General features: G+C 72.2%; 113 protein-coding genes, 1 tRNA gene and 1 riboswitch (1 of these 115 only partly in view). Of the genes, 44 read left to right on the top strand and 70 right to left on the bottom strand.

The annotated features are described in order from the left end of the window. The 6 genes in view from AB0C87_RS26840 to AB0C87_RS26815 are tightly spaced (each overlapping or abutting the next) and all read right to left on the bottom strand, a layout consistent with a single transcriptional unit that may run on beyond the window. On the bottom strand, positions 1-708 hold the 5' portion of the coding sequence (locus tag AB0C87_RS26840; protein WP_345182760.1) for an MCE family protein. It extends 378 nt beyond the left edge of the window; only the first 708 of its 1,086 coding nucleotides appear in the window; the start codon lies at positions 706-708; its stop codon lies beyond the left edge, outside the window. Next, positions 708-1,730, bottom strand: a complete 1,023-nt coding sequence (locus tag AB0C87_RS26835; RefSeq protein ID WP_345182761.1) for an MCE family protein — start codon at positions 1,728-1,730, stop codon at positions 708-710. Before AB0C87_RS26835 ends, AB0C87_RS26840 begins: the two co-directional genes overlap by 1 nt. Next, positions 1,730-2,809, bottom strand: a complete 1,080-nt coding sequence (locus tag AB0C87_RS26830; protein WP_360580095.1) for an MlaD family protein — start codon at positions 2,807-2,809, stop codon at positions 1,730-1,732. The genes AB0C87_RS26835 and AB0C87_RS26830 overlap by 1 nt, the downstream gene beginning before the upstream one ends. Further along, positions 2,806-3,909 (bottom strand): MCE family protein, encoded by a 1,104-nt coding sequence (locus AB0C87_RS26825; protein ID WP_345182764.1) that lies wholly within the window; start codon positions 3,907-3,909, stop codon positions 2,806-2,808. The genes AB0C87_RS26830 and AB0C87_RS26825 overlap by 4 nt, the downstream gene beginning before the upstream one ends. Continuing rightward, the gene (locus AB0C87_RS26820; RefSeq protein ID WP_179846536.1) at positions 3,906-4,760 is read right to left on the bottom strand and encodes an ABC transporter permease; all 855 of its coding nucleotides are present in this window, start codon (positions 4,758-4,760) and stop codon (positions 3,906-3,908) included. The genes AB0C87_RS26825 and AB0C87_RS26820 overlap by 4 nt, the downstream gene beginning before the upstream one ends. Then, a complete protein-coding gene (locus AB0C87_RS26815) occupies positions 4,760-5,563 on the bottom strand; it encodes an ABC transporter permease (protein ID WP_173392013.1) in 804 nt (267 codons plus the stop codon). The genes AB0C87_RS26820 and AB0C87_RS26815 overlap by 1 nt, the downstream gene beginning before the upstream one ends. Positions 5,564-5,885: 322 nt before the next feature. Here AB0C87_RS26815 and AB0C87_RS26810 point away from each other — a divergent pair, with 322 nt between their 5' ends. The 3 genes from AB0C87_RS26810 (at position 5,886) to AB0C87_RS26800 (ending at position 8,108) form a co-directional block, all read left to right on the top strand. Continuing rightward, entirely contained in the window at positions 5,886-6,428 is a 543-nt protein-coding gene (locus tag AB0C87_RS26810; RefSeq protein WP_353831675.1) for a MarR family transcriptional regulator, read from the top strand. A gap of 333 nt (positions 6,429-6,761) precedes the next feature. Then, entirely contained in the window at positions 6,762-7,400 is a 639-nt protein-coding gene (locus AB0C87_RS26805) for a lytic transglycosylase domain-containing protein (RefSeq protein WP_345182766.1), read from the top strand. Between the two features lie 36 nt (positions 7,401-7,436). Further along, on the top strand, positions 7,437-8,108 hold the full coding sequence (locus tag AB0C87_RS26800) for a helix-turn-helix domain-containing protein (RefSeq protein ID WP_345182767.1): 672 nt from the start codon (positions 7,437-7,439) through the stop codon (positions 8,106-8,108). A gap of 85 nt (positions 8,109-8,193) precedes the next feature. On the opposite strand, the gene AB0C87_RS26795 is transcribed toward AB0C87_RS26800, so the two are convergent. The 19 genes from AB0C87_RS26795 to AB0C87_RS26705 form a co-directional block, all read right to left on the bottom strand. Next, positions 8,194-9,357: a hypothetical protein gene (locus AB0C87_RS26795; protein WP_360580093.1), complete on the bottom strand. Its 1,164-nt coding sequence runs from the start codon at positions 9,355-9,357 to the stop codon at positions 8,194-8,196. 105 nt (positions 9,358-9,462) lie between these two features. Next, entirely contained in the window at positions 9,463-10,755 is a 1,293-nt protein-coding gene (locus AB0C87_RS26790) for a helix-turn-helix domain-containing protein (protein WP_360580091.1), read from the bottom strand. A 251-nt stretch (positions 10,756-11,006) separates the two neighbouring features. Next, a complete protein-coding gene (locus tag AB0C87_RS26785) occupies positions 11,007-12,203 on the bottom strand; it encodes a helix-turn-helix domain-containing protein (protein WP_353831678.1) in 1,197 nt (398 codons plus the stop codon). Between the two features lie 347 nt (positions 12,204-12,550). Further along, positions 12,551-13,351, bottom strand: coding sequence for a hypothetical protein (locus AB0C87_RS26780; RefSeq protein ID WP_345182772.1), 801 nt, complete (start codon positions 13,349-13,351; stop codon positions 12,551-12,553). A gap of 489 nt (positions 13,352-13,840) precedes the next feature. Continuing rightward, positions 13,841-15,952, bottom strand: coding sequence for a hypothetical protein (locus AB0C87_RS26775; RefSeq protein ID WP_360580089.1), 2,112 nt, complete (start codon positions 15,950-15,952; stop codon positions 13,841-13,843). Between the two features lie 80 nt (positions 15,953-16,032). Continuing rightward, positions 16,033-16,716: a hypothetical protein gene (locus tag AB0C87_RS26770; protein ID WP_345182774.1), complete on the bottom strand. Its 684-nt coding sequence runs from the start codon at positions 16,714-16,716 to the stop codon at positions 16,033-16,035. A gap of 327 nt (positions 16,717-17,043) precedes the next feature. After that, entirely contained in the window at positions 17,044-17,595 is a 552-nt protein-coding gene (locus tag AB0C87_RS26765) for a hypothetical protein (RefSeq protein ID WP_345182775.1), read from the bottom strand. Between the two features lie 19 nt (positions 17,596-17,614). Continuing rightward, a complete protein-coding gene (locus AB0C87_RS26760; RefSeq protein ID WP_360580087.1) occupies positions 17,615-18,406 on the bottom strand; it encodes a hypothetical protein in 792 nt (263 codons plus the stop codon). Between the two features lie 19 nt (positions 18,407-18,425). Next, the gene (locus AB0C87_RS26755; protein ID WP_345182777.1) at positions 18,426-19,016 is read right to left on the bottom strand and encodes a hypothetical protein; all 591 of its coding nucleotides are present in this window, start codon (positions 19,014-19,016) and stop codon (positions 18,426-18,428) included. Beyond that, positions 19,013-19,570: a hypothetical protein gene (locus AB0C87_RS26750; RefSeq protein WP_353831681.1), complete on the bottom strand. Its 558-nt coding sequence runs from the start codon at positions 19,568-19,570 to the stop codon at positions 19,013-19,015. Before AB0C87_RS26750 ends, AB0C87_RS26755 begins: the two co-directional genes overlap by 4 nt. Further along, a complete protein-coding gene (locus tag AB0C87_RS26745; protein WP_345182779.1) occupies positions 19,567-20,817 on the bottom strand; it encodes an MlaD family protein in 1,251 nt (416 codons plus the stop codon). Before AB0C87_RS26745 ends, AB0C87_RS26750 begins: the two co-directional genes overlap by 4 nt. Position 20,818: 1 nt before the next feature. Further along, entirely contained in the window at positions 20,819-22,102 is a 1,284-nt protein-coding gene (locus AB0C87_RS26740; RefSeq protein ID WP_353831682.1) for an MCE family protein, read from the bottom strand. Next, complete coding sequence (locus AB0C87_RS26735; protein WP_353831683.1) at positions 22,102-23,340, bottom strand: MCE family protein; 1,239 nt, start codon at positions 23,338-23,340, stop codon at positions 22,102-22,104. The genes AB0C87_RS26740 and AB0C87_RS26735 overlap by 1 nt, the downstream gene beginning before the upstream one ends. Before the next feature lies 1 nt (position 23,341). Continuing rightward, entirely contained in the window at positions 23,342-24,502 is a 1,161-nt protein-coding gene (locus tag AB0C87_RS26730; protein WP_360580084.1) for an MCE family protein, read from the bottom strand. Beyond that, positions 24,499-25,557 carry an MCE family protein gene (locus AB0C87_RS26725; RefSeq protein WP_345187406.1) on the bottom strand — a complete coding sequence of 353 codons (1,059 nt, stop codon included), beginning with the start codon at positions 25,555-25,557 and terminating at the stop codon, positions 24,499-24,501. Before AB0C87_RS26725 ends, AB0C87_RS26730 begins: the two co-directional genes overlap by 4 nt. Continuing rightward, positions 25,554-26,831 (bottom strand): MCE family protein, encoded by a 1,278-nt coding sequence (locus AB0C87_RS26720; RefSeq protein WP_345187409.1) that lies wholly within the window; start codon positions 26,829-26,831, stop codon positions 25,554-25,556. Before AB0C87_RS26720 ends, AB0C87_RS26725 begins: the two co-directional genes overlap by 4 nt. A 47-nt stretch (positions 26,832-26,878) precedes the next feature. Continuing rightward, positions 26,879-27,715: an ABC transporter permease gene (locus AB0C87_RS26715; protein ID WP_345187411.1), complete on the bottom strand. Its 837-nt coding sequence runs from the start codon at positions 27,713-27,715 to the stop codon at positions 26,879-26,881. A 1-nt stretch (position 27,716) separates the two neighbouring features. Continuing rightward, positions 27,717-28,505: an ABC transporter permease gene (locus AB0C87_RS26710; RefSeq protein ID WP_179846517.1), complete on the bottom strand. Its 789-nt coding sequence runs from the start codon at positions 28,503-28,505 to the stop codon at positions 27,717-27,719. Between the two features lie 68 nt (positions 28,506-28,573). Continuing rightward, positions 28,574-29,563, bottom strand: a complete 990-nt coding sequence (locus tag AB0C87_RS26705; RefSeq protein ID WP_345187415.1) for an ATP-binding cassette domain-containing protein — start codon at positions 29,561-29,563, stop codon at positions 28,574-28,576. Between the two features lie 474 nt (positions 29,564-30,037). Between AB0C87_RS26705 and AB0C87_RS26700 the strand changes: the two genes are divergently transcribed. The 3 genes from AB0C87_RS26700 to AB0C87_RS26690 all read left to right on the top strand — a co-directional run bounded on the left by AB0C87_RS26700 (position 30,038) and on the right by AB0C87_RS26690 (position 32,914). Then, positions 30,038-31,246 (top strand): helix-turn-helix domain-containing protein, encoded by a 1,209-nt coding sequence (locus AB0C87_RS26700; RefSeq protein WP_353831685.1) that lies wholly within the window; start codon positions 30,038-30,040, stop codon positions 31,244-31,246. 106 nt (positions 31,247-31,352) lie between these two features. Continuing rightward, on the top strand, positions 31,353-32,000 hold the full coding sequence (locus AB0C87_RS26695; RefSeq protein WP_345187420.1) for a TetR/AcrR family transcriptional regulator: 648 nt from the start codon (positions 31,353-31,355) through the stop codon (positions 31,998-32,000). A gap of 125 nt (positions 32,001-32,125) precedes the next feature. Next, positions 32,126-32,914, top strand: a complete 789-nt coding sequence (locus AB0C87_RS26690; protein ID WP_345187422.1) for an NAD(P)-dependent oxidoreductase — start codon at positions 32,126-32,128, stop codon at positions 32,912-32,914. Positions 32,915-32,994: 80 nt separating this feature from the next. Here AB0C87_RS26690 and AB0C87_RS26685 read toward each other — a convergent pair whose 3' ends face one another. Continuing rightward, positions 32,995-33,375 (bottom strand): nitroreductase family deazaflavin-dependent oxidoreductase, encoded by a 381-nt coding sequence (locus AB0C87_RS26685; protein ID WP_345187426.1) that lies wholly within the window; start codon positions 33,373-33,375, stop codon positions 32,995-32,997. 38 nt (positions 33,376-33,413) lie between these two features. Further along, positions 33,414-34,877 carry an NAD(P)/FAD-dependent oxidoreductase gene (locus tag AB0C87_RS26680; protein ID WP_360580080.1) on the bottom strand — a complete coding sequence of 488 codons (1,464 nt, stop codon included), beginning with the start codon at positions 34,875-34,877 and terminating at the stop codon, positions 33,414-33,416. An 82-nt stretch (positions 34,878-34,959) separates the two neighbouring features. On the opposite strand from AB0C87_RS26680, the gene AB0C87_RS26675 reads away from it, so the two are divergent. Beyond that, positions 34,960-35,598, top strand: coding sequence for a TetR family transcriptional regulator (locus AB0C87_RS26675; protein WP_353831688.1), 639 nt, complete (start codon positions 34,960-34,962; stop codon positions 35,596-35,598). On the opposite strand, the gene AB0C87_RS26670 is transcribed toward AB0C87_RS26675, so the two are convergent. Next, positions 35,549-36,223, bottom strand: a complete 675-nt coding sequence (locus AB0C87_RS26670) for a TetR/AcrR family transcriptional regulator C-terminal domain-containing protein (RefSeq protein WP_345187432.1) — start codon at positions 36,221-36,223, stop codon at positions 35,549-35,551. The two genes, AB0C87_RS26675 and AB0C87_RS26670, sit on opposite strands and share 50 nt — an antisense overlap. Before the next feature lie 106 nt (positions 36,224-36,329). Between AB0C87_RS26670 and AB0C87_RS26665 the strand changes: the two genes are divergently transcribed. Genes AB0C87_RS26665 through AB0C87_RS26655 form a run of 3 tightly spaced genes read left to right on the top strand, consistent with a single transcriptional unit; the run spans position 36,330 to position 39,373 of the window. Next, positions 36,330-37,439: a ferritin-like domain-containing protein gene (locus tag AB0C87_RS26665; RefSeq protein WP_345187434.1), complete on the top strand. Its 1,110-nt coding sequence runs from the start codon at positions 36,330-36,332 to the stop codon at positions 37,437-37,439. A 45-nt stretch (positions 37,440-37,484) separates the two neighbouring features. Continuing rightward, the gene (locus AB0C87_RS26660; RefSeq protein ID WP_360580077.1) at positions 37,485-38,345 is read left to right on the top strand and encodes an SDR family NAD(P)-dependent oxidoreductase; all 861 of its coding nucleotides are present in this window, start codon (positions 37,485-37,487) and stop codon (positions 38,343-38,345) included. Positions 38,346-38,401: 56 nt separating this feature from the next. Continuing rightward, complete coding sequence (locus tag AB0C87_RS26655) at positions 38,402-39,373, top strand: diiron oxygenase (protein WP_345187438.1); 972 nt, start codon at positions 38,402-38,404, stop codon at positions 39,371-39,373. Between the two features lie 340 nt (positions 39,374-39,713). Here the strand turns inward: AB0C87_RS26655 and AB0C87_RS26650 are convergent, their stop codons facing one another. Beyond that, positions 39,714-40,463: a hypothetical protein gene (locus AB0C87_RS26650; RefSeq protein WP_360580075.1), complete on the bottom strand. Its 750-nt coding sequence runs from the start codon at positions 40,461-40,463 to the stop codon at positions 39,714-39,716. A 123-nt stretch (positions 40,464-40,586) separates the two neighbouring features. Between AB0C87_RS26650 and AB0C87_RS26645 the strand changes: the two genes are divergently transcribed. Then, positions 40,587-42,146 (top strand): ATP-dependent DNA ligase, encoded by a 1,560-nt coding sequence (locus AB0C87_RS26645; protein ID WP_360580073.1) that lies wholly within the window; start codon positions 40,587-40,589, stop codon positions 42,144-42,146. A 6-nt stretch (positions 42,147-42,152) separates the two neighbouring features. Here AB0C87_RS26645 and AB0C87_RS26640 read toward each other — a convergent pair whose 3' ends face one another. Further along, positions 42,153-43,292: a hypothetical protein gene (locus tag AB0C87_RS26640; protein WP_360580071.1), complete on the bottom strand. Its 1,140-nt coding sequence runs from the start codon at positions 43,290-43,292 to the stop codon at positions 42,153-42,155. 81 nt (positions 43,293-43,373) lie between these two features. On the opposite strand from AB0C87_RS26640, the gene AB0C87_RS26635 reads away from it, so the two are divergent. Beyond that, a complete protein-coding gene (locus AB0C87_RS26635; RefSeq protein WP_360580069.1) occupies positions 43,374-44,474 on the top strand; it encodes a PLP-dependent cysteine synthase family protein in 1,101 nt (366 codons plus the stop codon). Here AB0C87_RS26635 and AB0C87_RS26630 read toward each other — a convergent pair. Then, the gene (locus AB0C87_RS26630; protein WP_345184252.1) at positions 44,464-45,762 is read right to left on the bottom strand and encodes a M50 family metallopeptidase; all 1,299 of its coding nucleotides are present in this window, start codon (positions 45,760-45,762) and stop codon (positions 44,464-44,466) included. The two genes, AB0C87_RS26635 and AB0C87_RS26630, sit on opposite strands and share 11 nt — an antisense overlap. Before the next feature lie 237 nt (positions 45,763-45,999). On the opposite strand from AB0C87_RS26630, the gene AB0C87_RS26625 reads away from it, so the two are divergent. From AB0C87_RS26625 to AB0C87_RS26605, 5 genes are all read left to right on the top strand, one after another. Continuing rightward, the gene (locus AB0C87_RS26625; protein ID WP_360580068.1) at positions 46,000-46,341 is read left to right on the top strand and encodes a hypothetical protein; all 342 of its coding nucleotides are present in this window, start codon (positions 46,000-46,002) and stop codon (positions 46,339-46,341) included. 373 nt (positions 46,342-46,714) lie between these two features. Then, positions 46,715-46,810: riboswitch (glycine riboswitch) on the top strand. A gap of 166 nt (positions 46,811-46,976) precedes the next feature. Further along, positions 46,977-48,071: a glycine cleavage system aminomethyltransferase GcvT gene (gcvT, locus tag AB0C87_RS26620; protein WP_360580067.1), complete on the top strand. Its 1,095-nt coding sequence runs from the start codon at positions 46,977-46,979 to the stop codon at positions 48,069-48,071. Between the two features lie 55 nt (positions 48,072-48,126). Continuing rightward, positions 48,127-48,516 carry a glycine cleavage system protein GcvH gene (gene gcvH / locus AB0C87_RS26615; protein ID WP_345184245.1) on the top strand — a complete coding sequence of 130 codons (390 nt, stop codon included), beginning with the start codon at positions 48,127-48,129 and terminating at the stop codon, positions 48,514-48,516. Next, positions 48,513-49,769 (top strand): serine hydroxymethyltransferase, encoded by a 1,257-nt coding sequence (gene glyA, locus AB0C87_RS26610; protein ID WP_345184242.1) that lies wholly within the window; start codon positions 48,513-48,515, stop codon positions 49,767-49,769. The genes gcvH and glyA overlap by 4 nt, the downstream gene beginning before the upstream one ends. Positions 49,770-49,839: 70 nt before the next feature. Next, a complete protein-coding gene (locus AB0C87_RS26605) occupies positions 49,840-51,213 on the top strand; it encodes an L-serine ammonia-lyase (protein ID WP_345184239.1) in 1,374 nt (457 codons plus the stop codon). 10 nt (positions 51,214-51,223) lie between these two features. Here AB0C87_RS26605 and AB0C87_RS26600 read toward each other — a convergent pair whose 3' ends face one another. Further along, entirely contained in the window at positions 51,224-51,685 is a 462-nt protein-coding gene (locus tag AB0C87_RS26600; RefSeq protein WP_360580064.1) for a nuclear transport factor 2 family protein, read from the bottom strand. A gap of 89 nt (positions 51,686-51,774) precedes the next feature. Here AB0C87_RS26600 and AB0C87_RS26595 point away from each other — a divergent pair, with 89 nt between their 5' ends. From AB0C87_RS26595 to AB0C87_RS26585, 3 genes are read left to right on the top strand one after another with little or no spacing between them, the layout of a single operon-like run. Continuing rightward, entirely contained in the window at positions 51,775-52,350 is a 576-nt protein-coding gene (locus AB0C87_RS26595; RefSeq protein ID WP_345184235.1) for a TetR/AcrR family transcriptional regulator, read from the top strand. A gap of 35 nt (positions 52,351-52,385) precedes the next feature. After that, positions 52,386-53,135, top strand: a complete 750-nt coding sequence (locus AB0C87_RS26590) for an SDR family oxidoreductase (RefSeq protein WP_353835203.1) — start codon at positions 52,386-52,388, stop codon at positions 53,133-53,135. A 43-nt stretch (positions 53,136-53,178) separates the two neighbouring features. Beyond that, positions 53,179-53,556 (top strand): MerR family transcriptional regulator, encoded by a 378-nt coding sequence (locus AB0C87_RS26585; protein WP_345184231.1) that lies wholly within the window; start codon positions 53,179-53,181, stop codon positions 53,554-53,556. Between the two features lie 171 nt (positions 53,557-53,727). On the opposite strand, the gene AB0C87_RS26580 is transcribed toward AB0C87_RS26585, so the two are convergent. The 5 genes from AB0C87_RS26580 to AB0C87_RS26560 all read right to left on the bottom strand — a co-directional run bounded on the left by AB0C87_RS26580 (position 53,728) and on the right by AB0C87_RS26560 (position 58,336). Continuing rightward, positions 53,728-54,171 carry a helix-turn-helix domain-containing protein gene (locus tag AB0C87_RS26580; RefSeq protein WP_345184229.1) on the bottom strand — a complete coding sequence of 148 codons (444 nt, stop codon included), beginning with the start codon at positions 54,169-54,171 and terminating at the stop codon, positions 53,728-53,730. A gap of 39 nt (positions 54,172-54,210) precedes the next feature. Further along, positions 54,211-55,374 (bottom strand): thiolase family protein, encoded by a 1,164-nt coding sequence (locus AB0C87_RS26575; protein WP_360580062.1) that lies wholly within the window; start codon positions 55,372-55,374, stop codon positions 54,211-54,213. 395 nt (positions 55,375-55,769) lie between these two features. Further along, positions 55,770-55,931, bottom strand: coding sequence for a hypothetical protein (locus AB0C87_RS26570; protein WP_179278653.1), 162 nt, complete (start codon positions 55,929-55,931; stop codon positions 55,770-55,772). Between the two features lie 48 nt (positions 55,932-55,979). Further along, positions 55,980-56,651, bottom strand: a complete 672-nt coding sequence (locus AB0C87_RS26565; RefSeq protein WP_345184225.1) for a response regulator — start codon at positions 56,649-56,651, stop codon at positions 55,980-55,982. Then, positions 56,648-58,336 (bottom strand): ATP-binding protein, encoded by a 1,689-nt coding sequence (locus AB0C87_RS26560; RefSeq protein ID WP_353835205.1) that lies wholly within the window; start codon positions 58,334-58,336, stop codon positions 56,648-56,650. The genes AB0C87_RS26565 and AB0C87_RS26560 overlap by 4 nt, the downstream gene beginning before the upstream one ends. Before the next feature lie 294 nt (positions 58,337-58,630). On the opposite strand from AB0C87_RS26560, the gene AB0C87_RS26555 reads away from it, so the two are divergent. After that, positions 58,631-59,998 (top strand): cation:dicarboxylase symporter family transporter, encoded by a 1,368-nt coding sequence (locus tag AB0C87_RS26555; protein ID WP_360580060.1) that lies wholly within the window; start codon positions 58,631-58,633, stop codon positions 59,996-59,998. A 123-nt stretch (positions 59,999-60,121) separates the two neighbouring features. Here the strand turns inward: AB0C87_RS26555 and AB0C87_RS26550 are convergent, their stop codons facing one another. The 3 genes from AB0C87_RS26550 to purU form a co-directional block, all read right to left on the bottom strand. Beyond that, positions 60,122-60,697, bottom strand: a complete 576-nt coding sequence (locus AB0C87_RS26550; protein ID WP_360580058.1) for a hypothetical protein — start codon at positions 60,695-60,697, stop codon at positions 60,122-60,124. A gap of 84 nt (positions 60,698-60,781) precedes the next feature. Beyond that, positions 60,782-61,396: a DUF6286 domain-containing protein gene (locus AB0C87_RS26545; protein WP_360580056.1), complete on the bottom strand. Its 615-nt coding sequence runs from the start codon at positions 61,394-61,396 to the stop codon at positions 60,782-60,784. Between the two features lie 118 nt (positions 61,397-61,514). Continuing rightward, a complete protein-coding gene (gene purU / locus AB0C87_RS26540; RefSeq protein ID WP_345184213.1) occupies positions 61,515-62,375 on the bottom strand; it encodes a formyltetrahydrofolate deformylase in 861 nt (286 codons plus the stop codon). Positions 62,376-62,550: 175 nt separating this feature from the next. Between purU and AB0C87_RS26535 the strand changes: the two genes are divergently transcribed. The 4 genes from AB0C87_RS26535 to AB0C87_RS26520 are packed head-to-tail and all read left to right on the top strand — an operon-like array spanning position 62,551 to position 65,811. Further along, positions 62,551-63,495 (top strand): PHB depolymerase family esterase, encoded by a 945-nt coding sequence (locus AB0C87_RS26535; protein WP_360580054.1) that lies wholly within the window; start codon positions 62,551-62,553, stop codon positions 63,493-63,495. Positions 63,496-63,537: 42 nt separating this feature from the next. Next, on the top strand, positions 63,538-64,722 hold the full coding sequence (locus tag AB0C87_RS26530; RefSeq protein ID WP_345184264.1) for an amino acid deaminase/aldolase: 1,185 nt from the start codon (positions 63,538-63,540) through the stop codon (positions 64,720-64,722). Between the two features lie 31 nt (positions 64,723-64,753). Further along, positions 64,754-65,425: an SIMPL domain-containing protein gene (locus tag AB0C87_RS26525; RefSeq protein WP_345184209.1), complete on the top strand. Its 672-nt coding sequence runs from the start codon at positions 64,754-64,756 to the stop codon at positions 65,423-65,425. 47 nt (positions 65,426-65,472) lie between these two features. After that, complete coding sequence (locus tag AB0C87_RS26520) at positions 65,473-65,811, top strand: zf-HC2 domain-containing protein (protein WP_360580052.1); 339 nt, start codon at positions 65,473-65,475, stop codon at positions 65,809-65,811. On the opposite strand, the gene AB0C87_RS26515 is transcribed toward AB0C87_RS26520, so the two are convergent. Beyond that, the gene (locus AB0C87_RS26515; protein WP_345184205.1) at positions 65,762-66,070 is read right to left on the bottom strand and encodes a DUF3618 domain-containing protein; all 309 of its coding nucleotides are present in this window, start codon (positions 66,068-66,070) and stop codon (positions 65,762-65,764) included. The two genes, AB0C87_RS26520 and AB0C87_RS26515, sit on opposite strands and share 50 nt — an antisense overlap. A gap of 153 nt (positions 66,071-66,223) precedes the next feature. Between AB0C87_RS26515 and bcp the strand changes: the two genes are divergently transcribed. Then, positions 66,224-66,691, top strand: coding sequence for a thioredoxin-dependent thiol peroxidase (gene bcp, locus AB0C87_RS26510; RefSeq protein ID WP_345184203.1), 468 nt, complete (start codon positions 66,224-66,226; stop codon positions 66,689-66,691). Between the two features lie 54 nt (positions 66,692-66,745). Here the strand turns inward: bcp and AB0C87_RS26505 are convergent. Together AB0C87_RS26505 and AB0C87_RS26500 are read right to left on the bottom strand one after the other, a co-directional pair. Further along, a tRNA-Leu gene (locus AB0C87_RS26505) sits at positions 66,746-66,830 on the bottom strand. After that, positions 66,793-68,406, bottom strand: coding sequence for an MFS transporter (locus AB0C87_RS26500; RefSeq protein ID WP_360580051.1), 1,614 nt, complete (start codon positions 68,404-68,406; stop codon positions 66,793-66,795). The genes AB0C87_RS26505 and AB0C87_RS26500 overlap by 38 nt, the downstream gene beginning before the upstream one ends. 41 nt (positions 68,407-68,447) lie before the next feature. Between AB0C87_RS26500 and AB0C87_RS26495 the strand changes: the two genes are divergently transcribed. The 4 genes from AB0C87_RS26495 to AB0C87_RS26480 all read left to right on the top strand — a co-directional run bounded on the left by AB0C87_RS26495 (position 68,448) and on the right by AB0C87_RS26480 (position 72,157). Continuing rightward, entirely contained in the window at positions 68,448-69,071 is a 624-nt protein-coding gene (locus tag AB0C87_RS26495) for a TetR family transcriptional regulator (RefSeq protein WP_360580049.1), read from the top strand. Positions 69,072-69,220: 149 nt separating this feature from the next. Beyond that, positions 69,221-70,252: a sensor histidine kinase gene (locus AB0C87_RS26490; protein WP_345184197.1), complete on the top strand. Its 1,032-nt coding sequence runs from the start codon at positions 69,221-69,223 to the stop codon at positions 70,250-70,252. A gap of 79 nt (positions 70,253-70,331) precedes the next feature. Next, positions 70,332-71,237, top strand: a complete 906-nt coding sequence (locus AB0C87_RS26485; RefSeq protein ID WP_345184195.1) for an MEDS domain-containing protein — start codon at positions 70,332-70,334, stop codon at positions 71,235-71,237. Continuing rightward, the gene (locus AB0C87_RS26480; RefSeq protein WP_345184192.1) at positions 71,237-72,157 is read left to right on the top strand and encodes a sensor histidine kinase; all 921 of its coding nucleotides are present in this window, start codon (positions 71,237-71,239) and stop codon (positions 72,155-72,157) included. Before AB0C87_RS26485 ends, AB0C87_RS26480 begins: the two co-directional genes overlap by 1 nt. 19 nt (positions 72,158-72,176) lie before the next feature. Here the strand turns inward: AB0C87_RS26480 and rdgB are convergent, their stop codons facing one another. The 13 genes from rdgB to clpS form a co-directional block, all read right to left on the bottom strand. Next, positions 72,177-72,791: an RdgB/HAM1 family non-canonical purine NTP pyrophosphatase gene (gene rdgB / locus AB0C87_RS26475; RefSeq protein WP_345184190.1), complete on the bottom strand. Its 615-nt coding sequence runs from the start codon at positions 72,789-72,791 to the stop codon at positions 72,177-72,179. Further along, positions 72,788-73,507, bottom strand: a complete 720-nt coding sequence (gene rph / locus AB0C87_RS26470; RefSeq protein ID WP_345184188.1) for a ribonuclease PH — start codon at positions 73,505-73,507, stop codon at positions 72,788-72,790. The genes rdgB and rph overlap by 4 nt, the downstream gene beginning before the upstream one ends. 107 nt (positions 73,508-73,614) lie before the next feature. After that, positions 73,615-74,364 (bottom strand): MBL fold metallo-hydrolase, encoded by a 750-nt coding sequence (locus AB0C87_RS26465; RefSeq protein ID WP_345184186.1) that lies wholly within the window; start codon positions 74,362-74,364, stop codon positions 73,615-73,617. A gap of 28 nt (positions 74,365-74,392) precedes the next feature. Next, positions 74,393-75,232, bottom strand: coding sequence for a glutamate racemase (murI, locus tag AB0C87_RS26460; protein ID WP_345184184.1), 840 nt, complete (start codon positions 75,230-75,232; stop codon positions 74,393-74,395). A gap of 146 nt (positions 75,233-75,378) precedes the next feature. Next, positions 75,379-76,176: a thioesterase family protein gene (locus AB0C87_RS26455; protein ID WP_345184182.1), complete on the bottom strand. Its 798-nt coding sequence runs from the start codon at positions 76,174-76,176 to the stop codon at positions 75,379-75,381. A gap of 187 nt (positions 76,177-76,363) precedes the next feature. Beyond that, positions 76,364-77,683 (bottom strand): cytochrome P450, encoded by a 1,320-nt coding sequence (locus tag AB0C87_RS26450; protein WP_360580047.1) that lies wholly within the window; start codon positions 77,681-77,683, stop codon positions 76,364-76,366. Beyond that, complete coding sequence (locus tag AB0C87_RS26445) at positions 77,680-78,741, bottom strand: hypothetical protein (protein WP_360580045.1); 1,062 nt, start codon at positions 78,739-78,741, stop codon at positions 77,680-77,682. Before AB0C87_RS26445 ends, AB0C87_RS26450 begins: the two co-directional genes overlap by 4 nt. A gap of 560 nt (positions 78,742-79,301) precedes the next feature. After that, positions 79,302-80,249, bottom strand: a complete 948-nt coding sequence (locus AB0C87_RS26440; protein WP_360580043.1) for a cysteine synthase — start codon at positions 80,247-80,249, stop codon at positions 79,302-79,304. A gap of 21 nt (positions 80,250-80,270) precedes the next feature. Next, the gene (locus AB0C87_RS26435) at positions 80,271-80,543 is read right to left on the bottom strand and encodes a MoaD/ThiS family protein (RefSeq protein ID WP_345184173.1); all 273 of its coding nucleotides are present in this window, start codon (positions 80,541-80,543) and stop codon (positions 80,271-80,273) included. Between the two features lie 92 nt (positions 80,544-80,635). Continuing rightward, a complete protein-coding gene (locus AB0C87_RS26430) occupies positions 80,636-80,758 on the bottom strand; it encodes a hypothetical protein (protein WP_281258271.1) in 123 nt (40 codons plus the stop codon). Positions 80,759-80,831: 73 nt separating this feature from the next. Then, complete coding sequence (locus tag AB0C87_RS26425; protein WP_345184170.1) at positions 80,832-81,245, bottom strand: M67 family metallopeptidase; 414 nt, start codon at positions 81,243-81,245, stop codon at positions 80,832-80,834. A gap of 21 nt (positions 81,246-81,266) precedes the next feature. Then, positions 81,267-81,794 (bottom strand): DUF2017 domain-containing protein, encoded by a 528-nt coding sequence (locus AB0C87_RS26420; protein ID WP_345184168.1) that lies wholly within the window; start codon positions 81,792-81,794, stop codon positions 81,267-81,269. 4 nt (positions 81,795-81,798) lie between these two features. Then, positions 81,799-82,095, bottom strand: a complete 297-nt coding sequence (clpS, locus tag AB0C87_RS26415; protein WP_345184262.1) for an ATP-dependent Clp protease adapter ClpS — start codon at positions 82,093-82,095, stop codon at positions 81,799-81,801. A gap of 122 nt (positions 82,096-82,217) precedes the next feature. Between clpS and AB0C87_RS26410 the strand changes: the two genes are divergently transcribed. The 4 genes from AB0C87_RS26410 to AB0C87_RS26395 all read left to right on the top strand — a co-directional run bounded on the left by AB0C87_RS26410 (position 82,218) and on the right by AB0C87_RS26395 (position 85,274). After that, positions 82,218-83,570 (top strand): nicotinate phosphoribosyltransferase, encoded by a 1,353-nt coding sequence (locus tag AB0C87_RS26410; protein ID WP_345184260.1) that lies wholly within the window; start codon positions 82,218-82,220, stop codon positions 83,568-83,570. Positions 83,571-83,649: 79 nt separating this feature from the next. Next, positions 83,650-84,231 (top strand): nicotinamidase, encoded by a 582-nt coding sequence (locus tag AB0C87_RS26405; protein ID WP_345184166.1) that lies wholly within the window; start codon positions 83,650-83,652, stop codon positions 84,229-84,231. Between the two features lie 2 nt (positions 84,232-84,233). After that, the gene (locus tag AB0C87_RS26400; RefSeq protein WP_360580041.1) at positions 84,234-84,779 is read left to right on the top strand and encodes a gluconokinase; all 546 of its coding nucleotides are present in this window, start codon (positions 84,234-84,236) and stop codon (positions 84,777-84,779) included. Between the two features lie 231 nt (positions 84,780-85,010). Then, complete coding sequence (locus AB0C87_RS26395) at positions 85,011-85,274, top strand: hypothetical protein (protein ID WP_353834679.1); 264 nt, start codon at positions 85,011-85,013, stop codon at positions 85,272-85,274. A 138-nt stretch (positions 85,275-85,412) separates the two neighbouring features. Here AB0C87_RS26395 and AB0C87_RS26390 read toward each other — a convergent pair whose 3' ends face one another. Further along, positions 85,413-85,988 carry a CGNR zinc finger domain-containing protein gene (locus AB0C87_RS26390; protein WP_360580039.1) on the bottom strand — a complete coding sequence of 192 codons (576 nt, stop codon included), beginning with the start codon at positions 85,986-85,988 and terminating at the stop codon, positions 85,413-85,415. Between the two features lie 81 nt (positions 85,989-86,069). On the opposite strand from AB0C87_RS26390, the gene AB0C87_RS26385 reads away from it, so the two are divergent. Continuing rightward, entirely contained in the window at positions 86,070-87,242 is a 1,173-nt protein-coding gene (locus AB0C87_RS26385; protein WP_360580037.1) for an epoxide hydrolase family protein, read from the top strand. 401 nt (positions 87,243-87,643) lie between these two features. Here the strand turns inward: AB0C87_RS26385 and AB0C87_RS26380 are convergent, their stop codons facing one another. The 4 genes from AB0C87_RS26380 to AB0C87_RS26365 all read right to left on the bottom strand — a co-directional run bounded on the left by AB0C87_RS26380 (position 87,644) and on the right by AB0C87_RS26365 (position 91,522). Next, on the bottom strand, positions 87,644-89,386 hold the full coding sequence (locus AB0C87_RS26380; RefSeq protein WP_345184258.1) for a DEAD/DEAH box helicase: 1,743 nt from the start codon (positions 89,384-89,386) through the stop codon (positions 87,644-87,646). Between the two features lie 36 nt (positions 89,387-89,422). Further along, a complete protein-coding gene (locus tag AB0C87_RS26375; protein ID WP_345184158.1) occupies positions 89,423-90,463 on the bottom strand; it encodes a zinc metalloprotease in 1,041 nt (346 codons plus the stop codon). Between the two features lie 209 nt (positions 90,464-90,672). Next, positions 90,673-90,936 (bottom strand): DUF3039 domain-containing protein, encoded by a 264-nt coding sequence (locus tag AB0C87_RS26370; protein WP_185027553.1) that lies wholly within the window; start codon positions 90,934-90,936, stop codon positions 90,673-90,675. A gap of 10 nt (positions 90,937-90,946) precedes the next feature. Next, positions 90,947-91,522, bottom strand: a complete 576-nt coding sequence (locus AB0C87_RS26365) for a YqgE/AlgH family protein (protein WP_345184155.1) — start codon at positions 91,520-91,522, stop codon at positions 90,947-90,949. Between the two features lie 160 nt (positions 91,523-91,682). Here AB0C87_RS26365 and AB0C87_RS26360 point away from each other — a divergent pair, with 160 nt between their 5' ends. After that, positions 91,683-92,366: a hypothetical protein gene (locus tag AB0C87_RS26360; protein ID WP_345184153.1), complete on the top strand. Its 684-nt coding sequence runs from the start codon at positions 91,683-91,685 to the stop codon at positions 92,364-92,366. 43 nt (positions 92,367-92,409) lie between these two features. Here the strand turns inward: AB0C87_RS26360 and AB0C87_RS26355 are convergent, their stop codons facing one another. Beyond that, positions 92,410-93,813 (bottom strand): NAD-dependent malic enzyme, encoded by a 1,404-nt coding sequence (locus tag AB0C87_RS26355; RefSeq protein ID WP_345184151.1) that lies wholly within the window; start codon positions 93,811-93,813, stop codon positions 92,410-92,412. A 382-nt stretch (positions 93,814-94,195) separates the two neighbouring features. Then, positions 94,196-95,149 carry a tetratricopeptide repeat protein gene (locus AB0C87_RS26350; protein ID WP_345184149.1) on the bottom strand — a complete coding sequence of 318 codons (954 nt, stop codon included), beginning with the start codon at positions 95,147-95,149 and terminating at the stop codon, positions 94,196-94,198. A gap of 391 nt (positions 95,150-95,540) precedes the next feature. Here AB0C87_RS26350 and AB0C87_RS26345 point away from each other — a divergent pair, with 391 nt between their 5' ends. Both AB0C87_RS26345 and AB0C87_RS26340 read left to right on the top strand, forming a co-directional pair. After that, the gene (locus AB0C87_RS26345) at positions 95,541-96,500 is read left to right on the top strand and encodes an ATP-binding cassette domain-containing protein (protein ID WP_360580034.1); all 960 of its coding nucleotides are present in this window, start codon (positions 95,541-95,543) and stop codon (positions 96,498-96,500) included. After that, complete coding sequence (locus AB0C87_RS26340) at positions 96,493-97,779, top strand: hypothetical protein (protein WP_353835405.1); 1,287 nt, start codon at positions 96,493-96,495, stop codon at positions 97,777-97,779. Before AB0C87_RS26345 ends, AB0C87_RS26340 begins: the two co-directional genes overlap by 8 nt. A gap of 41 nt (positions 97,780-97,820) precedes the next feature. Here the strand turns inward: AB0C87_RS26340 and AB0C87_RS26335 are convergent, their stop codons facing one another. Further along, a complete protein-coding gene (locus AB0C87_RS26335) occupies positions 97,821-98,129 on the bottom strand; it encodes a DUF3817 domain-containing protein (RefSeq protein ID WP_345184142.1) in 309 nt (102 codons plus the stop codon). A gap of 134 nt (positions 98,130-98,263) precedes the next feature. Between AB0C87_RS26335 and AB0C87_RS26330 the strand changes: the two genes are divergently transcribed. Continuing rightward, on the top strand, positions 98,264-99,061 hold the full coding sequence (locus AB0C87_RS26330) for a DUF2127 domain-containing protein (RefSeq protein ID WP_353835406.1): 798 nt from the start codon (positions 98,264-98,266) through the stop codon (positions 99,059-99,061). A gap of 34 nt (positions 99,062-99,095) precedes the next feature. Then, the gene (locus tag AB0C87_RS26325) at positions 99,096-99,821 is read left to right on the top strand and encodes a DUF4230 domain-containing protein (RefSeq protein WP_345184138.1); all 726 of its coding nucleotides are present in this window, start codon (positions 99,096-99,098) and stop codon (positions 99,819-99,821) included. A 24-nt stretch (positions 99,822-99,845) separates the two neighbouring features. Here AB0C87_RS26325 and AB0C87_RS26320 read toward each other — a convergent pair whose 3' ends face one another. Next, positions 99,846-101,036: an acetyl-CoA C-acetyltransferase gene (locus AB0C87_RS26320; RefSeq protein ID WP_345184136.1), complete on the bottom strand. Its 1,191-nt coding sequence runs from the start codon at positions 101,034-101,036 to the stop codon at positions 99,846-99,848. Between the two features lie 107 nt (positions 101,037-101,143). Between AB0C87_RS26320 and mce the strand changes: the two genes are divergently transcribed. The 3 genes from mce (at position 101,144) to AB0C87_RS26305 (ending at position 104,894) form a co-directional block, all read left to right on the top strand. Then, positions 101,144-101,578, top strand: coding sequence for a methylmalonyl-CoA epimerase (gene mce / locus AB0C87_RS26315; protein ID WP_353835408.1), 435 nt, complete (start codon positions 101,144-101,146; stop codon positions 101,576-101,578). Between the two features lie 330 nt (positions 101,579-101,908). Continuing rightward, a complete protein-coding gene (locus AB0C87_RS26310) occupies positions 101,909-103,231 on the top strand; it encodes a DivIVA domain-containing protein (RefSeq protein ID WP_345184132.1) in 1,323 nt (440 codons plus the stop codon). A gap of 100 nt (positions 103,232-103,331) precedes the next feature. After that, complete coding sequence (locus tag AB0C87_RS26305; RefSeq protein WP_360580031.1) at positions 103,332-104,894, top strand: AI-2E family transporter; 1,563 nt, start codon at positions 103,332-103,334, stop codon at positions 104,892-104,894. A 30-nt stretch (positions 104,895-104,924) separates the two neighbouring features. Here AB0C87_RS26305 and AB0C87_RS26300 read toward each other — a convergent pair whose 3' ends face one another. From AB0C87_RS26300 to AB0C87_RS26285, 4 genes are all read right to left on the bottom strand, one after another. After that, positions 104,925-105,716: an alpha/beta fold hydrolase gene (locus AB0C87_RS26300; protein WP_345184129.1), complete on the bottom strand. Its 792-nt coding sequence runs from the start codon at positions 105,714-105,716 to the stop codon at positions 104,925-104,927. Between the two features lie 63 nt (positions 105,717-105,779). Beyond that, positions 105,780-106,502 carry an alpha/beta hydrolase gene (locus AB0C87_RS26295; protein WP_345184127.1) on the bottom strand — a complete coding sequence of 241 codons (723 nt, stop codon included), beginning with the start codon at positions 106,500-106,502 and terminating at the stop codon, positions 105,780-105,782. A gap of 55 nt (positions 106,503-106,557) precedes the next feature. Beyond that, positions 106,558-106,869, bottom strand: coding sequence for an ATP/GTP-binding protein (locus AB0C87_RS26290; RefSeq protein ID WP_345184125.1), 312 nt, complete (start codon positions 106,867-106,869; stop codon positions 106,558-106,560). A 59-nt stretch (positions 106,870-106,928) separates the two neighbouring features. Further along, positions 106,929-108,500: a 3-hydroxybutyryl-CoA dehydrogenase gene (locus AB0C87_RS26285; RefSeq protein WP_360580029.1), complete on the bottom strand. Its 1,572-nt coding sequence runs from the start codon at positions 108,498-108,500 to the stop codon at positions 106,929-106,931. A gap of 55 nt (positions 108,501-108,555) precedes the next feature. Between AB0C87_RS26285 and AB0C87_RS26280 the strand changes: the two genes are divergently transcribed. Next, positions 108,556-109,539 carry an LLM class flavin-dependent oxidoreductase gene (locus tag AB0C87_RS26280; RefSeq protein ID WP_360580027.1) on the top strand — a complete coding sequence of 328 codons (984 nt, stop codon included), beginning with the start codon at positions 108,556-108,558 and terminating at the stop codon, positions 109,537-109,539. A 160-nt stretch (positions 109,540-109,699) separates the two neighbouring features. Here the strand turns inward: AB0C87_RS26280 and AB0C87_RS26275 are convergent, their stop codons facing one another. Beyond that, complete coding sequence (locus AB0C87_RS26275) at positions 109,700-110,086, bottom strand: SCO5389 family protein (RefSeq protein ID WP_345184119.1); 387 nt, start codon at positions 110,084-110,086, stop codon at positions 109,700-109,702. Positions 110,087-110,337 lie beyond the last annotated feature (251 nt).

Raw genomic sequence — 110,337 nt, 5'->3', positions numbered from 1 at the left:
GCCGAAGTCGCGGATCATCGTGCCGAGGATCTGCTCGCGCCCGCGCACCACCCCGGCCAGCCGGCTGAGGTTCTGCGCGACCTCGATGAGCTCCTTGTCCTGCCCGGCGACGTTCTCGACGAGGCGGGCGCTCTGCTCCAGGGTCGCGTTGAACTCCCTGCCGTTGCCCCTCACCGTGTCGGCGGCCGTGCCGAGGGCGGTCTGCATCTTGGTCGGGTCGAGCGCGTTGGCCAGGTTGGTGAACGAGCTGAGCGCGTCGTCCACCTCGACGGGCACGTGCGTGCGCTCGATCGGGATGACGTCCGCGGTCTCCTTGGCCTCCCCCGGCTTCCACGCCGGGTGCAGGACGAGGTTGCGCTCGCCGATCAGGTTCAGCGGGACGATCGAGGCCTGCACGCCCTTCGGCAGCGGGACGTCCCGGCGCAGATGGAACGTGACCTTCACCCGGTCGCCCTGGTTCTCGACCTTGTCGACGAGCCCCACGTCGGCGCCCATCACCTTGACCTTCGACTCCTTGTAGAAGGAGCGGGCCTTCGGGACGTAGACGACCATCGTGCGCTCGCCGCCCGCGGACGGGGCGAGCGAGCAGCCGCCGAGCGAGGCGGTCAGGGCGAGGCCGAGCGCGACGGCCACGCCCCGCAGCCGGCCGCGCCCGGGGACGGAGCCGGGGCCTTCGGGGGGCCGTCCCCCCGTGCCGTCGCCGCTCATCAGTTGCCTCCCTGCGGTCGCCGCGTGGAGATCGGACCGGCCGGCTGCAGCGGGCCGAGCCCGGTGAGCAGGCCCTCGATGTACCGGCCGTTGCCCTTGAGGTTGGCGACCTGCTGGAACGTCGGGCCGAGCAGCGAGAAGTCGGTGTTCAGCGCGTCCATGTTGGGCGCGAGCCGGGTCGTCAGCAGGTGCAGGTTGTCCAGCAGGGTGTCGAGCTCCTTCTGGTTCCTGGAGATCACGTTGGACAGCGTCCGGACGGTCCGGCTGCCCTGCCCGATCGCCGCGGCCAGCTCGTTGCGGCGCCGGACGAGCGACTGGAGCAGCACCTGGCTGGCGTCGATGATCTGACGCAGCTCCTGGTCCTTGCTCGCCAGCGTCCCGGTGATCGTCTTGCTGTTCTCGATCAGCCGCTGGATCTCCGGATAGGAGTCGTTCAGCGTCCGGGACAGCTCCTGGATGTTGGCCAGGATGCGGCCCAGCTTCACCGCCCCCGGCGACTTGATCTTGTTGATCTCGGTGAGCAGCTTGTCGACGCTGCGCTGATCGAGTCTGCCGACGATGTTCTGCGCGCCCTCCAGGGCCTCCGGCACGGTGAACGGGACGCTGGTGCGCGACAGGGGGATCCGCCGCCGCGACTCCGGCACGTCCGCCAGGTAGGGCTTGGAGACCGGGCCGGACAGCCGCAGGTACCGGCCGCCGAGCAGCGTCGTCGTCTGGATGTCGGCGCGGGTCTTCGGGCCGAGGTCGATGCCGGCGTTCACGTGCCAGGAGACGATGACCCTGCCGTGGGCGAAGTCGGGCTCCACGGAGGTGATCCGGCCGGACTTCACCCCGGCGACCCGCACGTCCTGGCCCTTCTTCAGCCCGGCGGTGTCGCTGAACTCGCCGCTCATCGTGTAGCCGCGGTCGAGCAGGTGCAGCTGGCCGAGGGCGAACGCGAACACGCAGCCCGCGCCGAGCGCGGTCAGGGTGACGATCGCGACGATCTTGTGGTTGACGTCCCGGAGCGACTTCAGCGCCATCAGCCGCCACCCCCCATCAGCATCTTCCTGAGCTTGGTGAGGTCGTCCTTGCTGGGCTGCCCCGCGCCGGGCGATCTCGGCAGCTCCATCGGGAACGGGCAGGGGCCCTGCACGACGTTCAGGCAGAGCGCGTTGGTGCGCAGGTAGTGGCCGCCGTTCGCCGACGCGAACAGCTGCCGGAGGGTCAGCGGGAGCTGCTGCACCATCTTCTCCAGCTGGTCGACGTTCAGCCGGAACGTCTCGCTGAACCTGCCGAGGTTGGCGATGATGCGGGCGAGCTGCGCGTCGTTGCCGCCGAGCACCTGGTTGAGGTTGGTGGTGACGCCCGCGACCTCCACGACCGCGCTCTCCAGCAGCCTGCGGTTGTTCGCGAAGACCCGGGTCAGCGACTCCAGGTTGTCGGCGCTGGCGGCGATCTGCCGGTCCCGGGTGGCGATGGCGTCGCTCACCGTCTCGTAGTCGTCGATCATCCCCTTGATCGTCTTCTTCCGGGCCGCGAACGTCTGCAGCAGGAGGTCCAGGTTGTCGGTCAGCAGCGAGATGTTCTGCTCGTTGCCGTCCAGCGCCTGGGAGAAGGCGAACAGGATCTTGTTGAGCTGGTTCGGGTCCAGGTTGCGGGTGAGCGGGCCGAGGCTGTTGACGATGGCGCCGAGGTCCACCACCGACCTGGTGTGCGGGACGCGGTCGCCGTCGCCCAGCCTGCCCCGCTCCTTCCCGGGCTCCAGGTAGACGACCCGCTGCCCCATCACGTTCCGCCAGCGGATCGCGGCGGTGGAGTCGGAGGGCAGCCGGACCTCCTTGTCGACGGCCATCTTCACCACGGCCTTGCCGCGCACCACCTTGATGCTCTCGACCTGGCCGACGGGCGTGCCGGCCACCTTCACGGCGTCGCCCTCCAGCAGGCCGGTGACGTCGTCGAACGTGGCGGACAGGCGGTAGCGGGACGTGAAGCTCGTGCCGAGGATCTGCTGGCCGATGTAGAACGTGAGCAGCCCGGTCAGCGCCACGAACACCGTGAACTTCAGGATCGTGGTGTACTCCGGCCCGCGCGCGGTCTTGCCGCGCAGCCGCGGGCTCACGGCCGCGTCCCCGTCGCCGTGCGGCGCTGCCCGCCCTGGTTGCCGCCCGCGCCGGGGAGCGGCACGTCGAACGCGGTCGTCTTGGGCTTGACCGGGCAGACGTCGATGAGGATCTGGCAGATGTCCAGCGGGAGGTCGTCGCGCGCCTGGGCGATCAGGGTGCCCTCCGGGCCGGGGATGCGGATGATCTGCGCCAGCAGGCCGAAGAACCCGGTCAGGCTGTCGAGCAGGACCGGGACGTTGCGGCGCTGCCCGTTGAACACGCGCACGACCTCGCCGCCCGAGTCGATGATCTTGCCGATGTTGCGGCCGTGCTGCTCCAGGTTCGTGCCGACCGTCTGGCCGAGCCGCGCCGACTCGTCCAGCAGCTGGGTGACCTTGTCGGGCCGCTCGTTGACGACCTGGGAGAGCCGGTTGAAGTCCCCGGCGAACCGGGTCAGGGTGTCGCCGCGCGACTCGAACGTCCCGGACAGGCCGTTGATGTCGCTCAGCAGCGACTGGATGGCGGCCCGGTCCTTGTAGGTCGCGTCGACGACGATCGCGCCGTTGTCGATCGTGCGGCGCAGCGCCGGACCCTGTCCGGCGAGCCCGGCGCCGAACGTCTGCAGGATCGTCGCCACGTCGTCGGGGTTGATCGCCCGGGTGAGCCGGTAGGTGGGCCAGGCCGTGTCCGACAGCTCCTGCGGGTCGTTGGTCTTCGCGATGCGCCCGCCGTCCCTGAGGTAGGGGCCGGTGAGCTCGTGCGCGCCGAGGTCGAGGGCGAGGTCCTTCGGGCCGAACACCGAGACCGGCTCGACCGTCGCGACCGCCGTGTCGGCCACCTTGACGCCCTTGTCGACCCGGAGCCGGACGGTGACCCTGCCGTTGCGGTCGAGCTTGACGGCCTCGACGGCCCCGACGGCGATCCCGCGGACCTTCACGTCGGACTTGCCGGGGTCGAGCCCCTGCCCGGCGCGGCCGAACGTCGCGTCGTAGTAGGTGGAGCCCGCGTGGGACGGCGTGGAGCCGACCGCGACGAACGCCGCGGCCGCCGCGATGACGCCCGCCCCGACCAGCCCGAAGACCGTCCGGGAGCGGCTCGACATTGATTCGTCGCTCATCCGGTCAGCCTCACCGTGCTGCCGTGGCCCCAGAAGATGTACGACAGGACCAGGTTCATCAGGATCATCAGGATGGTCGACTCCCGGATGGCGCGGCCGGCGGCGACGCCGACGCCGACCGGGCCGCCCGCCGCGTAGTAGCCGCGGTAGCAGTGGATGAACATGATGATGAAGGCGAACACCGCGACCTTGATGACGCTGTAGAACACGTCGATCGGCGGAAGGTAGAGGTGGAAGTAGTAGTCGTAGATGCCGGGCGACAGGCCGAAGTACTGGATCGTGATGAACCTCGTGGCGAAGAACGCCATGAACAGCGAGACCAGGTACAGCGGCACCAGCGCGATGACGCCCGCGGCGACCCTGGTGCACACCAGGTAGGCCAGCGAGTTGATGCCCATGACCTCCAGCGCGTCGATCTCCTCCGAGATCCGCATCGCGCCGATCTCGGCGGTGAACCCGGTGCCGACCTGGGCGACCAGCGCGACGCCCGCGATGATCGGGGTGACCTCGCGGACGTTGGAGTAGCTCGCGACCAGGCCGGTGAACGCCTCGGCGCCGATGCGCTCCAGCCCGGGGTAGCCCTGGAGGCCGACCATGGCGCCGGTGGCGAGCGACATCGTCGCGATCACGAAGATCATGCCGCCGCCGATGACGAGCGCGCCCACGCCGACGGTGATGTCGCTGACCTGCTTGGCGAGGGTCTTGCCGTACTTGCGCCGGATGATGATGTCGAACAGCAGGTGGTACAGGACCCGGCCGAGGAACACCGGCAGGTCGGCCGACGCGGCGAGGCCCGCGGTGCGGCCCCTGACGGCGCGGCCCAGCTTGCGGACGGGGGATATGGCGACCATCAGAACCTCGGGGGGAAGAGGACCTGGTAGATCATGGTGAGGATGTAGTTCGTCGCGAACACCACGATCGAGGTGACGACCACGGCCCGGTTCACCGCGCGGCCGACGCCGACGGGGCCGTAGTCGCAGTTCATGCCCATGTAGCAGGCGACCGCGGCGGCGATGAATCCGAACACCCACGCCTTGAACAGCGTGATCATCAGGTCCGAGAACTGCAGCAGGGTGGTGGCGCCGTCGAAGAACGCGCCGGGGCTGACGCCCTGCTGGATGACGTTGAAGTAGTACCCGCCGATGACGCCCGCGAGGATCACCACCGAGCAGAGCAGTCCGGACACCGTGCTCGCCGCCCACAGCCTGGGGGTGACCAGGCGGTGGATCGGGTTGATGCCCATGACCTCCATCGCCGCGAGTTCGTCGCGGATGTTGCGGGCCCCCATGTCGGAGGTGATGGCCGATCCGCCCACGCCGGAGACCAGCAGGGCCGCGGCCAGCGGCGCCACCTGCTGGATCATCGCCGCGGTGAGCAGCGCGCCGGTGCCCGACTGCGCGCCGAGCTGCCGGGCGATGTCGCCCACCTGGAGCGAGATGGTCGCGCCGAGCGGCACGGCGATGAGCATGACCGGCACGCTCGTGACGCGTGCGAGGAACCAGCACTGTTCGACGAATTCGCCCCACCACTGGCGCAGGTCCCAGGTGCGGCGCAGCCCCTCCAGGAGGGTCACGCACAGCAGTCCGGTCTCGTCGAGTGCTCTCCCGACGCGTCTGCGTGCCAGGTCCGGGGCCTTGGTCAGGCTCAGGGCCATCAGCCGGTGCCCTCCCCCGGGGCGGGGTTGAGAAGGGTCACTCCAGCCTCCTTCGTGCTCGGACGTCGGCGCCCATCCGAAACACCGGATCCTGCCGGTACCGCGGGGGCGCCCTCGTCATGCTCGTTCGCGCGCCACAGCGGTCTCGGCCGAGACCGGTACCACAGGCGACTCCGCGCACCCTCCAGAGCACACGGGCTCCGCCTGTGATTTGAGGCACTCTATTGGAAGAAGGTCTAAGAAGCGAGTACTTACATCTGGTTTTGTCCGAAGCTACGATCAGCCGGTGCAGACCGAGGCGCGACGAGGCGTAGAAGACGAGATGGACGACGGCGTGGACCCGCTGGTCATGGGCGTGCGCGACCGCTGGGAAGGCCAGGGGCTGCTCGGCGATCCGTGGCCGTTCCTGGCGATCTGTTCGGTCGGGCGGCTCAACCAGCTGCTCAAGAAGGCCCTGGACGTGGAGCTGAAGCGGCTGGACCTCACCCGGACCGGCTACTTCCTGCTGACCACGCTCGCGCTCACCGTCCACGGGCGGGCCCGGCTGAGCGCGCTCGGCCGGATCCTGATGATGCACCCGACGACGGTGAAGCTCACCGTCGACCAGCTGGAGGCGGCCGGGCTCGTCGGCCGGACCCCGCATCCCCGCGACCGGCGCGCCACGCTCGTCGAGATCACCGCGGCGGGACGGGAGCGGGCCAACGAGGTGAGCATGGCGCTGGAGGCGCCCGGAGGCGCGCTCGCGGCGTTCGACGGGATGCACCGCGAGCTGTTCGAGGCGCTGCAGCCCGCGCGCCTGGCCGCCGGCGACGTGGAACTGCTGAACCCCGCCGGGGAGCGCGGCCGTGGACGTCGGGCCGGGTGAACCGGGTATCGTCCGGCCTGCGTACTTGCTCTTCGAGAGCACCACACCCGGGCGATAAGGCAGTCTTCTCCTATGCCACAGAGTCACGGCACACGCAGACGTCCCGCCGAGGAAACCGGAGGCGCTCAGGGGGGCGCGGGGAGTCGTCGCGGCTCCAGGAGGGCCGGTACGAGGCGCGCCACGCGCGTTCCGGAGCCGCGCACGTCCGCTGACGCCCGCGGCACGGGAGGACCCCACGGACCGGATCCGTCGGAGCCGGACGACCCCCGCGGCCCGTACGAGGAGCCGGAGACCTTCCGGGAGCCGCGCGAGGGCGGGCGCCGCGTCCGGCGGGTGCTCACCAGCAACGTCACCATCACGATCGTGGCGATCGGCGCGATCGGCGGTGCGCTGACGGTCGTCGACCTCGGCAGCTTCGTCGACGACGCCAGCGAGCCGCCCAAGGCCGCGGGCGCGGGGCTGTCCACCAACGACATGCTCGCGAAGCTGACCTCGGCGTCCGACATGGACAAGGTCGCGGCCGACGCGGTCGCCGTCGCCAAGGAGCGCGCCTACAAGGAGCACCAGCGCGAGCTGAAGCGGCTCAAGGAGAAGGCCAAGCGGGACGCGGCGGCACGGGCGAAGCTCAAGGCGGAGCAGGAGCGCGAGCGGCTCGCCAAGTCGAACCCGAGCGCCGGGCAGAACAAGGCGTACGGCAAGAAGATGAACGAGCTCAAGGGATGGGGCCGATGCTGGCCGTCCCTGCTGACGCTGTGGAACCACGAGAGCGGCTGGAACGAGCGGGCCGAGAACCCCTCCAGCGGCGCCTACGGCATCCCCCAGGCCCTGCCCGGCTCCAAGCTGGCCAGCGCGGGCGCCGACTGGCGCACGAGCTCCCCCACCCAGATCGCATGGGGGCTCGGCTACATCAAGGCGCGCTACAAGGACCCGTGCCTCGCCTGGGACTGGTGGCAGGCGCACAACTGGTACTGAGCCCACCGGGGCGGCCCGGCCTGGCACCATGGGGGGATGCGGACGAGCAGGGCGCGCCGCGCCGGCGACGAGCGGGCGAACGGCACGGGTGAGGGCGCCGGGGCCGAGGGCGGCGGGAGCCGCCAGTGGGCCCGCGCCGACGCGACCCGCCAGGCGCTGCTGACCGCGGCGCTGCGGGTCTTCGCCGACCGCGGCTACGCCGACGCGGGCATCGCCGAGATCGTGGAGCGGTCCGGCATCAGCGTCGGCAGCCTCTACCACCACTACGGCGGCAAGGCCGGCCTCTACGTGGCGCTGTGGGAGGACCTCACCGAGGAGCAGGAGGCGAGCGCCGCGCAGGCGGTGTCCGCCGCCCGCAAGGACGGCGAGTCCGACCCGATCGCGCTGTTCATCGCGGGCGCCCGCGCCTACCTGCGGGTGTGCTGGGAGCGGCGCGAGGCCGCCCGGCTGTTCCTCGCCGGGGAGGGCCCGTCCGGGTCGTCGCTGATGCGGCGCAGCCGCGCCCAGCACTGGATCGCGCAGAACACCAAGCTGCTGCGCGGCCCGTCCGGCGACGCGCCCGCCGGACGTCCCGAGCAGGTGCTGAGCCTGGTGCTCACGACGGTGATCGGCGAGGCCGGGCGGGAGATCGCGACCGCGGAGAACGAGGCGGAGGCGGCCGAGATCATCGACGAGGTCTGCCGGATCCTGATCCGCCTGGCCCGCTGACCTCCTGGCCCGCTGACCTCCTGGCGCAGGGCCCCCGCCGGCGCCATGGCGGACTCCGGAAGCCGTGTCCCGGCGGACGCGGTGGTCAGGGGCGGGCGGTGTGGACCCGGCGGACGGAGAGCCGGATCGGGGGGACCGGCTGGAGCGGGCGCGGGTGCCGGGCGCGGGCGGGCTGCGGCGGGAGCGTGCGGAGCCGGGCCGCGGTGGGGCGCTTGTCCGCGACCCGCGAGCCGGCGGCGCGCAGGCGGCGGCGCGCGGCGAGCGGGACACGGCCGTCGGAGCGCCGGATCAGCCGCATCCGGAGCAGCAGGAGCACCACCCCGGCCGCCAACGCGGCGAGGAACCCCGCCTGGAGCGCGGTCAACTCCTCGATGGTGAACGGCTCCGGGGGCAGCCTGTGCAGGTTCGACACCGGGACGAGCGGCCCGGAGTCGGGCGCGATCTGCGGGGACTCGGCGGACACGATCGGCGGCAGCGCCACCTGCGGTCCGGTCATCCCGGCCAGGGGGTCGGAGTCCGGCGGGGTCAGCGGCGGGACGCCGGGCGTCGTCGGGCTGATCCCCGGCGGCAGCGCCCCGGACCCGGATGTGATGATCAGCTTGTAGCTGCGGGACACGCTCCTGGCACGGGCCGCCGAGACGGCCGCACGCAGGGTGATCACGCCGGGCTTCGCACCGGACGGGGCCCGCACGGTCGCGATCGCGGAGGCGCCGCCGGATCCGACACTGCCGAGGGACTGCGCCCCGGGACCGACCGTGGCGCCCGAGGCCGACATCCGCAGGACGATCCCGTTCGCGGTGGCGTTCGCCGACGCCACCCGCACGGTCGCGGTGATCGAGCCGCCGGGCCGCATCGTCGCCGCCGACACCGTCAGCCCCAGGGACAGGACCGGCGTCCTGGGCTTGCCCGGGCCGGTCGGCGGCTTCGTCGGCGGATGAGTGGGCGGCTTCGTGGGGGGATTGGTCGGCGGCTTCGTCGGCGGGTCGGTCGGCGGATCCGTCGGCGGGTCGGTCGGCGGGTCGGTGGGCGGATCCGTCGGCGGATCAGTGGGCGGGTCGGTCGGCGGATCCGTCGGCGGATCAGTGGGCGGATCCGTCGGCGGATCCGTCGGCGGGTCGCTCGGCGTTTCGGTGACGGTGGTGGTCGGCGTGGGGGTCGGCTCGTCCGCGAGAACCGGATGGACGCCCACCATGCCGATGAGCGTCACCGCTCCGAATCCGGCCAGGAGCGAAGCCGATCGTGAACGCACCCCGAACGCACCTCCACCGCATTACGGTTATTCCGCCGAATTGCATTGGATTGGATGGAAGCATGCGGCGATTCGGGGAATCAACCCCGCAGGTCAAGGTTCGTTTCAGGTGCTCAATTCGCGCCGAGCGGCTATTGGACGATTGTCAACCGGTGCTCGTTCCCGCGCGGCGACGCCATCCCACGCGGCGCTCGTGCCGGGCGGCCGCGCGGAGCGTGCGCGCAACCGCGTCGCACGCAGCACGGCCTCGATCGCGAAGCGCGCCTCGCGGTCGGTCAGCCGGTCGCCCAGGACTCCTTCGACCTGCCGCATCCGGTAGCGGACGGTCTGCGGGTGGATGCCGAGCTCCCTGGCGATGTCGTTGGCGGTGCCGCGGGTCACCAGCCAGGCGTGCAGGGTCTCCAGCAGGCGGTCGCGCTGCCGGGGGCTGAAGCCGTCCATCCCACCGAGGTGGCGGTGCGCGAGCTGGTCGACGAGGGCCTGGTCGGAGAGCAGCCAGAGGGTGATGAGGTGCTCCTCGCAGTCGATCACCGGGGCGTCCTCCAGCACACCGGTCTCGACCAGGCCGAGGGCGCACCGCGCCCAGCGCAGCGAGTCGGCGACGCCCGCGATCGGCACGGTGAGGCCGATGACGAGCTGCCTGTCGGGCAGGACGCGGAGCAGGGATCGCCGGCGCTCCGGGGTCGGCCTTCCGGGAACGACCAGGAACGGCTGGGTGGCGGTGAGGTCGGCGAGGACGTCCTTGTCCAGGAGGGCCCGGACGTACCGGGCGCCGGGCGGGGCCACGACGGCGGTCGCCTCGTCCGGCAGCGTCCATCCGGCCCGTTCGGCGGCCTCGGCCAGGACGCGGGACGACACGTCGCGGCGGAGCAGGAGCTCCAGCAGGCGGCGGCGGTGCGCCTCCGCCTCGCCGTCCGGGCGGGCGTCCAGGTAACCCTCCAGCGCGAGCGCGGCCAGTTCGTCGATGTAGGCGAACAGCGCGTCGGCGAGCTGGGCCATCACCTCGGGCGACAGTCGCCGGCGCGGCCCGACCTTCATGATGCGCCGCCACGCGACCTGGACGCCGATGCGCAGCGCGGCCTGGAGGGTGTCGAGCGTCCGGCCCTCCTGGGCCTCGAAGCGGCCGAGCCTGCGGTAGGTCTCCTGATGGCGCACGCTCGGTTCCAGCGGGTTGGCGACCCGGTCGACGAAGTCCGTCAGGGCACGGTCGACTCCGATGCGCAGTGCCTCGACGTAGGGCCCCTTGAGGGGACGCCCGTACTCGGGGATCGAACGGCGCACCTCGTCGATGATCTCCCCGGCGAGGCTGGGCAGTTCCGGGCGCATCAGCACGGCGAGCCGGCGCGGCAGCCGGCTCGGGCGACTCGCCGACTCCCGTGTCAACGTCTGCTGTGCCATGGGGTCGGCACACCTCCAGACACCGCCATCGCGGACGAGGGGTGTTCCGGGCGGGGCACCCGGTCGTCCGGATGATCGGCCATATGGCGTCAACACCGAGGGCGGCCGAGCGGGGACCCTGCGCACCCTCTGCATTCTGTGAGCTGAAACACGTCGAACTTAGATCATACGAAATCCGGCAAGGTAAAGGGAAGGTAAATTCAGCAGGCAGTGGCACCGCAGTCACATTCAGCGCCCAATAGGGGCCGGTCTCATTTCAGCGCGGAGCCACGCTCCCGCAACCGGTACGCGCGCAGCACCGCGTCCAGCGCGAAACGCGCCGCCGGGTCGGCGAGCTGCCGGTCGAATTCCGCGCTGATCTGCCGCATCCGGTACCGGACGGTCTGCGGGTGAAGCCGGAGCCTCTGCGCCGCCTCCACCGCGTTTCCTTGCGCGTCCAGCCACGCGCACAGGGTTTCGGTCACGCGCATACGCCGGGTGCGCGGCATTTCCGCCAACGCGCCCAGTTCCCGGCGGGCGAGCTGGTCGAGCAGCGGCCCGTCCGAGAGCAGCCACAGCTCCAGCAGGTGCCGCTCGCACAGCGTGGGGCCGCCGTCCTCCAGGCAGCCCGCCTCCACCAGCGCCAGCGCCCGCCGCGCCCAGCGCAGCGAGTCGGCCGCCTCCCCCAGCGGGACGGTCAGCCCCACCGCGGAGCGGCGCTCGGGCAGAGCGCGGCTCAGCATCGCCGCGCGCTCCGGGCCGTATCCGCCGGGGATCAGCAGATGGGGCTCGGCGTCCGCGAGGTCGACGAGCACGTCGCGGTCCATCGCCTCCCGGACGCACCGTGCGCGCGCCGGCATCGCGACCATCGTCACCGTGGGGGGCACCGCCCAGCCGGCGGCCTCGGCGGCCTCGGCGAGCGCGCCGCTCGCCGCGCCGGGCCCGAGCACCATGCGCAGCAGGCGCCGGTGGTCGCCGGGCAGCTCGTCGGCGGACGACCGGACCTCCAGGTAGCCCTCGACCGACAGGGAGGCCAGCTCGTCGATGTAGGCGAACAGCGCCTCGGCCAGCCGCGTCGTCACCTCCGCGGGCAGCCGCCGCGCCCGCGCCACGGCCGCCACCCGCCGCCACGCGACCTGCACCCCGACCCTGTAGGCCGCCTGCAGCGCGTCCAGCGTGCGCCCCTGGTAGGCCTCGCTGCGACCGAGTTCCCGGCACAGCTCGTCGCGCCGCTCGTAGCCGTCGACGCCGCCCGAGACCTGGTCGACGAAGGCCGCCATGGCCTGCTCGACGGTGATCCGGTACGCGGACGGTTCCGGCATCCCCTGCCGGGCGTACTCGGGAACCGACCGCTGGACCTCCTCGAGGATCTCCTCGGCCAGCGAGGGCAGCTCGGCACTCAGAATGGCGATGACCTGTGGCGGGAGAGCTCCGGGACGCCCCCCTCCCCCAACGAGGGCCCTCGTCATTCGCTCCTCCGCTCGCACCGTTCAAGAAAAGCCTCGACAAAATGTAACCCACATCACGGCCGCCGCACATCATTACGGAGGAGATCGCGCGTCCGAATGGCCGCGGCACTCACTGGCCGACAAAAATGGCCGGATTGAATGATCAATGGGAGACAATCCGGAGAGGCAGTGACCCCCGGCCGTTGACGCCCGGCCGCCCCCGGGCCGCCGATCACATCCGCACGCCATCCGAAACTGTCGGCACAATTCCGTCATTACGCGACGCAACGACTGTCCCTCACCGCAGTCACGGCGGTGCCGTGCCCGCGGGATCGCCGCGGACACGGCACGGTCGAACGGGCTCGGCTTCAGAGCTGGCTGTAGTTCTTCGACACGAGGTACTCGTTCTGGATCATCGTGTTCTTGCCGGCCGCCGAGGGGAATCCACCCACCTGGTTGACCAGCCAGTCGGCGATGCCGCCGCCGAACACGCACCCCTTGGCGCCGGGCACCGCGAACGAGTTGCCGACGTGCTTGGCCTGCAGCACCGGCGGCGTCGAGTCCGGCCGCGCGATCGAGAGACCCTCGCCGGTGATGGGCGTGTTGGGGGCCGGAGGGCTGGTGGTCCCCGTGGTGAGGCTCACCCTGATCGGGTTGCTGTTGGTGCCGACCGTGCAGTTGCTTCCGAGGAACGGGTTGATGAGCCGGACCTTCAGCCCGATGTTGATCTCGAAGCTGCTGCTGACCGGCATCTCGAAGACGCCGGCGTACTCGACCTTGGCGTACACGGCCGACAGGAGCGGGTCACCGAACAGGCCGGGCTGGACGAGCATCTTCGGGGCGTTGATCGCGCCGAAGACCGTCTTGGTCTCGAAGGTGCTGGGGTTGAAGGTGTTCGCCCACGTGATCCTGATCGGCTGCTCGATCTTCTGGTCGAAGTTGCCGACCTTGAACGTGCCGCTGGTGACCACACCCACCCAGCACTGCGAGTAGTCCGGCGACGCACCGTCCGGGAGGGGCGGGCAGTCGGAGAAGCTGAAGCTCGACGGGATCGGGTCCGGGTTGGCCGCCGAAGCGGGGGAAGCCAGGCCGAAGCTGAGCAGCGCAGCACCGAGCACGGCGGGAAGCGCCAGCCGGGAACTGCTTCTCCGGAAACGAATCGACTTCACCGGTTCGTCCTTTCTTCTTGCCGGGAGAAACGGGCACAGAGCGCCGGGCAGCCACAGTGTGATCCCAGCCGACGCGGAACCGTGAAGCGGATCCTCGATGAGAAAGATCCTCGATTCCCAATGGGAGAGTAATACTGAAACAATGCCGGTTCAATACACCGCGACGCACGAGCATGGAGATTTTCTCGCCTTGTAAGCGAATAGCAATGACGGCGGCCCGGGAGTGGCCGGTATTGTCATCGACCGCAGATCGCCGGGAGCGTCGGCCCTTCACCCGGACTCGTTCGTCCCGTCTGCTTCATATGGCGGAGAGCCAGAGGAGTCACCGTACTCGCCGCAGGCCGGCGACGGCCTGCAGCGAGCCGGTCTGGCCCTGCCGTCGCCCGGGGTGGTGCAGGCAACGATGCGGCCAGTCCTGGAGGGCCCGGGGACTTCCGGCGCGATTCAGATCGCGCCGGAACGAGAGGCCCATGGCGATGGGAGGTTCGGTCAGGGGGAGGTGATCCGCTGAGTGGGACGGAAGACGAAATCGCCCTTGTATGAATTGAAGACGCTGAGGAAGTCCGTGAACCCGGGGATCTCGCACGTCGAGTCCCCCGACGGCATCAACGTATGTGAATTCATGGAGAAGGTCCCGTTGTCATAGGAGCCTTCGAGAAGCCCAGGAGCCTCACGCTGCCCCGGGAGGAAGATTCTCCCCAGGTTGTGGGAGATCCGCAGCGTACAACGCCTCCCTCCGCCGGTGTCCACGGTCGCGTCGAGCAGCACGCCGTTGATCTTCATCGCCGGCCGGCCGGTCGCCGCGTCGATGGTCATGTTCAGCCACAGCGAGCCGTCCTGCGTGACCTTGTCCGCCACCTGGTAGACGGTGCCGTCCGACGCTTCCACCTCGCAGCCGTCGAGGGACATGTCGCCCTTGCCCAGCCTGAAGCGCGACTGCCAGTGCCCCCGTTCGAGGTCGAGCCGCATGGTCGCCGACTCGCACCTGAACTCCGCGTTGTCCCCGGCGTACCCCAGGGTGAACGGTTTCGCGACCGCGGTGACGACCCCGCCCGGATCCACGGTGAAGGTCTGAGGAAGCGCGCCCGCGCCGTCCACGCAGCGGTTACCAGTGGTGACCTCGCACCAGAGTCCCGATTCGAGTCCCGCGTAGTTTCCCGCCCCGGAGACACTCGCGGTAAGGATCGGGCTGAGATCTTCGGTCACTCCGCAACCGGAGAAGGAGGGGATCGTGACGTTCTGGGCGATCAGCGGCTGCCCGCTTTCGTACTGAGTCGTCCCCGTTCTCAGCGTCCCCATGAATCCAGTCGCGGAAAGCGCGGTGGGGCTTGTCATGCATTTGTTGCCGAGATCGAGGGGAACTCCGTTGACCTCGGCCTTGCCCGCTTTGATGCGCACGTATGCACTGGCTTTGAGTTGTTGCTGGTCGACGGTCGGACCCGAAATATCGAGTTCGGTCGACAGCTGCTGGAGAATCCGCATGTTGCCTGTGATCGGGCCGGACCCGCCTGCCCGCGGGGAACCGACCTGAACGGCTTCCGCCACCGCGCGTGTCGGCATGAAGCCGAAACCCAGCATCGTGGCGGGGGTTGGATAGGTGCGGTTGACGAAGTATCCGCGAAAATCCGTCCAGTTCGGCCCGAAGAAAATATTCCCCATATAGCTTTCAGTCAGCGCCCGAACATTGTTCTCGAAAGCAACGGGAGCGGCGTTCCCGACCTTTTTGATGTTGAAGAACCCCGTCGCCTTGAGGCAGTACATCAGTCCATCACCGGTGTCGGCGTTCAGGCCGTCCGGATTTTCCGGGGACTCGAAGATCTTCGCCAGTTCGGGATCGTCGCTGATGGCGTACCGCGGATCCTGCCCCCGGGCAGGGATCAGCTTGCACAACTTCTCCGGAGAGGCGGTGGGCCGACGGGGCGCCGCGCTCGACGCGCCGGGGATCGCCGGCTCGTTCCCCCGCCCCACCCGCAGGCGTCCGAGTACCGGCGCCTTCTCCGCCGCACAGCGCAGCTTCAGTTCGGCCGCGTCCTTCCCCGTCGCCGCGTCGCCCGGCACCAGCGACAGGCCCACTGCCCCGGCAGACCATGAGAGCTCGCCCGGCGCTTCGGGGACCAGCGGGGGCGCCACCCCGCTCCCGGTCAGGTGCACGGCCCCGTCACCCCGTGGCGGTGCGGCCGCCAGGGCGAAGGCCGGCCACCCGGCGCGCCCGTCGCCGCCCGGCCCGTGGACCGCGACCTGGATCTCCGCGACCCCTCCGAGCGCGGGGGAAGGCGTGGGCGACGGGGCGACGCTCGTCGCCGGTGGTGTCGACGCCCCGGCGGGGGAAGCCGCCGACATCCTTTTCACCACCTCGGGCGGGAGACCGATGTCGATCTTGATGGTGCCCAGCTGGACCGGCTGGCCGACGGTCCCGGTCGACGGGACGGTCGTTTCGATCCGCAGCGCCACATCGTGCGTTCCGGACTCGCCGGAGCAGACAAGCCCCATGTCGACGCCGATGTCCGCGATCGCCGCCGGGACCGCCACCAGTGCGCCGCCACTCACGGCGAGGCCCGCGACCGCCGCGATCCGCGCGACACCTCGGAACGTCCGATGCATTTCACATCCTTGATCGACGGGGAACCGCACCCGGGCGGCGAGCGCCCGGGTGCGGCTTCGGTCAGAGGCGTGCTCTCACGTCACGTGCGAACGACGGTCGGGCCCTCCTTGGCCGTGGAGTTGACACCCCTCAGTTTGATCACGCCGGCGAGCGTGGCCGTGTCGCCGTTCTTCACGATGTTGGTGGGGCACGTCGCGGAGACGCTGGTCGCGACGAGGTTGTTGGTGGACCCGAACGGCAGCGAGAGGGTACTGGCGGCCCCGGCGCTCGTCGGGTTGGTGTGCGTACCGTTGATGAACCCGTTGGTGCTGGTCGATCCCTGGAACGTCGCGGAGCACGGGATGCTGGGGATGTTCACCACGATCCTGACGCCGCTCAGCCGGCCGGGGGTGGCGCCCGAAGAGGTCAGGCCCGTGGTGGAGAGGGACCACGGCAGGTTCTGGGGCGTCACCGTGGCGACCTGGCTGGAGACCGTGCAGTTGCTGAACGTCAGACCGGTCACCGAGCCGACGGGGTCCACGACGCCGGTGCCGACCTTCACCGTTCCGGTGGCCGTCAGGGCCTTCGCAGCGCCGGTGTCGACGCAGGTCAGGACCCCGCCACTACTGCTGGCGGCCGCGACGGAGCCGCTGTTCTCTCCGGTGACGGCCTGGGTGGAGGGCGAGGGCACGCCGGGCATGGTGACGTTGATACCGGCCGCCCAGGCGGGGGTCGCGGTGAGAGCGGCGGCGGTGGCCGTGACCGCGGTGACGGTCAGAGCCATTTTCGAGATCTTTCGCATGTCAGTCCGCTTTCCCTTCACGGGGGGTGGTTTCTTCTTCTCGTAGGGACACTGACCGCGTTCTACAGGTCCAACTCCTCCGGGTTGACGAGCGCAGAACCCCGAAAGTCGAACTTCGTCGACTTCACCACAAGACCACCCAGTCCTGCCGTACTAATATCGGAATATACCCGCCAGTAGTGAACTTCTCAAGAGGCTGTTCGACTTCCCCTTAAAGCACTCCGCGGATCCATACACGCTTTGTCACCGGATTAGTTTTCGATCAAGCTGTATTTATCACCGGATTCGAGTCTTGTGACGATTAGGGGGTCACGCGCCGAGGGTGTCGATGGCGGAGATCTTCCATTTGCCGTCGGCGTACAGGGCGTCGACGGCGAAGACGGCCGCGGAGTAGCTCGTCTTGTTCGTGTCGGTGCGGGTGTTGCGCTGGTCGGCGAAGACGAGGAGACGGGCGCGGTCGCCGGCCAGGGATTTCACCGCCGAGTCGGTGACCGCCGTGGTGAGCACCTGCTTCTGCTGCGGAGCCTGCTTGCGCACCAGGGCGAAAAGCTGGTTGTACTGCTGGACGGCCTTTCCGGTGAGCAGTTCCTGCGCCGCCTTCTCCGTCTTGGCCACGTCGGCGTAGTTGTAGGAGAACACCGTGTTGACGGCCGTGGTCACCTGGCCCTTGACCTCGGCGGTGCGGCCATTGTCGCTGAGGGCGTCGTTCTGCGCGGAGGCCGCACCCGTGAGGTCGCGCTCCTGGGCGTTCGACCAGGCGGCCACTCCACCGAGCGCTACTGTCAGCGCCCCAAGGAGGATGACCAGGCGGGTGCGCGCGGTGCCGGGGACGAACCGTCCGGCCGAAGTGATCGCTGCCATTTCGCTTTCTCCTCCCCGCTCAGGGCGTACCGGTCGGGGCCTGGCCGAGCGCCGACAGTTTCCAGCCGTCCGAGGTCCGGGTGAGCTGGCCGGCGAACCGGCGGGTGTTGTCGACCGGCCTGCCGTCGGCACCGGTGATGGTGATGCGGACGGCGGCGATGACGGCCGCCTTGCCCGCGCGGGAGTCGAGTTCGGTCAGCCCGGATTCGAGGATCTTCGCGGTGCTGGTCGTCTTCGCCTTCTGCACCTCGGTCCTCAGCCGGGCCTGACCCTGGACGATCTGGTCGTAGAGTTGCGCGGTCGCCGAGTCCTGCCACACCTTGAGGCCCGCGTCGACCTGCCGGTGGTCGAGGGTGTTGAGATTGACGATCTCCTGGCCGGCCACGGCGAGCACCCGATCCCGTTCGGCGGCGTAGGCCATCGAGTCGTCGCCGGACGCCGTGTGGTACGACCAGCCGAACCACGCGGCGGCACCGGCCGCGACCAGCGTCACGAGCGACGCGATCCGGATCAGCGGATCCTTGGAGAGGCGGTGCCGGGGCCGCTCGGCCGCGTCCTTCGCCGGCGGCCTCGCGGCCGGCGCCTCACCGGTCTCCTTCTCGGACGGCGACGGCTCCGGGTCCGGGTCCGGGTCCGGGTCCAGCTCCGGGTCCTCGGCGGCCCCCTCCCCCGCGGGCTCTGGAGTCTCGGCCGCGTGGTCCGCGGACGGTTCCGGTTCGCGCGGTTCGCCGGCGGGGCTCTCGGGCTCGTCCGCCAGCGCCTCGCGCTCGTCGGCCGCCGGGTCGGCGGTCTTGGTCCTGGTCTCGGTCACCTGAGTCCACCCCTTCTTTTCAGGCGGCCCGGAGGTCGCTGATGCGCCAGCCGTGGTCGTCGCGGGCCGTGACGATGAGCTGGGCCGCGACCGGCGGACCGGTCGCCCTGCCGCCGCGGGTGGCCTGCTGGTCGAGCAGGACCAGCAGGACCGCCGTCCCGTCACGGGAGAGTCTGATCAGACCGGCCTTCGCGACCTTCGTGGTGAGGGCGAGCTTCATGACCGGCGCGTTCTGCTTCACGAGGCCGAACAGTTCGCGGTAGTCGCCGACGGCGCGGCCGGTGAGGGCCTCGTTCGCGGCGCGTTCGGTGGCCGCCGGGTCGGTGTAGGAGTAGGTGAAGATCCGCGCGACCTTCGCCGAGACGTCGGCGACGACCGCACCGGTCCGGGCCTTGTCGACGAGTGCGCGGTTGGCGGCCGGTGACCGCTCGCTCCGCCTGGCGGCCCAGGCGTCGACGGCGAGGGCGGACAGGCACAGCGCCAGCGCGAGGGCCACGGGCCACCCGAGCCCGGCCGCCCGCCTGAGTCCGGAGACGAGCGTGCGCCGGGCGGTCTTCCTCTTCCGCGGGGCCGGGTCGCGGCGCGCGGGGCGCTCCTCGGTGATGCTCACGGGCCGCTCCCCCCGGGCGCCGGCGCTCTCAGCGAGCTGATCTTCCACACGCCACCGACCCTCTGCATCCCGACCTCGTAGCGTTTGCGCTGCTCGGTGCCCTGGGCGGCGCCACCGGCGGGCTCGGTGAAGATCCGGACGGAGGCGAGGACGGTCGCCTCGCCCGCCGACCGGTCGAGTGCGGTGACGGCGAGTGCGGTGACCCGTCCGTGCGAGGGGGCCTTCTGCCCGGCGAACCTCGCGCGTGCGCCCGGGATGTCGCGTTTCAGTGCGTCGGCGAACGGGCCGGTGGCGACGTCCAGCCAGTGCGTCATGTCCAGCTCCGCCACCTTGGGGTCGATGCTGTTGATCAGCGCCAGATCGCGGACGGCGGTCCGGCTCACGTCGTCCCGCGCGGTGGCGAGGTCGTGGTCCGCGCCCCGTCCGGACTGGAACAGCGACCAGAACGACAGCAGCAGGAGGACGGTGGCGGCGGCCGTGAGGGCGTGGCCGGCCGGACGGATCCAGCGGATCATCCAGGTCGGCTTGCGCAGCACGGCCGCCACGACGGTCACGGCGCGCCCCCGAGCCCGAGGAGGGCGGCGAGGTCGCCGGACGGCGCCTGCTGCCGCGCCAGTCCGGCCAAACCCAGCGAGGCGAGCAGGCCGGTCGCCTCCGGGCCGCCCAGCGCGCCCGGTCTGGCCGGCGCCGGGACGCCCTTGCGCGGCGCGTTGGCGGTGCCGCGCACGTTGATGCCGCTGCTCGGGCTCTCCGCGCAGTGCGCGTCGGTGTTGAACGGCGCGGGCGACAGGGTGAGGCCGTCGCGGTACCTGGTCTTGCCGTAACCGCGGGTGCAGGGCTGCGGATTGAAGAACGTGGTGACCAGACCCATCCGGAGCTTGCCCCCGTCCACGATGCTGGGGCCGATCGCCGCGACCCGCGGGAGATTGGCCAGCATCTCCTCGATGGCGGCCTGGCGAGGCTCGGCCACGCGGGCGGTCGTGAGAAGGTTCGCCAGCAGCACGCCGAGGCTCGGGTCCAGGTCGTGGAGCAGGCCGGACAGTTCCGCCGCCGCGCCGGGCCCGGCCGTGATCAGCTCGCGCAGATCGGCGTCGGAGTCGCGGAGCCGCCGCGCGAGCAGGCTGGAGTCGGTCGCGAACGCCTTGAACGCCCCCGACATCTCGTTCTGCGTCCGCAGCACCGCCTCCCCGTTGTGGATCAGAGCGCGCGTTTCGGGGAAGGCCGCGTCGGACGCCGAGATGAACCGGGAGCTCGTGTCGAGGAGCTGCTGGAGGTGCGGGCCCTGCCCGGCGAACGCCAGCCCCAGCTCGTCGATGAGGATCCTGGTGTCGTTCAGCGGGAGCGAGGCGGTGAAGTCGTTGACGCTCTTGAGCGTCTCGTCGACCGGCGCCGGGGTGGTGGTGACGCTGCGCGGGATCGTGGTGCCCTGGGCCAGATAGGGCCCGGTGTCGGCGCGGGGCCGCAGGTCGACGTACTGCTCGCCGACCGCGGAGCGGTTCGCGACGATCGCCTGGAGGTCGCGCGGGATGTCCGGCGCCGAGTCGTCGATCCGGAGTTCGGCGATGACGCCGTCCCGCGTCAGGTCGAGCCTGCCGACCTTGCCGACGGTGACGCCCCGGTAGGACACCGCGGACCCTTCGAAGAGGCCGCCGGTGCTGGGCAGGTCGAGCCGGACGGTGTAGTACCCGCGCAGCCCGACGTAGCGGCCGACGTCGGCGTAGTTGACGCCGATGTAGGCGACCACGACGATCGCGATGACGGCGAACACGGCGATCTTGATGCGGGTGACCAGGGTCAGCACGTCAGTTCCCCTCCCCCAGCGTCGGCAGCGGAAGGGCCGGCTCGCTGCTCGGGCTCTCGGTCCGGGGTGCCCGGCTCGGCGTCCCCGGTCGCGGCGTCCCCGGGGTGGGGGCCCCGGTGGGCGGAGTCCCCGTGGTGGGGGTCCCGGCACCGGACACCGCGGCTCCGGAGCCGCGACCCGCCGCCGTGTCCGGGCAGGGCGCCGGCTGCGGGCCGGGGACCGTGGGCGTCGCGGCGAGGGCGCGCGCCCCCTCCTCGTCGTCAAGGCCGTCGAACGGCCCCTCCTCCTTCACCGGCGCCATGACGCAGTCGAAGCCGTCGGCGGCGATGACGGTGACGTAGGCGTTGAGGTAGTCGCCCTTGATCGCCTTGAGCGCCTCGTCGGTGAACGGGTAGGTCAGCAGGATCTCCAGGGACTTCGGCAGGTCGCGGCCGGAGTCGGCGAGCTTGCGCAGGACGACCGCCAGAGAGCGCAGGTTCGCGGCCGTGTCCTCCTTGCTGGCGTTGATCGTCTTGACGGCGACGTCCGAGAGCCTCTCCAGCCGGCGCAGCATCTCGACGAGCAGACCGCGCTGCTCTTCCAGCACCTTCAGGCCGGGCGACAGGTCGTCCAGGACGGTCCCGACCTGCCCGTTGCGGGCCCTGACCGTGGACGACAACCGGTTCAGCCCGTCGAGGGCGTTCACGATCGACTGCCGGTTCCGGTTGAGCGTGCCGGTGAAGGTGGCGAGGTTCCGCAGCGCGGACCGGACCTTGTCCTCGCGCCCGTTGAGCGCCTGGTTCAGTTCCCGGTTGATGGTCCGGATCTGCGGGAGCCCGCCGCCCGACAGCAGCAGCGACAGCGCGCCGAACACCTCCTCGGTGTCGGCGTTGCGCGTCGTCCGGGACGCCGGGATCACGGCGCCGTCGGCGAGCCGCTGCGGGGACGGCGCCGTCGTCGGCGCGGCGAGCCTGACGTACTTCTCCCCCAGCAGGCTCGACTGCTCCAGGTTGGCGGTCGCGTTCGCGGGCAGGTGCACGTCACCGTTCACGGCGAGCGTCACCTCCGCCTGCCACGCCCCCTTCGGCAGCGACACCTTCTTCACCCGCCCGACCGGGACGTCGTTGACACGGACGGCGGCCTGCGGGACCAGGTTCAGCACGTCCTCGAACCGCACCTTCACCGTGTAGGGGTGGTCGCCGAGGTCGGCGCCGCCGGGCAGCGGGACGTCCTCCAGCCGCACCGAGCAGCCCGCCGTCAGGACGACGCCGGCGGCGAGGGCCGCGACGAGCTTGTGCGTGCGCATCAGCGGTCCGCCTTCCCGCCGGTGCCGGCGTAGATCTTGCCCGCGGGCGGCAGCGGCAGCGCCGGCAGGCCGGTCTCCCGGGTCGGCGCCACCGCGACCAGCCCGCCCCTCTTCAGCCGGTCGCACTGCTCGCGGAGCGTCCGCGTGGCGGACGCCGCCGCGGCGCACACCGGCCGCTGGTCGGCGGCGATCGGGTCGACGCCCGGCTGGTCCAGGCTGCCGAACGCCTTGGTGATCTCCAGGAGGTCGCCGCGCGCCATCAGCGTCCGGGTCTTCGGGTCGTAGGCGCTCAGGGCGTTCTGCGTCACGAGCGGCGCGGTGTCGATGAGCTCGGCGAGGGACGCCCGCTGGTCGACCAGGACCTGGGTGACGTCCGAGAGCTTGCCGACGTTCCGTGCCAGCGCCGCGCGGTTGTCCTGGATGAACCCCTTCACCTCGGCGAGCGCCAGCGCGAGGTTGCGCAGGGCCGCGCCGAGCTCGTCGCGGTCGGCGGCGAGGAACCCGCTCACCTCGGCGAGCTGGTTCTCGGCGAGGCGGATCCGCCCGTCGTTGGCGCGGAGCATCTCGCTGAACTTGTTGAGGTTGGCGACCGTCGCGTACAGGTCGCCGCTGTTGTCGGCGAGCGTCTGCGACGCCTTGCCGAGGTCGGAGATCATGGTGTTGAGCGCCTGCCCGTTGCCGCCGAGGTTGGCGGCGCCGACCCGGATGACGTCCGACAGGGCGCCCTGCGCGTTCAGCCCCCGCGGGCCGAGGTCGCCCGAGATCTTCCGGACCGCGGCGTAGAGCTGGTCGAGTTCCAGCGGGGTCGCGGTGTTGCTCACATCGATGGACGCGCCGTCGGCCATCTTCGGGCCGCCGTCGTAGGCGGGGTCGAGCTGGATGTACCGGTCCGACACCAGGTTCGGCGCGATGACGATGGCGCGGGCGCCGGCGGGGACGTCGACGTCGTCGTCCACCCGCATCTCGACCCTGACCCTGTCGCCGAGCGGTTCGACGGAGTCGATCGAGCCGACCTTCACGCCGAGGACGCGGATGTCGGAGCCGGGGTAGACGCCGATCGCGGTGGCGAAGTACGCGGTGATCCGGTGCGTCGGCCCGCCGCCCAGGAAGGGGACCAGCGCGATCACGACCAGCAGGACGAAGACCGTGATGAGCGCTTGCACCACCCGCGTCCGGTGGTCGCGGATCGGCGAGCCGAGCTTCGGCAGCCTCACCGGGCGCGTCGAGGGGGACGCCATGTCACCGTCCTCCCGTCAGGTGCGGCGGCTTGCAGCGGTCCGGGTCCTCCGGTTGCCACCTGCCGTTCACCAGGTACTCCTCGGGGACGGTCCCGCACAGGTAGCCGTCCACCCAGCGGCCGTTGCCCGTCGCGTTGCCGAGGACGCGGATGTAGGGCGTGGCCGTCGTCAGCACGCGCTCCAGGTTCTTCTGGTTGCGTTGGAGGACGCCGACGACCCGCTCCAGGGACGCGAGCGTCGGGCCCAGCGTGCGGCGGTTGTCGTCGACGAGGCCGACCAGCTCCGTGCCGAGCCGCTGTGTGCCGACGAGCAGCGCGTGGATGGCGTCGCGGCGCCGGCGCAGCTCGCCGAGCAGCAGGTTGCCGTCCTTGAAGAGCGTCTCGAACTGGGAGTTCTGCGCGGCGATCGTGCCGGACAGCTGCTTGGTCCCGGCGAGCAGGCGGGACAGCTCGGCATCCCGCGACGCGATCGTGGAGGACAGCGCCGACAGGCCGTGCAACGCGACCCGGACGTCGGCCGGGGTGTCCTCGAACGTCGTGGAGATCGTCTCCAGGCTCTGCGCGAGCCTGGTCGTGTCGAGCTGCTCGAACGTCCGGCCGAGGTCCTGGAACGCCGTCGTGACGTCGTAGGGGGCCACGGTCCGGTCGAGCGGGATCGGCTCCTTCGGGTTCTGCCTGCGGTAGCCGAGCGGGTCCAGCTGGAGGTACTTCGACCCCAGCAGCGTCTTGATCATGATGGTGGCGCGGGTCGCGTTCCCGACCCAGGTGTCCTTCACCCGGAACGTGACCTTGACCTTGTTCCCCTTGAGCGAGACGCCGGTGACCTTGCCGACCTTCACCCCGGCGACGCGGACCTCCTGGCCGGGGTTCAGCCCGGCGGCCTCGGAGAAGTACGCGCTGTAGGTCGTCCCGCCGCCGACGAGCGGCAGCCGGTCGGCGCGGTAGGCGAGCGTGCCGAGGACGAGCAGGATCACGATGCCGACGACCGCCACCCCGATCGGGTCGCGGTCGCGCAGCGGCTTCAGCCGCGGCCGGCCCCGCTTCGGGCGCGGCAGGGCGCGCGGCAGCGGCGGAGGCGGCCCGCCCGGCGGGGGGACGGGGGGCGGCCCGCCCGCCGGGGGGACGGGGGGCGGGCCGCCGGGGGGCGGAGTCGGGGGCGTCATCCGCGGCACCTCGCGTCCTTGATGGGCAGGCCGGTCGGCGGCGGCTGGTTCGACAGGTCGGAGCCCGCGTAGCTGACGCCGATCAACTTCACCTCGCACTGGTAGAAGTTCACCCACGAGCCGTAGGAGGCCAGGCGGCCGAAGGTCGCCATCTTCCCGGGCGAGCGCTGGAGGAAGCGCGTCAGCAGCGGCTCGTCGCGGTTGAGGTTGTCGCTGAGCCGGCCGAGCTGGACGATGTCGTCCTTCAGCGGGTCCCGCGTGACCTGGAGCAGCCCGGCGGTGGCGGTGGTCAGGTCGGCGACCGACCCGAGCGCCCGGCCGATCGGGACGCGGTCGGTGGCGAGGCCGGAGGTGAACCGGCGCAGCGTGGTGACCAGGTCGACGAGCTGGCCGTCCCGCCCGTTGATGGTCTGGACGACGCTGTCGAGGTTCGCGATGAGCTGGCCGATCACCTTGTCCTTGGCGGCGAGCGTGCTCGACAGCTCCCCGACGGTGCGCAGCAGGCTCTCCACGGTGCCGCTCTCGCCCTGGAGCACCTTGACGACCGACTCCGAGAGCTTGTTGGCGTCCCCGGGCGACAGCGCCTGCATGAGCGGCTGGAACCCCTGGAACAGCTGGGTGAGGTTGAGCGTCCCGGCGGTGTGCTCGACCGGGATCGTCCCGCCGGGCCTCAGCACCTCGCCGGGCGAGCCGGTGCCCTGCCCGAGGGAGACGTACCGTCCGCCGACCAGGTTCAGGTACTTGACGGCGGCGGTCGCCGACGCGGGGATCCGCCGGTCCCGGTCGACGGAGATCTTCACCCGGGCGAGCCGGCGGTCGCTCACCTCGATCTCCTCGACCTGGCCGACCTCGACGCCCGCGATCCGCACGCCGTGCCCCGGATGGAGCCCGGCCACGTCGGTGAACTTGGCGTAGTAGGTGACGCGGTCGCCGCTGGTGGCGCCGGTGATGCTGGACGCCAGCAGCGCGGTCGCCAGCACCGTGACCACGATGAAGATCAGCGAGCTGACGAGGGGGAAGCCCATGCCCTTGATCCCCTGACCGGTGAGCCTCACTTCACCGTCACCTCCGTGCCCCGGTAGATCGGCCCGACCAGCACGCTGGACCAGTCCGGCAACTCCTCGGGGACCTCGTCCAGCGGCGCCCCGGCGAGCTCGTTGACCAGGTCGTTCTCCGCCGCCGAGTTCGCGGGGCCGAGGCCGCTGCCGGCCGCGCCGCCCTGGCCGGGCGCGCCGCCTGCGGGCAGCACCCGCACCCCGTCCCCGGTCCCGAGGTAGGGGACGCCCGGGCAGCGCGGCCCGCCGCCGCCGTCGTAGCGGGGGGCGTCCTTGCCCGGGACGTAGCGGCCCTTGCTCGTGACCGGCACGACCACGCCGTGGACGCCGTGCTCGTTCGTGCCCTTGCCGAGGACCTTATTCATCGTCGGGATGAAGCCGGCGAGCGCGCGGAACGTGCAGGGCGCGGCCGGGGCGTAGCGGCGCATCAGGTCCAGGCTCCCCCGGCTCTCGGTCGCCAGCGCGATGATGTTGCCGGAGTTGGCGCGCAGGAAGTCCTCGAGGTCGGCGGACGATCCCGACACCGCGTCGTACAGGGTCGCGAGGGCGGTGCGCTCGTCGACGATCGTCCGGCTGGTGACCGTGAAGTCCGTGAGCGCCTGAAGCAGGTCGGGCGCCGCGTCGGAGGCGTGCTGGGTGAACGCCGCCAGCTCCCGGAGGTTGCGGGCGAGCGCCGGCACCTCCGGGTTGAGCCTGGTCAGGAACGCGTCGAGCTGCTCGAAGTTGCGGCCGATCTGGTCGCCGCGCCCTTCCAGCGCCCGCGCCATGGCGTTCAGCGTCGCCGAGAGCTTCGCCGGCTGGATGGTGTCGAGCAGGTCCATCGTGTGGTTGAGGACCTCCGACAGCTCCACCGCGTTCTGGCTGCGGTCCTCGGAGATCACGTCACCGTCGGTGATCGGCCGTCCCGCCGACCCGGGCGGCGGGACCAGCGAGACGAACCGGGCGCCGAACACCGTCGTCGGCAGCAGCCGCGCCTGGACGTCCGCCGGGATCCGGTCGGTCATCCCCGGTTTCAGGGCCAGCTCCAGCTTCGCGCCGGCCCCGTCCGCCGTGATGGACCGGACCTCGCCGACGACGACGCCGCGGACCTTCACGTCCGCCATCGCGTGCATCTCGTGCCCGGCCGTCGAGGTGCGCAGCGTCACCATCGTCGCGTCGGTGAACTGCTTGTCGTAGATCGCGATCGACAACCAGACCAGCAGCGCCGGGACGAGCAGGAACGCCACCCCGGTGAGGCGCTGCCCGACCACGTGCCGGGTGGTTCGCCGGGCCATGTCAGCTCCACCCCATGTCAGATCCACCCATGTCAGTTCGGCCCATGTCAGCCCGTCACCTTCACGGTGGTCGTGGCGCCCCAGATGGCGAGGCTGGCGAAGAAGTCCGTCACGCTGATCAGCACGATCGCGGTACGGACCGCGCGGCCGACGGCGACGCCCACGCCGGCGGGGCCGCCGACCGCGCGGTAGCCGTAGTAGCAGTGCGCGAGCACCACCATCACGCTGAAGATCAGCACCTTGGCGAACGAGAGCAGCACGTCCTCCGGGGCGAGGAAGATGTCGAAGTAGTGGTCGTAGGTACCGGCCGACTGCCCGTTGAACCAGAGCGTCACCTGTCTGGAGGCCAGATAGGAGCTGAGCAGCCCGATGCCGTACAGCGGGACGATCGCGACGGTCCCCGCGATGATCCGGGTGGTGACCAGGTAGGGCACCGACTGGATGCCCATGCCCTCCAGCGCGTCGATCTCCTCGTTGATCCGCATCGCGCCGAGCTGCGCGGTGAACCCGGCGCCGACCGTCGCCGACAGCGCCAGCCCGGACACCAGGGGGGCGATCTCGCGGGTGTTGAAGTACGCCGACACGAAGCCGGTGAACGCCGCCGACCCGATCTGGTCGAGCGCGGCGTAGCCGGACAGGCCGACGACGACGCCCGTGAACACCGTCATGCCGATCATCACGCCGACGGTGCCGCCGATGACGGCGAGCGCGCCGCTGCCGAACGCGACCTCGCCGAGCAGCCGCAGCGACTCGCGCAGGTAGCGGCGCATCGCGCGCGGCGTCCACAGCAGCGCCCGGACGTAGAAGCCGAGCTGGTCGCCGGGCTGGTCCAGCCAGGAGACCAGACTCACCGGGCGGAGGCGGCGACCCCCGGGAACCGCCATGTCACGCTCCCTTCGGGGGGACGACCTGCAGGTAGATGGCGGTCAGCACGAGGTTGACGAAGAACAGCATCAGGAACGTGATGACGACCGACTGGTTGACCGCGTCCCCGACGCCCTTCGGGCCGGGGTTCGGGTTCAGGCCGCGGTAGGCGGCCACCACGCCGGCGATGAATCCGAAGATCAGCGCTTTGAACTCGCCGATGTACAGGTCGGGCAGCTGCGCGAGCGCGGAGAACGAGGCGAGGTAGGCGCCGGGCGTCCCGTCCTGCAGCAGCACGTTGAAGAAGTAGCCGCCCGCGACCCCGACGACGGAGACCAGGCCGTTCAGCAGCACCGCGACCGCCATGCAGGCGAGGACGCGCGGGACCACGAGGCGCTGGATGGGCGAGACGCCCATCACCTCCATCGCGTCCATCTCCTCGCGGATCGTCCGTGAGCCGAGGTCCGCGCAGATCGCCGACCCGGCCGCGCCGGAGATCAGCAGCGCCACGATCAGCGGGCTGGCCTGCTGCACGACGGCGAGGACGCTCGCCCCGCCGGTGAGCGACTGCGCGCCGAGCTGCTTGGCCAGCGACCCGACCTGGAGCGAGATGACCGCGCCGAACGGGATGGAGACGAGCGCGGTCGGCAGGATCGACACCGACGCGATGAACCAGAACTGCTGGACCAGCTCGCGGAGCTGGAACGGGCGCCGGAACGACAGCGCCAGTACCGTCGCGGCGAGCGCGAAGAGCCGCCCGGTCTGGCGCAGTGCGCCGGCGCCGGGAACGGCGGAATCAGGTGCCGCCACGCGCGTCTCCTTCCTCGGGCACGCGCGCGTCGCCACGCGGTGCGGTCGGCTCGTCGGTTCGAGGGCGGTCAGTTCGCATCGGGGACGCCGCCCTCCGGCGCGTGCCTGCGGTTGGCGTAGATCGCCTGCTGCGCCCGGTGGGAGAGGCGCGGCATCATCTCGTCGAGGCGCCGCGCGTGCCGCAGCTCGCCCTGCCGGGGCGGCGTCCCGGGCGTGGGGCGCAGTTGCGGCGGGATCTCCAGGGTGCGCTGGAGGGGCGCCGGGCCGGCGGCTTCGGCGGCGAGCAGCGCGGCGTCCTTCTCCTCCGACATGCCGATCGGTCCGCGCGTGTCGCCGTGCAGGAACTGCAGGACGGCCGGCTCGTCGCTGGTCAGCAGCGCCTCGCGGGGGCCGAACGCGATGAGGTCGCGGCGGTACAGCATGCCGATGTTGTCCGGGACGGTCGCGGCGATGTCGATGTTGTGCGTGACGATCAGCATCGTCGCGTCGATCCGCGCGTTGACGTCGATCAGCAGCTGGGAGATGTGCGCCGTGCGGACGGGGTCCAGGCCGGAGTCGGGCTCGTCGCACAGGATGATCTCCGGGTCGAGGACGAGCGCCCGGGCGAGGCCGGCGCGCTTGCGCATGCCGCCGGAGATCTGGCCGGGCAGTTTGCGCTCCTCGCCGACGAGGCCGACCATCTCCATCCGCTCCATCACGATCCGCCGGATCTCGGACTCCTTCTTGCGGGTGTGCTCGCGGAGCGGGAACGCGATGTTGTCGTACAGCGGCAGCGAGCCGAAGAGCGCGCCGTCCTGGAACATCAGCCCGAACCGCTTGCGCGCCTCGAACACCTCGCGGTCGCGGTCGTTGACCATGTCGACCCCGCCGATCAGGACGCGGCCCTCCTCCGGCTTGAGCAGCCCGACGAGCGACTTGAGGAAGACGGTCTTGCCGGTGCCGGAGGGGCCCAGCAGCACGCTCACCTCACCGGGCGGAAGAGTGAGCGTGACATCACGCCAGATCGTCTGCCGGCCGAAGACTTTCGTCAGCCCCTCGACGACCACTTCAATTCCCACGACACCACCGCTCGCGCTAGGAAGAGAGGTTTCGAGGACATTACGGCGCAGTAGACGCAGCATTCAATAGGAGATCGCGAGCTCTTCGGCACAATTCGGTAAATGGCCTCAGAAATTTGTCACCGACTTAGCCCTCTCCCGCTCCGAAACCGTCACCGGTTGACTACCAGCCAGTAACTTGAGGCCGGCCCACGGCACGCCTGCCCCTGCGGGCAAAGAGTTTCATCACCGGCCCAGCAACCGAACGCCGTTCTTGTCACATCACGCGCAAAGATGCGCCGCCGTGCGGGCGATCGAACCGCAGACCCTTGCCACCGCCGACTGGCGACTTTATGTTCACGGTGTTATCGATTTCATTCCAGGGTGTTCGCCTCCCGTCCGGCACACCCCATCCAGCGCCGCGGCCAGGACGGCGCCACGGCGCACGGCCGGCTCGATGTGGAGGTTCGCTTTCCCATGTCGCAGGCATTAGATTTGTCTGAACACGACCGGAGTCAGACTGACTTCCAGGAATTCCTCGGCCTGCTGCGCGCGGAACTGTCCGACGTCACGAACGAGATCGTCACCGAGATCAAGCGGAGCATCCCGGAGTACGACCGGCCAGATCCCGCCTACGACCAGACCCTCCGGCTCTGCGCCGACATCCTGCTGCCGACCTTCCTGGACCGGATCTCCGATCCGGACGCCTCCACCGACCAGCGCGACGAGACCTGCCGCGCCCTCGGCCGCTTCGAGGCCATCGAGGGGCGCAGCCTCGACCACCTCCAGGCCGCGGCCCGGATCGCCTTCCACGTCGCGTGGCGCCGGACGGCCGTCCTCGCCGAGCGCGCTCAGGTCCCCACCTTCGTCGTGTCCGCCGCGGTCGACGCCATGCTCGTCTACCTCGAGGAATCCGTCGCCCAGGCCCGCCTCGGCTACCAGCAGGCCACCGGGCACGCCGACCTGCGCCGCCGCGAGGAGCGGCGCCGGCTGCTGCATCTGATCCTGCAGCGGCCCGCCGTCGTCCCCGAGGCCATCGAGGACCTCGCCAAGTCCACCGGCTGGTGGCCGCTGCCGGCCGAGGCCACCCTCGTCGCCGTCCACCCCGAGGCGCCCTGCACCCGCTCCGCGCTCGACACCGACATCCTCACCGACTTCGACTCGGCGGAACCGTGCCTGCTCGTCCCCGGGCCGCTCACCGCCGACCGGCGGAACATGCTGCGCGCCGCGCTGCCGGACGCCAGCTGCGTCCTCGGCCTCACCCTGCCGCTGGAACGGGCCGCCCACTCGCTGCGCTGGGCCCGCCGCGTCCTCGACCTCGCCGAGGAGGGCATCATCCCGGACGGCTCCCTCATCCCCTGCGAGGACCACCTGATGACCATGTGGCTGCTGTCCGATCCGCCGCTGGTCGAGGAGCTCACCCGCCGCCACCTGGAACCCCTGCAGGACGTGTCGGACGGGCAGCGCAAGCGCCTCGTCGAGACGCTCACCGAATCCGTCACCACCCGGGCGACCGCCGTCGACATCGGGGAGCGTCTGAAGATCCACCCGCAGACCGTCCGGTACCGGCTCCGCCAGCTGGAGGGCTACCTCGGCGACAGCCTGGAGAACCCGGACGCCCGGTTCTCCCTCGACGCCACCCTCCGCGCCGCGAGTCTGTACCGTCGCCGGCGCGCCCGCCGGGGCCAGCCCGGCGTACGGTGACCAGGATCCGCCAGGGGCGCGGGTGACGTTCGGGTCACAGGGAGTGCGGCGGGCCGTTATCCTGACCTCCTGGTTACCGGTTCCTGACGGAAAGTCGAAGGGGTCCATGCCGACGTCGACCTGGTTCCGCCTCAACGTCGCCAAGCGCGAACGCGTGCTCGAAGTGGCGATGCGCGAGTTCGGAGAACACGGGTACTCGACCGGCAGCCTCAACACCATCGCGCGCGAGGCCGGCATCGCCAAGGGCTCGCTGTTCCAGTACTTCAGCGACAAGCTGGAGTTCTTCGCGTTCGTGTGCGACGAGGCGTCGCGCCGCATCCGCGAGGAGATGGAGCGCCGCATCGAGCGGATCGACTTCGACCAGCCCTTCGACGAGTGGCTGGTCGACGTCCTCTGCGACTGGACCGAGTACATGGCCGACCACCCGCTGGAGCGCGGCGTCACCGCGGCCACCAACTTCGAGCTCGACAACGGCGTCCGGTCCGTCGTCCGCGACACCGCCAACCAGCACTACCTGCTCGTCATCCACCCGACGCTGGAGCTGTGGAAGGCGCAGGGCGCCATCGGCGACGACGCCGACCTCGAGGTCCTCGCCACCTGGCTGATGATGATCCTGCCGTTCCTCGCGCTCGCTCCGTACTACGACGGCCTCGACCCGATCCACGACCTGCGCGGCCGCACCCCGGCCCAGCAGCGCCCGGTGATCCGCCAGCTCGTCGCGGGCTTCCGCCCGATGTTCTCCCCCGGCAAGTGAGCCCGACGGGCCCTCAGGGCTGCCTGGCGTAGTCGTAGACGGTGCTCCGGGAGACCCCGGCAGGTCGGCCTCGGCTCGGCCGTGGGCGTGGGGGTGGGAGGGAACGCGGATGGAACACTGTGCGCATGACTCTCGGGACGATCGTGCTGACCGGCGCCGCCGGACGGGTCGGCACCGCACTGCGGGCGCCGCTGCGCGATGAGGCGGAGCGGCTCGTACTGGCCGATCTCGCGCCGATGCGCGTCGAGGCGCCGAACGAGGTCGTGCACCGCGGCGACCTCTCCGACGCGGCGCGGATCGTGCGGGGCGCGGACGCGATCGTCCACCTGGCCGGCGTCCCGGACGAGGCGCCGTTCCCCGACCTGGTCGAGGGCAACATCCTCGGCGCCCAGCGGATCCTGGAGGCCGCCCGCGTGGCCGGGGTGCCGCGCGTCGTCCTCGCCAGCAGCAACCGGCTGACCGGCTGCTACCCGTCCACCGAGACCGTGTCGCCCGCCATGCCGCCGCGGCCCGACGGCCTGTACGGGGTCAGCAAGGTCGCGGTCGAGGCGCTCGGCCGGCTCTACGCCGACAAGTTCGGCATGGACGTGGTGTGCCTGCGCATCGGCAGCCTCGAACCGCGCCCGACCGAGCCGCGCCACCTCGCGACCTGGCTGAGCCACCGCGACTGCGCGGGCTTCGTCCTCGCGGCGCTGACCGTCCCGTCGCCGGGGTTCCTCGCGGCGTACGCGGTGTCGGCCAACGCGCGCCGGTTCTGGGAGCTCGACGAGCGGCTCGGCTACGCGCCCCACGACGACGCCGCCTCCTACGGCATCCCCGACACGTTCGTCGGCGACGGCGTTCCGCAGGGCGGCGACTTCGCGTCCGCCCAGTTCACGCTGCGCCATCTGGAGGGATCCGCGGAAAACGAGTGACGTTCGGGTCACGAAGGGTGCGGCAGGCCCCACCCCGGCCCAGCAGCGCCCGGTGATCCGCCGGCTCGCCGCGGCGCCCGTCAGTCCTCGATCTCGGCGACCAGGATGTCCATGTGGCGGGCCGCCATGCGGGCGGGGGGCGGCAGTTCGGCGGCGTCGGCGGCCGTCAGCACGCGCGGACGGCCGAGCCGGCGGACGCGGCCGAGCCGTTCCACGCCGCCGCGGCCCTCGGCGAGCAGGTTGCGGACCCAGTCGGCGTCCCGCCCGTACGGCAGCCCGACGATGAGCCGGTCGCCGCTGCGGAACGCGGTCACCGGCGTCCGGTACTCGCGCCCCGACCTGCGGCCCCGGTGGACGATCATGGCGAAGGGCGGGAGGTAGGGCGCGTAGACGCCCTGCACGCGGTTCGTGACGGCTTTGTTGAACCGGGCGACCGATCTCGGCATCAGCGGTTTCACCATGCCTCCTGAGTAGCACGGCCTCCCGCCCTCGCGCGCGGTCAGCGGGTGAGGACGAACTCCTCCGGTCTGGCCTTGCGGGAGCCGGCCCAGAACTCGAACGTGTGGCCCGGCCAGAGGGTGCGGTTGACGCCCTGGTCGTCGAGGTACCAGCTGTTGCAGCCGCCCTCGTTCCAGACGGCGCGGCGCAGCCGCCGCTGGAGGCGGTCGTTGAAGCGGCGCGCGGCCTCCGGCTTCGGCTCGATGGTGTCGGCGCCGGCCTCCTGCATCAGGCGCAGGCAGCTCAGCACGTGCTGGATCTGCACCTCGATCATGAAGACGACGGAGTTGTGGCCGAGGCCGGTGTTCGGGCCGAGCAGCATGAAGAAGTTCGGCAGCCCGGGGATCGTCGTGCCGCGGTGCGCCTCGATGCCGTCCGCCCAGATCTCCTGGAGCTTGACGCCGTCGCGGCCGGTGACGCGCAGGTCGGTGAGGGCGTCGGTCACCTTGAAGCCGGTGCCGTAGATGATGCAGTCGACCCCGTACTCGCGCCCGTCCTCGGTGACGATCGAGTTCTCCCGCACCTCGGCGATCCCGGAGGTCTCCACCTCGACGCCGGGGCGCGCGAGCGCCGGATAGTAGTCGTTGGACAGCAGGATCCGCTTGCAGCCGATCGTGTAGTCCGGCGTCAGCTTGGCGCGCAGGACCGGGTCGGCGACCTGGCGGGCGATGTGCCGGCGGGCGATCTTCTCCTGCGGGGCGGACAGCCGCGGGTCGATCGTGAAGCCGACGGCGCGGGCCTCCAGCGCCCAGTAGATTCCGCCGCGGAACGCGCGGGCGGCGCCCGGCACCTTCCCGAACAGGGCGCGGACCGGCGCGGGGATGGACACGTCGGGCTTGGGCTGGATCCACGGCGGGGTCCGCTGGAAGACCACGAGCTCGCCCGCCTGCTCGGCGACCTTCGGCACGAACTGGATCGCGGAGGCGCCCGTGCCGATGACGGCGACGCGCTTGCCGGTGAGGTCGTAGGAGTGGTCCCACTCGGCGGAGTGGAACGCCGTCCCCCGGAACCGCTCGACGCCCGGCAGGTCCGGGTAGGACGGGACGTGCAGCGCGCCGATGCCGGACACGACGGCCTTCGGGGTGAGGACCGTCCCGTCGGCGAGCGTCACCTTCCAGCGGCGGGCGTCGTCGTCGTACTCCATGGCGTCGACCGCCGCACCGAAGCGGATGTGCTCGCGCACCCCGTACCTGTCGGCGGTGCGCTCCATGTAGGCGCGGATCTCCGGCTGCGGCGCGAACATCCGCGTCCAGCCCGGGTTCAGCTCGAAGGAGAAGGAGTACATGTGCGACGGGACGTCGCAGGCGCAGCCCGGATAGGTGTTGTCGTGCCAGGTCCCGCCGAGCGCTTCGCTCTTCTCCAGCACGACGAAGTCGTCGAAGCCGGACTGCTTGAGCCGGATCGCCATGCCGAGGCCGGCGAAGCCGGAGCCGATGATGACGATCGCGGGGGCGCGGTCGCTCATGACCCCTCCTCTCAGTTAACCTACTCGCAGTAAGTTACCGGGAGTAGGTTACTGACGGTAGGTCCAACAGAGGAGATTTCCTGTGAGTGGCGCCACACCCCCGCCCCGCCGCCGGATGTCGCGCCCCGAGCGCGAGCGGCAGATGCTGGACGTGGCGGAGCGGGTGTTCGGCGAGCGCGGCTACCAGGCCGCCTCCATGGACGAGATCGCCGAGCGCTGCGGGGTCTCCAAGCCGATGCTCTACGAGTACTTCGGCTCCAAGGACGGCCTGCTCGTGGCGTGCGTGACCCGGTCCAAGGCCGAGCTGTTCGACGTCACCCAGAAGGCGATGGCGGGCGCCACCACCCCGGAGGACATCCTGTCGCGCGGGATGGTCGCCTACTTCCGCTTCATCGACGAGCACAGCAGGTCGTTCGCGATGCTGCTGCGCGAGCCGATGGCCGCCGCCCCGGAGGCCATCCGGGCCATCGACGAGACCCGGCGGCAGCAGAGCGGGCTCATCGCCGGCGTGCTCGGCACGTTCGCCCCGTCAGCCCCCGCCGGGACGATCGAGGCGTACACGCAGATCATCATGGGCGCGAGCGAGCGGATGGCGCTGTGGCAGACGGGCCGTCCCGACGTGTCGGCGGAGGACGCGGCCCGCTACATGACCGACTTCTGCTGGAACGGCCTCAGCCCTTACCTGGCGCCCGCCGGGGAAGCGCGTCCAGGGCCCCGATGAGCAGGTCGAGGCCGAACTCGAAGTCGGCCTCGGCGTCGAAGTCGGCCAGCGCCGGGCCGTAGGCGATCACGTGCGGGAACTCGTCCGGGTCGAGGCGCGTCCACGACTCGGCCCCCGTCTCGGCGAGGTGCCCCAGCATCTTCGCCATGCCGATCTCGCGCATCTGGGCGCCGAGGGCGTAGGCGATGAGCGCCCGCATGATGCGCACGGCCGTCTCGCCGTCGAACCCGGCCGCGTCGGCGAGGGCCAGGGCGCGCTCGGCCGGCCGCAGCCCCACCGGCGTGTCGACCTTGTGGGTGAGGACGATCGACATGCAGCGCGGGTTGTCGTGGGCGACCTTCCGGAACGCCCGGACCAGCGCACGCGCACGTTCCTGCCATGACTCGGCCGGGTCGTCGGGCAGTTCCAGCCCCGCGACGACGTGCTCGGCCACACCCTCCAGCAGGGCGCCCTTGTTCGGGACGTGGTTGTAGAGCGACATCACGGCGACGTCCAGCTCGGCGGCGACCCGGCGCATCGACAGGCCGTCCGCGCCCTCCCGCTCGATCAGGTCGACCGCCGCCTCCACGATGCGCGCGCGGGTCAGCCCCGGTCGCGGAGTGTCGGAGGTCACACGCCTCGCCATCGCTTCCCGCTCCCCCTCGCCGTTGACACCCGTAAGTGTCCCATGACACGGTACGTACATTGTACGTAGGACGTACAGCGTACGTCTGCGCTCGGGGAGGACGCCCATGTCGACCCACGACCTGTACACCGACTCCGTCCCGTCCGACGCCTGGACCGTGCCGATGACCGGCGACGCCAGGTTCACCTGGGAGTACGACGACGGGCGCGACCGTCTCCTCGCCCTCTACCAGAAGGGCAAGGACAAGCAGTGGGACTCGGTCAAGCGCATCGACTGGGACCTTGAGGTCGACCCGCACGACGTCCTCGGCGTCCCCGACCAGTCCCTCGCCATCTACGGCACGAAGTACTGGGACATGCTGTCCGAGAAGGAGCGCGGCGAGCTGCGGCGGCACTCCACGTCCTGGCAGTTCTCCCAGTTCATGCACGGCGAGCAGGGCGCGATGGTCACCGCCGCCCGCATCGTCGAGTCGGTGCCCGACCTCGACTCCAAGTTCTACTCGGCCACCCAGACGATGGACGAGGCCCGCCACGTCGAGCTGTTCACGCGGTTCCTGCACGAGAAGGTCGGGATGGTCTACCCGATCAACACTAAGCTGCAGGACCTGCTGAACGAAACCCTCACCGACTCGCGCTGGGACATGCCCTACCTCGGCATGCAGGTCCTCATCGAGGGCCTCGCGCTCGCCGCGTTCGGCGTCATCCGCGACATCACCACCAAGCCGCTGCCCAAGCAGATCCTCGCCTACGTCATGCAGGACGAGGCGCGCCACGTCGCGTTCGGGCGGCTGGCGCTGCGCGACTACTACAAGCAGCTCTCGCCGGCGGAGCTCCGCGAGCGCGAGGAGTTCGTCATCGAGGGCTGCTACCTGATGCGCGACCGCATCCGCGGCCGGGAGATCTGGACCAACTTCGGCATCGACCCGAAGGAGGTCGACGAGATGGTCGAGAACTCGCCCTACATGCGGATGTTCCAGAGCCTGCTGTTCAGCCGCATCGTGCCCTGCGTGAAGGACATCGGGCTGTGGAGCGACCGCATCCGGCGCGCCTATGACGACATGGGCGTCCTGGACATGTCCAAGGCCGACCTCGACGCGCTCATGCACCAGGACGAGGAGATCGCCGAGAAGGTCGACGCCGAGCGGTTCGCCGCCGAGGAGACCGCCCGCAGAGCGGAGGTGGACGCCGTCATCGCCGACGCGGCGGCGGCGGGCTGAGTAACGTTCAGATCATTCGATCCGCCGCACACCTCGGAGGTCTGGATGCCCCTCGCGCACTTCGACGGAGCGCTCGCCGTCGTCACCGGAGCCGGCAGCGGAATCGGCCGGGCCGTCGCCCTCGCCCTGGCGGGGAACGGGGCCGCCGTCGTCGCCGCGGACATCGACCTGCCCGCCGCCGAGCGCACGGTCGCCCTCGCCAAGACGCTCGGCGCGGGCGGCACCGCCTACGAGGTGGACGTGGCGGACGAGGCCGCGATGGAGGACTTCGCCGCGCAGGTGAAGGAGACCCACCGCGTCCCCGACATCGTCGTCAACAACGCGGGCATCGCGGTCACGGGCCCCTTCCTCGCCACCGGCGTGGAGGACTGGGAGCGCATCCTCGGCGTGAACCTGTGGGGCGTCGTCCACGGCTGCCGGCTGTTCGGCCGCCAGATGCGCGACCGGGTGGACGCGCTGCCCAACAAGCCCGACAAGCCGAACTTCGGCGGCCACATCGTCAACATCGCCTCGGCCGCCGCGTTCGCGCCGTGGCGCGCCATGCCCGCCTACTGCACGACGAAGTCCGCCGTCCTCATGCTCAGCGAGTGCCTGCGCGCCGAGCTGGCCGGGTCGCGCATCGGCGTCACGGCCGTCTGCCCCGGTTTCGTCAGCACCAGCATCGTCGACAACGCGATCCACCTGGAGGGCGACGAGGCGGCCCGCGCCCGCCTGCGCGAGCGCGGCCAGCGGGCCATCAGGCTGCGCAACTACCCGCCGGAGAAGGTCGCCGAGCGGGTCGTCAACGCCATCATCAAGAACAAGCCCGTCGTGCCCGTCAACGCCGAGGGGCACCTCCTGCACGCCCTTTCCCGGGTGTCCCCCGCCTCCCTGCGCCTGCTGGCCAGGATTCCCGCCCGGGGTTAGCGTCCGCCCGACGGGCGCGGCCCCCGACTCTCCCCGCGGTGAGAGGAGAAGGATCGATGCCCCCCGACGTCCTGCTGAGCGACGGCCGCCCCCGGAACTGGACGGCCCGGATCCGGTGCGCGGACGGCGACCACACGCTGGAGCTGACCCATCGCGAGGTGGTCGCCGAGCGGCTGCTGCGCGCGTCCCGCAAGCACTCCTTCGACCCGGACGTGGACGTCGACTGGGACGCCCCGCAGGACCCGGACGTCTTCTACTTCCCGCCCCAGCTCGCGTCGCTCTACGAGACGCCGCTGTGGGACGGGCTGACGCACCGGCAGCGGGTGGAGCTGACCAAGCGGGAGATGTGCAGCATCGCCTCCTTCGGCATCTGGTCGGAGATGCTGCTGATGCGGTCGCTCGTGATGCACGCCTACCGGCACCGCTACGACAGCGACCACGTGGCGTACGCGCTGACGGAGATCGCGGACGAGTGCCGGCACTCGACGATGTTCGCCCGGATGGTGCGCACGTGCGGGCTGCGCACGCACCGGCCCCGGGCGCTGGAGTTCCACCTCGCCAAGCTGTTCGGCGCCGTCTACGACCCGGTGCCGATGTTCGCCGGAACGCTGATCGTGGAGGAGTTCACCGACGCGTTCCAGCGGCTGACCTTCCCGGACGAGGACGTCCAGCCGGTGATCCGCCAGGTCACCCGCATCCACGTGGTCGAGGAGGCGCGGCACATCCGGTACGCGCGGGAGGAGCTGAAGCGGCTGGTCGCGGAGATCCCGGCGGTCCGGCGGCGGGCGGCGGCCTACGGGATGGCGCAGGCGACGCGGCTGACGACCGCGCAGCTCGTGCACCCGTCCTGCTACACGGCGGTGGGGCTGGATCCGGGGCTGGCGCGGCGCGTGGCGGCCCGCAGCCCGCACCGGCGCGCGACGATGGCGTGGTCGTTCCGGAAATGCACCGCGTTCCTGGACGAGGTGGGTTTCCTGGACGGCCGGGCGCGCGACGTATGGATCCGGGCGGGGCTGCTGGAGCGTTGACCGTTACATCGGGCGGCCATTTGTCTCGACGTCGAACCGATTATTAGAAAATGGTTCGCCAATGGCGGGGAACTGGACTCGGCGAGAGCATGCGAAAGGGCCGCGGAGCAGGGACCACTCCGCGGCCCTGAGGCGAGTACGGGCAGCTCAGCCTGGGTTTCCTACACCCAGGACACTCCCAGCGATGACATGGTCACGATGTCGACCCCCTCCTCCCCAGGCATCGCCGCGCGCCGATCATCCTGCCTGGCACGGGAGCCCGACCGGCGCGCTCCCTCCCCTTTACCGGTTCACCATAGAAGGTGCCGGCGAAAATGACGCCGTGCTCGGCCGATTCAGGTCAGGAATGACTTAGCGCGGCGAGGACTTCACGGGCGGCGGCGGTGGCGGTGTCGAGACAGGCGCGCTCCCGGGCGTCCGCAGGGCCCCTGCGCGGCGCCTGCTCGCTGTAGCTGACGGTGAAGACCGCGTTGCGGACCCGGGCCGTGACCTGCCCGACCACGGTCGGCTGGCCCTCGTCGGTCTTGAACCAGCGGTACGCCTCGTCCCCGAGGCCGCCCTTGCGCTCCAGGGTGACGGTCCGCACGAGCGGGGCGTCGTGCGCCTGGGCCCACTGCGCGTCGTAGTAGCCCTCGGCGTCCTGGACGGGGGTCGCGGTGTCGCCCGGCGCGTACAGGTGCGCCTCCACGCGCAGCCAGCGGAACGCCGAGCCGGTCGAGGAGTACGTGCACGTGGTGAGCGTCGAGTTCGCGCTCTGCCGCCGCGCCGCCTTCGGCACGGCCCGCTCGACCGTGGCCGCCGCGACCGTCCCGCACGGCGCCGGAAGCGCGCCGATCACCTTCCCCTGGGAGCCCGGCGACCCCGGGGGGCGGGCGGCCGGCGGCTGCGAGGGCCCGCCCGGCGTGCGCCGCGGGGCGGCCTCCTGCCCGCGCCCCCCGGACACGACCAGGACGGTCGCGACCACCGCGGCGGCGAGCGCCACGGCCGCCGCGAGCACCGCGATCAGCCTGCGCGGGCGCCGCCCCGGGGCCGGCGGCTCCGGACCCGCATACGGCCGGTGGAACGGCTCGACCGGACGCTGAAGGCCCACGCCGCACTCCTCACTCCCGTCCCGTCGACCGTTCCCGCCACCCGTCAACGTAACCAGGGCCGCGCCGCCTGGCCAGGCCCCCTCGCGGTGCCGTTCGTCAGACCCGGTGGTCACAATGAAGGGATGCTGATAGCGGACATCGCACGGACCTCGGAGGCGGTCGCGGGCACCTCGGGCCGCAAGGCCAAGGTGTCGGCGCTCGCGGAGTGCCTGCGCGCGGCCGATCCGGGCGAGGCCGCGACCGTGGTCGCCTACCTGTCCGGCGAGCTGCCGCAACGCCAGATCGGGGTGGGGTACGCCGCGCTGCGCGACCTCCCGCCGCCCGCCGCGGAGCCGTCCCTGACCGTGCCCGGGGTGGACGCGGCGTTCGACGAGATCGGCGCCGTGTCCGGGCCGGGCTCGGTCGCCCGGCGGCGCGAGCTGCTCGCGGCGCTGTTCGGCCGCGCCACCGCCCCCGAGCAGGACTTCCTCGTCAGGCTGCTGGCGGGCGAGCTGCGCCAGGGCGCGCTGGACGGGGTGATGGCCGAGGCGATCGCGTCGGCCGCCGGGGTGCCCTCCGCCGAGGTCCGGCGCGCGTTCATGCTGCGCGGCTCGCTCGGCCCGGTCGCGACGACCGCCCTCGCGGAGGGGGTCGACGGGCTGCGCGCGTTCACGCTGGAGGTGGGGCGGCCGGTCAAGCCGATGCTGGCCGCCGCCGCGCCGTCGGTCGACGAGGCGTTCGCCAAGCTCGGGGGCGAGGCCGCCGTCGAGTGGAAGCTCGACGGCATCCGCGCGCAGGTGCACGTGTCCGGCGACGGGGTCCGGGTGTTCACCCGGACGCTCGACGAGATCACCTCCCGGCTGCCCGAGGTGGTGGAGGCGGTGCGGGGCCTGCCCGTCCGCGAGGCCGTGTTCGACGGCGAGCTCATCGCCCTGCGGCCCGACGGCCGCCCCCATCCGTTCCAGGTCACCTCCGCCCGCACCGCGACCCGCACCGCGAAGAGCACCGAGCCGGTGCCGCTGGCCGTCTTCCTGTTCGACGTGCTGTACCTCGCGGAGGCCGGCGACGCCCCTCCGCAGGGCGCGCGCGGCGAGGACCTGCTCGACGCGCCCGGGGCCGAGCGGTACGCGGCGCTCGCGCGGGTCGTCCCCGAGGAGCTGCGGATGCCCCGCGTGGTCACCGGCGACCCCGCGCGCGCCAAGGAGGTCTTCGACGAGGCCGTCGCGCGCGGCCACGAGGGCGTCGTCGTCAAGGCCCTCGACACCCCGTACACGGCCGGGCGGCGCGGCGCGGGCTGGATCAAGGTCAAGCCCCGGCACACCCTCGACCTCGTCGTCCTCGCCGTCGAGTGGGGGCACGGCCGCCGGCAGGGGCTGCTGTCCAACCTGCACCTCGGCGCCCGCGACCCCGAGACCGGCGGCTTCGTCATGCTCGGCAAGACCTTCAAGGGGCTCACCGACGAGCTGCTCGCCTGGCAGACGCGGAAGCTGCGCGAGCTGGCCGTGCGCGAGGACTCCTGGACGGTGCACGTCCGGCCCGAACTGGTCGTCGAGATCGCGTTCGACGGCGTCCAGCACAGCCCCCGCTACCCCGGCGGCATCGCGCTGCGGTTCGCCCGCGTCCTGCGGTACCGGCCCGACAAGTCGGCCGCCGAGGCCGACACGATCGACACCGTCCGCGCCGTCGCCCCCGTCATGGACTGAGCGGCGTCACGGGCTGAGCCCGGAGGCCTCCGCGGGCGGATGCTCCCCCGCCGGCGGCTCGTCCCCGTGCGCGCGGCCGCGGGCCCGCCGGGCCGACGCGGCGCGGGTCCGGATCCGCGAACCGGTCCGCCCCCGCACGCGCGACGGGGTGCGGCGGCGCGCCTGGGCGGCGGCCTCCCGCCGGGCGCGGGCGGCGGCGTTGCGCTCGGCCCGCTCGACGGCCTCCCGCTGGGCGCGGGCGGCCGCCCGGCGCGCCGCGCGGCGCGCGGCCCGGCGCGCCCGGCCCCGCTCGGCCCGCCGCTCCGCCCGGCGCTCGGCGCGGGCTGCGGCGCGGGCCATCCTGCGGCGGCGGGCCCGCTCGGCGACGTCGACGGGGCGCTGGAGCAGTTCGGGCGGGATGAGGTCGTGCCGGCCCGCGATGAACTCCTGCACCCAGATCTTGGCGCGGATGAGCGGCCGCCGGAGCCGCGTCTCGCGCCGGACGGCCCGGTGGTACCGGCGCGAGCCGGGGTCGTAGCGCCAGCGCGACCAGGGCGAGCCGGGCCGCGCCACCCGGATCGCGCCGACGATCAGCAGCGCGGGCATGAACAGCCCGATGAGCCCCGTCCAGATCTTGCCCTTCAGCAGCGTGACCACGGCGAGGACGAGGTTGACGGCGAGCGAGGCGACGTAGACGCGGGTGATCAGCCCGGTGCCATGGTCGGGCGCGATGCCCTCGTAGCCGAGGGGACGGATGCCGAGCAGCAGCAGCCCGGTCACCGCCATCGCGACGAACACCGCGTCGACGGACGCGCGGCCCTTCTCCGTCCAGTAGACGTCGCTGAGGTGCAGGATCAGCGCGAACTCGTCCAGGACGAGGGCCGATCCCATCCCGAACACCACCGCCGCCGCGAGGTCGAGGCCGACGTAGGCGTCCGGGACGGCGAGGCTCGCCACCCCGCCCAACAGCATCAGCACCACGCCGAACACGACGTGGTGGATGTGCACGTCGCCGGCCTTCACGTTCCGGAACCACCAGCGCACGTCCGCGCGGATCAGCCGCACGTTCACCCGCGTCAGCACGAAAGTGACCATGAACGCCACGAAGAAACCGAACAGCGGCAGCCGGCCGGTCGCCACGATGCGTTCGTCGAACATCTCGATCATCTGCCCCCCGCCTCCTCAATGATGCACCGTGACATGCGCCGATATCGTGTGACCCTGCCGACGATCAGGGGGAGAACCGCCATGAGCCGCATCGTGGACCGCTGCGATCCCGGGTACCGGGCATGGATCGCCGAGGCGATCCGGCTCGTGGACGCCGACGCCAACCGCAGCGCCGACACGCACCTGCACGTGTTCCCGCTGCCCCCGGAGTGGGGCATCGACCTCTACCTGAAGGACGAGTCCGTCCACCCCACGGGTTCGCTGAAGCACCGGCTCGCCCGGTCGCTGTTCCTGTACGGGCTGGCCAACGGGTGGATCCGCCAGGACACGACGATCATCGAGGCGTCCAGCGGGTCGACGGCGGTGTCGGAGGCGTACTTCGCGCGGCTGCTCGGCCTGCCGTTCGTCGCGGTCATGCCGGCCACCACCAGCCCGGAGAAGATCCAGCTCATCGAGTTCCACGGCGGCCGCTGCCACCTGGTGGCCGACCCGTCGGCGATCTACGAGGAGTCGCGGCGCCTCGCGGCCGAGTGCGGCGGCCACTTCATGGACCAGTTCACCTTCGCCGAGCGGGCGACGGACTGGCGCGGCAACAACAACATCGCCGAGTCGATCTTCGAGCAGATGCGGCTGGAGCGGTTCCCCGAGCCGTCCTGGATCGTGGTCGGCGCGGGCACCGGCGGGACGTCCGCGACGATCGGCCGGTACGCCCGCTACCGGATGTTCCAGACGCGGCTCGCGGTGGTCGACCCGGAGGGGTCGGCGTTCCACGGCTCGTTCGCCGACGGGGACCCCGAGCGCACCGCGGCGGGCTCGCGGATCGAGGGCATCGGCCGCCCCCGCGTCGAGCCGTCGTTCCTGCCCACGGTGATCGACCGGATGATCCGGGTGCCGGACGCGGCGTCGATCGCGGCGATGCGCTGGACGAGCGATGTCAGCGGCCGGAGCGTGGGCGGCTCGACCGGCACGAACATGTGGGGCGCGGCCGAGCTGATCGCGCAGATGCGGGCCCGCGGGGAGCGCGGCAGCGTCGTCACGCTCATCTGCGACGGCGCCGAGCGCTACGCGGGCACCTACGGGTCGGACGCGTGGCTGGCGGAGCAGGGCCTCGACGTCGCCCCCTACCGGGCCGCGCTGGACGCCTTCCTGAAGACCGGCACGATGCCGGACGTCACCCCGTGACGCGGATCGGGTTGAACAGGTCGGCGTAGATCAGCAGGCCGCCCATGACGATCAGGATGACGGCCATCACGTACGTCACCGGCAGCGCCTTGGCCACGTCCACGTAGCCGGGGTCGGGCCTGCGGAAGATCCGGGCGAAGGCCTTCTTGACCGCCTCCAGGAGCGCGCCCGCGATGTGCCCGCCGTCCAGCGGCAGCAGCGGGATGAGGTTGAACAGCCCGACCGCGAGGTTCAGCGAGCCGAGCAGCATCACGAAGAAGGAGACCTTCTGCGTCCCGGTGAAGTCGTCGGACGCGGCGACCTCGCCGCCGATCCGGCTGACGCCGACGACGCCGATCGGCCCGTTCGGGTCGCGCTTCTCGCCGCCGAAGGCCGCGTTCCACACGCCGACCATCTTCTGCGGCATCCGCACCAGGGCGCCGACGGTGCGCGCGGTCAGGTCGCCCATCGTGCTCGCGACCGCGCCCGGCCCCTGCCGCTCGATCCCGCTGGACGGCGTGATGCCGAGGAACCCGACGTTGACGACCTTGTCCTCGTCCTTGAGGTCGTACATCTGGTTGCGGGTGATCGGGACGTTCAGCCGCACGTCCCTGCCGTCCCGCCGGACGGTCATCGGGACGGTCTTGCCGCCGTCCTTGCGGATCAGCCGCTGGAGCTGCGGATAGTCGTCGATCTTCTTGCCGTCGAACGCGACGATCCGGTCGCCGGCCTGGAGCCCGACCTGCCGCGCGGGCGTCGGCGTCGCGCCCGCCGGGCACGCGGCGACCTTGGCGCTGGCCGGCACCATGCACTCGGCGACCTCCTTGATCACCGGCTGCGGCTGGTTGACGCCGATGCCCATCAGCAGGATCGCGAAGAACATCACCGACAGGAGCAGGTTCATCGCGGGCCCGCCGAACATGATGAGCAGCTTCTGCCACCACTTCTTGGCGTAGAACACGCGGTCCCCGTCGCCGGGCCCGACCTCCTCCAGCGAGGCCCCGCGCGCGGACTCGATCAGCCCCTGCCACGGCCCGGTGCTGATCCGCCGCACCTGCCCGGGCGCGTCGCCCTTGCGCGGCGGCAGCATGCCGATCATGCGGATGTAGCCGCCGAGCGGGATCCACTTGACCCCGTACTCCGTCTCGCCCTTGTGCCTCGACCACATGGTGGGCCCGAACCCGACCATGAACTGCGTGGTCCGCACCCCGAACAGCTTGGCGAAGGAGAAGTGCCCGAGCTCGTGCAGCGCGATGGAGACCAGCAGGCCGAAGAAGAGGATCAACGCTCCAGCCAGGTAGTAGACCATGCGGCGTGCCCTCCGGGTCCGTCCACCCCGCGCACCCGGGGGTGATCTCCGACAACCAGTTCAGAGTACGTTACGGCCCGCGATCCGGTTGAGGCGAACGAAGAAGCGGTCCGTGCCGGAGGCCACTTTGATGCACGGTGCTAACCCGGCCGCGCATCATTGGCACGAGAGCGCGTATCCGCGAGCAGGGCCGACCGCCCATCATGGGCGGCCCACCCCGGCCACGGAGGTTCCCCCTTGAAGCGCGGTCATGTAGCGGTCCTGGCCCTGACGCTGGCCCTGGCCGGCTGCGGCGGCAGCGACGACGGCGGCACGACGGCGGGCGCGTCGTCCCCAGCCCCGACCGCCAGGACGCAGGCCCCCTCCGCCCCCGGCACGGGCGTCGAGACCACGCCCCTCCCCCCGGCCCAGTCGAAGGCGGTCAAGGCCTTCAACGACTGCATGCACGCCCAGGGCGTCCAGATGCCCACCCCCAACCCCACGAGATCCCCCGCCCCCGACGAGCTGAAGAAGATCAGGGCCGCCCTGCAGACCTGCGTGAAGTCCATGTCGCCCCCCGCCACCCCACCCCCACGCTGACGACCACTCCCACAGCGCTCCCGTCACTCCCGAGCACCGGCGCGACCATCGTCCTGAGCCGGAGCCGGGGAAACCGCCACCTGTGCCAAGAAGCGCAACGGTCGAGACGACCCGCACAGAGGGACACCGAAACGGAAGCACCAGCAGCAACCGTCCAACGAGACGACCTCAGCCGCCACCCCAGCCGACGACGACCTCACACTCGCGATCGCGTCCGAAGGCAGGTTCGAGCTTGCGAGAACCTGATCGCGCAGCGAGCCGCAAGGCGAGCCGGAGCGATGCCAGCGATCGCACGTGTTTTTTGAGGTCGGGGCCCCCAGGGCCCCGACCTCAAAAAACACAATGAACACTGCTAGCCTTCTTCGACAGCTGATGATCCCGTGCGGGAGAGTCCCTCGCAGCCGGTGGGGGACGCCGAAGGAGCAAATCCTCCCCGGAACCTCTCAGGCCCACGGACCGCACGGGCCAGGCGACCTCTGGAAAGCGGGGACTCCGGTCCCCCGCCGAAGGTGAAAGCCCGCCGTGCGCGGCGGGTGAAGCTCTCAGGCGCCGATGACAGAGGGGGAGGCACCGATACGCCCGGTGCGCGAGTGGGACGATGGACCACGCGCGCCCGTGACGAAGGAGCCGAGCCCATGTCCGCCGATCCGACCGCGAAGAAGACGCCGCTGCACGACGTCCATGAGGACCTCGGCGCGAACCTCGTCGACTTCGCCGGCCATCTCATGCCGCTGCGCTACGCGAGCGAGACCGCCGAGCACCAGGCCGTCCGCACGGGGGCGGGGCTGTTCGACCTGTCGCACATGGGGGAGATCTTCCTGTCGGGTCCGGGCGCGGGGGCCGCGCTGGACTTCGCGCTGGTCGGCAACCTGTCGCCGATGCCGGTGGGCAAGGCCCGCTACACGATGATCTGCGGGCACGACGGCGGCGTCCTGGACGACCTGATCGTCTACCGGCTCGCGGACGAGACGTGGATGGTGGTGGCGAACGCGGCGAACGCCGCCGTCGTCCGGGAGGCGCTGGTCGAGCGGGCCGCGGGGTTCGAGGCGGCGGTGGACGACCGGTCCGACTCGTACGCGCTGATCGCCCTGCAGGGGCCGCGTTCCCAGGAAATTCTCGAGGGGTTCACGGACGCGCCGCTGGGGGACCTGAAGTACTACGCGATCCTTGCGGGGCGGGTCGCGGGCGTGGACGCGCTGGTCGCCCGCACCGGGTACACGGGCGAGGACGGGTTCGAGCTGTTCGTGGACGCGTCCGACGGTGTCGGGCTGTGGAGGGCGCTCGCCGCGGTGGAGGGGGTCGTCCCGGCGGGGCTTTCGGCCCGCGACACGCTGCGCCTGGAGGCGGGGATGCCGCTGTACGGGAACGAGCTGACGGCCGAGACGACGCCGTTCGAGGCGGGCCTCGGCCGGGTGGTGAAGCTGGACAAGCCAGGCGATTTCGTGGGCAAGGCCGCCCTGGCGGCGCAGGCGCAGACCCCGCCGGGCCGTAGGCTCGTGGGACTGGTCGCGCGGGGGCGTCGCGCGCCTCGCAAGGGGTACCAGGTCGTCACGTCCGGCGGCGCGCCGTGCGGCATCGTGACGAGCGGCGCCCCGTCGCCCACACTGGGCACGCCGATCGCCATGGCGTACCTCGACAGCGGCGTCGAGGAGGCGGGCCTCGCCGTGGACGTCCGCGGCCGGCACGAGCCGGTGGACGTGGTGGCCCTGCCGTTCTACAAGCGTTCCTGAACAAGTTGTCCGGCGGTGTGGGGCGCGCCCCCACAGTGGAAAGAGAGAAGTGATCGTGAGCGTTCCGGAGGAGCTCCGCTACAGCGAGGAGCACGAGTGGGTGTCGGGCCTCGGTGGCGAGGACGGCATCGTCACGGTCGGCATCACCGCGCACGCCGCCGACGCCCTCGGTGAGATCGTCTACATCGAGCTGCAGCCGTCGGAGGGCGACACCGTCGAGGCGGGCGAGCCGTGCGGCGAGGTGGAGTCGACCAAGTCGGTGAGCGACGTCTACTCCCCCGTCAGCGGCGAGATCACCGCGATCAACAGCGCGGTGGTGGACGAGCCGAAGGTCATCAACGACGACCCGTACGGCGAGGGCTGGATCTTCAAGGTGCGGATCTCGGAGGAGCCGGGCGACCTGCTCGACTCCGCCGCCTACGACAAGCTGATCGAGGAATCATGAGTCTGAACGACTCCCTCGCGACGGCCGATCCGGAGGTCGCCGAGGCCGTCGCCGCGGAGCTGCGCCGCCAGCAGGGCACCCTGGAGATGATCGCGTCGGAGAACTTCGCGCCGGTCTCGGTGCTGGAGGCTCAGGGGTCGGTCCTGACGAACAAGTACGCCGAGGGGTACCCGGGCCGCCGGTACTACGGCGGCTGCGAGTTCGTCGACGTCACCGAGCAGCTCGCGATCGACCGGGCCAAGGCGCTGTTCGGCGCCGAGCACGCGAACGTCCAGCCGCACAGCGGGGCGCAGGCGAACACGGCGGTGTACTTCGCGCTGCTCCAGCACGGCGACACGATCCTCGGCCTCGACCTCGCGCACGGCGGGCATCTCACGCACGGGATGCGGCTGAACTACTCCGGCAAGGTGCTGAACGTGGTGCCGTACCACGTCCGCGCCGAGGACGGCCTGGTCGACATGGACGAGGTGGCCTCGCTCGCGGCCGAGCACCGGCCGAAGATGATCGTGGCGGGCTGGTCGGCGTACCCGCGGCGGCTCGACTTCGCCGCGTTCCGGCGGATCGCCGACTCGGTCGGGGCGCTGCTCATGGTCGACATGGCGCACTTCGCGGGCCTGGTGGCGGCGGGGCTGCACCCCTCGCCCGTCCCGCACGCCGACATCGTGACGACGACGACGCACAAGACGCTCGGCGGTCCCCGCGGCGGGCTGATCCTCGCCCGCGAGGAGTACGGCAAGAAGATCAACTCCGCGGTGTTCCCCGGCATGCAGGGCGGCCCGCTGGAGCACGTGATCGCCGCCAAGGCCGTCGCCCTGAAGATCGCCGCGTCGGAGGAGTTCCGGGCCCGGCAGGCGGCGACGGTGGAGGGCGCGAAGCTGCTCGCCGAGCGCCTGCTCGCCGAGGACTGCGCCAAGGCCGGCGTCAAGGTGCTGACCGGCGGGACGGACGTCCACCTCGTGCTGGTCGACCTGGTGGACTCCGAGCTCACCGGGCGCGACGCCGAGGACCGCCTGCACGACATCGGCATCACGGTCAACCGCAACGCGGTGCCGAACGACCCGCGCCCGCCGATGGTGACGTCCGGTCTGCGGATCGGCACCCCGGCCCTCGCGACCCGCGGTTTCACCGCCGAGGACTTCGCCGAGGTCGCGGACGTGATCGCGCTGGCGCTGCAGCCGTCCTTCGACCGGGACGCGCTCGCCGCGCGGGTGAAGGCGCTGGCGGACGAGCACCCCCTGTACCCGAACCTGTGACGTTCCGGCGCCCTCTCCCCCTGCGGGACCCCCGTCAAGGGGGAGGGGGCGCGGCTACAACGAGGTAGCTATGGCCATCAGCGTTTTCGACCTGTTCAAGATCGGCATCGGTCCGTCGTCCTCCCACACGGGGGGCCCGATGGCCGCGGCGCACCGGTTCGCCCGGGGGCTCCAGCGCGACGGGCTGCTGGAGAAGACGGCGTCCGTCGCCGTCACCCTCTACGGGTCGCTCGGCCTCACCGGCAAGGGCCACGGCTCCGACAAGGCCGTCATCCTCGGTCTTGAGGGCGACAAGCCCGAGCTCGTCGACGTCGACCGGGTGGACGAGCGGCTCGCCGCGATCCGCGAGCGCGGGGCGCTGCGGCTGTTCGGCGACCACGAGATCCCGTTCGTGGTCAACGAGCACCTGGTCTTCGAGCGCAAGGAGTCGCTGCCCGGCCACCCCAACGGGATGCGCTTCACGGCTCTGGACGCCTCCGGCGGGGAGCTGCGCGCGAAGGTGTACTACTCCGTCGGCGGCGGGTTCATCCTGGACGAGAACGCCACCGGCGCCGACCGCATCAAGCCCGACGACACCGTCCTGCCGCACCCCTTCGACACGGCCGCCGAGCTGCTGGAGCGGTGCCGGGAGACGGGCCTGTCGATCTCGGCGCTGATGCTGGAGAACGAGAAGGCGTTCGGCCGCGACGCCGCCGAGATCCACGACGGCCTGCTCGAACTCTGGCAGGTCATGCGGGCCTGCGTGACCCGCGGCTGCACCCGGGAGGGCCTCCTGCCGGGCGGGCTCAAGGTGCGCCGCCGCGCTCCCCAGCTGCACCGGCAGCTGTCCGCGGAGGAGGCGTCCGACCCGCTCCACGCGATGGACTGGATCACCCTGTTCGCGCTGGCGGTCAACGAGGAGAACGCGGCGGGCGGGCGCATCGTCACGGCGCCGACCAACGGCGCCGCGGGCATCATCCCGGCCGTCCTGCACTACTACGACCGGTTCATCCCGGGCCACGACGACGAGGGCGTGGTGCGGTTCCTGCTGACCGCCGGGGCGATCGGCGTGCTGTTCAAGCAGAACGCCTCCATCTCCGGGGCCGAGGTCGGCTGCCAGGGCGAGGTCGGGTCGGCCTGCTCGATGGCCGCCGCCGGGCTCACGGAGGTCCTCGGCGGCACCCCCGAGCAGGTGGAGAACGCCGCCGAGATCGGCATCGAGCACAACCTCGGCCTGACCTGCGATCCCGTCGGCGGCCTGGTCCAGGTCCCCTGCATCGAGCGCAACGCCGTCGGCGCCGTCAAGGCCATCAGCGCCGCCCGGATCTCCCTGCGCGGCGACGGCCGCCACTTCGTCTCCCTCGACAAGGCCATCAAGACCATGCGCGACACGGGCCGCGACATGCTCGACAAGTACAAGGAGACCTCGCGCGGCGGCCTCGCCGTCAACGTCATCGAGTGCTGACCGCGGCCCGCTACCGGAGCGGGATGTCGAGGCCGTGCTCGTCGGCGGGGCGCGGGCCGCGGATGCGGCGGTCGGCCTCGCCGATCGCGACGTCGTTGATGCTCGCCTCCCGCCACCGCATCAGGCCGCGCTCGTCGAACTCCCACAGTTCGTTGCCGTAGCTGCGCCACCACTGCCCGCCGGCGTCGTGCCACTCGTACTGGAACCGGACGGCCATGCGGTTCTCGCGGAACCCCCACAGGCTCTTGCGCAGCGCGTAGTCGAGCTCCCGCTCCCACTTCGCGGTCAGGAAGGCGATGATCTCCTCCCGTCCGGTGACGAACCGGTCGCGGTTCCGCCAGACCGAGTCGGGCGTGTAGGCGAGCGCCACCCGCTGCGGGTCGCGGGTGTTCCACGCGTCCTCGGCCGCCTGGACCTTCTGCTTCGCGGTCTCCAGGGTGAACGGCGGGTAGGGCGGACGGTCCTCGGTCACGGCGGCCTCCTCGGGTTGAGAACGAGCGTTCTCCATCTCTGCCGCTAAGGTAGGGAACGATCGTTCTCAACGTCAAGTCAGGAGCGCCCATGCCGGCCGCGATCACCGAGGAGCAGCAGGACCGGGACCGCCAGGCCCTGCTGGACGTCGCCGAGCGCCTCTTCTACCGGCAGGGCGTCCAGGCGGTGGGCATGGACGAGCTGCGGACCGTGTCCGGGCTGCCGCTCAAGCGCATCTACCGGCTCTTTCCCACGAAGGAGGCCCTCGTCGTCGCGATGCTGGACCGCCGCGACCGCCGCTGGCGCGCGAGCCTGGCCGCCCATCTGGACGCGGAGCCCGACCCCCGGCGGCGCGTCCTCGCCCTGTTCGACTGGCTCGGCGCGTGGTTCGCCGAGCCGGGCTTCCGCGGCTGCGCCTGGGTCAACGCCCACGGGGAGCTCGGCTCGTCCTCCCCGGCGGTCGCGGACGCGGCGCGAGCCCACAAGCGGGCCTTCCACGACCAGGTCGTGGCCCTGGTCTCCCCTGTCGACGCGTCCGCCGCCGAACCCGTCTACCTGCTCGCCGAGGGCGCCATCGTCGTCGCCGGAATCCAGGGCGACCCCACCGCCGCCGCCCGCGCCCGAACCGGCGCCCGCCTTCTCCTGGAAAGGGCCGGCCGGGCTTGACCCTGCCGTTGGCGGCAGGGTTCCAGGCTCGGGGCATGGAGACGAATTCGGAGAACAGGGTCGTCCTGGTCACCGGCGCGGGAACCGGGATCGGACGCGCCACGGCACGCATGTTCGCGGCCGAGGGCGCCCGCGTGGTGGCCGTCGGACGGCGGCCCGGCCCGCTGGCCGAGACCGCGGACGGGCATCCCGGCATCGAGCCGCTCGCCGCCGACATCACCGGCGACGGCGCCGCCGCCGAGATCGTGCGCAGGGTGACGGACGCGCACGGACGGCTGGACGTGCTGGTCAACAACGCGGCGATCGTCCAGAGCGGGACCCTGGAGAGCCTCGCCCCGGAGACGCTCGCGCCGCAGCTCGCGACGAACCTGGTGGCGCCCGTCCTGCTGACCCGGGCGGCGCTGCCCGCGCTCGACGGCGGCGGGGTCGTCGTCAACGTCAGCACGTCCGTCGGGCAGCGGGGCTGGCCCGGCAACGCGTTCTACGCCGCCACGAAGTCGGCGCTGGAGACGCTCACGCGCGGCTGGGCCCTGGAGCTCGCGCCGCGCGGCATCCGCGTGGCCGCCGTGGCGCCCGGAGCGATCGCCACCCCGATGGGCGAGCACCAGGGCCTCTCCGCCGAGCGCCTCGCGGCGCTCCGGCAGTGGCAAATCGAGCACACCCCGCTCGGCCGCGTCGGGCGGCCGGAGGAGGTCGCGTGGGCGATCACGCGCCTGGCCTCGCCCGACGCCTCGTTCGTCACCGGCGCCGTCCTCGCGGTGGACGGAGGCGCGGTGGTCGCCTGAGCGCCGGCGGGCCCACCGCCTGGTAGAACGAGGGGAGGAGGTGGTGGCGGTGCGGATCGGCGAGCTGGCGCGGATCACCGGGACGACGCCGCGGGCGCTGCGGCACTACGAGGAGGCGGGCCTGATCGCGTCCCGCCGGGCGGGCAACGGATACCGGATCTACGACGAGGGCGCGGCCGTGCGGGTCCGCAACATCCGGGAGCTGCTCGCCGTCGGCCTCACCCTCGACGACGTGCGCGCGTTCTCGGTCTGCCTGGACGGCGACGTGGCGGCCTCGCCCCCGTCGGAGAAGGGGCTCCGCATCGCCCTGGACCGCCTCGCCGTCCTCGACGCGCGCATCACCGCCCAGACCGAGGCCCGCGACCGCCTCGCCACCGCCCTGACCCGCGCGGCCGAGAGACGCCCCGCATCGGCCCGCTGACCGCGGGGACGTGGAGGCGGAACCGGCCGGGGTCTCGGGACGGCGGGCCTATCTCAACGGACTGCTGACCAACCTTCTCAACCCGAAGATGGTCACCTTCACCATTGGACGGGACGGTCGGCGTCCTCGCGGGCCGCATCGGCGACTGGCTGCGCCGCCGTCGCGAGTGGGTCAGGGGCGGGCGCCCCGGCCGGTGGGGGAATGGGCGCCCTGGCGGGCCTCGTTGCCGCAGTGGCGGCACACGACCTGGGGGCTGACGGTCTCGCCGCAGGAGTGCCGCCACCGGACGGGCGGGTCGTCCGGGTGCAGGTGCCGGTCTCCCCAGGCCATCAGCACGAGCAGGACGTCGCACAGCTCCACGCCCGCGGGCGTCAGGCGGTACTCGTGGCGCACCGGGTGGTCGCTGTAGCGCTCGCGGCGGATGACGCCGCCCGCCTCCAGCTTGCGGAGGCGGGCGGTGAGGATGTCGCGGGACGCGCCGGTGTTGCGGACGATCTGGTCGAAGCGCCGCACCCCGTAGCTCAGCTCCCGGATCGCCAGCAGGCTCCAGCGCTCGCCGACCAGGTCCAGCGTGTCGGCGATCGAGCACTCGCGCGGATCGGCGTCCTTCGGCATACCGGGAAGCCTAGCCGCCGGACCTGGCCGGACCGTCCGTCAGAGCCGCTCCACGACGGTGGCGTTGGCCAGTCCGCCCGCCTCGCACATGGTCTGGAGGCCGAACCTGCCGCCGCGGTCCTCCAGGGCGTGCAGCAGGGTCGTCATGAGGCGGGCGCCGCTCGCGCCGAGCGGGTGGCCGATCGCGATCGCGCCGCCGCGCACGTTGACGCGCGCGAGGTCGGCGCCGGTCTCGCGCGCCCACGCGAGGACGACCGGGGCGAACGCCTCGTTCACCTCGAACAGATCGACGTCGTCCAGGGTGAGGCCACCGCGCTCCAGCACCTTCGCGGTCGCGGGGATGATCGCGGTGAGCATCAGCAGCGGGTCGTCGCCGGTCACGGCGAAGGCGTGGAAGCGGGCGCGCGGGCGCAGGCCGAGCCGCGCGGCGACGTCGGCGCCCATGACCAGGACGGCGGCGGCGCCGTCGTTGACCGGGGAGGCGTTGCCCGCGGTGATCTTCCAGCCGATCTCGGGGAACCGCTCGGCCATCCGCTCGTCGTGGTAGGCGGGCCTCAGGCCGGCGAGGATCTCCGGCGACGTCGCCGGGCGGACGGTCTCGTCCCGCTGCCCCGTCCAGGCGACCTCCCGGTCGAACTCGCCGTTCTTCCACGCCTTGGCGGCGCGGCGGTGGGACTCGGCGGCGTAGGCGTCGAGCTCCTCCCGCGACAGGTCCCAGCGCGCGGCGATCAGCTCGGCGCTGATGCCCTGGCCGACGAGCCCGCCCGGGTAGCGCTCGGGGAGCAGCGTCCCGAACGGGTCGCTGCCCGGCAGGACGCTCGACCCCATCGGCACCCGCGACATCGACTCGACCCCGCACGCGATGGCGATGTCGTAGGCGCCGCTCTGCACGCCCTGCGCCGCGATGTGCAGGGCCTGCTGGGACGAGCCGCACTGCCGGTCGACCGTCATGGCGGGGACGCTCTCGGGGAACCCCGCGGCGAGGACGGCCGTGCGGGTGATGTTGAGCGCCTGGTCGCCGGCCTGGGTGACCACGCCGCCGATCACGTCGTCCACGGTCCCCGGGTCGATGCCCGCCCGCTCGACGAGGGACGCGAGCGTCCGCGCGAGCAGGTCGGCCGGGTGGTCGCCGTGCAGGAACCCGCCGGCCCTGCCCTTGCCCAGCGGCGTGCGCACCGCCTCCACGATCACCGCGTCCCGCATGGACCCCACCTCCGTTGTGTTTTCCAACTCACTTCGGCAGTATCCGCTCGGCGGACCGGAGAGCACAATCGGCTCCGACGGTGAGTTGGATAACACAACTCGGCAGACGAAGACCCGGAGGCCGTCACCGATCGCTGTCGAAGCCGATCGCTACCGCCCCCGGGTCTTCGGGCCGCTCAGCGGGAGGGGCCCGTGCCGTGGTCCGTCTCTACCCTCCATGCGTCGAAGAGCCCCTCGGTGGAGCCGCCCGAGTGTCGTCGGTCGGACAAGCACGCCTCCTCGTTCTCCTCGACGTCGCGTTCCCTTTGGACGTTAGCCCCATAAGCCGACATAGACCCAAAATGGGAGCCCAAGCCGCCGTCAAGCATCGGGACCGCCCCGCCCGACGCGACCGTCTAGCCCTTGTACATCTCCCGCATCTTGCGCGCGGCGTCGCCCGGTTTGCGCTTCGGCCCCTTGCCCGTGGCCTCCTCGCCGCGGCGCGGCCGCTTCTCGCGCTCCGGTTCGGACTCCGCCTTGCCCGTGGGCTTCCCGGGCTTGCCAGGCTTGTCGTTCACGACAACTCCCCCGATGTCGTTCCAACTGTCGGTCCATAGGTACCCCGTCTAACGGGGGTAGAAGCGCACCTCAGGACGGCCGACCTGGCCGTAGTGGGGGCGGCGGTCGGCCAGCCCGTTCTCCGCCAGATACTCCAGATAGCGGCGCGCGGTGACCCGGGAGACGCCGGTGAGATCGGCGGCAGCGGCGGCGGACAGGCCGTCGGCCGCGGACTCCAGCACGCCGGTCACGGCCTGGAGCGTCTCCCCGCTCATCCCCTTGGGCAGCGCGTGGTGGTCGGGGGTCCGGAGCGTGGCGAGCATCCCGTCCACGTCCGCCTGCCCGCTGACCTCCCCCGAGCCGACCGCCTGCTCCCGGAACCGCGCGTACCGGACGAGCTTGTCGCGCAGCGACGCGAAGGTGAACGGTTTCAGCAGGTACTGGACGATGCCGACCGCCACGGCGGTGCGGATCACCGCGAGGTCCCGCGCGGACGTCACGGCGATGACGTCCACGTCCCGTCCCCCGGCGCGCAGCGCGCGGCAGACGGTGAGGCCGTGCGTGTCCGGAAGGTAGAAGTCCAGCAGGACGACGTCGACCTGCGTCCGCTCGCAGAACCGGAGCGCGTCCGCCCCCGAGTGCACGACCCCGGCGACCGTGAACCCGGCGACCCGCTCGACGTAGGTCCGGTGCGCCTCCGCCGCCACCGGGTCGTCCTCGACCACCAGCACCCTGATCACGGCTCGCCGCCCCCGCGCCGGGCCCCGGCGGCCCGCCTCGGCAGGGGCAGCCGGACGGTGAACACGGCGCCGTGGCCGGGGCCGGCCGCGCCCACCCGCACCTCACCGCCGTTGCGGCGGACGGCCTGGCCGACCAGGGCGAGGCCGAGGCCGTGCCCGACCGCGCCGCCGGACGTCTTCGTCGTCCAGCCGCGCCGGAACATCGCGGGCACGGCGGCGGGGTCCACGCCCCGCCCGCTGTCGGACACCTCCAGCACGAGCGCCCCGTCCTCCACGCGGGCGCCGACGCCGACGCGCGGCGGCCGGGCGGCGGCGCCCTCGATGGCGGCGTCGACCGCGTTGTCGATGAGGTTCCCGAGGATCGTGACCAGGTCGCGCGGCTCGATCGCGCCCTCGATCACGGTGTCCTCGCCGATCACGAGCTCCACGCCGCGCTCCCCCGCCTCGGCGGACTTGCCGAGCAGCAGCGCGGCCAGCACCGGCTCGCCGACCGAGCCGACGACCCGGTCGGTGAGCCGCTGCGCGCTCGCCAGCTCGGCGGTCGCGAACTCCACGGCCTGCCCGGGACGGCCCAGCTCCACCAGCGACACCACCGTGTGCAGGCGGTTCGCGGCCTCGTGCGCCTGCGAGCGCAGCGACTCGGCAAACCCGCGCACCGTGTCCAGCTCGCCCGTCAGCGCCTGCAGCTCGGTGTGGTCCCGCAGGGTGACGACGTTGCCCATCACCCGGTCCCCCGACCGGACGGGCGAGGTGTTCACCACGAGCACCCGCGTGTCCCCCACATGGATCTCGTCCGACCGAGGCTCCGCGGACACCAGCGTCGCCACCAGCTCCTCCGGCAACCCCAGCTCCGCGACGTCCCGCCCCTGCGGCTCCCCCCGCGCCCGCCCGGGGATCGCGGCGGACGGGAAGGGGCCGTGGGGGGCGTCCAGGTCGAGGAGGTGTCTCGCGGCGTCGTTGCAGAGAACGACGCGGCCGCTGCGGTCGAGGATGAGGAGCCCTTCGCGGACGGCGTGCAGGATCGCCTCGTAGTACTCGAACATGCCGCGCAGCTCGTCGGGGGCGACGCCGCGGGTCTGTCGGCGCAGGCGGGCGGAGACGAGGTAGCTGCCGGCCATCCCGACGGCGAGGACGGCCCCGGCGACGGCGCCGAGGGCCAGCAGGCGCTGGCGGAGCTCCGCCGAGATCGCCTTGACCGTGATGCCGACCGCGACCAGGGCCACCACGCGGCGGTCCTCGCCGAAGACGGGCGCGACGGTGCGCACGGACGGCCCGAGCGTGCCGGTGTAGGTCTCGGTGAACGTCCGTCCGGCGAGCGCGGGGGCGGTGTTGCCGACGAACGTCCCGCCGATGCGCGCGGGGTTCGGGTGCGTGTAGCGGATCCCGGCCGGGCTCATGATCGTGATGAAGTCGACGCCGGTGTCGTGCCGGACGCGTTCGGCGTAGGGCTGCAGGAGGCGGGTCGGAGCCGGGTCGGCCAGCGCGGCCCGGACGGTCGGGGCGTCGGCGATGCTCGCCGCGACCGCCGAGACCGTCTGGGCGGCGCTGTCGTCCACGGCCCGGCCGGAGTCGAGGAAGGCCAGCGCCGCGCCGGCCGCCACGAGGAGCCCGACGATCGCCGCCTGGAGCACGAGCAGCTGCCGGGCCAGGCTCCAGCGGCCCGGCGCCGCCCATCGAGGACGCACTCCCGGCCCCTCCCCCTCGCATCTCGCCGTCACCCCGTCGCACCTTGCCGTGAACGAAATGTACACAAGGGTGACCCCGGTCACAGAACCGCGCATAGTCACGTGGGGACAGACCCCCAGCCCCCGCCCGACCTGCGAGCTCACCTCCAGAGCGGCGCCCACGGTGTGCATGCTCCGGCTCCGGCCGGAGGATGGGCGCCGCCGCGGGGCGGCGGCCCGCCCGCGGATCCGACCGGACCGGGCGGGCGCCGCCCCTCGCACCGATGCCGGGGTCCTGAGCCGAGGAGGTCCCCCGTGGCCCCGTCCGCCTCCCAGCCTGCGCGCGACCGCGTCCACTACCTGTACCTCGCCGTCGTCGCCGCCGTGGTGGCGGGGGCCGTGGTCGGCCTGGCCGCGCCGGACTTCGCGCAGGAACTGAAGCCGATCGGCACCGCCTTCGTCAACCTGATCAAGATGATGATCTCGCCGATCATCTTCTGCACCATCGTCCTCGGCATCGGCTCGGTCGCGAAGGCGGCCGAGGTCGGCCGGATCGGCCTGGTCACCATCGCCTACTTCCTGGTGATGTCGACGCTGGCCCTGGCCATCGGGCTGGTGGTGGGGAACCTGCTGCACCCGGGCTCCGGGCTGCACCTGGACCCGTCGTCCGTCGCCGAGGCGAAGTCGCAGGCCGAGGGCGGCGAGGGCACCACCGACTTCCTGCTCGGGATCATCCCGGACACGCTGGTGTCGGCGCTGACGGAGGGGCAGGTGCTGCAGGCGCTGCTCGTCGCGCTGCTCACCGGGTTCGCGCTCCAGGGGCTCGGCCCGGCGGGCGCGCCGATCCTGCGGGGCGTCGAGCACCTGCAGCGGCTGGTGTTCCGGATCCTCTGGATGATCATGTGGGCGGCGCCGGTGGGGGCGTTCGGCGCGATCGCGGCGGTGGTCGGGTCGAGCGGCTGGGACGCGCTGAAGAGCCTCGCCGTGATCATGCTGGGCTTCTACGCGACGTGCGCGGTGTTCGTGTTCGCGGTGCTCGGCGCGGTGCTGTGGGCGGTCAGCCGGATCAGCGTGTTCGCCCTGCTGCGCTACCTCGCCCGCGAGTTCCTGCTGATCCTGTCGACGTCCTCGTCGGAGTCGGCGCTGCCCCGGCTGATCGCGAAGATGGAGCACCTCGGGGTGAGCCGCCCGGTCGTCGGCATCACCGTGCCGACCGGGTACTCCTTCAACCTCGACGGCACCGCGATCTACCTGACGATGGCGACGCTGTTCATCGCGTCCGCACAGGACCGGCCGATGTCGGTCGGCGCGCAGATTCCGCTGCTCCTCTTCATGATCGTCGCGTCGAAGGGCGCGGCGGGCGTCACCGGCGCCGGGCTCGCCACCCTCGCGGGCGGCCTCCAGTCGCACAGGCCCGCGCTCGTCGACGGGGTGGGGTTCATCGTCGGCATCGACCGGTTCATGTCCGAGGCCCGCGCGCTGACCAACTTCGCGGGAAACGCCGTCGCCACCGTGGTCATCGGCACGTGGACGAAGGAGTTCGACGCCGAGCGGGCCCGCGGCGTCCTGTCCGGCGAGGACCCGTTCAACGAGGACACCCTGCTGGACGACCACGGTCCGGCCGCCGAGCCCTCCGGTTCGCGGAAGGAACCGCTCCCCGCACCCGGCGGCGCACCCGCCTGAGAGGCCCGGCCGCCCGGCGCCGCGCGGCGCCCCCCCGCCGCCGGGCGGGCGGCGGCGGCCGCCCTCCGGGGAGTGCACCCGGGCCCGGCGGCGCCCCCCCCCCCCCCGCCCGGCCCCCCCGGCTCAGGCGGACTCGGGCTGCGGACGGCGCCCGCGCGGGCGCCTGCGGGGCCGCTCGACCTCGGGCCGGAAGCGGATCACCACCGGGAGGTCGGGCATGCCGACCGCGCGGCGGTACCGCTCGACCGGGCCCGCGCCCAGTTCCCCGTACACCTCGCTCACGAGGGCGTCGCCCGCGCAGGCCACGTTCAGCCGCAGGCGCGGCCGGTCGGCCGTCCCGGTGAGGCGGGCGCGGGCGTCCTGGACGCCGGGCAGCCCGCGCGCGTCCCGGTGCAGGACGTCGGCGGCGGCGCGGGCCCGGGCGCGGGTCTCGGGGTCGAGGTCGGGCCACCGCTGGTGGACGACGGCCCGCACCTGCATGACCAGCCACAGCTGCCCGGCGAGCGCGAGCACCTCCGCGGCGCCCGCCGCGGAGGGCAGGAACCAGCCGGTCTCGCGGGCGAAGCGCGCCAGCACGGGGTCGAGCAGCGGCCGCCCCGACAGGGCGCCGAACGCGTCGAAGGCGCCGAGGCCGAGGGCGAGGCCGGCCGCGCCGGCCAGCAGCAGCACGGCCCCGGTCACCGCGATCGCGATCCTCATCGTCAGTCCTTCCGTCGGCACCGTCGGTCGTTGCGCAGCACTGCCGGACCTCCCGCGGGCGTGGGCGGCCCTCCCGCCGGCACCTCAGTCCTTCCGCCAGCCGAGGCGGACGTCGACCGGCGGCCGGCGCATCGGCTCGATCCGGTCCAGGCGCGCGTCGACCGCGTCGTGGACGAGGTCGGCGAGGTTCGCCGGGTTGCGGTAGTGGGTGGCGGCCCGCACGAGCAGGCCCCGGCGGAAGAACCCGAGGCCCCGGACGCGGGCGCGCTCGATGCCGGGGACCTCCATCGCCGCGGCCGCGAGCGTGCGGCGCAGCGCGGCGCGGCCGATGACGCCCGCCAGCCGCGGATCGGCGCCCGCCAGCGGCACCCCGCGCAGCCGCCCGGGCAGCGCGGCCGCCATGAAGGCCGCCCCGAGAGCGGCCACCGCGCCCGACGCCGCCAGCACGTCCGGATGGTTCCACGCGTGCCGCCGCAGGGCCTCCACCACCGGGGCGACCCCCGGCACCGGGTGGACGGCCGACCCGAGCGCCCCGGCGAGCAGCTCGATCGCGGCCACCCCGCCGAACGCGGTCACCAGCAGCGCCGCGGCGAGCCCGGCGAGCGCGCGGCGGGGCCGCAGCTCGCGGACGGCGAGCCGGCGCGCCAGCCGCCTGCCCTGCGCCTCCTCGATCAGCTCCTTGACCAGCGTCTCGGCCATGGCCACCCCCCGTGAGCCTCGGCACCTACGGCTTCGTCACCCATGGTGCGCGAAAGTCACGCGGAGTGAAACACGCCATGCCGACATCTCACGCGTTCATCGGCCGGGAACCCGCAGGTCAGCGGAAGACGACCGTCCGGTCTCCGTTGAGCAGCACGCGGTGCTCGGCGTGCCAGCGGACGGCGCGGGCGAGCGCGAGGCACTCCACGTCGCGTCCCACGGCCACCAGCTCCTCCGGGCTGTGGGTGTGGTCGACGCGCGCGACCTCCTGCTCGATGATCGGCCCCTCGTCCAGGTCGGCGGTGACGTAGTGCGCGGTCGCGCCGATCAGCTTGACGCCGCGTGCGTGCGCCTGGTGGTAGGGGCGGGCGCCCTTGAAGCTCGGCAGGAACGAGTGGTGGATGTTGATGATCGCGCCGGGCAGCTTGGCGCAGAAGTCGTCGGACAGGATCTGCATGTACCGGGCGAGGACGACGAGGTCGGCGCGGTAGTGCTCGACCAGCGTCAGGATCTCGGCCTCCTGCGCGGCCTTTCCTCCCGGCCCGACCGGCAGGTGGTGGTAGTCGATCCCGTACGACTGGGTGAGCGGCCGCAGGTCGGGGTGGTTGGACGCCACCGCGACGATGTCGATGTCGAGCAGCCCGGACCGCGTCCGGTACAGCAGGTCGTTGAGGCAGTGCCCGCCCTTCGACACCATGATCAGCACGCGCGGGCGCTCGGCCAGCGGGTGCAGCCGCCACTCCAGCCCGAGCTCGGGCACCAGGGACGCGAAGGCGCCGCGCAGCTCGTCGGGGTCGGTGTCGGCGAGCGCCGCGAACTGCACCCGCATGAAGAAGGTGCCGGTCTCGCCGTCGCCGAACTGCTGGCTCTCGACGATGTTGCACCCGCGCTCGGCCAGCAGCCCCGAGACGGCGGCCACGATGCCGGGCCGGTCGGGGCAGGACAGGGTCAGCACGTACTCGTTCACGGGTTCGCTCACGGGTCTCATTCTTGCCTCGGCGCGGGAAGCGCCAGCTCACGACGGGTCCCTCCCGAGCTTACGCGGCGGCGTCCCCGTCCCGCCGCCGTACCGGCCGGTCGGCCCGGCCGGACGCCGCCGGCCTTGTCTACCCGTGAGTAGTTTGAAGCCCCGCCTTGGGGTTACCTTTGCCCGCATGCGGCGAATCGCGCTCGTGGCGCTGGCGGTCACCCTGGCCCTGGCGGGCTGCACCGACAAGACCGGCGGGAAGGGCGGCGAGGGCGGGAAGGACGGTCGGCGCCCCGCGACCGTCGACGGCGTCCCCACCTCGGAGGGGACGCACAAGCAGAAGCTCGACGTGGGGACGGTCGGGCACCGCGAGTACCTGCTGCACGTCCCGTCCAAGGTCGCGGACGGGAAATGGAAGGACGGCAGGCCGGCCGACAGGCCCGCGCTGGTCATCGCCCTGCACGGCGGCCTGGCGACCATGGCGAAGATGCGGGACCTGACCGGCTTCGACAAGCTGTCGGACGAGCACGGCTTCCTCGTCGCCTACCCCGACGGGTTCATGACCACGTGGAACGCGGGCGACTGCTGCGGCGCGGCGAAGATCGGGAAGGTCGACGACGTCGGGTTCCTCGGCAAGCTCATCGACAAGCTCACCGGCGCCGGGCTGGCCGACCCGAGGCGCGTCTACGTCACCGGCTTCTCCAACGGCGCCGGGATGGCGTACCGGATGGCCTGCGAGAAGCCGGGCAAGGTCGCGGCGATCGGGGTGGTCGAGGGCGCGCTGGTGACCAGGTGCGACCCGGGCCGCCCGGTGTCGGCGATGATCTTCCACGGGACGGCGGACGGGAACGTCCCCTTCAACGGGGGCGGCGACCGCGACTTCAACGACAAGCGCCCGTTCCCGCCCGTCTCGGACGCGGTGGACTTCTGGCGCAAGGTCGGAGGGCTGCCCCAGCCGCGCGAGCGGGTGAAGGCGCTCAGCGGCGACACCCGGTGCGAGAGCACGGGCAAGGGCGAGCGCGGCGTCGCCGTGACGTTCTGCAGGATCGAGGGCGGGCGGCACCAGTGGCCGAAGGAGGCGAGCCCGATGCTGTGGAGCTTCTTCGCCGCCCATCCGCGCACCGGGACGTGAGATCTTTTCACATTCCCCCGGTAGTGTGGCATCGTGACGAGCATGAACCTCCGGGACCGCTATGACGCCGCGACCGCCGGGCTGGAGGCGCCGTTCGCCGTCGTCGACCTCGCGGCCTTCCGCGCCAACGCCGCCGACCTCGTGCGCCGCGCCGCCGGCAAGCCCATCCGCGTCGCCAGCAAGTCGGTGCGCTGCCGGGCCCTCCTGGAGGACGTCCTCGCGATGGAGGGCTTCGCCGGGGTCATGGCGTTCACCCTCCCCGAGGCGCTCTGGCTGGCCGCCGAGGGCGTCAGCGACGACATCCTCGTCGCCTACCCCACGGCCGACCGCACCGCGATCGCCGCGCTCGCCGCCGACCCCCGCGCGGCCCGCGCCGTCACGCTGATGGTCGACTCCCCCGAGCACCTCGAGCTGATCGAGTCCGCCGCGGGCGACCAGCGCGTGCGGGTCTGCGTCGACATCGACGCCTCGTACCGCACGCTCGGCGGCCGGGTGCGGATCGGCGCGCTGCGCTCCCCGCTGCACACCGCCGCCGACGTCCGGGCCTTCGCCGAACTGGTCCTCAAGCGGCCCTCGCTCGACCTCGTCGGGCTGATGGCCTACGAGTCGCAGATCGCGGGCGTCGGGGACGTGCCGCCCGGCCGGCCCGCGCGGGGCCGCGTCATCCGCGCCATGCAGCGGCAGTCCCGGGCGGAGCTGGCCCGGCGCCGCGCGGCGATCGTCCGGGCCGTCCGGGAGCTGACCGACCTGGAGTTCGTCAACGGCGGCGGCACCGGCAGCGTCGAGACGACGGCGGCCGAGCGCGCCGTCACCGAGGTCGCGGCCGGCTCCGGCCTCTACCAGCCGCACCTGTTCGACCAGTACTCCAACTTCGCCGGACGGCCCGCCGCGCTGTTCGCGCTGCCCGTCGTCCGGCGCCCCGCGCCCGGCGTCGTCACGTGCCTCGGCGGCGGCTACCTGGCGTCCGGGCCGGCCGACGCCGTCCGCCTCCCCCAGCCCTACCTGCCGACGGGCCTGTCCTACAGCGGCGAGGAGGGCGCGGGCGAGGTGCAGACGCCGCTGCTCGGACGCGCCGCCGACCTGCTGTCGGTGGGCGACCGCGTCTGGTTCCGCCACACCAAGGCCGGGGAGCTGTGCGAACGGTTCGACGCGCTGCACCTCATCGAGGACGGCCGGCACGTCCGCACCGTCCCCACCTACCGGGGCGAGGGCCGCACGTTCCTGTGAGCGCCGCCCCCCGACCGTCTAGGTTGGGGGCATGAGCGACGCTCCCATGATCAGTGTCCGCGGCGAGGCGGTGCTGGAGGCCGAGCCGGAGATCGCGCGCCTGTCGGTGCACGTCGAGTCGCAGGAGTCCGACCGGCGCGCGGCCCTCGACCGGCTCACCGAGCGGAACCAGCAGTGCCTCGACCTGGTCAAGTCCTACGGCGAGGCCGTGGAGAAGCTGGAGACGGGCGGCCTGTCGATCACGCCGCTGCTGAAGTACCGGCGGCGCGAGGGCGACATCCGCGCCTACCGCGGCACCGTCTGGATCAAGATCACGGTCAGCGACTTCGCGGTGCTGGGCGAGCTGGTCGCCCGGCTCGGCGACCTGGAGCGCACCTACGTCACCGGGCCGCAGTGGGAGCTGCGGCACGACAGCGAGGTGTACCGGCGGGCCGCGCGGCAGGCGGCGAACGAGGCCGTCGAGCGCGCCCGCGGCTACGCCGAGGCGCTCGGGGCCCGGCTCACCGGGCTGGTGGAGCTGTCGGACGAGGGGCTCGGCCGCGACGGCGGCTCCGGCGGGCCCGTCGCGCTCGCCGCGGCCTACGGGCGCGCGCCGGGCGGCGCGGCCGAGGAGCCCGAGCCGATCGACCTGGAGCCGGAGACGCAGATCGTCCGCGCCACCGTCGAGGCCAGGTTCACCGCGACGGCCCCCGACCTCGGCTGACCCGGCCCCCGCTGAACGGCCGGGCCGCCGCGCCCGTACTCCGGGACGTGGGAGGAACGGACTGCGGGGCGTACCGGACCGGGCTCGGCGTCTACGCCATCGGACGGCTCGCCGGCGCCGAGGCGGACGCGCTGTCGGCGCACCTGGGCGGCTGCCCGCCGTGCCGGGACGAGCTCGCCCGGCTGCGCGGCGTCGCCGAGCTGCTCGCCCGCTCCGCCCGGCAGTGGAACGCAGCCGCCCCGCAGCACTCCGGCGGCGCCCCGCCGCGCCCGGGCCCCGCCCGGAAACGCGGAAGCGCCGGCCGCGGACCGCGGACCGGCGCCTCGGGGACGGGGCTCAGCGCCTCCTGCGCCTGCGGCGCCGCAGGACGAGGGCGGTCACGATGACCGCCGCGCCGACTCCGGCGAACACCAGCCGCCGGTCGATCTGAGGACCCTCGCCGTCGTCGTCCTCGGAGGGGCGCACCATCGCGCCGAGGGCCTTGGCGACCTGGTCGGCCTCCTCCTTCAGCCGCTCCGCGCCCCGGTGCGCGACGTTCCTCGGGCTGACCCGGTCGGCGAGCTCGTCGATGGTGCGGGCCAGTTGCCGCCGGCTGCGCTCTATCTCCCGTTCCAGCGCCTCCGGGTCGCGGCTCTTGTCAGCCATGCCGTGTCCTTATCGTGTCGGGCGTACTCGCGCGGGCCGGAACCGTGACGAGCCGAGCGTGATCCGCACAGTCTTGCAGGTCTTCCCGCCGGATGCCCGCCGCACCCCAGCCGGTACCGTTGGACCCACCATCCGAGCGAAAGGCGGGACAGGGTGTCCGAGCGGCTGCAGCCGGGCGACGTCGCCCCCGATTTCGAGCTACCCGACGCCGACGAGACCGCGGTGTCGCTGGCCTCGCTGCGCGGCAAGCGCGTGATCCTCTACTTCTACCCGGCGGCCATGACCCCCGGCTGCACCAAGGAGTCGGTCGACTTCGAGGGAAGCCTGCCCGAGCTGGAGGCCGCGGGCGTCGCCGTCGTCGGCGTCTCCCCCGACAAGCCGGCCAAGCTCGCCAAGTTCCGGGACAAGGAGGGGCTCACGTTCCCACTCCTGTCCGACCCGGACGCGGAGGTCCTGCAGGCCTACGGCGCCTACGGGGAGAAGAAGCTGTACGGCAAGGCCGTCGTCGGGGTCATCCGGTCGACGTTCGTCATCGACGCCGACGGCCGGATCGAGAAGGCGTACTACAACGTGAAGGCGACGGGGCACGTGGAGCGCCTGCGCCGCGACCTCGGCCTGTAGGCACCGCGCCGGCCCGCGCTCGGCGCGGGCCGGGGTGGGCCGGGGTGAGACCGGTGCGGGCGGGGGGATTCGAACCCCCACGGTGTCACCACCAACAGGACCTAAACCTGCCGCGTATACCTGATTTCGCCACGCCCGCCCGCGCCCTCGTCCGGGCTCCCGTTCGGGCTTCCCTCTGAGGGCGCGTTCAGCTTAGCGTCCTGATCGGCGGGCGCGGGGACGGATTCCGCCGCCTCCCGGCGGGGCGTGCGGTACAGGGCGGCGACGACGACCGCGGTGACGGCGAGCGCGACCGACGCGGTGAGGAACGCCGTCTGGAGGCCGTCGCTGAAGGCCGTCCGCGCGTGCTCGGCGGCCTGCGGGCCGAGCCGCACCGCCGCCGCGACCGACGTCCTCGCCTGCTCGGCGGCCGGGGCCGGCAGGTTCCCGAGGTCGAGGTTCGCGCGGTAGGCCGACTGCAGGAGGCTGCCGAGGACGGCGATGCCGAGCGCGCCGCCGAGCTCCCGGGCCAGGTCGTTCATCGCCGACCCCACGCCCTGCTTCTCGGCGGGCAGCGCGTCGGTGATCGCGGCCGTGGACGGGGTCATGGCGAGGCCCATGCCGGCGCCGAACGGGACGAGGCCCGCGAGCAGCAGCCAGTAGGTGCTGTCCTCGTCCAGCAGCGAGAAGACCAGCATCCCGACGCCGACCAGGAGCAGGCCGGCCGTGATGACGCGGCGCGGGCCGAGCCTCGCGGCCAGCTTCGGCGCGGCGACCCGCGCGGACGGCATCATCGCGAGCGCCATGGGCACGAGGCTGAGCGCGCCCACGAGGGCGCTGTCGCCCTTCACCAGCTGCAGGTACTGCAGGATGATGAAGACGAAGCCGAAGAAGGCGAAGAACTGCACGGTGACGGTGAGGGAGCCGGCCGAGAACGCCCGGATGCGGAACAGCCGCGGGTCGAGCAGCGGGTTCGGCCGCTTCAGCTCCCACCCCACGAACCCGGCGAGGACGACGAGGGCGGCGGCGAGGCCGAGCAGCGTCCGCGCGGAGGCCCAGCCGTGCGTCGGCGCCTCGATGATCGAGTAGACGCCGGCGCCGAGACCGGCCACGGTGATCAGCGCGCCGGTCACGTCGAGGCGCGGCGCGTCCGGCTCGGCCGACTCGGGGACGAACGCGAGCGTCGTGACCAGGGCGACCGCGGCGAGCACCACGTTCATCCAGAACACCGACCGCCAGGTCCAGAACTCCAGCAGGGTCCCCGACACCAGGAGGCCGAAGATGGCGCTGGCCCCGGCGACGCCGGCCCAGGCGCCGACCGCGCGGGTGCGCTGGGCGGCCGGGAACGTCGAGGTGATCGTGGACAGCGTCGCCGGCATGACCAGGGCCGCGCCGACACCGAGCACGCCGCGCATCGCGATCAGCCATTCCGGGTCGCCGCCCAGCGCCGCCGCGGCCGAGCCCGCGCCGAACACGAGGAGCCCGGCGGTGAGCGCGCGGCGCCGCCCGTAGCGGTCGCCGACGGCGCCGCCGAGCAGCAGCAGGGCCGCGAAGACCAGCGCGTAGGCGTCGATGATCCACGACAGTTCGGTGAGGCCGGCGCGGGTGTCGCGGGCGATGGAGGGCACCGCCGTGTTGAGGGAGGCCACGGCCGACACCACCGTGGCGAGGGACAGCATCACGGCCGGCAGCACCGCTCGGTGGACGGCGCCCGGCCCCTGCTTCGTGGTGTTCATACCTCGACGGTGGCCCCGGCACGCACTATATTTCAACCTTGATGAATAAATCCGGGGGCGGGCGGGGGCGGCGGCGCGGCGGCCCCGACACCCGCGAGGAGATCCTCGCGGTCGCCCGCAGGCGGTTCCTGGCCGACGGGTACGGGCCGGTCACGATGCGGTCCCTCGCCGCCGAGGCGGGCGTGGACGCCGCGCTGATCAGCTACTTCTTCGGCTCGAAGAAGGGCCTGTTCGGCGCGGTGCTCGGACTGGTCGCCAACCCGCCCGAGGTGCTGGCGGGCGCGCTGCCCGGCGACCCCGCCGAGCTGCCCGAACGCGTCCTGCGCGCGCTGGTCACCGCGTGGGACGACCCGGAGAATGGCAAGCAGCTGCTGCTCATGGTGCGCGCCGCCGTCCAGGACCCGGACCTGAGCCGGCTGGTGCGCGACCTGGTCGAACGCGAGATCGTCGGCCGCATCGCCGACCATCTGGGCGGCCCCGACGCGACCGCGCGGGCCGGGGCGCTGGGCGTCCAGCTCTCCGGGCTGATCTTCGCCCGCTACGTCCTCGTGGTGGAACCCGTCGCCTCGATGCCGCCCGATGAATTAATCCGGTACCTCTCCCCGGGCTTCCGCGCCGCCGTCCACGGTCCTCCCCGCCGCCCCCGGACGCGCCGACCCCGGTAGCGGACACGCCCGCGGCGGGGTTGCGGACGACACTTCGGACGAATCGGGCAGAGAATCGCGGCGCCGCGGGGGCGGGCGTCCTAGGCTGGCCGCGTCCTTTCGCCACGCGCAGCCGGTGACATCATGACCACACGTCTGGCGGTCCCCTCGTGAGCGCCGCCCCCGGGAGCCCCGGCTCCCCGGGCGCCGGATTCACGCACCGCCTGCTGCCCTTCTCCGGGGCGGAGGAGTTCCTCGGCGGCGCGGTGCCGTTCCTGCGCGCCGGCCTCGACGCGGGCGACCGCGTCCTCGCGGTCTGCGGGCCCGGCCGCGAGGCGCTGCTGCGCGACGCCCTCGGACCCGCCGCGGCGGGCGTCGAGTTCACCGAGGCCGCCGCCTGGTACGCGCACCCGTCCCGCACGCTGGCGGACTGCGTGGGCGACGCCTTCGAGACCGCGCGGCGCGGACGCCGGCTGCGCGTCCTCGGCGAGCCCGTCTGGGCGACGCGGCCGCCGCTGGAGGTCGTCGAGTGGCAGCGGACCGAGGCCGTGCTGAACGAGGCGTTCCGCGGCACCGGCGCCGCGATCATGTGCCCCTACGCGGCGTCGCTCCCCGCGTCCGTCGTCGCGGCCGGGCGCAGGACGCACCCCGAGACCGTGCGCGGCGCGCGGGCCCTCCCCAACCCCGGCTTCCTGAGCCCCGCGGCGTACTGCGCCCGGTGCGACGGCGAGGCGCTGCCCCCGCCGCCGGACGGCGCCGAGACCCTGGAGATCGAGCGCCCCGACCTGTACTGGCTCCGCGTGTGGGTCACCGACTTCGCGCGGCGCACACCGCTGCCGGACGGCGAGAGGCAGCGGCTCCTGGTCGCGGTCACCGAGGTGGTCACGAACGCGTTCCGGCACGGCGAGCCGCCCGTCGTCCTGCGCATGTGGACCGACGCCTCGCCCGGCGCCGCCGCCCTGGTCTGCGAGGTCACCGACGGGGGGCGGTGGGAGCCGGGCGGCGGGTTCGGCCTCGTCCCGCCGAAGCCGGACGGCGGTCCGCCCGGCGACGGGTTCGGGCTGTGGGCGGTGCGCCTGCTGTGCTCCTTCGTCCAGATCCGGACGGGCCGGAACGGGACCGCCGTGCGGCTGCTCATCGCCCTGCCGGGCGCGACCACGGCGAACCGGCGAGGCGGCCGCGGCGGCTCGGACGGAGCGTGAGGAACTCCATGCGTTGGGCTTCCAAAGGCACCGGACCGGCGTACGCTGAACAGATCCGCCTCACACCGATGGGCAGGCCATGGACACATCCTGGTTCGCCGAACGCCCCGTAAGCGAACTCCGTCCCGGAGATCACGGCTGGCTGGCCTACAGCAGTCAGGAGGAGCGCGACCGCGTCATCGGGCCCTTCGTCCGGGAGGGTCTGGAGACCACCGAGAAGGTCGTGTACGTCACCGACGTCCCGGTCGAGCGGCTGCCCGGCCTCGGCCCGGGGCGGCCGATCGACGTGGACGCCCTCGTCAGGTCGGGCCAGCTGCGGGTCATCCCGCCGCGGGAGGCGTGCCTCGACCGCCGCGGCTCGTTCGAACCGGCCCGGATGGCCGACACCGTCGCCCGCGAGCTCGGCGCCGCGTTCGGGCAGGGCTTCCGCGCCGTGCGCCTCACCACCGACCACAGCTGGCTGCTGAACGGGCCCGGCGGGCCCGACCTCGGCCCGATGCTCGGCTGCGAGCACCGCGTCGGCGACACCGTCTCGCCGAGCACCATGGCGATGGCCATCTGCCAGGTCGACCGGCGCTCGTGTCCGCCCGCCGCGCTCGCCGCCCTCCGCGACACACACGAGGTCCTCGTGGAAGTGAACCCCGAATTCGACGACGGGATACTGAAGATCGTGCGCACGTTCGAGCCCGACGGGCTCCGCGTCGAGGGCGAACTGGACGCCGCGCGGCACTCGGTGTTCGCCGAGCAGCTCCGCCGGCTGCGGCCCGGACGCAGCGTCCACCTCGACCTGTCCCGGCTCGGGTTCATCGACCTCGGCGGGCTGCACCTGCTGGCCAAGCACGCCACCCGGCTGCCCGCCGACGCCGCGCTGATCCTCGACCACCTGTCGCCCGACGTCGAGAGCGTCATCGACATGGTCGGCTGGCACCGGCTGCCCGGCCTCGCCCGCGGGCGGCGGCTCGCGGAGACGGAGGGCATCGCCTGATGGCACTGGAGCACAAGGCGTTCATGTACCGGGGCACCGAGGACTTCCTGTCCGTCACCGTGCCCTACCTCGAATCGGGCGTCCAGCGCGGCCAGGTCGTGATCGCCGTCGCCTGCGAGCCCAACCTGACCGCCCTGCGGGACGTCCTCGCCCCGCACGGCGACGCGGTCACCTACTTCGACTCCGCCGGCTTCTACAAGCACCCCGTCCACACGCTGCGCGACTACCAGACCATCGTGAAGCAGAGCGCCCCGCGCACCGTCTGCGCGCTCGCCGAGCCGCTCTGGCACGGGTGGGACGAGCGCCAGACGCTCGAATGGGTCCGGTACGAGTCCCTCATCAACGTGGTCTTCGGCGACTCGGGAGCGCGGGCCCTGTGCCCCTACGACGCCGAGGAGCTGCCGCCCCGCATCCTCGACGAGGCGCGCCGCACCCATCCCCTGCTGCTCGCCCCGGACCACGACGGCGAGAACGGCGACTACATCGACCCGGTGAGGTTCGGGTCCAGTTGCGACGGCCGGCTCCGCTCCGACCGCCCGGCCGGCGCCGAGTACTTCTCCATCGACGGCGACGACCTGCACGCGCTGCGCAGGTTCGTCGGCGAGCGCGCCCTCAGGCACGGCCTGGCCAAGCAGAAGGCGCAGAACCTCGTCACCGCCGCCAACGAGGTCGCCGCGAACGCGCTCCAGCACGGCACTCCGCCGATCGGGCTCTGGACGTGGCAGGACGGCGCCGACCTCGTCTGCGAGATCGGCGACCACGGCTTCTGGCGCCCCGGGCCCGACCCGCTGACCGGCTTCATCCCGCCCGACTCCGCCCTCCAGCGCGGCTTCGGCCTGTGGACCGTCCGCCTCCTGGTCGACCTGATGGAGCTGCGCGCCGGCTGGGACGGCACCTTCGTCCGCCTGCGCTGCGGCTGACCGCCCCCGCGGGCGGGGGTCAGGCCAGGCCGGCGGCCCGGAGGGCGTCGGGGACGATCTCGGCGAGCGCGCGGAAGGCGCGGCCGCGATGGCTGATCGCGTCCTTCTCGGCGGGCGCCAGCTCCGCGGTCGTGCGGGTCCCGCCCTCCGGAAGGAAGATCGGGTCGTAGCCGAAGCCGCCGGCGCCGCGCGGCTCCCGGATGACGGTGCCGTGCATCCGGCCCTCGACGCAGTGCTCGGCGCCGCCCGGGACGACCAGCGCGGCCGCGCACACGAACGAGCCGCCGCGCCGGTCGTCGGCCACGTCGGCGAGCTGGTCGAGGACGAGCCGCAGGTTGGCGGCGTCCTGGTCGCCGGCGCCGAACCGTCCCGACCAGCGGGCCGACAGCACGCCGGGCATGCCGTTCAGCGCGTCCACGCACAGGCCGGAGTCGTCGGCGACGGCGGGCAGCCCGGTGAACGCGGCGATCGCGCGGGCCTTCAGCAGCGCGTTGCCCTCGAAGGTCAGCTCGGTCTCGGGCACGTCGGGGGCGCCGGGGAAGGCGTCGAGGCCGACGACGTCGAGGTCGCCGAGGATCCGGTGCAGCTCGGCGACCTTGCCCTGGTTGCGGGTGGCGAGGACGATCCGGCTCATCGGCCGAGGGCCTCGTTCTGGATGCGGGTCAGCTCGGCGCAGCCGGCGGCGCCGAGGTCGAGCAGCTCGTCCAGCTCCGCCCGGTCGAACGGGGCGCCCTCGGCGGTGCCCTGCACCTCGACGAACCGGCCGTCGCCGGTGCAGACGACGTTCATGTCGGTCCCGGCGGCCGAGTCCTCTTCGTAGCAGAGATCGAGGCGGGGCTCGCCGTCCACGACGCCGACGCTGACCGCCGAGACCGAGGTGATGAGCGGGTCCCCCCGGAGCAGGCGGCGCTCGCGCATCCAGCTCACCGCGTCGGCCAGCGCGACGTAGGCGCCGGTGATCGCGGCGGTGCGGGTGCCGCCGTCGGCCTGCAGGACGTCGCAGTCGAGCTGGACGGTGTTCTCGCCGAGCGCCTTGAGGTCCAGGCACGCCCGGATCGACCGGCCGATCAGCCGGGAGATCTCGTGGGTGCGCCCGCCGATCCGGCCCTTGACGGACTCGCGGTCGTTGCGGGTGTTCGTCGCGCGCGGCAGCATCGCGTACTCGGCGGTGACCCAGCCGAGGCCGCTGTCGCGCCGCCAGCGGGGCACCGAGTCCTGCACGGACGCGGCGCACAGCACCCGGGTCGCGCCGAACTCGACGAGCACCGACCCTTCCGCGTGGTCGAGCCATCCGCGCTGGATGCGGACGGGACGGAGCCGGTCGGGTGCACGATCATCGGGGCGAGCCATGCGCCCACCCTAGCGGGCGGGCCCCCGCCGGACCCGGCCTACCGCCGGTGACGCCGCACTCACCGCGGCGGGCCCCGGAAGCGGACGGCCCCGGGAGCGGCGGCCCCTCAGAACTCGTAGACGGCGCCTACCTCGGCCAGCTCGACCGGGCCGCGGAACCCGCTGGCCTTCGCCTCGGAGAGCGTCTCGGACGGGTCGTTCCACGGCAGCAGGTGCGTCAGGACCAGCCGCCCGACCCCGGCCCGCTCGGCGTGCTCGCCGGCCTCCCGTCCCGTCAGGTGCATGTCCGGCGGCAGGTCCGGGCGGTCGGCGAACCCCGCCTCGCAGAGGAACAGGTCGGAGTCGCGGGCCAGCCGGACCAGGTCGTCGCTGTGGCCGGTGTCGCCGGAGTAGGTCATGACGCTGCCGCCGTGCTCGATCCGCAGGCCGTACGCCTCGACCGGGTGGTTCATCAGCGCGGTGGTGACCGTGAACGGGCCGATGGGCACCGGCCCCGGCTCCAGCGGACGGAAGTCGAAGGTGGCGGTCATCTCCGGGTTCGGTTCCAGCTCGTACGCCTTGATCATGTGGTCCGCGGTGTCGCGGGGGCCGTACACCGGGATGCGCGGCGCCGGGCCGTCCGGGCAGTACGTCCGCGCGATCCAGTAGACGGTGAGGTCGAGGCAGTGGTCGGGATGCAGGTGCGAGATGCAGATGGCGTCGATGTCCAGCAGGCCGTGGAAGCGCTGGAGGCTCCCGATCGCGCCGTTGCCGATGTCGACGAGCATGGAGAAGCCGTCCGCCTCGACCAGATAGCTGGACGCGGGGCTGTCCGGCCCTGGGAAACTGCCGGAACAGCCGATCACAGTGACCCGCACGCTCACTCCTCCTCCGCGGTCCGAGGAATCAGGTCGTCAAAGCCTTGCTCAACGTGCTCTCCACCGAACCGATCTCCGGCCCGAGGAAGCGTCGGCCGAGCTCGGCGAACACGGCGGGGTCGCCGGTGGCGCGGAACCGGTGCCGCGGCCGGGGCGTCGCCTCGGCGCGGGCCAGTCCCCGATCGTGCAGCACTCGGTACACGTCCTTGGCGGTCTCGTCGGCGCTTGAGACCAGTGTGACCCCGTCTCCGACCACATACGAGATGACGCCGGTCAGAAGCGGGTAGTGCGTGCAGCCGAGGATCAGGGTGTCGCAGCCCGCGTCCACGATCGGGCCCAGGTACTCGCGGGCGGCGTCGAGGAGGTCGTCGCCCATCGTCACGCCCGCCTCGACGAAGTCGACGAAGCGGGGGCAGGCGGCGCTGACCAGCTCGATGTGCGGCGCGGCGGCGAACGCGTCCTCGTAGGCGCGGCTGTTCACGGTGGCCTCGGTGGCGATGAGGCCGACCCGCCCGTTGGAGGTGGCGCGCGCCGCGCGCCTGGTCGCGGGGTTGATGACCTCCACGACCGGGACGTCGTAGCGTTCGCGGGCGTCGCGCAGCATCGCCGAGCTGGCGCTGTTGCAGGCGATCACCAGCATCTTCACGCCCTCGTCGACCAGCTCGTCCAGCATCTCCAGCGCGAACGCGCGGACCTGGGCGATCGGGCGCGGGCCGTACGGCTGGCGGCCCGAGTCGCCGAGGTAGACGATCGGCTCGTTCGGCAGCTGGTCGAGGATGGCGCGAGCCACCGTGAGGCCCCCGAAACCGCTGTCGAAGATCCCGATGGGCGCGTCGGGGAGGCCGTCCCCCCGGGATGGATCTGACATGGTGCACAAGGCTAGGCGACATGGCCCCGCCCGGGTGTGTCATGCGTTGGACATCACACCGTCACACGCTGGAAAACCGTCCAGCTCACGCCGCCGGAGCATGATCCGGTGGTTCGGCGGTCCGAAACGCCGGTGCGCCGCGCCGGCTAGGAGCGGGCGAGGGGGACGCGGGCGATCTGCCGGCTCTGTGCCACGAGGCGTCCGGCGGCGTCCCACACCTCGACCTCCTCGTCGAACCAGCCACCGGCGAGGAGCCGTCCGGTGCCGTGCACGGCGAGCCACCCGGGCGCCGGGACGGCCCGCATGTGCCAGGTCAGCTCGACGGTCGGGGCCCAGCCCTGCGCGCCGAGGTTGAGCGCCACGGGCGGCAGCGCGTCCACGGCGAGGGCCAGGGAGTAGCCGTCGGGCTCCTGGCCGCAGCCGTGCCGGAACCAGGCGCGGATGTCCGGGCGCCCGCTCGGCCGACCGTCCAGCCAGCCCATCGTCTCGGGGTCGAAGCGCATGTCGACCTGGTCGGCGAACCCGCCGCCGGTGGCGGCGGGCGGCCGGAACCCCGTGCACTCCTCCAGCGGCGGCAGCGCGGCGGGCGGCCCCGCGGCGAAGTCGGGCTCGGCGGACGGGTCGAGCGTGCCGGTGGTGATCAGGGCGTCCACGACGGGACGGCCGTCCTGGACGAGGGTGACGAACGACGAGGCGGCCGTGCGCCCCACCTTGCGGGAGTCGACGACCAGCTCGGCGGGGCCGGCCTTGGCGACGCGGTGGAAGTTCGCCGCGGTCGAGACCGGGTGCTCGTGCGGGGAGGCGTCCACGGCGGCGCGGGCGAGCACGGCCATCAGGTAGCCGCCGTTCAGCGCCTGGGCGATGCCGTAGCCGCCGTCCAGGACGGCCTCGTACCGGCCCTCACCGACGGGCTTCACCGCGGTGGAGTCCCCGAACCCGCTCATCCGCACTCTCCCGGGACGATTCTAGAATCACGTTCGAGTACGCACTCTACCCCGGCCGCCTGGGGCGTGCGTGAACCTGGCCGTCCTCGCCGGGCAGAGTCCGAACCTCGTGCAGCGCAGTAAAAGGTATCGCGGCCCGGCGCCGGCGATTACCGGCCGCGAACTGGCGCGCCTTATCAGTCGGCGTTCAGTTTCCGCAGGGCCCTGTTTCGTTCTGTCGCCCCTGCGCATGTCGACGCTCCACCCTCATGTGAAGCCTGGTGGGCACAAGGGTCGCCGAAGGACGCACCGCCGTCTCGCCCGCCGGGAGAAGGCGATAGCGTTCAGCGATCGTCTGGACGACCGCGACCATTTCGGTAGTGGCGAATCTGGCGCCGATACAGTTGTGCGGTCCTGCGCCGAACGTGAGAAACGCGTGCGGAGAGGGCGCCGGAGACGCCCCGGGCTCCCACCGTTCAGGACGGAAAGCATCAGCTGATTCATAGATCTCCGGAGAACGATGAAGCAGGTACGGGCTGAAGAACACGAGGGATCCGACGGGAAGTTCACAAGGCCCCAGGTTGAGAGCCTTCACGACGCGACGCGGAATGAGCCACGCCGGTGGGTAGATTCTCAGCGCCTCCTTGATCACCCACCCGAGGTACTCGCCGTCTCCTTCGGTGGCCGCGAGGTGGACCCTGGCTTCGACCTGCGGGTGCCCGGCGAGCAGGTGCCAGACCCAGCACAGAGCGTTGCCGGTGGTCTCGGTGCCGGCGAGCAGTAGATTGATCGCATCGTCACAGACCCGCGCCTGTGCCTCCGCATCGTCGCCGTAGGCGCGAATGAGAAGGTGGATCAGGTCGTCGCCAGATCGATCCTGGCGCGAGCGCTTCGCCACCAGTTCGGCGATGCCCGTGCGCAGCCGACGGGTCGCACGACCGAACTCCTGGTTCGCGGGAAGCGGTATTCGCTCCAGTACGGGAAACGGGTTCAAGGCTCGCCACGTCAGGCCGTTGAGAATCCGTGGCAGATCCTGCTGAACCGTCAGGGTGGTCCGTTCTCCTGGAACTGTCGAACAGAGGGTTCGTGCGGCGACGTTCAGGGAGATGCTGCGCATGGCATCATCGACGGCGACGATCTCGCCGTCTTTCCAGCCATCGATGGCTTCCAACGTCGCCGCTCGCATCAAAGTGGTGTACGAGTCCACCCGGTCGTGATGGAAGACGGGCTGAAGCAGACGGCGACGATCTCTGTGCGCCGGGCCTCTGGCGAGGGAGACGGCATCGCCCAGCAACGGTCGGAGCCTGTCATATTGGGCGCCCTTGTCGAAATGCGCGACATCACGGATCAGTATGCGGCGGATCAGTTCCACATCGTTGACCACGAACACCGAGGACCCGGGCAGGTTGATCCGGCTGACCGGAGCGCCGGCCGACTCACGGGAAAGATATGCCAGAGGATCTCGAACGAAGGAGGCGAGGTTGGCGAGCTGGCGCAGCTTTCCCGGCAGTGCGGCCACGGCGTTCATGATTGCTCCGCAGCGACCTGGGCGCCTGCGTCCTGCCGTTTCAGGCCAAGGCTCGCGAGCGCATTCGGTTGAATGCTGTCCGCGCCAAAGCGTGCCTGTGCATAGCGTTCGTTGTCGGTGGACCAGGCGAAGCTTCCGCTGATCCAGTCATGCATTCCCTGGATGAATTTGCGAAGATCAAGGGCCTTCTCATCGGAGATGCCGCGGTGAGTTCGCCACTGGTCGAGGCTGGAACGGTATCTTTCGAAGTCGGCCACCCGCGCGGCAACCATGTCGATAACCTCGTTCCGGCAGGCGTCCATTGTGCCGCCGCGCTCGGCATGGAGGACGACGATGAGGTTCGGCGTGCGTTCCTGCACGTCCACCTCGAAGGAGAAGACGTCGTTTCCCCAAAGAGCGATGTCACCCAGTGCATCCATCAGTCGGACCACGTAGGGGTCTTCGTGAAGCGTGACCGGCAGTTCGAAGTCTCGGCTCACCTCCACCAGCGCCATCGCCTCCTTGATTCCGCCGTACGCCCTACGGCGTTCGATGAAGGTCGCGACGTCGGGCGGCCTCTCGGCCTGACGCATGGCCGCCTCCCAACGGCAGCCGTCCAGGTAGTCGGCCACCGTGGACACGTACCGCCGCCGCCAGTCGATGGACCGCGCAGCGGCCATCTGGTGCCAGACTTCAAGGAATGCGGCGCCGAACGGCTGCAAATGAGCAACCGCCTGCGTCGCGGCGGCCGAATCCGTCGACAGTGTCGAGAGCAGCGCCGCACTGGCGTTTTCGAAGGCGGCCGGGTTCTCCAGGGGCAGTTGTTCCAGCTGATCGTCGAAGATCGCCCAGGTGAGGAGCCATTCGGCCAGCAGTGTGAGCGTGGTGCGACTCGAGTGCGGATAGACGCGGGCGGCGAGATCGCCGAAGTTCGACCGATCGTAATGGCGCATCGCCGCCGGCGTGCTCAGAAGGCCGTGACGGCGCGCGAAGCCGCGCACCTCCCGCTCGGCATCGGGTCCGTAGGGGCTGGGCTGTGAAGGGAATCGCTGGGCGATTGCTGCGAGGGCGGAATGCATGATGGCCCCTCGAAAGAATGTGACACAAAAACGATCGTGATGTTTCCGATTCCGAACGTCGAAACCCAGGAGTCGAGGCGCATTCGACTGACCGCACGGTGCAACGCACCTGCGATCCAGGCGATGATCTCGTTACAGGAAGCCTGCGGTTACCCAATTAAGCTGTTGACCAGGAAGGCCAGTGCGTCGCGGTGGGTCACGCCGCCACCTCCTCCGCTTGGGCGGTCCGCTGGTCATTCATCTACCGACCGCTGGACGGCAGGGGCCCGCGTTCTCGAAGTTCAGGCCTCGGTGTCCGGCTCTGGGGGGATGAATGCCGATGTGAGGGCGCGACCGTCCGGAATCACGAAGCTTGCAGGGACTTCATGATCTTTGGGGGAGGTCATGCCCCTTCTGTCCATCATCGTTGATTGAGCCGTTGCCGACAACCCCTGGCAGGGCTCGCTCCGGTGGATCCAGGGGGCAGGCGGGGCGGGTGTGGTCGCACATCGTGCCTGGAGAGGGCTCGTCCGGTTCGGCGACCTCGCGTTACCCGGCCCGCAAGTGGCGGCCGCGGCCCGTCAGGCCCAGAGCTGGCCTTCGAGCCGGGCCTCGGCCTCCTCCAGGGTGCCGCCGTACGCGCCGGTCGACAGGTACTTCCAGCCGCCGTCGGCGACGACGAACACGATGTCGGCGCGCTCCCCGGCCTTCACCGCCTTGTTCGCCATCCCGATCGCCGCGTGCAGCGCCCCGCCGGTCGAGATCCCCGCGAAGATGCCCTCCTGCTCCAGCAGCTCGCGGGTACGGCGCAGCGCGTCCAGCGACCCGACCGAGAACCGGGTCGTCAGCACGGAGTCGTCGTACAGCTCGGGGATGAAGCCCTCGTCGATGTTGCGCAGCCCGTACACCAGCTCCCCGTACCGCGGCTCCGCTGCGACGATCTTGATGTCCGGCACCCGCTCGCGCAGGAACCGGCCGACGCCCATCAGCGTCCCCGTCGTGCCCAGCCCGGCGACGAAGTGCGTCACCGACGGCAGGTCGGCGAGGATCTCCGGGCCGGTCGTCTCGTAGTGCGCGAGCGCGTTGGCCTCGTTGCCGTACTGGTACAGCATCACCCAGTCGGGGTTCTCCCTCGCCAGGACCTTGGCCACCCGCACGGCCTCGTTCGAGCCGCCCGCCGCCGGGGAGGAGATGATCCGCGCGCCCCACATCTCCAGGAGCTGGCGGCGCTCGGCCGAGGTGTTCTCCGGCATCACGCACACCATCGAGTAGCCGCGCAGCTTGGCGACCATGGCCAGCGAGATGCCCGTGTTGCCGGACGTCGGCTCCAGGATCGTGCAGCCGGGCGTCAGCAGCCCCTCCTTCTCCGCCTTCTCGATCATGTGGAAGGCGGGCCGGTCCTTCACCGATCCGGTGGGGTTGCGGTCCTCCAGCTTGGCCCAGAGCCGCACGTCCTCGCTCGGCGACAGCCGCGGCAGCCCGACCAGCGGGGTGCCGCCGAGCGAGTCCAGCAGTGAGTCGAATCGCATGTGGCGCTCGTCCCGACCGGCTCAGCCGCCGGCGACGGCCGGCAGGATCGTGACGCTGTCGCCGTCGGCGACCTCCGTCTCCAGCCCGCCGAGGAAGCGCACGTCCTCGTCGTTCAGGTAGACGTTGACGAACTTGCGCAGGCCCTTGTCGTCCACGAGCCGGTCGCGCAGGCCGGCGTGCCGGGTGTCCAGGTCGGCGAACAGCTCGTCGAGCGTGCCGCCCTTGCCCTCGACGGCCTTGGCGCCGTCGGTGAGGTTGCGCAGGATCGTCGGGATCCGGACCTCGATCGCCATCGCGATGATCTCCTTAAACGTCGTACGGGACTGCCCGCCCCTGGTGGTGGAACCGGGCGGGCGACGGGATGATTCCAGGCGTGATCAGCGCGTCAGCGACAGTCGTAGACGACCTCGGCGCGCGAGTGCCCGAACAGGAAGCTCTGCACGGGCGGCACCGCTGGGGCCCCGGCGCGGCGCCCGGCGCCGCCCGTCCCATGCCCGCTCGTCCACATGTCGACCAGTTTACCGGCCGCGAGGCCGCCGATCCCGCCCGCCTCCGCCCCTCCGGCGCCGCGTGTCCCGCCGTCAGGATCCCTCGACGACGGCGACCTCCTCCTCGGTGACCTCGCCGTCCACGATGCGGAACGAGCGGAACTCCGTCTCGCCCTCCTCGCGGGTCGAGACGAGGACGTAGTGCGCGTTCGGCTCGGACGCGTAGGAGATGTCGGTGCGGGAGGGGTAGGCCTCGGTCGCGGTGTGGGAGTGGTAGATCACGACGGGCTCCTCGTCCCGGTCGTCCATCTCCCGCCACACCTTCAGCTGCTCCTGGGAGTCGAACCGGTAGAACGTCGGGGAGCGCTCGGCGTTGACCATCGCGACGAACCGGACGGGCCGGTCGGAGCCGACCGGGCCCGCGATGATGCCGCACGCCTCGTCGGGGTGGTCCGCGCGCGCGTGCGCGATGATCTGGTCGACCAGGGCCCGTTCAATCGTCAGCATGGCCGCAAGCTTAGGCGGCGCCTACTCCAGGGCGCGGACGAGACCGTCCTGCAGCATCGTCAGCCAGTCGTAGGCGGCGAACATGGGGGCGCGCGGGTCGCGCGGGTCTATGCCGCCCGCCTCCTCGTACCAGTCGTCGGTGATGTCGAGCCGGGTGCCGAGCGCCAGCCGCACGTCGTTCAGCGCCCGCAGCCACTCCTGCATCCGCTTCTCGTCGAGGACCGTGTCGGTACCGCCCTCGCCCAGCGCCCCGAGGACCGCCCGGGCCGCCTCGCGCTTGCCGTCGCGCAGGCCCATCTCGGTGTAGCGGCGGAACTCCCCGGCGGCCTCGCCGTCGTCGCGGTAGGCGTCCGGGAACAGCCGCGCGAGGACCGGGTCGTCCGACTTCGTGGCGTTCTCGGCGATGCCGAGGGACGCCAGCTCGCCTCCCTCGCCGGACTCCTCCCCGAGGAGGGCGAGCATCTGCTCCATGAGGGCGCGCAGCAGCGCCGTCTCCTCCGGCTCCAGCCGCACCCGGAAGCCGTCGCGTCTCTTCTTCACATGGCTCATCGGCTCAGTCGTCCCGTTTCACGGTCGCCCACAGGCCGTAGGAGTGCAGGATCTCCACGTCCCGCTCCATCTCCTCGCGGGTGCCGTTGGCCACCACGGCGCGGCCCTTGTGGTGCACGTCGAGCATCAGCTTCTCGGCCTTGGACTTGGGGTAGCCGAAGACGGCCTGGAACACGTACGTGACGTACGACATCAGATTGATCGGGTCGTTCCAGACGATCGCCAGCCAGGGCCGGTCGGCGCTCACGTCCTCCGCCGCGTCCGGCCGCTCCAGCTCCACCGGTGCGGGCGCCGTGCTCATGGCGCTCATTGGCCGGGCCTCCTCCTCTCTCTCGCGCGGGGTCCCGCCCTGGAGGACGCGGCCGCCCGCCGCATCCGATGCTATGCGCCTCGCCCCCGCCGCGTGTGACGGCCCGCGTCACCATGGTGCCCGCACTCGGCCCTAAAGTTCCACTTGTGGACCTTGGTGACGGCACGGCCCTGCTGACCGACCAGTACGAGCTGACCATGCTGCAGGCCGCCCTGCGCAGCGGGACGGACGGCCGCCGCGCGGTCTTCGAGGTGTTCGCGCGGAGCCTTCCCGCCGGCCGCCGGTACGGGGTCGTCGCGGGCACCGGGCGGCTCCTGGACGCCATCGAGGCGTTCCGGTTCGGCGACTCCGAACTGGAGTTCCTCAGCGAGAACCGCATCGTGGACGAGCCCACGCTGCGCTGGCTGGAGAAGTACCGCTTCACCGGGAACGTCTGGGGCTACGCCGAGGGCGAGTGCTACTTCCCCGACTCGCCGATCCTGATGGTCGAGGGGACGTTCGGGGAGGCCGTCCTGCTGGAGACCCTCGCCCTGTCGATCCTCAACCACGACTGCGCGATCGCGTCCGCCGCGTCCCGGATGGTGCAGGCCGCGCAGGACCGCCCGATCATCGAGATGGGGTCGCGGCGGACCCACGAGCGCGCCGCCGTGGCCGCCGCCCGCGCCGCCTACATCGCCGGGTTCACCACCACCTCCAACCTGGAGGCGGGACGGCTCTACGGCGTCCCGACCGCCGGGACGAGCGCGCACTCCTTCACCCTCCTGCACGACAGCGAGCGGCACGCGTTCGAGGCGCAGCTCGCGGCCCTGGGCGACGGCACGACGCTGCTCGTCGACACCTACGACGTCGAGCGGGCCGTCCGGACGGCGGTGGAGCTCGCGGGGCCGGACCTCGGCGCCGTCCGGATCGACAGCGGCGACCTCGGCGTGGTGGCGCGGCGCGTCCGCGAGCAGCTCGACTCCCTCGGCGCGCACGGCACGCGCATCGTGGTGACCGGCGACCTCGACGAGTACGGCATCGCGGCGCTCGGCGCGGCGCCCGTGGACGGGTACGGCGTGGGGACGTCCCTGGTGACCGGTTCCGGCGCCCCCACGGCGTCGCTCGTCTACAAGCTCGTCGCGCGGGCGGACGGCCCGCGGGAGGACGCGCCCATGCGCCCGGTCGCCAAGCGCTCGACGGGCAAGCCGAGCCGTGGCGGGCGCAAGACCGCCGTCCGCCGCGTCGACGGGCACGGCGTCGCCTACGCCGAGACCGTGTTCACCACCGAGCCGACGCCCGGCCCCCACGACCGCGTCCTCCAGGTGCCGCTGGTGCGGGACGGCGAGGTCGTCGGCCGCGAGGCGCTCCGCGACGCCAGGGAGCGCCACGCCCGCTCGGTCGCCGAACTGCCCCCCACGGCGCGCCGGCTCTCCCGGGGAGAGCCCGCCGTCCCGACCGAGTTCGTCAACGGCGGGCCACGCCGTTGAGCCGTCCGGCGTGGGGGAACGAGCCTGGGGTACGGTCGGTGCAGAGCCGGTGGGGCAACCGGTAGAGGGAGCAGCGGTCATGGGCAAGAAGGCTCTGATCATCGTGGACGTGCAGAACGACTTCTGCGAGGGCGGGTCGCTCGCGGTCGGCGGGGGCGCCGCCGTGGCGACCGCGATCTCCGAGTACGTGGCCGCGCACCGGTCCGAGTACGCGCACATCGTGGCGACCCGCGACTTCCACCTCGACCCGGGCGGCCACTTCTCCGCCGAACCGGACTTCGCCGACACCTGGCCGCCGCACTGCGTGATCGGCACCCCCGGCGCCGACTTCCACCCCAACCTCGCCCTCGCCCCCATCGAGGCCGTGTTCAGCAAGGGCCGCGAGACCGCCGCCTACAGCGGGTTCGAGGGGTTCTCCGACGACGAGACCCCGCTCGCCGACTGGCTCGCCGCCCGCGGCGTCGACGCCGTCGACGTCGTCGGCATCGCCACCGACCACTGCGTCCGGGCGACCGCCGTGGACGCCGTCCGCGCGGGCCTGCGCACCACCGTCCTGCTGGACCTGACGGCCGGTGTGAGCAAGACCACCGTCGACAAGGCGCTGGACGAGCTCGGCCAGGAGGGCATCGTCCTGTCCGGCGCCCCGGTGGTCACCGCCTGACCATGCCCCCGCCTCCTCCCCCGAACGCGGCCGGGCCCACGGTCATCCTGGTCGCCGGCGTGTCCGGCAGCGGCAAGACCACCATCGGCACGCTCCTCGCCGAACGCCTCGGCTGGGAGTACGCCGAGGCCGACGCGTTCCACTCCGAGGCCAACGTCGCCAAGATGCGCGCGGGCCGTCCCCTCACCGACGAGGACCGCCTCCCCTGGCTGCGCGCCATCGCCGCGTGGATCGCCGACCGCGTCGCCACCGGCCGCCCCGGCGTCGTCACCTGCTCCGCTCTGAAACGCAGGTACCGCGACATGCTGCTCGACGGCCACGCGGGCGTCCGCCTGGTCCTCCTGGACGGCGACCGCGACACGATCGCCGCCCGCATGCGCTCCCGCAAGGGCCACTTCTTCAAGGCCGAGCTCCTCGACTCGCAGTTCGCCGACCTCGAACCCCCGGGCCCCGACGAGAACATCGTCACCGCCCCCATCACGGGCACCCCGGAGGAAACGGTCACCCACATCCTCAAGTCCCTCGCCCTGGGCCCGGCCCCCCGCTGACCTCTCGCGGCCCCCGCCGGAACTCATGAGGAGACGGCAATGCCGGAAGGGCCGCCGCTCGTCGAAGACGGCGTCGCGGTCGACGACAGGGTGCCGGGTGACCTCCGGCCGCCGCTCCATTTCATGATCAACGGACCGGCCGCACCGGATTGCGCGAGGCGCCCCGTCACGGACGGTGCGCGGTAGGCACCTCACCTCACGAGAGGTGCGACTCACAACCGGAGGGTTCTCATGATCACCGGAGACTTCGCCAACTTCGAACTCCGTGTCAGGAACGCCGCGGGCCTCGCCGTCTGGCCCTTGATCGGCGGCGTCTTCGGCGCCCTGGTCGGGATCATCCTCGGCTTCGTCATCGGGGGGTCCGTCCCCCTGAGCCTCGGCGTGGCCATCGGCGCCGGCTGCGTGGCACTCGGCGCCATCGCGGGCGGCGCGTTCACCATCTGGATCGAGGTCCGCCTCATTCGTTCCCGTTCCAGGAGCAACCGGGTCGCCTGACAGGGCGGCCTCGTGTGAGGAGGCTCGCGCCTCTTCGCATCATCAACGAGGGCCCGGCTCAGCCGGGCCCTCGTTGCTGCTTCCCTGACGGCCCCGAAGAAGCCGTCCACCCGCATCCTCACGTCCCTGAACCTGGCGTCACTCCGCTGATCCGGGGTATTCGCGCTGCCTGGCCTTGAAGCGCGCCTTCTTCTGGCGGTTGCCGCACGTGTTCATCTCGCACCACCTGCGGGTGCGGCTCTGGCTGGTGTCGAAGAAGGCGGCCCGGCAGGTCGGTGATGCGCACAGGGCCAGCTTCCCGTCTCGTTCACCTGCGAGGATGCTGACCGCATCGGCGGCGATCACGCTCAGGGCGTCCTCCACGCGGGAGGCCGAGCCGAGCCGCCATCGCCGCGTGCCCTCTGACGTCAGGATCGCGGCAGCCCGCCCCTCCACGCTGCGGTCATTGATGACCTGGACGGCGGACGCGGGGAGAGCGTCCTGGATCGCGGCCGCCGTCGCGGCGAGGTGAATCGACTCCCTCAACTCCCGGGCGAGGTCGAGCTGGGCGGGGGTACAGGAGTCCACGGCGAGGCCGTTCACCGCCAGCCAGTCGACGAGTCGCTGCGGCACGGGGATGCGCTCCACAGGGTCACCACAACGCTCCGTCAGGGTCGCCGTGAAGCTCGTCGCCAGCACGTTGCCGAGGCGGAAGTCGGGGAACCCAGCGCGCATGGAACCACCTTAGCCGGTTGCACGCGGGAGGAGGCGCTGCTAGAACCGTCTTAGCCGGTTCCGCTATGGCCAGGAGGTCTCATGCCGCACCCGACCAGCGACGTTCGAGCTTTCGAAGCCCGCGCGACCGACGCCGACCTCGACGATCTGCGCGCGCGGCTGGCCGCGGCGCGGCTGCCGGAGGCCGAGACGGTCCGTCGCACCGCGCCCGGCCCTCGCCGGTGGGACCAGGGCGTGCCCCTCGCCGACCTCGTCGATGTCGTGGACTACTGGCGCACCGGGTACAGGTGGCGGTCGTTCGAAGAGCGCCTTGACCGCATCGGCCAGTTCCGCACCACCATCGATGATCTGGGCGTCCACTTCCTGCACCGCCGATCCGCGCGCGCGGACGCCACCCCTTTGATCCTCACGCACGGCTGGCCGGGCAGCATCGCCGAGTTCGTCGACGTCGTGGACGAGCTGGCGGATCCGAAAGACGCGGACGCACCGGCCTTCCACGTCGTGGCGCCGTCGCTACCGGGCTTCGGGTACAGCGACAGGCCGGCCGTCACCGGGTGGGGAACGGAAAAGATCGCGGCCGCATGGGTCGAACTGATGGGACGGCTCGGCTACGGCAGGTTCCTGGCCCACGGCGGCGACTGGGGAGGCAATATCACCACGGTCCTCGGCGGCAGGTTCCCGGAGCACGTCCTCGGCATCCACACCCTGTTCGCGGAGGCGCCGCCCGGACTGACAACGGACGGGCTGACGACGGCCGAGCGCCAGTGGACCGAGGACACCCGCGATTTCTGGCTCCACCGCGCGGCGTACGCGAAGCAGCAGGCGACCCGCCCCCAGACCATCGGCTACTCGCTCGTCGACTCACCGGTCGGGCTCCTAGCCTGGATCCTCGACAAGTTCGCCGAATGGTCGGACACCGAGGACAGCCCCTTCGAGACGATCTCCCGCGACAGGATCCTCGACGACGTCACCCTCTACTGGCTGACGCGGACCGGCGCGTCGGCGGCCCGCATCTACTACGAGAGCCACAACTCACTCGATCCCGAACTCCGGGTCGACGTGCCGTCGGCCATCACGATGTACCCGCGCGATGTCGAGAAGTGTCCGCGCCCCTGGGCAAAGGAGCGGTACCGCCAGATCGTCCGCTGGAACTCGCCCGAGAAGGGCGGACACTTCCCGTCGCTGGAGGTTCCCGAGTACTTCATCAAGGACCTGCGGGAAGGTCTCGCCGCGGTGCTGGCCGCCACCCGGTGAGGAGTCAGTGACGCGCCCCTCCCTGGTGGTTCAGCCGTCCAGAGCTAGGCGTTCTTGATGCGCGGTCGCCTGGTGATTGCGTGGTGGCGTGTCCGGTTCGGGTATGCCGCGGCCGAGCGGCATCTCGACGTCCTCGCCGCCACGACGCGGGCTCGCGGCTGGTGCCACCTCAAGGTCTACGTCGAGTCGCCGCCGGTGCTGTGGGTCTTCCCGAAGGCGCCAGAAGCCTCGCGGTCGGTGTCACGGCCGAACGCATCGGCGGGCGGTGGGCCTACCGGGTCGCAGGGGCGATGCGGCATCCCCTGCGACGGCCCTCAGCGCGTGGCGGGCGCCCTCCGGGATCGCCTGGGCACGCGGGGGGCCGCAGGCTCTGCGGCGGGCTCAGGCGCGGCGGTGAGGCGTCAGTGGCGGCGCTTGGCGGCCCAGTCGCGGATCTTGGCGATGCGCTCGCGGATCTCCTCGGCGCTCGCCTGGGGGACGGGCGGGCCGCCGCAGGAGCGGCGCAGCTCGTTGTGGATGACTCCCTGCGGCTGGCCCGTCCGGTGGTTCCAGGCGTTGACCAGGCCGTTCAGCTCGCGGCGCAGGGTCGCGATGTCCTCGGCGGCGGTGCGGTCGGCGCGGGGGTCGCCGGTCTTGCGCCGGCGCTCGTTGGCGATCTGCTCGGCCTGCCGCTTGCGCAGCAGCGCCGACACCTGGTCGGGCTCCAGCAGGCCGGGGATGCCGAGGAACTCCTCCTCCTCGGCCGACCCCGGCTCGGCGTTCATGCCGAACTCGCCGCCGTCGTAGAGCACGCGGTCGAACGTCGCGGACGCCTCCACCGTCTCGAACGGCAGCTCCTCGCCGACGTCGGGCGTGTCCTTCTCGCGGTTGGCCTCGGCGAGCAGATCGTCGTCGAGGCCGTCCTCGCGGACGGGGCGGTCGAGGACGTGGTCGCGCTCCTCCTCCATCTCGGAGGCGTGGCCCATCAGCGTCGGCACCGACGGCAGGAACACCGACGCGGTCTCGCCGCGCTTGCGGGCGCGGACGAAGCGGCCGATGGCCTGCGCGAAGAACAGCGGCGTGCTGGTGGAGGTGGCGTAGACGCCGACGCACAGGCGCGGGATGTCGACGCCCTCGGACACCATGCGGACCGCGACCATCCAGCGGTCGTCGGTCTCGCCGAACGCCTTGATCTTCTTGGACGCGGTCGGGTCGTCCGACAGCACGATCGTGGCGCCCTGGCCGGTCACCGCGCGCAGCATCTTGGCGTAGGCGCGGGCGGCCTCGTGGTCGGTGGCGATGACCAGGCCGCCCGCGTCGGGGATGACGCGGCGCAGCTCGGTGAGGCGGCGGTCGGCCGCCGCCAGCACCTGCGTGATCCAGTTGCCCTTGGGGTCGAGCGCGGCCCGCCACGCCTGGGACGTCTGGTCCTGGGTGAGCGGCTCGCCGAGGGTCGCGGTGATCTCGTCGCCCGCGCGGGTGCGCCAGCGCATCTCCCCCGCGTACGCCAGGAAGATCACCGGTCGGACGACGCCGTCGGCGAGGGCGGGCCCGTAGCCGTAGGTGTAGTCGGCCTGGCTGCGGCGGACGCCGTCAGGCCCCTCCTCGTACTGGACGAACGGGATCGGGTTGATGTCGGTGCGGAACGGCGTGCCGGACAGGGCGAGCCGCCGCGTCGCCGGCTCGAACGCCTCCCGGACGGCGTCGCCCCACGACAGGCCGTCGCCCGCGTGGTGCACCTCGTCGAAGATGACCAGCGACTTGCGCGCCTCGGTGCGGTTGCGGTGCAGCGCCGGGCGCGCGGCGACGGTCGCGTACGTGACGGCGACGCCGTGGAAGTCCTTGCCGACGGGGCCCTGCCCGTTCTGGTACTCGGGGTCGATCCTGATGCCGACGCGGGCCGCCGACTCGGCCCACTGCCGCTTGAGGTGCTCGGTCGGGCACACGATCGTGAGCGACGAGACGACGCGGCGCTCCATCAGCTCGCGGGCGAGCCGGAGCGCGAACGTCGTCTTGCCGGCGCCCGGCGTCGCGACGGTGAGGAAGTCGCGGGGGCCGGGCGCCGTTCCGTCCGCGCCGAAGTACGCCTCCAGCGCCTGCTGCTGCCAGGCGCGCAGGGAGGACGCGGTCCCCCAGGCGGCCCGCTCGGGGAAGGCGGGGGGCATGCTCGATGCGGCGAAGGTGCTCACGGTCATTGAAGGCTACCGAGCCGCACCGACAGATCGTGCCGCTCCCGGCGCCGCTGTGCCGAGATCCACACGGTGGCCGCCGGTCTTGCGGGACCGGTACGCCGCCCACGCCGCCCGGATGCGACGGCCCTGACCTGCGGTGAAGCCCCGCATGCAGGCGTCGTGGGCGTAGTCCATGAAATTGTGGATCGGATCGCGGCCCCGCTGCGGGCACGAGTCGCGGCCCTGCGGGCAGCCCTGTGCCGGCTCCGCCTCGTACGGGGTGTCGGTGACCCCGTCGCCCGGCGACACGCACCCGCCCTCGAACGTGTGCATCAGGCCCAGCCAGTGCCCGATCTCGTGGACGGCCGTGTACCCGTGGTTGAACGGCGCGTACGACCCGTACGGCAGGCTGCGGAAGTCGACGATGACGCCGTCGAGGCGCGGGTCGCGCCGGTACCACTGCGGGAAGGTGGAGAAGCCCAGTACGTCCGAGCCGACGGCCGCCGTGTAGAGGTTCAGCGTCCCGCGCCCGCCCTTGCGGAGGCGCCGCTTCATCGGCCCCTCGTAGTGCTGCGGGTTGCGGAACCAGGCCGAGTTGTCGGTGCGGTCCAGGGAGTCGAGCCGGAACCGCACGTGGGTGTCGGCCCCGCCGAGACGGCCGCCGTAGGCCGCGTTGAGCGTGGCGATCTGCCGCTGGACCGCCGCCGTGGACAGCCGTCCCGAACTCCCGCTGTGGACGACGTGGAACCGCACCGGGACGACCAGGGCCCCCGTGGCGCGCCGGGCCGGGTCGGGGCGCGTCCCGCCGAGGAGGGCCGGGTCGAGGAGGGCCTCGTCGGACGTCCCGAACCGGTCGAGGAGCGTGCGGCGGAGGTCGGCGAGCATGGCGGTGGCCTGGTCGTGGCCGAGATCGGCCCGGTCGCGGGCCTGGGCCGACCGCGCCCTTCCGCCCGAGGCGCCCCTCCCGCCCACGGCGGCCGTCCCGCCCGGCGTGCCCGCGTGGCGGTGGACGCAGTCGTCGCCGCGGGCGGCCGGAGCGACCCGCGCCCGTTCCCACTCCCCCTCACTCACCGAACCCGGAACAGCACACACCGTGACCGCCAGTGCGCACAGTGAAACCCCGGCCAAGCGCCGCATTCAATCCCCCGATTGTTCAGGGACGTCCGTTTCGGGCCGTCCCGCGATAAGAAAGGCCGAGGTCCTGCGGCACATGACCGCAGGACCTCACACGCGCGCGCGCCTATCCGGCGGCGCGCCCTCGACCGCCGTTCAGCGGCCGGTCACTCCTCGCCCTTGCCCCCGCCCGGTTGCATGGACTCGTAGATCTCCTTGCACTCCGGGCAGACGGGGTACTTCTTCGGATCCCGGTTCGGCACCCAGACCTTGCCGCACAGCGCGATCACCGGCGTGCCGGTCACCGCGCTCTCGGTGATCTTGGCCTTCTTCACGTAGTGGGCGAACCGCTCGTGGTCGCCGTCACCGTGGGAGAGGTCCGGCTTGACATCGCTCTGGGTGTCGCTGTCGGGAAGGATCTGCGTACTCACACCAGTCACCTTAGTTCAGCGTCGGGTCCTCGGGGAAAGTGGAGACGAAGGCCAGGTCGCCGCCCTGCCTGCGCAGCACGTGCTGCCACAGCCGCTCCGGGTCGCCGGCGAACACGTCCCCGGCCTCCGCGGGCACCAGGTACCACGAGCCGTCCTCGACCTCGGAGCGCAGCTGGCCGGGCGACCAGCCCGCGTATCCGGCGAACACGCGCAGCTGCAGGAGCTCCGCCGCGAGCAGGCCGGGCGGGGCCTCCAGGTCGACCAGCCCGACCCGGGCGACCTCGGCGCCGCCGTCCAGGGCGCGCCATCCGAGCGGCTCGTCCTCGCCGGGGAGCCGGGCCAGGGCGAGCGCGTTCTCCAGCGCGACCGGCCCGCCCTGGAACACCACGGCGGGCCCGGTGACGAGTTCCGCCCACGGCGGCAGCACGCGGTCGACCGGAACCTCGGTCGGCCGGTTGAGGACGACACCGAGGGTTCCCCCGTCGCCGTCGTGCTCGACCAGCAGGACGACGCTGCGCCGAAAGTTCGGATCCTCCAGCTGCGGGGTGGCCACCAGCAGGAGCCCGACCCTGATCCCGTCTTCCATGGGTCCCATGATGCGTTGCCCGGACCTCCGGCGGCACGCCTCCTCGCTCGTTAGCCTGTTACGCATTCCTATCGATGGGGATATCGGCACCACAAGGTCCTGGGTTAAGAATGATCTAGGACAATCGGCCACCCGCTTGGTGCGCGCCGGGAGGACAGCGATGCAGTTGCCCAGGGTCGTCATCGCCGCCGTGTTCATCGTCATCGGGGCGCTGATCGCGATCCCGGCCCTGTTCAGGTCGGACGGCTCCGCGTCGCCGACCTCGGCGACGGAGTCCACGAGCCCGAGCCCGTCCGGCGGCTCGCCGTCGGCCTCGGGCAAGCCCACCCGGACTCCGACGCACAGCCCGTCCCGCACGCCGTCCCGCACCCCCTCGCACACGCCGACCGCCGCTCCCGCGCGGCCGGTGACGGCCACGATCGGCTCGGTCTCCTGCCCGGACCGCACCGTGAACGTCAGCGTCCGCAACACCGGAACGCAGACCGAGGACTTCTCCGTCGAGAAGAACGACGACACCGCCGCCGTCCCCGGCAAGATCGGTCCGGGCACCACCCGGACGGTCGCGGTGAAGCTGCGCGAGGACCGCGGCACCCGCATCACCGTCCGGTGGGCGAACCGGCAGATCGAGAGCACCGCGGTCAAGGCGAACTGCAAGAAGGCGGGCGGCGCCGCGCCGCGCGAGACGCCGCCCGGCAAGCTCCCCCACACCGGCCCCGACACCGTGCTGTGGGCGCGGGCCGTGACCGGCGTCGCCGTCATCCTGACCGGCGCGATCATCTTCTGGTGGGGCGGCACGTGGCCCCGCCGCCGCGAGCAGGTCTTCGCGGGCAGGAAGTCGGACTGAGCGCGGCGGCGGGCCCGCCTTCCGGGCCCGCCTCCGTCGGCGCCTACGCCTCGGTGCGGGGACGGCCGCCCGCGGCCTCGCGGACCGCGCCAGCCACGCGGGTGCTGACGTCCGGGTGGAAGACGCTCGGCACGATGTAGTTCGGGCCGAGCTCGTCGGGCGTGACGACCTCGGCGAGGGCCTTGGCCGCGGCCGCGAGCATGTCGAGGGTGACGCCGCTGGCCTGGGCGTCCAGCAGGCCGCGGAACACACCGGGGAACGCCAGCACGTTGTTGATCTGGTTCGGGTAGTCGCTGCGCCCGGTGGCGACCACGGCGGCGTGCTCGCGCGCCTCGTCCGGCGATACCTCCGGCTCGGGGTTGGCGAGCGCGAACACGATCGCGTCGTCGCTCATCGTCGCGATGTCGTCGCCGTTCAGGATGCCGGGGGCGGACACGCCGATGAACACGTCGGCGTCCTTCACCGCGCCGCGCAGGTCGCCGGAGTAGCCGCCCTCGTTGGTGTGCTCGGCGATCCAGCGCAGCGAGTCGTCCAGGTCGTCGCGGCCCTTGTGCACGGCGCCGGCGTAGTCGCAGACGACGAGGTTGCGGGCGCCGGCGTGCATCAGCAGCTTCAGGATGGCGGTGCCGGCCGCGCCCGCGCCCGCCATCGCGATGCGCACGGCGCCGATGTCCTTGCCGACGACGCGCAGCGCGTTGGTCAGCGCGGCGAGCACGCAGATCGCGGTGCCGTGCTGGTCGTCGTGGAAGACGGGGATGTCGAGCAGCTCGCGCAGCCGGGCCTCGACCTCGAAGCAGCGCGGCGCGGAGATGTCCTCCAGGTTGATGCCGCCGAACGCGGGCGCGAGGATCTGCACCGTCCGGACGATCTCGTCGGTGTCCTGCGTGTCGAGGCAGATCGGCCACGCGTCGATCCCGGCAAACCGCTTGAACAGCGCCGCCTTGCCCTCCATGACCGGCAGCGCGGCCTCCGGGCCGATGTTGCCGAGGCCGAGCACCGCCGAGCCGTCGGTCACCACGGCGACGCTGTTGCGTTTGATCGTCAGCCGGCGGACGTCCTCGGGGTTGCGGGCGATGGCCAGGGAGACGCGGGCGACGCCCGGCGTGTAGGCCATCGACAGCTCGTCGCGGTTGCGCAGCGGCACCTTGGACTGCATCTCGATCTTGCCGCCGAGGTGCATCAGGAACGTCCGGTCGCTGACCTTGTGGATCTTGACGGACTCGATCCGCTCCAGCGCGCCCGCGATCGCCTCGGCGTGCTGGGTGTCGCGGGTGGCGATCGTGACGTCGATGCGGAGGGTCTCGTGGCCGGCGGTGTTGACGTCGAGGGCCGTGACGATGCCGCCCGCGTTCTCGACCACGTGGGTGATCTGGCTGACGGCCCTGCCGCCGGCGGGGACCTCCAGCCGGACGGTGATGGAGTACGACACGCTTGGCACGCTCGCCACGACAGCTGCTCCCTATTTATACGGGTTTGTCCACATCCGAGCGCGCCGCTTCCAGGGGACGGTGCGTCCGGGGCCGCCGCCCGGTCCCGTCCCGCGGCCCGCAGAGCCCGGACCGCGGCGACGATCGCTCGACGGTCGCGGGACGGGCGCCCCCGTGGTGTCGATCGCAGGACGGTGTCGATCACGAGGTGGCGGAGCCGCGGACCGGCCGGATCGGCCGTGGAAGTGCTTCACCGGGAAGTGCTTCACGCGGCCGCACGGGCGCGGTCATCAGTCAACGAGCATACGCTCACCACCGCGGTCAGGTGTCCCGCTCGCCCCAGCTCACCGCCCTTCGCCCGTCACCCGGCCGTGACCCGGGCCGGAGCAGCGGTGGCGCCTGTCAGAACAGGGCGGACTGGAGACCGCGGCGGGCCTTGCCGACGCGGGGGTCGTCCGGCGGCAGGAGCTCGAACAGCGACAGCAGGTGCTTGCGCGCCGCGTCGCGGTCGTCGCCCGCGCCGCGCCGCACCGCGCCCACCAGCCGGTCGAAGGCGTCGTCGATGCGCCCGGACACCATCTCCACGTCGGCCGCGCTGATCTGCGCCTGGACGTCGCCGGGCTTCTCGTCCGCCTCCTGCAACGCGCGCTCGGGGTCGAGCGACCGCACGCGCAGGCTCAGCTCGACCAGCGCGAGGCCCTGCTTGGCCTGGTCGTCCCTGGGGTCGGCGGCCAGGACGCGCTCGAACGCGGCCTTGGCGCCGTCCAGGTCTCCGCGCTGCAGGGCCTCCTCGGCCTCCGAGAACACGGGCTCGGCGGGGGCCTCCGCGCCGGGCGCCGGCTGCTCGCCCTCGGGGGCGTCCGGCAGGATGCCCTCCTTGCGCAGCGCGTCGAAGAGCTGGTCGATGGCCTGGCGGACCTGCGGTTCGGGGGCGGCGCCGTTCAGGAACGGCAGCAGCTGCCCGGCGACGACCGCCGCCACGAACGGGATGCCGCGGACGCCCATCTGCTGCATGTAGGCGCCGAGCTGCGGGTTCGCGTCGATGTCGACCTTGGCCAGGATCCACTTGCCGGCCGCCTCGGTGGCGAGCTTCTCCAGGATCGGGCCGAGCTGCTTGCACGGACCGCACCACTCGGCCCAGAAGTCCACCAGGACGGGGACGGACTGCGACCGCTCCACGACCTCGGTGTTGAACGTCTGGTCGGTGACGTCCACGACGTAGGGACCCCCGGGGGCGTCCGCGGCCGGCGCCGCGCCGCCGCCGCCCTGGGTCCGGCGTTCCTGCTGCTTCCTTGCCGCGGCCTGGCGCGCTCCCAGGTCGATGGCCCCGTGCAACGAAAAGTCCCGAGAAGGCATGGGTCCATCCTGCCCCATGACCGCCCCCTGCCGTACGTCCGTACGCTCCCAGCGGAGCGCGGCGCGGCGCGGGGCGGTCGGCGCGTTTGCACGGCCGGTCCCCAGAGCCGTCCCTATGGACGGCATATCAAGAGAATTGTCCGCCTTTTCTATTCTCTTTCGGCCGCGCCCCGGGCAAAGAGTTCCGTCGTCCTGCCGTAAAGGCGATTAGATTGCTGACAGCCATCACCAAGCCCGGTTATAGTCACGATGTCGATGCATTGCGGCCCGGCAAAAGCGACCGGGCCGGCGCCGCCGGGGGGCGGCCCGGCCTGCGGGCCGCGCCGCGTGGCGGGTTGGGGGACCCGAGGCCACCGGCGCGGCGGGCGCACCGTCCGGCCGCCGCGACAGCATGACGAACAACGGGGGGAAACTTGTGATCGCGGAGCATTCCGTGATCGTGGCCCGAGGAATGGGTGTCCGCCGCGGGGGGCGGTGGCTCCTGCGCCCGGTGACCTTCGGCGTGCCCGAAGGCGTGGTCGGCCTGGCCGGTCCACCGGGTGCCGGTAAATCCACTCTGCTGGCCACGTTCGCGACCTTGCGCAGACCGAACACCGGCGCGCTGCACATTCTCGGACACGACATCACGAACGCCGCCGGGCAGCGGGCCGCCCGGGCCGGAATCGGTTACCTGCCGGCCCGGTTCTCGCGCGCGGAGGGAATGACGGCCGGCGAGTTCGTCGCCTACGCCGCGTACTACAAGCGGACGAGCGCGTCCGCCGCGCAGAGCATGATCCGCCGCTTCGACCTCGCCGAGGCCGCCGGGACCGAGCTGGCGCTGCTGCCGCCTGACGTCCGGCTGCGCGCCGGGCTGGCCGCGGCCTGCGTCCACGAGCCCGGCCTGGTGCTGCTCGACGACCCCTTCGGCGAGCTGTGCGCCGCCGCCGACCCCTGGCCCACCGGCGCCGCCGGCCCCGGACGGCACTCGCTGACCGCGGCCATGGCCGAGCTGATCCCCGTGCTGCGCACGCTGGCGCCCACCGTGGTCGTCACCGCCGACGCCACCGAGACGCTCACCGGCTGGTGCGACCGCCTGTTCACCCTCGCCCGCGGCCGGCTCGCCGAGCAGCCCACGCACTCGGCCGCCGCCCGCCGCGGCCGCTCCCCCGCCGACCGGCGCGGCGCCGCCGCCCCGCGCGGCGCCCTCCATCCGCAGACCGTCGACGCGATGCCCCGGCGCCGCCCGGCCCGGCGCGCGCTGCCGCAGATGTCCCTGCCGTCGCTCGCGCTGCCGCACCTGCCCCTGCCCCTGCCACAGCTCGCGAAGGTGCGGCCGGGGCGGTCGCCCGCCGAGAGCGCCACCGGTGTCTGACCTCGGGCGGGTGCTCCGGCTGGACGCCCGCCGCACGGCGCTGCTCGTCGCCGTGCCGGTCCTCACCGTGCTCGGGACGGCGGCGGCGTGCCTGTCGCTGAGCCCGGCGGTCGCCTACTGGGACAACAGCGTCGTCGCGCTGGTCAACGCCGTCCGCCTCCTGGGCCCGGCCGCCGCGGGCCTGGCCGCGTGGACGGCCGTCCGGGAACGCCCGCTCGACTACCTGCGCGACCTCACCGCCCGCTCCCCCGCGACGGGCGTGCTGTTCGACCTGCTGCTGCTGTCGTCCGCCGCGCTGGTCTCCTACGTCGCGGTCACGGCGGTGGTCGTCGCCGTCACCCTCGTGCACCCCCACGCCGGGCACCCCCACCCGCTCGGCGCGCTCTCGGGCGCCGGCGCGCTCGTCCTGCACGTCGTCGCGGGCTACCTCACGGGACGCGTCGCACCGCACCGCGCCACCGCGGCCCTCGTCCTCGCCGCGACCTCCCTGTGGGCCGCCCTGCGCATCCCCGGGACGTCCTGGTGGAGCCTGCTTCCCCCGGCCGCGTTCTCCCGCGTCCAGCTGTTCACCACCCTGCGTCCCGAGGTGTTCGCCGTGCAGGTCCTCTGGGCCGCGGGGCTGACCACGGCGCTGATCCTCGGCTACGTGATGTGGGCGACGCGGCGCTTCCTGCTCGTCCTGCCCCTGGCGCTCGCGCTCGCCGCGACCGTCTCCGCCACCCTCGCCCTGCACCGCTCCGGCGGGACGGTGGCGCCCGCCCAGGCGGAGCCGGTGTGCCGGACGTGGCCCCTCACCGTCTGCGTGCACCCCGCCCTGCGGGAGGCGCTGCCCCAGCTGATGGCGGCGGCGACCCCGCTCGCCGCGCGGCTGAACGGCACGCCGGGAGCCTTCACGATGGTCGAGCAGCGTCCCGCCTGGATGCCCGTCGCGGTGGCGAACGGCGTCGCCGCCGTCCACCTCGACGAGGACCTCGCCCCCGGATACGCGTCCCGGGCCGTCCGGCAGATCAGCGAGGCGCTCAAGGACGAAGGGGCCTGCGCCTCCGGCGACGGCTACCGCGCGCTGGTCGACGCGTGGCTTCTCGGCGACGAGCCCCCGGCCGCGGCCGGCACGCGCGCGGGCCACCGGTTCGCGTCCTGGACCGAGCAGCGGCGGCGCGACTGGCTACGGCTCCACTTCGCCGAGTACCGCGCCTGCGCGCTGGGCCCGCGGGACTTCCACGCCCCCCGCACGACGGAGAGCCGCCTCCACGACGTCCTGGACACCCGGCCCGCGTGACCGCGGCAGGACCCCCCGGCCCACCGCGGTCACGCAGGAGGTCAGGCGCCCCGCCCGGCCGGTGCCGGCTCGGCGGCGGGCCGCGTCCAGTGGCGCTCCACGAAGAACGGCGCGACGGGCAGGACCGCGGCGCCGAGCGCGAGCACCGTGCGCTTGAGGTCCCAGCCGAGCTGCTCGCGGACGAGGAAGACCAGGCCGACGTAGGCCATGAACAGGACGCCGTGCACCGGCCCCATCACCTGCACGCCGACCGGCGCGTCCGCCCCGTACTTCAGCGGCATCGCGACCAGCAGCAGGAGGAGGAACGAGAACGCCTCGGCGACGGAGACGAACCGGAAAGCACGAATCATGTCCACGCCCCGCTCAACGGCACGGCGTCGGCCCGCGGTTTCCGCGCCGGATATGGCGTTGCTCACACGGCGCTCGCACGACCGTGCGCAAACCGTGACGTATGCGGACCCCGGATGGCCTCTAGGGTGTCCGCGTGGACTGGAGCCTGCTGACCTGCGCGCGCAAGGGACACATCACCTACGCGCCGGACGAGGAGAGGCTGCGCGAGCGGCTCGTCGTCTCGTCCCCCATCGGCGCCGCGTGGCGATGCCTGCGCTGCGGGACCTACGTGCACGGCGAGCCGCACGGGACCGGCCCGGCCGACCGCGCGCCGCTGGTCAGGCGCGGCCGGGAGCTGCGCGACGCCTTCGTCATGCGGTTCTTCGCGGTGGAGCGCGGCATCCGCGGCCTGATCGTGCTGGTCGCCGCGTACGGGGTGTGGCGCTTCGCCGGCAGCCGCGGATCGATCGAGCGGATCTTCGAGAAGGAGATCCCGCTGCTGCGCCCCATCGCCGAGCAGGTCGGCTGGGACCTCGACCACTCCAAGGTCGTCACGTCCGTCCGGCACGTGTTCGACCTGGACGCGCGGACGCTGCGCTGGCTGGCCGTCGGCCTCATCGTCTACGGCGCGATCGAGCTGATCGAGGCGGTCGGGCTGTGGCTGCTGAAGCGCTGGGGCGAGTACTTCGCGGTCGTCGCGACGTGCTTCGGGCTGCCGATCGAGATCTACGAGCTGGTGGAGAAGGTCACCGTGCTGCGCGCCGGCGCGCTGGTGCTCAACATCGGTCTCATCGTCTACATCGTCGTCACCAAACGGCTGTTCGGCGTGCGGGGCGGCCGGGCCGCCCACGAGGCGCATCTCCGCAGCGAGTCGCTGATCGAGGTGGAGCAGGCGACCCACGAGTCGGACCTGCGGCACCCGTCCCCGCACGAGCCCGAACCCGCCGGATGAGGTAGCGGACGCCGCTGCCGGGAATGTCGAATACATGGCTCGCTCGGAAACGAAGAACGACGCGAAGAACGGCGGGAAGCACGACGCGCCCGCCAAGTCGTCCCCCGATCGGTCCCGCCCCCCGCGGCGCGGCCTGCTCACCCCCCTCGCGATCATCGTCGCCACCGTCGCGCTCGTCCTGGTCGCCCAGCAGGCGCTGCACGGCCTCCCCCACTGGCTCAACCCGTTCAAGGAGGAGACGAAGGACCGCAGCGGTCCCGTCCTGCTGAAGTCGATCCGCGACCTGCACCGCTACGAGGCGGCGAGCGGCAACTTCCAGGTCGTCGTGGACCTGGAGAAGGACGCCAAGTTCCTGCCGTCCTCGCTGCGCGGCAAGCGGACCCTGTTCGTCGGCAACGGCTCGGTCGACGCCTACGTGGACTTCTCCCGGCTCGGCTCGGGCGCCCTGAAGGTCAACGCGGACCGCACGGTGGCGACGGTCACCCTCCCGCCCGCCCAGCTGGAGAAGACGAACCTCGACACGAAGAACAGCTACGTCTACGCGACGCAGCGCGGCGTCTTCGACCGCTTCGGCGACTTCTTCAGCAGCAACCCGAACAACCAGCAGCAGCTCTACGTCCTGGCGTCCCAGAAGATCCAGACGGCCGCGGCCCAGAGCGGTCTGAAGGAACGCGCCGACGCCAACACCAAGTCGATGCTGGAGAACATGCTCAAGGCGCTCGGCTTCACGACGGTGACCATCACCCCCGCCTCCCAGTGAGGCGGGGGTCCTCCCCGGCCCTCGCTACCGGGCCGGGACGTGAATGATCAATCCGTCGCCCTGGCCGCCGCCGCCGCAGAGGGCGGCGGCGCCGGTGCCGCCGCCGCGGCGCTTCAGCTCGTAGGCCAGGTGCAGGAGGATGCGGGCGCCGGACATGCCGACCGGGTGGCCGACCGCGATGGCGCCGCCGTTGACGTTGACCTTCTCGGGGCCGACGCCGAGGTCGCGCATCGACTGGATGCCGACGGAGGCGAACGCCTCGTTGATCTCGATGAGGTCGAGGTCGTCGACGGTGAGGCCCGCCTTGCCGAGGGCGTGCTTGATCGCGTTGGACGGCTGGGACTGCAGCGCGTTGTCCGGGCCCGCGACGTTGCCGTGGGCGCCGATCTCGGCGAGCCAGGTCAGGCCGAGCTCCTCGGCCTTGGCCTTGGACATCACCACGACCGCCGCGGCGCCGTCGGAGATCTGCGAGGACGAGCCGGCGGTGATCGTCCCCTCCTTGCTGAACGCCGGGCGCAGCCGGGCCAGGCCCTCGGCCGTGGTGTCGCCGCGCACGCCCTCGTCGGCGGAGAACACCACGGGCTCGCCGCGCCGCTGCGGGATCTCGACCGGGGCGATCTCCTCGTCGAACACGCCGTTCTTGATCGCCTCGGCGGCGCGCTGGTGGGAGCGGGCGGAGAACTCGTCCTGCTCCTCCCGGGAGATGCCGAGCCTCGCGTTGTGCCGCTCGGTGGACTCGCCCATGGAGACGCCGTCGAAGGCGTCGGTGAGGGCGTCGTAGGCCATGTGGTCGAGGACCTCGACGGAGCCGTACTTGTAACCGCCGCGCGACTTCGGCAGCAGGTGCGGGGCCTGGGTCATCGACTCCATGCCGCCCGCCACCACGATCTCGAACTCGCCCGCCCGGATGAGCTGGTCGGCCAGCGCGATCGCGTCCAGCCCGGAGAGGCAGACCTTGTTGATCGTGATGGAGGGGACGCTCATCGGGATGCCGGCCTTGACCGCCGCCTGCCGGGACGGGATCTGGCCCGCGCCCGCCTGCAGCACCTGGCCGAGGATCACGTACTGCACCTGGTCGCCGGACACCCCGGCCCGCTCCAGCGCCGCCTTGATCGCGTGCGCCCCGAGGTCGGCCGCGGAGAAGTCCTTCAGCGAGCCCATCAGGCGCCCGATGGGGGTGCGCGCTCCGGCGACGATCACGGACGAGGTGGTCATGTGGGGGCCTCCAGGAAGGTGCTGCGGCGACGTTTGCCACGATACCCACGGGAGCGCCGTTCGGTTCCGTTCGCCCCCGCCTGGCCGTCCGAGGAGGGACAAAGCCCATGCTGACCCGTATCGACCACATCGGCATCGCCTGCCGCGATCTGGACGCGACCGTCGAGTTCTACAAGGCGACCTACGGCTTCACCGACGCGCACTTCGAGGTGAACGAGGAGCAGGGCGTGCGGGAGTGCATGCTCAAGATCAACGACACGGGGGACGGCGCGGCGAGCTACCTGCAGCTCATCGAGCCGATCCGGGAGGACTCGGCCGTCGCCAAGTGGATGGAAAAGAACGGCGAGGGCGTCCACCACATCGCGTTCGGGACGGACGGGACGGTCGCCGACGAGGCCGCCGGGATCGCGGGCAGGGGCGTGCGCGTCCTGTACGACGCGCCGCGCCACGGATCGATGGGTTCCTTGATCAACTTTTTGCACCCCAAGGACTGCCACGGGGTCCTGACGGAACTGGTGCAGAAGCGCCCGAGCGCCGAATGATCTTGTAACGCGGGCCCCGGCGGGGGTGCGCCAGGATCGTGACGTGTTCGATATCACGGTGACGCAGCACGCGGCCTGGACCGCCGCTCTGTGACCGTTCGGACACATCTGGTGTATTTGCACCCCCAACACCTGGGCTGCTGCGGGCCGGTCGCATGCCCGAACAAAAAGGACATTCCACGCAGCGCGTCAAGATGAGCCCCCAACACGGCAGTGTCCGGAGTACGCTTCATTCGCCGGAAGAGGTCTGGGGCAAGTGCGTCCGTCATGCCAGGCGATCAACCGGTCCCCGGAACCACCCGTAGCCCCGTCACATCAGGATTGAGCCACATGCAGTCCGACATCGACGCCCAGCTCAGCAACTTCTTTGAAGACACGCCCCCGCGCGAGTTCGACGTGGTGCTTCGCGGCTACGACCGGCACCAGGTCGACGAGCACATCAAGCAGCTCGACAACGAGGTGCGGCAGACCCGCGAGCAGACCCAGGCCCTGCAGCGCGAGCTGTCGGACGCCCACCGGCAGCTGCAGGAGCAGGAACGTCCGACCTACTCCGGCCTCGGCGCCCGCATCGAGCAGCTGCTGCGGCTCGCCGAGGAGCAGGCGACCGAGCTGGTCCAGGCGGCCCGCTCGGAGGCGAACGAGATCAAGGCCGCGGCCAAGGTCGACGCCGCCGAGCAGCGCGCCACCGCCGAGAACGACGCCTCCGAGCTGCGCGCCAACGCCCAGCGCGAGGGCGACGACATGCGGCAGGCCGCCGAGCGCGAGGCCGAGGAGGTGCGCACCTCCGCCCGCCGCGAGGCCGACGAGCTGACCTCCACCACCGAGCGCGAGGTCGCCAAGCTGCGGGCCACCGCCGATCACGAGGTCGCCGAGAAGCGCGCCGCCGCCGAGCGTGAGATCGCCAAGCTCCGCACCACCACCGAGCGCGAGGTGGCGCAGCTGCGCGCGTCCACCAAGCGGGAGCGCGACGAGATCCTCACCACGGCCAAGCGGCAGGCCGACGAGATGCGGGCCCAGGCCCAGCGCATCCTGGAGGAGAGCGAGGCCCAGCGCGCCCAGGCCGAGGCCGAGTTCGAGATCCAGCTCGCCGCCCGCCGCGAGGAGGCCGACCGGCAGGACGCCGAGCGCCACTCCGCCGCCCAGGCCGCGACGCAGAAGCTCGTCGCCGAGGCCGAGCAGCGCGCCGCGTCCGCCGAGCAGCGCGCCGCGAAGGCGACGCAGCAGGCCGAGCAGACCCGGCGCGAGGCCGACTCGCACGCCAAGCAGCTGATGGCGAACGCGCGCAAGAACTCCGACAACGTAATCGCCGAGGCCAAGTCGCAGGCCGAGCAGCTGCTCGCCGAGACCAAGTCCGAGGCCGACCGCGTCCGGACGGCGGCGCAGCGCCAGGTCGACGAGCTCACCCGCCAGCGCGACAGCATCACCAGCCACCTCAACCAGCTGCGTCAGCTCATCGGCGGCGTCGCGCCGACGATGAGCCCCGAGCCCGAGCTGGCCGCGCCTCCGGAGAAGCCCGCCATCCCGGCGGCCGAGCCGAAGCCGGCCCCGGCGCAGCAGGCCCCCAAGCAGCAGCCCGCCGCCAAGGCCGCGCCCGCCAAGCCGGCCCAGGCCAAGAAGTCCGACGAGGACGACGAGGACTGGTGGCAGGAGTGACCCCTTAACGGTCGGGCATGACGGAAAGCCTGGAGGCGGTGAAACGCCTCCGGGCTTTCCGTCGTCTCAACCCCGTAGACGCACGACAGAGGAGAGCGGCGTGCCCGACGAGACCCCCCAGCACGACGGCCGCGAGCCCGCCCCCGGCGAGGGACGGTCCGCCACCGGCCGCCGGGTCCCCGCTCCGGCTCCCCCCGCCGACGACACCGACGAGGCGGACCGCGACACCGACACCGGCCCCACCAAGACCGACTCCACCGACACCGACTCCAGCGAGAACGGCTCCGGCGGCACCGGCTCAAGCGCGACCGGCTCTGCCGAGACCGGCTCCGGCACGACCGGCTCCGCTGAGACCGGCTCCGGCGAAGGCGGCTCCGGTACGAGCGGGCCGGGCGGGAGCGGTGACGACGACGGTGTCGCGCCGAGTGGGGCGTTGAGGCCCGAGGAGATCGAGCAGCCCGTGGGAGAACGCGATCCGGCGACCGGCGCTCCGGTCACCCTCCCGGCGGCGCGGTCGGGCGCCGAACCCGTGGCGCCCGAGCCCGGCGCGCCCGACCCGGCGCACGACGTCGAGCAGCGCAAGCGCGAGGCCGGCGTCGACCACCTGTTCCCGTTCGGCAAGCCCGGGCAGCCGCTCGGCCGCGCGCACCCGTTCGTGTTCGGGTTCACGGCGGCGCTCGGCGTCATCACCGCCTGGATGCTGGTGAAGGCCGCGACGAACGCCAAGTCGGTGCTCGTCATGATCGTGGTCGCGATGTTCCTCGCGGTCGGCCTCAACCCGGCGGTGGAGCGGCTGCGCAGGTTCGGCCTGCCCCGCGGCGCCGCGGTCGCGACGGTGTTCCTGATCGTGATCCTGTTCTTCGCAGGGTTCGTCGCCTCCCTCGTCCAGCCGGTGTCCGAGCAGGTCACCGAGCTGCGCCACAACATCCCCGAGTACGTCCAGCAGCTCCAGAACAACAAGACGCTGGCCGACTGGGACAAGCGCTACGGCCTGCTGGAACGCGCCGAGAAGACGGTGAACGGCGACGGCTTCCAGAAGGGCCTCACCGACACCGCCACCGGCATCGGCAAGGTCGCGATCAACGGCATCTTCCAGACGATCACGATCCTGATCCTGACGCTGTACTTCCTCAGCTCGCTGCCGCAGATCAAGACGTTCTTCTACCAGCTGGCCCCGCGCACCCGGCGGGCCCGGGTCGCCCTGCTCGGCGACGAGATCCTCGACCGGATCGGCGGCTACGTCGCCGGCCAGTTCACGATCGCGCTCATCGCGGGCGTGTGCTCGTACATCTTCCTGTCGATCCTCGGGGTGAAGTACGCGCTCGCGCTCGCGCTGATCGTCGCGGTGACCGACCTCGTCCCGCTGATCGGCGCCACGATCGGCGCGGTGATCGTCTCCCTGGTGGCGTTCCTGACCGGGACCACGACCGACCTCATCGTGTGCGCGATCTTCTATGTCGTCTACCAGCAGGTGGAGAACTACCTCGTCTATCCGCGGGTGATGAAGCGGACCGTGGACGTCCAGCCGGCGGTGACGATCGTGGCGGCGCTGGTCGGCGCGGCGCTGCTCGGCGTGGTCGGCGCGCTGCTGGCGATCCCCACGGCGGCCGCGATCTCGCTGCTGATCCGCGAGGTCGTCATGCCGCGCCAGGAGACGCTGTAGGCCGCCGGCCCCGGCGCGCCCGCGCCGGGGTCAGCGGGACGTCCGGGCGAGGGCGGCGGCGAACTCCGCCACCGCCTGGTTGAACAGCTCGGGCTGCTCCACCGCGCACAGGTGCCCGGCGCGCGGGATGACGAGCGTCTCGGCGTTCGGCATCGCCTCGGCCATGGCGCGGGCCTCGTCCTCGGTGGCCAGCGCGTCCTCGTCCCCGATCATGACGAGCGCGGGGGCGCGGAGGCCGCGGAGCGTCTCGGTGGAGTCCGCGCGTCCCGCCATGGCGCGCTGCGCCCACGCGGCGGCGAGCGGCGGCGCCGCCTGGACGAGGCCGCGGACCCGCCCGTAGATCAGCGCCCGCTGCCGGTAGGTGGTGGGGCCGACGAGGCCGGGCAGCACCTCGTCCACGAGGACGCGGGTGCTGCGCTCGGCTTCGAGGGCGCCGGCCTGCCGCAGCCGGTTCTCCCGGACGGGGGCGGTGTCGGCGGTGGCGCGGGTGGCGGCCAGCACGAGGCCGAGGACGAGGTCGGGGTGCCGCCGGCACAGCGCCATCGCCACGTACCCGCCCATGGACAGCCCGCCGACGACGGCCCGCCGGACCCCGAGCGAGCGGCACGCGCGGGCGACGTCGTCGGCCATCGTGTCGACGGACGGCTCGTCGTCGCCCAGCCGGGAGCCGCCGAAACCGCGCAGGTCCGGGGTGATGACCCGGAACCGGCCCGCGAGGCCCTCGCGCTGGGCGAGCCACATCGCCGACGACAGCGGGAAGGCGTGCAGCAGCACGAGCGGTGTGCCGGTCCCGACGTCCCTTGCGTACAGCTGCACCGTCATTGGGCAATGGTCGCCCGCCGGCGCGGCCGGTGGGACGGAGTGGCCGCGATCGGCCGCCCGTGTTTATCTGTCCGTTTCATCCCATTCAGTGGGGAGCGGGTATGCGGCCGGCGCGACCCGCTTGACGATCTCGTTCAGCACGATCCGGACGTAGGGTTCGCCCACCCAGAGGTGCTTGGCGTTGTCCACCGCGACCACCTCGGCCTGCGGGACGCGCTTGAACCGCTCCCGCGCCTCCGCCGGGCGCAGGTAGTCGTCGAACTCCGGCACCAGCGCCACGAGGGGCCGCCCGTCGGCGCCCCACGCGTCGAGGTCGGCGTCGCCGGCCCTCTTCAGCGGAGGCGACAGCAGGATCGCGCCCTCGACCAGCGGGTCCCGTCCCCATCTGAGCGCCAGTTCGGTGCCGAACGACCAGCCGAGCAGCCACGGCCGCGGCAGGTCGTGGTACTCGGTGTACTCCAGCGCCGCCGCCACGTCGAACCGCTCGGTCTCGCCGTCGCCGAACTCGCCCTGGCTCGTGCCGCGCGCCGACGTCGTCCCCCGCGTGTTGAACCGCAGGACGGCGAGGTCGGCGAGCGCGGGCAGCCGGAAGGACGCCTTGCGCAGGACGTGGCTGTCCATCATGCCCTCGGCCGTGGGCAGCGGATGCAGGCAGACCAGCGTCGCGACCGGCGGCCGCTCCGGCGGCAGCGCCAGCTCCCCGACCAGCTCAAGGCCGTCGGACGTGTGCAGCGTGATCTCCTCGCGCCGGGCCGGCAGCACCGAGGCCGCCCTGATCTCCGCCATCGATCCCTCTTCTCTCACTCGGCCGGGCGGCGTCCGCGGCTCGGGACGCCGGTCGTCAGTACCGCGGGGCGTTGCGCGACCGCAGCACGCGCGGCGACCGGCGGTTCCGGGCCTGCCAGCAGGGCCGGTGCCAGTGCCGCCGGTCGTCCCCGCCGTCACCCGCCCGCCACGCGACGACATGGCCGACGCCCGGCGGGATCTCCTGGTCGCAGCCCGGGCAGCGGTACGGCTTGGCCGCCCCGGCCCCGGAGACCGACCGGACGATCCACTCGCCGTCCGGGCCCTCCTCGGTCTCCTGAGCCCATGACGTGCCTCCGCCCCGGGCGGAACGTCCGGATGCGGCACGGCGGTTCTTGCGGGGGCTCATGCCCTAAAGCATATGAACCCGGCCAGCCCGGCGGGCCGCCCGCGCGGGGACGGGAGGGCCTAGCGCAGGGGCTTCCCGGCCGTCGCGTGCTCCACCAGTAGGGGGGCCGGGGCCAGGGCCGGGTCGCGGGTCTCGGCGTGCAGGGCGCGCAGGACGGTGACGGCGCGGCCGGGGCCGATGCGGTCGAGGTCGGCGATGGGGCCGGTCGGGTAGCCGCAGCCCAGCGTCATCGCGGCGTCGATGGAGTCGGCGTCGGCGTATCCGGCGCCGAGCATGGCGGCGGCGTCGTTCAGGTAGGGCAGGCGCAGGGCGTCCACGATGAACCCGGCGCGGTCGCGGCAGCGCACGACGGTGAGGCCGAGACGCGCGAGGAGGCCGGCGGCGCGGTCGGCGACGTCCGGTGCGGTCGCGACCGTGGCGGACATCTCCGCCAGGGCGCCGGCCGGGTCGGGGAGGTGCAGGCCGACGACGTCGGCGGGGCGTCCGGTGGCCATGGCCTGCCGGATCGCGGAGCCGTCCACCGAGGTGACGGCGATGACCGTTCCGGGCTTGGCGGCCTGGACGGCGGCGGACAGCAGCGCCCGCGCGGCCTCGGGGTCCTCCGCGGCCTCGACGATCAGGTCGCAGCCCGCGAGGTCGGCGGCGGAGTCGCCGACCCGTGCGCCCGCCCGGGCGCACAGCGCGGCGACCGCGTCCGCGAGCGGCCCGACGCCGACGACGCCCACGGTCGGCGCCGCCGCGGCGGACGTCTCCTCCTCGGCTTGGCCTGACTTGTCGTAGGAGTAGAAGCCGCGGCCGGTCTTGCGGCCGAGCAGCCCGGCGGTGACGAGCTCGCGGAGCAGCGGCGAGGCGGCGTGGCGGCGGTCGCGGGACTCGGCGTAGATCGCGTCCAGCACCTCGAGGCAGGTGTCGAGGCCGATCAGGTCCATCAGGGTGAACGGGCCCATCGGCAGCCCGGCGCCCGCCTTCATCGCGGCGTCGATGTCGTCGCGGGTCGCGTGCCCGGTCTCCAGCATGGTCGCGGCCTGGTTCAGGTAGCCGAACAGGAGGCGGTTGGCGACGAACCCGGCCCGGTCCCCGACCGTCACCGGCGTCTTGCCGAGGCCCTCGACCAGCCCGGCGACCCGGGCGACGGCCTCCGGCTCGGTGAGGACGGTCCCGATGACCTCGACGAGCTTCATGACCGGCGCCGGGTTGAAGAAGTGCACCCCGACGATCTTGGTGGGCCGGCCGGTGGTGACCGCGATGTCGGTGACCGACAGGGAGGAGGTGTTGGTGGCGAGGACGGCGTCGTCCCGGCACACGCGGTCGAGCTCGGCGAACACCGTGCGCTTCAGGTCGAGCCGCTCGGGGACGGCCTCGATGACGAGGTCGCAGTCGCCGAGGTCGGCGAAGTCGGTCGACAGCGCGATGCGGCCGAGGATCTCGCGCTGCGCGTCCTCGCTGAGCCTGCCCCGCTTGACGGCCCGTCCGGTCGAGGACTCCAGGTTGCCGCGCCCGCGCTCCAGCGCCTCCCGGTTCACCTCGATGCCGACGACCGCGAGGCCGCCCCGCGCCAGCACCTCGGCGATGCCCGCGCCCATCGTGCCCAGTCCGACGACCCCGACCCTGCTGAACGAACCACCAGTCATGGACCGCAGTCTTGCAGAGCGGTCGCCCGTCCCCCATGGCGGGTACGACGGGGACGTGCGCCTCGGAATCTTCCTCCTCGCCGCCCGTTTCCCCGGCCAGGACGACGCCGCAGCCCTGTCCCGCACCGTCGAGGCCGCCCTCGCGGCCGAGCGCGCCGGGTTCGACGACGTGTGGCTCGCCGAGCACCACTTCATGTCGTACGGGGTGGTGCCGTCCGCGACCGTGCTGGCCGGACATCTGCTGGCCGCCACCACGCGGGTCGGCGTCGGGACGGCGGTGAGCGTGCTGTCCACCCAGCATCCGGTGGCGCTGGCCGAGCAGTCCGCGATGCTGGCGCTGCTGTCCGGCGGCCGCTTCCGGCTGGGGGTCGGGCGCGGCGGACCGTGGCGCGACCTGGAGGTGTTCGGCACGGGCCTCCCCCGCTACGAGCACGGCTTCGCCGAATCCCTCGACCTCCTCCTGGCGTGGCTGCGTTCCGACCGTCTCGGCTGGTCGGGCGAGCACTTCGCCTTCCGCGAGGTGCCGGTCGTCCCGCGGGCGCCGGTCCCGCCGCCGGTGACGGTCGCCTGCACGTCCCCCGCGACCGAGGCGCTCGCGGCGGAACGCGGCCTGCCGATGCTGCTCGGCATGCATGTCGGCCCGGACGAGAAGGCCGCCGCGATCGCCCGGCACGGCGACCCGTCCCTGCCGCACGTCTCCACCCATGTGGCCCAGGTCGCCGACTCGCGGGAGCAGGCGGTCGCCGCCCTCATGGACGGGATGCCGCGCTGGCTCGGCCCCGGCCTGGAGGGGTACGTCGCCGTGGACGACCGCACGCGCCCGTCCCGCGACCCCGTCGCCTACACGCGCCTGATGTGCGACCTCCACCCGATCGGCTCACCGGACGACTGCGCCGAGTCCCTCCTGGCCACGGTCGAGCGAACCGGCATAAGGCACCTGGTCCTCCTGGTGGAAGCCGCCGGCTCCCGCGCCGCCACCCTGGAGAACATCGCCCGCCTGGGCCGAGAAGTCCTTCCCAAAGTCCGCGCCGCCACCTGACCGCGCACCCCACCAGCAGGCCGCGCGGATCGGCGGGACGTGACGGTCGGCCATCGCTGCCAGTCATGCACTCGGGCGCCCAGACAGCCGCCGGGGGCCGCTGCCCACATCGCGATACGGCGCGCCGACCGGAGTCGGCGCGCCGCACGGGGGGAGCGGGTCAGCAGTCGCGGAGTTCGGGGGACTGGTTGAGGATCTGTTCGCGGGCCGTGACGAACGTCCGGTAGGCGGAGGAGTCCTGGGTGGGGAAGACCGCGACGCGGTGGCAGTTCTGGAACGCGAGTCTCACCCCGAAGTAACGCTCCAGCGCGCTTCGCATGGCGTCGCTGGCGAGGACGCGGAGGAGCTGGCCGCGCGCCGTCTCGTCCGGCGGCGGGGTGAGGTTGTCGGCGAAGTCTCCGCCGTCCACCTGGAGCCGGGCCACGAGGCCGCTGATCATGTCCCAGGCGTAGGGGAGGGAGGTCCTGATGCACTCGACGAAGTCCGCGTCGCCGACCTCGCCCTTCTGCGCCGTCTCCAGCAGTTCCGGGGTCACGTCGAGAGACATGGGGGTCCTTTCGCAGACGGAGGATGAACACCCACCCGCAGACGGTAATCACGGACCCGGGAGAATTCCAGGCTTGACAAAGGTTTTCATTCCGCTATGACGGCGGCCCCGGCCGACCGGCCGGGGCCGCGGTCACCGCGCGGGCGCGGCGCCGTGCTGGCGCCGCCGCCCCGCGGCCGGGGGCCCTGCCCAACCCGCCGCCCCCGCCGCCCCCAAAACGCCGGGCCCGCGGCCCCAAAACCCCAAACGCA

Source organism: Actinomadura sp. NPDC048021 (assembly GCF_040653135.1).
GTDB classification, from domain to species: Bacteria; Actinomycetota; Actinomycetes; order Streptosporangiales; family Streptosporangiaceae; genus Spirillospora; species Spirillospora verrucosospora.
This window is presented reverse-complemented; position numbering and strand designations above follow the sequence as displayed.

What these genes read in the sequence shown, in the direction of transcription:
- mce (WP_353835408.1), top strand. Translation starts at nt 101,144, where the DNA reads ATGCTGACCCGTATCGACCACATCGGCATCGCCTGCCGCGATCTGGAC.
- AB0C87_RS26535 (WP_360580054.1), top strand. Translation starts at nt 62,551, where the DNA reads ATGCGGCGAATCGCGCTCGTGGCGCTGGCGGTCACCCTGGCCCTGGCG.
- AB0C87_RS26785 (WP_353831678.1), bottom strand. Translation starts at nt 12,203, where the DNA reads ATGACGAGGGCCCTCGTTGGGGGAGGGGGGCGTCCCGGAGCTCTCCCG.
- AB0C87_RS26285 (WP_360580029.1), bottom strand. Translation starts at nt 108,500, where the DNA reads ATGACTGGTGGTTCGTTCAGCAGGGTCGGGGTCGTCGGACTGGGCACG.
- AB0C87_RS26800 (WP_345182767.1), top strand. Translation starts at nt 7,437, where the DNA reads ATGCGGACGAGCAGGGCGCGCCGCGCCGGCGACGAGCGGGCGAACGGC.
- rdgB (WP_345184190.1), bottom strand. Translation starts at nt 72,791, where the DNA reads ATGAGCCGGATCGTCCTCGCCACCCGCAACCAGGGCAAGGTCGCCGAG.
- AB0C87_RS26435 (WP_345184173.1), bottom strand. Translation starts at nt 80,543, where the DNA reads ATGGCGATCGAGGTCCGGATCCCGACGATCCTGCGCAACCTCACCGAC.
- AB0C87_RS26720 (WP_345187409.1), bottom strand. Translation starts at nt 26,831, where the DNA reads ATGGCCCGGCGAACCACCCGGCACGTGGTCGGGCAGCGCCTCACCGGG.
- clpS (WP_345184262.1), bottom strand. Translation starts at nt 82,095, where the DNA reads ATGAGCACGGCGCCCGCACCGGTGGAGCTGGAGCGGCCGGACGCGGCG.
- AB0C87_RS26380 (WP_345184258.1), bottom strand. Translation starts at nt 89,386, where the DNA reads ATGCCCCCCGCCTTCCCCGAGCGGGCCGCCTGGGGGACCGCGTCCTCC.
- AB0C87_RS26670 (WP_345187432.1), bottom strand. Translation starts at nt 36,223, where the DNA reads ATGGCGAGGCGTGTGACCTCCGACACTCCGCGACCGGGGCTGACCCGC.
- AB0C87_RS26810 (WP_353831675.1), top strand. Translation starts at nt 5,886, where the DNA reads ATGGACGACGGCGTGGACCCGCTGGTCATGGGCGTGCGCGACCGCTGG.
- AB0C87_RS26765 (WP_345182775.1), bottom strand. Translation starts at nt 17,595, where the DNA reads ATGGCAGCGATCACTTCGGCCGGACGGTTCGTCCCCGGCACCGCGCGC.
- AB0C87_RS26595 (WP_345184235.1), top strand. Translation starts at nt 51,775, where the DNA reads ATGCCGGCCGCGATCACCGAGGAGCAGCAGGACCGGGACCGCCAGGCC.
- gcvT (WP_360580067.1), top strand. Translation starts at nt 46,977, where the DNA reads ATGTCCGCCGATCCGACCGCGAAGAAGACGCCGCTGCACGACGTCCAT.
- glyA (WP_345184242.1), top strand. Translation starts at nt 48,513, where the DNA reads ATGAGTCTGAACGACTCCCTCGCGACGGCCGATCCGGAGGTCGCCGAG.
- AB0C87_RS26590 (WP_353835203.1), top strand. Translation starts at nt 52,386, where the DNA reads ATGGAGACGAATTCGGAGAACAGGGTCGTCCTGGTCACCGGCGCGGGA.
- AB0C87_RS26690 (WP_345187422.1), top strand. Translation starts at nt 32,126, where the DNA reads ATGACTCTCGGGACGATCGTGCTGACCGGCGCCGCCGGACGGGTCGGC.
- AB0C87_RS26665 (WP_345187434.1), top strand. Translation starts at nt 36,330, where the DNA reads ATGTCGACCCACGACCTGTACACCGACTCCGTCCCGTCCGACGCCTGG.
- AB0C87_RS26605 (WP_345184239.1), top strand. Translation starts at nt 49,840, where the DNA reads ATGGCCATCAGCGTTTTCGACCTGTTCAAGATCGGCATCGGTCCGTCG.
- AB0C87_RS26740 (WP_353831682.1), bottom strand. Translation starts at nt 22,102, where the DNA reads ATGCGCACGCACAAGCTCGTCGCGGCCCTCGCCGCCGGCGTCGTCCTG.
- AB0C87_RS26320 (WP_345184136.1), bottom strand. Translation starts at nt 101,036, where the DNA reads ATGACCACCTCGTCCGTGATCGTCGCCGGAGCGCGCACCCCCATCGGG.
- murI (WP_345184184.1), bottom strand. Translation starts at nt 75,232, where the DNA reads ATGTCAGATCCATCCCGGGGGGACGGCCTCCCCGACGCGCCCATCGGG.
- AB0C87_RS26400 (WP_360580041.1), top strand. Translation starts at nt 84,234, where the DNA reads ATGCCCCCGCCTCCTCCCCCGAACGCGGCCGGGCCCACGGTCATCCTG.
- AB0C87_RS26365 (WP_345184155.1), bottom strand. Translation starts at nt 91,522, where the DNA reads ATGGAAGACGGGATCAGGGTCGGGCTCCTGCTGGTGGCCACCCCGCAG.
- AB0C87_RS26730 (WP_360580084.1), bottom strand. Translation starts at nt 24,502, where the DNA reads ATGACGCCCCCGACTCCGCCCCCCGGCGGCCCGCCCCCCGTCCCCCCG.
- AB0C87_RS26430 (WP_281258271.1), bottom strand. Translation starts at nt 80,758, where the DNA reads ATGTGGACGAGCGGGCATGGGACGGGCGGCGCCGGGCGCCGCGCCGGG.
- AB0C87_RS26630 (WP_345184252.1), bottom strand. Translation starts at nt 45,762, where the DNA reads ATGGTCTACTACCTGGCTGGAGCGTTGATCCTCTTCTTCGGCCTGCTG.
- AB0C87_RS26825 (WP_345182764.1), bottom strand. Translation starts at nt 3,909, where the DNA reads ATGAGCGACGAATCAATGTCGAGCCGCTCCCGGACGGTCTTCGGGCTG.
- AB0C87_RS26455 (WP_345184182.1), bottom strand. Translation starts at nt 76,176, where the DNA reads ATGAGCGGGTTCGGGGACTCCACCGCGGTGAAGCCCGTCGGTGAGGGC.
- AB0C87_RS26530 (WP_345184264.1), top strand. Translation starts at nt 63,538, where the DNA reads ATGAACCTCCGGGACCGCTATGACGCCGCGACCGCCGGGCTGGAGGCG.
- AB0C87_RS26835 (WP_345182761.1), bottom strand. Translation starts at nt 1,730, where the DNA reads ATGGCGCTGAAGTCGCTCCGGGACGTCAACCACAAGATCGTCGCGATC.
- AB0C87_RS26495 (WP_360580049.1), top strand. Translation starts at nt 68,448, where the DNA reads ATGAATAAATCCGGGGGCGGGCGGGGGCGGCGGCGCGGCGGCCCCGAC.
- AB0C87_RS26580 (WP_345184229.1), bottom strand. Translation starts at nt 54,171, where the DNA reads ATGCCGAAGGACGCCGATCCGCGCGAGTGCTCGATCGCCGACACGCTG.
- AB0C87_RS26525 (WP_345184209.1), top strand. Translation starts at nt 64,754, where the DNA reads ATGAGCGACGCTCCCATGATCAGTGTCCGCGGCGAGGCGGTGCTGGAG.
- AB0C87_RS26735 (WP_353831683.1), bottom strand. Translation starts at nt 23,340, where the DNA reads ATGGCGTCCCCCTCGACGCGCCCGGTGAGGCTGCCGAAGCTCGGCTCG.
- AB0C87_RS26410 (WP_345184260.1), top strand. Translation starts at nt 82,218, where the DNA reads ATGGTGCCCGCACTCGGCCCTAAAGTTCCACTTGTGGACCTTGGTGAC.
- AB0C87_RS26360 (WP_345184153.1), top strand. Translation starts at nt 91,683, where the DNA reads ATGCAGTTGCCCAGGGTCGTCATCGCCGCCGTGTTCATCGTCATCGGG.
- AB0C87_RS26635 (WP_360580069.1), top strand. Translation starts at nt 43,374, where the DNA reads ATGAGCCGCATCGTGGACCGCTGCGATCCCGGGTACCGGGCATGGATC.
- AB0C87_RS26395 (WP_353834679.1), top strand. Translation starts at nt 85,011, where the DNA reads ATGATCACCGGAGACTTCGCCAACTTCGAACTCCGTGTCAGGAACGCC.
- AB0C87_RS26450 (WP_360580047.1), bottom strand. Translation starts at nt 77,683, where the DNA reads ATGAACGCCGTGGCCGCACTGCCGGGAAAGCTGCGCCAGCTCGCCAAC.
- AB0C87_RS26385 (WP_360580037.1), top strand. Translation starts at nt 86,070, where the DNA reads ATGCCGCACCCGACCAGCGACGTTCGAGCTTTCGAAGCCCGCGCGACC.
- AB0C87_RS26425 (WP_345184170.1), bottom strand. Translation starts at nt 81,245, where the DNA reads ATGCTGACGATTGAACGGGCCCTGGTCGACCAGATCATCGCGCACGCG.
- AB0C87_RS26345 (WP_360580034.1), top strand. Translation starts at nt 95,541, where the DNA reads ATGACGAACAACGGGGGGAAACTTGTGATCGCGGAGCATTCCGTGATC.
- AB0C87_RS26275 (WP_345184119.1), bottom strand. Translation starts at nt 110,086, where the DNA reads ATGTCTCTCGACGTGACCCCGGAACTGCTGGAGACGGCGCAGAAGGGC.
- AB0C87_RS26550 (WP_360580058.1), bottom strand. Translation starts at nt 60,697, where the DNA reads ATGAGGATCGCGATCGCGGTGACCGGGGCCGTGCTGCTGCTGGCCGGC.
- AB0C87_RS26390 (WP_360580039.1), bottom strand. Translation starts at nt 85,988, where the DNA reads ATGCGCGCTGGGTTCCCCGACTTCCGCCTCGGCAACGTGCTGGCGACG.
- AB0C87_RS26680 (WP_360580080.1), bottom strand. Translation starts at nt 34,877, where the DNA reads ATGAGCGACCGCGCCCCCGCGATCGTCATCATCGGCTCCGGCTTCGCC.
- AB0C87_RS26485 (WP_345184195.1), top strand. Translation starts at nt 70,332, where the DNA reads ATGGACACATCCTGGTTCGCCGAACGCCCCGTAAGCGAACTCCGTCCC.
- AB0C87_RS26480 (WP_345184192.1), top strand. Translation starts at nt 71,237, where the DNA reads ATGGCACTGGAGCACAAGGCGTTCATGTACCGGGGCACCGAGGACTTC.
- AB0C87_RS26575 (WP_360580062.1), bottom strand. Translation starts at nt 55,374, where the DNA reads ATGCGGGACGCGGTGATCGTGGAGGCGGTGCGCACGCCGCTGGGCAAG.
- AB0C87_RS26815 (WP_173392013.1), bottom strand. Translation starts at nt 5,563, where the DNA reads ATGGCCCTGAGCCTGACCAAGGCCCCGGACCTGGCACGCAGACGCGTC.
- AB0C87_RS26790 (WP_360580091.1), bottom strand. Translation starts at nt 10,755, where the DNA reads ATGGCACAGCAGACGTTGACACGGGAGTCGGCGAGTCGCCCGAGCCGG.
- AB0C87_RS26300 (WP_345184129.1), bottom strand. Translation starts at nt 105,716, where the DNA reads ATGACGGTGCAGCTGTACGCAAGGGACGTCGGGACCGGCACACCGCTC.
- AB0C87_RS26770 (WP_345182774.1), bottom strand. Translation starts at nt 16,716, where the DNA reads ATGGCTCTGACCGTCACCGCGGTCACGGCCACCGCCGCCGCTCTCACC.
- AB0C87_RS26325 (WP_345184138.1), top strand. Translation starts at nt 99,096, where the DNA reads ATGGCTCGCTCGGAAACGAAGAACGACGCGAAGAACGGCGGGAAGCAC.
- AB0C87_RS26335 (WP_345184142.1), bottom strand. Translation starts at nt 98,129, where the DNA reads ATGATTCGTGCTTTCCGGTTCGTCTCCGTCGCCGAGGCGTTCTCGTTC.
- AB0C87_RS26295 (WP_345184127.1), bottom strand. Translation starts at nt 106,502, where the DNA reads ATGGCGGAGATCAGGGCGGCCTCGGTGCTGCCGGCCCGGCGCGAGGAG.
- AB0C87_RS26350 (WP_345184149.1), bottom strand. Translation starts at nt 95,149, where the DNA reads ATGCCTTCTCGGGACTTTTCGTTGCACGGGGCCATCGACCTGGGAGCG.
- AB0C87_RS26655 (WP_345187438.1), top strand. Translation starts at nt 38,402, where the DNA reads ATGCCCCCCGACGTCCTGCTGAGCGACGGCCGCCCCCGGAACTGGACG.
- AB0C87_RS26405 (WP_345184166.1), top strand. Translation starts at nt 83,650, where the DNA reads ATGGGCAAGAAGGCTCTGATCATCGTGGACGTGCAGAACGACTTCTGC.
- AB0C87_RS26290 (WP_345184125.1), bottom strand. Translation starts at nt 106,869, where the DNA reads ATGAGCCCCCGCAAGAACCGCCGTGCCGCATCCGGACGTTCCGCCCGG.
- AB0C87_RS26820 (WP_179846536.1), bottom strand. Translation starts at nt 4,760, where the DNA reads ATGGTCGCCATATCCCCCGTCCGCAAGCTGGGCCGCGCCGTCAGGGGC.
- AB0C87_RS26420 (WP_345184168.1), bottom strand. Translation starts at nt 81,794, where the DNA reads ATGAGCCATGTGAAGAAGAGACGCGACGGCTTCCGGGTGCGGCTGGAG.
- AB0C87_RS26660 (WP_360580077.1), top strand. Translation starts at nt 37,485, where the DNA reads ATGCCCCTCGCGCACTTCGACGGAGCGCTCGCCGTCGTCACCGGAGCC.
- AB0C87_RS26445 (WP_360580045.1), bottom strand. Translation starts at nt 78,741, where the DNA reads ATGCATTCCGCCCTCGCAGCAATCGCCCAGCGATTCCCTTCACAGCCC.
- AB0C87_RS26695 (WP_345187420.1), top strand. Translation starts at nt 31,353, where the DNA reads ATGCCGACGTCGACCTGGTTCCGCCTCAACGTCGCCAAGCGCGAACGC.
- AB0C87_RS26310 (WP_345184132.1), top strand. Translation starts at nt 101,909, where the DNA reads ATGCAGTCCGACATCGACGCCCAGCTCAGCAACTTCTTTGAAGACACG.
- AB0C87_RS26715 (WP_345187411.1), bottom strand. Translation starts at nt 27,715, where the DNA reads ATGGCGGTTCCCGGGGGTCGCCGCCTCCGCCCGGTGAGTCTGGTCTCC.
- AB0C87_RS26545 (WP_360580056.1), bottom strand. Translation starts at nt 61,396, where the DNA reads ATGGCCGAGACGCTGGTCAAGGAGCTGATCGAGGAGGCGCAGGGCAGG.
- AB0C87_RS26515 (WP_345184205.1), bottom strand. Translation starts at nt 66,070, where the DNA reads ATGGCTGACAAGAGCCGCGACCCGGAGGCGCTGGAACGGGAGATAGAG.
- AB0C87_RS26775 (WP_360580089.1), bottom strand. Translation starts at nt 15,952, where the DNA reads ATGCATCGGACGTTCCGAGGTGTCGCGCGGATCGCGGCGGTCGCGGGC.
- AB0C87_RS26640 (WP_360580071.1), bottom strand. Translation starts at nt 43,292, where the DNA reads ATGATCGAGATGTTCGACGAACGCATCGTGGCGACCGGCCGGCTGCCG.
- AB0C87_RS26645 (WP_360580073.1), top strand. Translation starts at nt 40,587, where the DNA reads ATGCTGATAGCGGACATCGCACGGACCTCGGAGGCGGTCGCGGGCACC.
- rph (WP_345184188.1), bottom strand. Translation starts at nt 73,507, where the DNA reads ATGGCTCGCCCCGATGATCGTGCACCCGACCGGCTCCGTCCCGTCCGC.
- AB0C87_RS26685 (WP_345187426.1), bottom strand. Translation starts at nt 33,375, where the DNA reads ATGGTGAAACCGCTGATGCCGAGATCGGTCGCCCGGTTCAACAAAGCC.
- AB0C87_RS26440 (WP_360580043.1), bottom strand. Translation starts at nt 80,249, where the DNA reads ATGCGATTCGACTCACTGCTGGACTCGCTCGGCGGCACCCCGCTGGTC.
- AB0C87_RS26500 (WP_360580051.1), bottom strand. Translation starts at nt 68,406, where the DNA reads ATGAACACCACGAAGCAGGGGCCGGGCGCCGTCCACCGAGCGGTGCTG.